Raw genomic sequence first — 93184 nt, 5'->3', positions numbered from 1 at the left:
GGGCTGGAGCAGGCGGAGCCGGGGCTGGAGCAGCAGCAGGGATGCTAGCAAGGTAGACGCTTACAATTTCCACTGTGACTTCAGCAATGATCTGCAAAAACTCTGCGTTCTTAAGCACTTGATCCGTATCAGGAAAGTTAGTAGTATTCGTCGGATGTGCTATCTGATTCCGATCCTCCATCAGGGCATTTAGCCTACTTTGAGCCTCAGCGCTAGCTTCACCGTCAACAGTCTTCGCAATATGCAACTTTACCTTTGCCTGCTTTCCGAGTTCTTGCCAATAATCATTCATGCCCACCCGCTTCATTAGGTCGGCAAGGACCTTCGGCCTCATATTCGACTCTGTTATGGTCAGGACATCCGAACTGATGCTTAGAGGCATCGTCGTACCCCGCTGGTTGCCCACTAAGCTAGAAAGGAGGACATCTGCCTCCGCTTCTGTGAAGCCGTAACGGCTGGGTCTTAGAGCAACCTCAAGCGTTAAATTCTTGAGTTCTGTACGAAGCTTTTGTGGCAGGGCTACATAAGATGCAGCCCTGCCGGCAATTTCATCAGCCAAAATTTGTACGACCTGTCTGATGAAGAACTCAAAGCGGCCGGCTAGATACAAGAGCAGGGATCCGGATAGCACCGGTAGGTCGGTTCGTCGCTGATGCGACTCTTCTTTAAGAGAGAGGGCTTGTGGCCATGGCGCAGTGCCGTCTACTACTGCAGGCGGAGCGGTACTCGCACCAAAGTCACGAAACGTCTTGACAAGCTTAAGCAAGTGCTCGACCCGCTCAGCATCGCCTCGGAATTCGCGCAGGACCTCGTTAAGGACAGTCATGACTACTGAGTCCTTGCGCGCAGTATGGCACCTGCTAACGTAACTCGTTCATGTACGGATTCGACAGTGTTCCCGCGGCCTACGAGAATGTCGTAGTGCTTTGGGTTGTCCAGTGCCTCCACCAAGGCAGCCTTAATGGCAATAGCATTATTTTCAATGTCGAGACTTGGCTCTTTACTCAGCGCGATCATCAGGGCATCGTAAAGCGGCCTGCTCTGCCTACGAGTCCCTGGTAGTCTAAACGGTTGGGCATCAAACACGACTAAAAGCCGCGAGAGGAGAGATGTGAATTGCTCCTTTAAAGTATAAAGGGTGTTGTCACATGAGTTTGCGTACTCCTGCATGAACCTATCTAGGATGCGCCGAAGAGAACCTTGGCGCTTGTTCTCAATAGCATCTCGAAGTGCGAAAAACCGAAGGACGAGTTCCGCGTCAGCTAGAGACGCAAATAGAGGGTTTTTCAATAGCGCATCTGAGGGGTTGTCCTCCTCACCTTCGACGTAATGTGGAATGCCCCATGTGGCGGTAAAAGGTGCGGACCGAGCAAGTGAAATGAGCGCCTCATTAAGAGGACCGGGATATAGCGCGTTTCTCAGTTCCTGCGGATTGAGACTAATCCCACCGGTGTTGAGGCGGTCAAAAAGGACACGTCGAACATCAAGATTGTCCTCCCCAACCCCCTGTGTCTCTGCTAGGAGAACAACAGCACCGAGGCTACGACGAAGGAGGCCTCTCTGCAAGACTAGAGGGAGATCATTGAAGCGCATCCGCTCCAACTCGGGCCAGTACTCAAGGCCAGAGAGTGCAAAGTTATTCGCCAAGAACTCACGTATGGTATCGAGACGCTGGCGACCGTCAATCACCTCATACTCGTTGTAGTCGCGTTCAAAGAGAAAAATTGGTGGCACCGGGATATTCAGCAAGAACGACTCGATTAACAGTGACCGCTTCTTACTTGTCCAGCGTAGCCGCCTTTGATAGGTAGGCGAGGTATCTATAAGCTCCCGCCCCGGTTGAAGAGCGTGGCGCAAGTAGTCAAGCTGGTAATCCTTTGTCTCCCTAACGACCCTCAGTTGACTACGTGCGTATTTCTCGGCGGGATCCGAGGTTGTGCCACTAGCGATCAACAATGGACCGTTGGACTCTTCCTCAAACCATTTCTCTATTTCAGCGGGGGTGACTTGCGGCTTTCTAGTCATGCTTTAACTCCATCCGGTTGTGCTAAACCGTTAATCCAGTTTACACATCGCGCATCCTTATCATAATAATGGAATTCCACCAAGCTCAATTTTTCTTACACCTCAGCGCCAGAGGATAGCCTGTGTCAAAGAGGAATTATCAACCCGACATGCCCAACATGCTTTTGCCCAAAGTATGTCTTCGCCATCAGGCCAAAATTAGAAATACTCTTTGGCCATTGGCGAGCGGAGTTCCAAGATGAATAACCGGCCTCCATCTAACCTTCCCCCGCTTCCCGCTCCTGCAATTCCTTCAGCGTCTTGCCTCCTGCATCCTTCCACTCGATGCGCCCATTGGCGCTACGGCCCAACACTATAGCGGCAGCAGTGGACGGAGAGTTGAAAGCGTAGTCCTGGGTGAAGCTATAATTGCCATTGTCGGCTTGCAGGACACCGTTGTTGATCAATTCATTACGCAAGTCGTACATACCCCGCACATGCTGCTGCATCGACGGTGCGGTTTGGCCCGTCGCCTGCGAAGTGGCTTTGACTACAAAGCCTTGGGTCGACTCATAGCCGCTGGCGGCAACCCCTTTCCCTTTGCAGGTTAAGAGCGCATTCTTCTTTATTACTGCAACGCTCGATGCCTGCTCGAAAGCATGAATCCCCAGCACCGGTAGTATGCCTAGCACGTTATCGAGAAAGACCTGCATGTCGGCACGGTCGGCCTCGGAGAGGGTCGGCTCAGATTCCCCCTTGCCATTGTCCAACGTCATCCTCCTAGCTGACTTTGCCAATTGGATCAAGTGCGATTCAAGAAACTGCACATGAGCCTTGTTGAGTTGTCCCGGCCCAGCCACGAAAAAAACAGCTTTGGTCCAGAAGTCCTTCTTGGCGTAATGAGATTCGAGCCGATCGCGCACCGGGTCGCCCTCTCCAATGTAGAGCATCTCTCCTTCACCGTCTTCCCGGGGACCAAGAAGGAGGTAAACACCGGTCTGGCCGAACTCATCGCGCTTCTTGATAGAGGGCAACAGCGTACGTGGGAAGACCACGGCCTTTCCGATCCAGTTGGACCGCTCGACTAGGCGGAGTCCGTCAGGGTCACCATTGGCGACGAAAATGCGGAGGGAAAAGGGGGACGCATTCATACTGCGGGCACCGTGAATAACATGACGGGTTGATCCGGTACCGTGGGCGGGAGATAGCTCGTTTGAGACAGTGACTCTGGGCTGATACTCTCACCATTGGCTAGGCGACTCACCGCCAGACTTACCAATTGAGCTCTTGTTGAGAGGAAGACCTGAAAATCTTCCCTTATCTTTGCCAAACGGTCATTCCCCTCAAGACTGTCGTACTTACCATTTTTAAGGCAAGCGACCGGGATCAAATGCGTTTTCAGTCGCTGCTCGACAGTCTGTTCGTCGGTCCAATCCGTGCGGTCTTGTAAGTAATCAAGCGGGTCTTTGCGCCCAATTGTACGATTTGTTTTCCAGGTTACGAGCGCGCAGTTCAGGGCCAGGAAACTATTAATTTCAGCTTCTTTTAAGAGTGCGTCGGGAAATAGGTGATGATATTCACGGTTTTGCAAACTCTGGAAATTGGCCTTTTGTCCATCGGCAAAGTCGATGGCGCCGAGATAGTTCGCCACACTAAGGATGCCGCGCCCACGAATTGTCTCACGTTTGGGCCAGTCGGCAGACATAAGCTCTTCGACTGTCACCAAGGGATGCTCGCTTCGGTTGAGGGCAGGCACCTTGACCAGGTCTGAGTCCTCAAAGGCGGGATTCTGCAGCAACTCACGCAAATTCCTGAAATCATTATAAGCTCGTGAGGCCGCTGAATTTTCATAGCGATCGGTAAAAAAAGCTGACCAGAGGTAACGCTGCAGCAGTTTTTCCGCCTTGCCGCGAAAATCGCCATGTTCGGGAATCAAAGAGTAACTGGCTGCAATAACCGCAAGAACCGCATTTGTTGGTAGCCGCTGACGATCGTAGACCCCCTGTGCATCGAGAAAATCAGCCATACGGCCAAGACACTTTGACATGGTGTCCCAGTTATCGACCATCTTGGTCTTGCACATATCGATCATACCCCGCTCGTTTGGAAGCTTGTCCTGTAGCAGAGCCGAGGTAGCCAGAATCTGGAACGGCAACTCGTAGTAGTTCTGTACTTTCGGATAATCCGCGGTGAGCTTTTCCTGCAGATCATGGAGAGAATTGCCAGTTGCGCTCTCGACCTCGGCTACGATGATATCGTACCGCGAAAGCGGCTTGCTGTTTGTATTCATGTTGATGAAAACCTGCAGTGCCACTTCCTTCTCGGTCGTGACCGGAAGGGAGAGATACGGCAGGTTGAAATGTGCAATACGCTCACGCAAAGAGACGATCTGGCCTTTAACCTTCTCTTGAATGGCCATGAACTTGCGGATTTTGGAAGCAAATTCGGGGTCGTTATCATCGGGATTGTAAGTTGCAGTGGCGGCACTTACCCAAGCGTCTATTTCAGCCTGAATGTCTGCCGGTCGGAGCAAGTTTACCGGTATCAACCCGCGATAAAGACAATACCTTGGCTCGTCAGCCCAAAGCGGGTAGCGCTGTCCTGCCTTCATGTAGCGGGCACAATGGCGAATCGAAATTTCTTCCCCTTCTTCTTTTTCTCCCTCAACGTCAAATTCGGGGATGTGGACGAAGTAGGTCTCCCATTCGTAATTGTTGTGGATCGAACGCCAAAAGGCGGTCAAACGCTGCTGACCATCAAGCAGATGCTGAGATACCTTTGGGTTACCATCCTTTTCTGCTGTCACGATATGGCGGGACACAAATTTCTCCTCGTCCCCCACTTCCAGCACTAATGTCACGCCGATGGGAAGATTGTGCACTACCGTATTTAAAAAGCTGGTAATCCGGTTGCGATCCCAGGCTTCAAAGCGTTGAAAGCGGGGGAGCTTAATTTGGCCCAGGCTGATGGCGGTGAACCATTCGGCAAGGGGGCGGTCAAGAGCTTTGCTGGATTGCTTCATGATGCTCATCGAGTTACAACCTCCTAAACGTCAACGATGAAAAAATCTCTTTGGACATTGCCTGCCAAATTCGGAACTAAATTTACCCTTTCCTGAACGCAACGTCACAAGCGCCTTTAGTCGTCCCTATCGTCCTTCAGCCATCAATAATTTCTCAAGCGCAACCTGCCGCACCGGGAACTGCTCCAGGAACCTTTCTAGCTCCTCTCGATCGACTAGGTCCACTCCATTCAATACCGCTTGGGCTTCGGCTGCGCCATTGAAGAATTGATTTGTGACCGCCAACTTCCTGAAATCGACCCCTGGATGCCGTCGAGCATAGGCAGCCGCCCCCGTTACCACATCCTTAACCGCTTCCCACCCCAGCCTATGTTCCTCCTTTGAGGAGGTTTTGCATTGGATAAGGCACCCTGTATCGCCTGCAATGGCCACCACATCAATTCCGCCATCATTGCTGTGCGGTGTACGATAGACGGTCGAGAAGCCCTGTTCCTTCCAAAGGAGCGCGCAGAACGCTTCGAAAGTTGCAGGTGCCATCTTCGGAATGTCATCGGCAGAAATGGCGTCGTTTACCACTGCAGCCTCTCCATCGACACCTTCAAGATCAGCGAAGTCTGCAACACTAAGTTCTCCCGTGCCATTTAGCATGTCGGAAGAAAGTTCCCTCTTCCGTTCAAGGAGGCAGTCCAGCTTGGCATCGAAAGTTGTGAACTCTGGGGCTACGATGACGGGATAGTACACGTAGACTTCCTTGGTTTGTCCAATACGATACGCGCGGTCGGTCGCCTGATCCTCTTTTGCAGGGTTCCACAAACGGGTAAAGTGTATTACGTGATTGGCCGACTGGATGTTAAGCCCAAAGCCAGCAGCCAGCGGAGAGAGTATGATAACCCCAAAACCTGCCTTCTCTTGAAAGCTCTTAATGCGTTTTTGGCGACTTAATGGGTTCGAACCGGACGCGGAAGTGGATCCGTTGATTACATCTGGGGTTACTCCTAGTCGGTGATGAATGCAGCGGCGCAGGGTGCGCTGAAGATCTAGCAGTTCGCAGAATACCAGAACCTTCTCTCCCTTCAGTTGAATCTTCTTTAGCTCCTCCAGAAGCCACGCCATTTTGGGGGAACGTGCCACGATTTCATCCACCGATTCGGAGTCCGTCCCTTGTTGACCGAGAGGCCTCGGGTCCGAGCAGATGTGCCTGAGGTGGTGCAGCAATCCGAGAATTCCACCTTTGCCGCCGTCCTGCTTTTCCATCCGATATAAAGTAACTGCATGGCTGTAGAGGCCCCGTTGAAATTCGGAAATCGAAAGGGAACGGCATTCCTGCACGATGTGCTTCTCTGGGAGATCCTTCGCTACATCCTTTTTCTCCCTCCGCAGTATTTGCGCTGATATAATGGCCCGCAGTTGCTCAATCCTCTCTGTTTCTTCGTCCGTTTTTGCTTCTATCGGCCTTCGATAGCGGGTGCCGAACTCATTTAGAGCCCCCAGCAAACCGGGCTGAACGAAGTCGAAGAGACACCACAGGTCCGTCAGCGTGTTTTCTACGGGCGTCCCGGTGCAGGCGATCCTGTAGCGGACATTCTGCTTCTTCGCCGCCCTAGTTACCATTGCATTAGGGTTCTTAATCTTCTGGGCCTCGTCGCACACCATGATGGACCATTTCTGCGCTGCCAGCGAGAACTCCAGGTCCCGCAGTGTCTCGTACGTAGTGAGAACAATTTTGTTCCCCCCAAGCCAATCACGACGAAGCAGGCGAGTAATGCCATTCGCCTTCAGTTCTGTTCCTATCGAGGCACGGGGTACCCTGACGGAAGCAAGTGTATCGCCATAAAGGGTAAGAATCGGAAGAGACTCCGGAGTAAAGAACTTCTCCGTCTCCTCTTTCCAATTTTCTAACAGGGCGACCGGTGCGACCACCAGGACAGGATCAAGGTTAGGTTCTTCCTCCTGACAGCTAGAGATGAAGGTCAGGAGTTGGAGTGTCTTTCCTAGTCCCATATCATCGGCAAGGACCGCACCACGACACCCACCAGGGGAGCAACGCCACAAATGTTGCAGCCAGGCAACACCCCGTAACTGGTGCTCCTTCAGGCGCACCTCCGGCTTTAGGGCCGCCGGCAGACGAGGGGGCACTCCCTCTGGAAGGTCAAGTCCGCATCCCTCCTCCACGTAATCGAGCGCCTCGATGTTCGCCTTAACCACGAGCCCTTTGCGCGGCAAACTTTTTCCACGTATAGGGCTATCGGGTGGGAAGGTTCCTTTCGCTACTGCGTCAGAGGCGGTCTGGAAGGCGGAAAGGACCCGCTCTGCTTCAGCAATCGGGATTGGACGAGGACACTCTGGAAAGGAAATCTCATGATATCCCTCGCGCTTGGCTTCAGCCAGTGCATCTTTCATCTTGATGATTAGACCATCGTCAAGTGCGACTGTCACCGGTGTAGCGGAATCTGAGGGCGTGAATGTCAAGGCATACAGCACGTTCTCAGGGACCCAGCCGTCGCCATCGTTTTTCCTAGCAATAAATGGGGAGAAATAAGGCTTCTCCTCCCCTAGCCCCTCCACGCGGTCCGAGTAGTTGCTGAGATCAAAGATCTCTGCGCAGTCGAAGCAGTCACGTGCTCTCCATTGAGTGAGCGCGTCCTTTAGGGCTATCAGTTGGTCACCGCTGTCACCCAAGATCTCCAGTTCGTAGCCTTCCCATAGGCAGCACTGGCAGCCCTGCTCGATCCTCTCTTCTAGTCTCGCCGCGAACTTCGCCAGGTCGTCAGGTCCATTGAACGGGAACCTTTCGCTATGCACTTCTCCGTCGAGCATCTCCTCCACCAGAAGATACACCTCCTGAGGGAAGCCTTTGGAATCTCTTATGATGGATGCGGTAAAACGAGAAAAAGTTATGCCAGCATCATTCCTCGCCTGCTCGAACTCTTCAGGATCAAGTACCTTCTCGGCGTCCGGGCCAAGCACCGAGAAGGGGTTCCGCAGGAAAGCCTCTCCTCGCTCACCGGCAACGCGACGTCCTGGCAACGCTTTGATCTCTCTTAGAACAGCCTGCACCTCCGGAGACACCAGAACATGAACCAATCCTTCGCCATCCGGAATTTCGTAGCGCTCACGGGCGTCGGGAAAACGATCGAAAGTCTCTATCCACCGGCTGGGAGCTCCAGCGAAGTCAGGAATCACCTCGACACTCCTCAACCCACCGACCTGCGTCCTATTAAGCGAGAGCTGCAATCGCTCAGGCGTGACAACAACCGTCTTACGCAGGAAATCCCCAAGGTCGGCGCCTGCCTCCAGTGCGTAGTGCCTTATTTCTGCCCAAGCCCTTCTGTTCCCATCCGCACCTCTCCCCTCTGCGGGCCTGCGGTGGAAAGCCGCCACCGCTTGGACCACACGCCACGACGCCTCCGAAAGGAGGGTCTGGGTCCCAGCATGCATGAGGACTGCTCCATTCACAACGGTCACACCAGAAGCATGTAACCCGGACTCATCACACCATGACGCAATCATCACGGAAAAATCGGTGTCGGAGAGGCTCCCCCTGCTGGAGAGAACTGGTCGGTAGGTACCACGCTCTGGTAGCCCTAAGAGCGGGATGCTGGAGAGGAAATCTGGTCGAGACAAAAGTTGGAAGAACGACTGCCAAGGTAGGAGAACGTTTTCCCCTGCAGTTTCTGCGAAACCTTCCTCCTCGAGTTGCGACAGGAAGGAAACCAGTCCCTCATCCTCCGCAAATCCGAACGGCTCATTCAGCCATTCGCAGTCGACCTGCCCCGGTACACACCATACGATTCCGTCGTTCGCAAATGTGCGCGTCACACGCAGGAGGGGCGAAACCGGAGGTTCTGGGTTGTGCTCTTTTATTCTAATCTTCTTCGAAAAAAAATCATTCCAGACCATGGGCTACTCCTTCTCTACTACCCTTTCCACCAGCCCTTACCAGGTTTGTACCGAAACCCCCAGGCTCGCAGCTGTTCGATCGCGGCCGGATCGGTCTTTGTTGTCATTGCTTCTCGAACCCACAGCGCCCCCCCCACTGGGCGTTTGTCCTCCATGGTCATGTGGTTCTCCTGGAGGAAACGGGAAAAATATTGCAACGTGTACGGCTTTGTTGGTGTATTTGTGGTTTCCGTCCTTGCTTGTTGCGTAATCGGGATTCCTCTTGCTTCCCTTTCCCCATCTACCTGTAGCTGGAGCTGCTGCGACCGAACAACTGGCTTGACCTGAGTAGTACGGTGTTCAAGTTCTTCACGGCGCACGACAGCGCGTGAGCCCGAACGGGGCGGCGTCCATCCAATGCGTGGTAATATCTCCTCGTCAAACTTCTGCTCCCATGTGGTGCTGAGATCACGGTGCAGGAGGCGCTTTATGTTGAGAGGAGATTTAAGCCCCTGAGAGTCCCCGGCCACCCAAGCCCTGGTGAGGTCAAATGGGTTGTCGGAGGCGTTGAAAATGAAGCAGGCATGACCAAACAGTCCGAATTCCACAAGCAAGAATCCACCTATGCGCATGATGAAAGCATTGTTGTCGGGGTGACCAGCACTTTCGAGTTGCACGATCCTGCCTTTAGCGCGCTCCCGCAGAACGCGGTAATCATGTCCCGTCTGGCGTCGGGCGGTGGCACCAAAGGCGAACCACATATCCTCTATGCGGTCGGCAAATCGGAGCCAGTAGTTCAGACGTCGGGTGTCAGCAAGGCCGTCGGCAGCCACGAGACTAAAGAAGTCATGAATGAGCCTACGCTTTAGCCAGCCGTCCACCATGACCCGTGCGTCTTCATCTCCCACGCGAGAATCCCAGGCTGACTGGTGCAACCAAGGATTGCCGATCTTGACTAGTGCTGCGTCACGTAAAGCCGGATGCTCTTCCCGTGAGGTACACAGGGCGTATCGTTTAAGGAGTGAGGCGATGCCACCAATGGCTATGCGGTCAGAACAGGCGAATCCCTCTCTTCCCATGAGGACAGAGACCACATGGTCAAGACGTTCCTTAAAGGCGGCGTCATTCAAGCGACAGAGAGATGATACTTGGGCTCGCACGGCTTCACCGCGAAGCCAAGAGTCCGATGGGATCAACAGCCCTTCGCATGCTTCCCTGAAGGCTTCACTCTCGCCGTTCAGGAGCTCATCGCCGTACACGGCACAAGGGTCGTGCTCTAGAAGGTTTCGGTGCTTCGAGAGGATGGTCACCCAGGACGAAATGGGTAAGTAGGTCTCCAATGTCTGAAGGTGTTTCTGGAGAAACAGTCGCAAAAACTCCCCATTCTTCGTCCCCACCTGAGAAAAAGAGGCAGAATCTACAGGAAAGGAGAAGTAGCCGGAGAGGAGCCCAAGGTAGCACTTCCTGAATTGCCGCTGCTCGTTCTTCAGAAGTGTTACCTTGTCCATCAGCAGGGGAAAATGATCTGGGGCCTCCAGAAGTCGTTTCCCCTCTGTCCCGACAGATTTGCACACTCCAAAACAAGCGTACTTCACCTCGAGAAAGTTCTTGAGTTCCGCGGTGCATAAAAACTGCAGAACTGTTGTGGTTATCGAACGCTCTGGGAGTTTCTCACGCGCAGTATCGAAGGCTGAACGGACCCGTCCCAGCGCTTTTTGCATAAGTTCAGGGCGCCCCCATGAGTTAGCTTCCAGCGGCAAAGATAAGCTTTTAGCCAGTTCCTCACGCAGCAGGTCAAGATGTTTTACCGTCATGGGCAGTCAAGGGGACACATCGGCTCATCGGCCAGTGTAAGATTGGGGGAAAGGGCTCTTTTCTCGCCAATATCAAGAAACTCGAGTTTCAGTTCGATCCTGCGGCTCTCCTCCATGGTACTCTTCAGTGAGTTGAAGGAGGACCCGCCAACCAGGAAAATCTCCCGAATCAAGCGGCGGTCAGAGTCTGAGAGAGTAGTTTCATCGTTTTCGGGGCGTGCCATGAAAGCGCAGAGAACACGCTCGGAGCGCTGCATGCTGAGGTTCAGGTTGTGCAGATACGTTCCACGCTTATCAGCGAATCCCTCAACAATTACGCGTTTCAGCCATTTTTGCCCCATGGGGTCTCTAGCCACCGAGAGAATAGCAGGCGCAAAACTTCGCAAAAGTTTCCCCTGTTCGCTGGTGAGCTTGTTGCTGTCCGTCTCGAACCGGGCGCGCTCACCAAAATCGATGGAGTGCCCTCGAATCTTTATACCAGGAAACATCTTGCTGGATTCCTCGATCCGCTTCAGGAGCTCCGCTATTTCCTTTTCGCGTTGCGACTTTTCTCTTTCGGCCGCCGAGATATCATTTGTGACAGCAAGCAGCGCCACAGTCATAGCCACGAGAAAAAGCACCATCAGTGCCGTCATCATATCGGAGAAGGAGATCCAGAACGGCTTCTCCGCCTCATCCTTGCCCGCCCGTCGTACCGGCAATCTTATTCCAAACATGGTTCAACTACCTCTTTATGGAATCGACGGTGTCGCCGAGATCTAGGATGGCGCTCTTGAGAAGATCAACCGCCCCAGAGAGATCAGTGTGGAACTGACTGTTCCCTTCCCGGAGGGTACGCGTAATGTTTTGAGCGAATTCTTCGTGGCTCTTCCCTAGCACCTCGGACACGCCTAAGAGGTATTCATCGGCGTCAGTCTGTGCCCTTCCGAGGTGCTCCGCCGCGGTGTGAATTCGTGAGATAACCTCCCCCGTCATCGAGGCCTCGCGGCGTGCATTTTCCACAGTGGACTTAAGATCGGCAACGATCGCAGCAAAGCTTTCGCGAGCATGTTTGTAATCCTCTAGGACCTGCTGTACTCCAGCGCTTGCTCCAGAAAGGAGCAGTGAGGTCTCTTGGATCTTCTCCGTGGCACGAGTTGCCGAGGTCATAACCGACGTCACCCCCTGCCCAGCCTTTGCGAACTCGGTGGCGGCGAGATAGAGTGTCTCGGCACCACTGTTAAGACGCTCGATTGAGTCTCGATTGGTCTGCGCCAAGGTCCCGACGCTATCCCTCATGGCCTCGCCACTGTGCTTCACCTCCTGCACCAAAGTCATCAACTGCCCGGAGATGCCCTCAACCGTAGTGCTTGTCTGCGCTACAAACTGCTGCTGCACGTCCCGACTTTCTTCCGCCGTCTGTCGCGACTGCGCCTCAAGCTGAGTAACCATCGAGGAAACCTTCTCTCCGAGCTCACCAAGTACCGTCTGCATCTTCTGAGAGGTTTCCGACTGGGAATCGCGTACTAGAGCTCGAATCTGTTCTACGAATTCACCCATTTGTCGGTTCATTGTCTCCTGCCGAGCCTCCATCGCTTGGATCGTCTGTGTTAGACGCTCCGCCATTGCGTCGGCAGCCCCCTCCCCAGCGGATTTCAGAGTCTCGGCCATTTGCCCGAATTGCGAGCTTGCGGAGATCATCGACTGGGACGTCTGCTGCAACAGCGTGGTCATTCCCTGGAGTTGACCGCCGAACATATCTTCCATCTTCGCTGCGAAACCAGCAAGAACATCAGTAAGAAGCTTATTAACCGCCTCCCCCTGATTCCCCCCCACGACGCTTACGGCTTGGGAGATTCGCTCCATGGGAGCAGTGATGCTCTCCGTTATACTTTCGCTGAAACTTCTGGTTAGGGTCGCTGACAGTTGCGTGCTGTGCTGTGCTGCTGCTTCCACTTGCTGGGCGGTCAGTTCGGAAAGAATCTGCTTTAGATCCGCCACTAGAGCGTCCTTGATCTGTGCAGCCTGGGTGGCCGAGGTTTCAGAGGCAGATACTAAGCGAGCAAGATACTCCTCCCCTGCGCCTGCGTTAAAAAGACTATCGATTAGCTGGCAAAGCTTTTCTACTTGGCGATAGCAATCGTTCACCATCGCCTTTTCCATTTTTGTAATCGTCATTGCCATAAATATGGCGACAAAAGAGACCAGAAACGAGTAACCGACACCGTGAATAAGGCCCGTTAGGCTGCCACGAACAATTTCAGCATTGCTCGACACCTGAAAGTTCATGAGACCAAGGATAAGCCCTGCAAATGTACCGATGATACCAATACCGGTGAGAATACCTGGCACATGTTTGAAGTACTCTGCATGGAGCGGGGTGTCCACCAGTGCCTTTTCGGTGAAGAAGGACTCAGCCAGCGCAGTGGACCTCCAGCAGATGACATAATCCTGGCCAAGTTCGTTTGTCTTCTTTTGAGGGTGCAGTGTCTCACAGAACTCGCTCCAGGCGTGGGAAAGTGCTTCAGTTTCCATCGCCTCTTGGGCAACCTTTTCTAGTTCTGTTAAAGGCCCTGTTGTTTTACCTTTCAGCAGCCTGAGCCCTTCAACCGAATTTGATAAATCAGTCTTCAGTTTTCTTCCCGGAACGAGGAACCTGCGCCAGAAGTCCCTTCCAAAAAGCACTAAGTACGTGCCAGTTACGCCAATTACCATAAGATGTAGAGCACTCTGCCATGTCATTTACATTTCGTCCTTTTTATCGGTAATTCAAAAGTGGAGTGAGGGACAACCTGTCATGCTTTAGAAACAATGCCGCACTCACTTAGCTGCTGGCGTTGGCGGCTCTTACCAGACCCGGTCTTGTCACGTTCACAGTTAATAAAATAGAAATTAAAGCTAATTTATTACACCCTCTTTTTTTCCGTGTCAATCGAAAGCATCTTAAAAGTTCTTTCGTCTTTGGATCAGGAAAAGCATCCAATTGAATAGGCACTAAACCAGCTCCAAGAAAACCCATAACGGGAGAGTGAAAAACCGTGAAACAGTGCGCGCCGTGGTCTCATTAACCGCTTTAGAGTGTTAATACCTCTTTAATTCCATTTTTGTGTAATCACGGGCCCCGATAGCATTTGTGCTGTGACGCTACGGCCATCTCTGCCACGATAAACTCGCACAGATGCGCCTGGTGCGCTGTATCACATCATTTGTTTGGGAAAATAGCGCAAGTACATCTTCCGGACGGGACTCGCTGTGACGCCTTTCTTCCCCGGATCGGTATCATCGTCACCATAACATGCCTGGGCTTTACCCCCCTTATCACTTCCGTAATCGGCACGCACACCTCCTACCAAGTCTTCGAAACTCCATCAATATCCCTGCTGCAGCAAAAGCGAAAAATCTGTCAATTTTTAGTATTCATGAACGAATACAGGCAGTAGAGCAATGAAGCCAAAGTATGAATTGCCACCAGTGTAATACCTACTGTCACAGCTACCCTTGTCATATGCAGCGAGACCAGCAGGTTGACAGCAATTCCTGACATAAATTCTGTACCTCGAATAATCGTTGTGTATGAAACCTCACTCTTCACCATATGCCCCCCCCTCTTCTACTGTAAATTCTCAAAGACAATTATTAATTACCAGAGAGTTAACCAAAAGACAACTAAAAAATGTCACTGAGACAATTATTATTGACGAAGAGGTCATAACCAGTGTAATTTATAGGAAGATGGGAGGAAGCCGATGGCTGAACTGGAAGAACAGATTGGGGAAAGGATTCGCAGAAGCCGCGAGGCCTTGGGGCTAACCCAGCGGCAATTAGCAGATTTAGTGGGCAGCAGCCCGCCAAATATAAATTATTATGAAAAGGGCTCGAGGTCTGCGCCGCTTAGTATGCTCATTAAACTTGCTAGCGTCCTGGGGGTCTCAACTGATTTCTTGTTACTGGGAACTGGCCCACAAATGTTCGTGGACGATCAACTCTCAGAAATGCTTAGAGACTTCTCCGCCCTCAAACCACGAGATAGAGAGATCGTAACGCAAATAATCAAGTTCATGAAAGAACAGGCAAAAGAATAGTCTTACCATCCCCCTTGTAAAGAACGGCCGCTGCATAGTAACTAATCAAATGCAGCGGCCATTCTTTGCTAGCGGTCCCGAAACGTGTGGTGGCTCCCGGCGGCCATAAAGATCCCCTTGTGAGGGCGAAGACTAAGGTCATGTGCCCCCCCTACTCTCTCGCCAGCGACATAAGTACATTTTTAATGCACCTCTCCGCACACTTTGCTTCAAAGAGTGTCAAATACAATTCGCTGCTCCCCATCGCTAAGAGAAGATTTCGGCCCTTCTTCTGCTTAGTCTCCCCACGTACCGTCAGATACCCCTGAATCTCAAACGTCACTGGCGCTTTCAGATCGTTGCAGATGTAACAATCAAGCAGGATCAACAACTTGTTGCAGTCATTCAAGTCGTAACGGATGTCCCTTATGCTGCCATCTTGTGACGCCATGCAGGTGATGAGTTCCTCGCCAAACAACGTGACGGAACCTTCTTTATGATTTCGGTAATATGGCTTCCCGTCGTCATGGGAATACTGGATCCTCTTTGAAACTACGAGTGCATCATCAAGGTTCAGTAGATTGATCTTGTTCCTTATTTCGTATCTCATTTAGTTTCCTCCGAATTGTCTCGTGGGAGACGGTTATGTTGCGCTGCTTGAGGTAATCGACCATGTCACGCAGGGAGTAGCCGGACTCCTTAAACTTGACAAGATCAGGCAAGTACAAATCTAGCCCAGCACTCTTTCGTGGCTTGGCCCGCTGCAACATCGCGGCCTTGCTACGCGCTTCGTGTACTTCTTCAATCGATGCCACATCGTCACATTTTCGATGGATTGCAACAGTGTCTAGATGCCGGTACTCCTTTATCGCCCGTACAAATCCACAGTACTGAAGCATTACCCTGTTGAGTTTCTTGTGGCTATTCCGGGTGTCGTAATAGAAGTTGTCTGCCTTTCTGAACGCCTTGATCACCAGTTCATCTGTCAGCTTAGCAGTATACTTCAGCAGTGTGGCCCTCTGTGAAGCCGTGGTTGCAGTCAAGCGGTCAATCTCTTTGATAGCTCCGGGAACATCAAGTTTCATAGGATCACCTCAGTCCTGAGTACGAAATGCGAAACACGTCACCTCTTCTATGACTGCACCGCCGTGAGGTTTCAATTTCCGCAGATGTCGTTGATTTACCTGCTAAAATTGCTTCTTTGAAGAATCGCTGAGCAAAAGCGTGCTTAATGCCGTGAGGCCCACGTTTTGGACGATATTGGCCTGTCTCTTTCGCCGCTTTGTTGATGCTCTGTAGATAGCTCCCGTAGTCTCCGCAAAGGCTGCCATGGGCTGCAATAAAGGCCTCGAGTTCCGCGTAGGTATCAACAGAGACGTAGTGTGACGATTCGTACCCGCCCTTTTCTTTCGTCCGGATTTCTCCAACTTCCCGATCCGGAAAATAAGGGTCTTGCTTGATACCGTGCATGTTGTGGATATCCAGCTTTGACTTCGAGAACTTGGAACGGGCAAACCCCACCCCCTCGCCACGACAGCCAGATTCTAGCTGGATTTTCGCTGCCAACTGGTGCATAGGATCTTGAATTGCTGCAATCAGAGCCTCTGGGTCCTCGAAAGCCCGCCCATAGCCTCCCCATCTGATGTAGTCGTGCCTCGCACGGCATGCATCGAGTATTTTCTCTGAACAAAAATCTCGAAACGAGTTCATCTGTGCCTCCGTTTTCTCCCAGCCTCGGTCTTGTAGTAGTACAAGGCGGAAAGGAATTTGGATAAAGCTGCTGAATATGTGCGAACGGTTGCAGGTGCTAGCCCTCGGGATACTTGAAGCTCCAACCACTCAACCATGTGGTATGGTCGAATCTCTAAAATCTGCGAAATGCCATACGTTGCCAACGCATATCCCGCGACCGCATGCCAGACCCTTAGATAAACAGAACGCGTATTGTCAGAGTGAACCAAGACGTCGGGAGTCCTCGCGGTCTTCAGTTTATGACGGCTCACCCCAATTCCAGATACGAAATGGAACAGGCCCTCCACCTGGCTATGCGGGCTCCCACGCATGTGTTGTTCTGAATCCTTCAGTTTCATAAGATTTGCCCCCTTTATGTCGTTTGTTTTTGCAGGCTAAAGGCGCCTCAGTACTTCTTAGGGTTGAACAACTACCACTTCCCGGGTTACATGCGGGTCGGCCAGGTGTCTGCCGTCGTGCGGCTCCCGCCAGTAGCGGTGCCAATGCAGGAACCATCCGTCGCGTTGTACGGAGGTTACTCTGCAATGTTTGCTACCGGGGACGGCTCCCTCAGTAGCTAGCACCACGGATTCCGCTGAGGGATTCTCGTTGGGTGCCGACGCATTTGTGCGAACATGTATTGGGAATGCGCACCACGGCAGACAATTCAGTCCACTTTTTGTTTAAAAAAACGCCTCAAACGTCTAAGTACCTATTATTACGTTTATTTTTTTCGTAAAAATTTCAAAAATATTTCCACGACCATCAATTGTGCATCTTAAATATCTGTTTATGTTTCAGCTAAAAAACGTCCTAAATCGTCTGAACACCATGAGATCATTGGGGTTATTACCAGGCACTTACTTATTTCTAGCCACAATAAGTTGCCGGAGGTTGACTACAAGCCGTGACATCGCCAGAAGATCTGGGCAGGTTCCTGAAATGCAACCTCGATTACCGCCAGATGTGTAAACTGGGGTCTCGTCACCACCCGCGACAACTTCAAGGCCTCTTTGAGCTTGTTCTCGTGGACGGAGCTTGCCCCCATAGCAAACGCTGCGGTGGGGGCAAAGCCATAGGCTTCCTATCCTCGTTATGGTCTTCGACCTGTTTATGTCTCGGCCTACCACATCAATTATCTCCGACATTTCGAACCTTTACCTTTTGAATATCGCCCCAGCGAGCCAGAAGAATTTGCCATCGTTTGACATCCCTACATGACAATGCCTGCCCAAACTTTCGATTCAAACCGCTCACGTGGCTTCGGGAACCTTACATTTGAGAGTGATCTAGATGCTGGTGATGACTCCCTCCCATGCCCTAGGTTCTCCTGGATTGGCGACTTTGGCGGTATTTTGGGGACCAGCATTTCACACCTAGGCTGGACACCGGGATTTGAAGTGTGGATTGGACGTCTGGATGGGGACGTCTGGATGGGGACGTCTGGATGGGGACGTCTGGATGGGACGTCTGGATGGGACGTCTGGATGGGACGTCTGGATGGGACGTCTGGATGGGACGTCTGGATGGGACGTCTGGATGGGACGCCAGGATGGGACGCCTGGGTGGGACGCCTGGGTGGGACGCCTGGGTGGGACGCCTGGGTGGGACGCCTGGGTGGGACGCCGGGGTGGGACGCCGGGGTGGGACACTTGGGTGGGACACTTGGGTGGGACACTTGGGTGGGACACTTGGGTGGGACACTTGGGTCGGGCGCTTGGACTGGGCGAGGTAGACGTTGGAGGTGGACGCCGTATGCAGATCCGAAGCTTCGACAGTTGGATCTGGCGGTAACCATAAAATCTTCTCGTCGCCAGGGATATTTGGCCTCCTATGCGAGGTGCCTAGAAACTTTTTCTGAATTCCTGAGTTTTTTGTCTTACTGGGGGGGCATCCACTTAGAAATCTGTTTTTTTAAGGCGGATGTCACCATGAATACCGAGACAACTGAAATTATAGGAATTGTAGAGTTTGCCAAGCGGTTGAAGGTCTGCCCAAACACTATCCGCAACTGGATACGGAGTGGGATGTTAGTTCATGGAAAACACTACCTGCGCTGTGGCCGGATATTACGATTCGCATGGTCCAATGCTCAAATACTGGATTTGATGGCGCATCTCCAGCCAGAACCACCCTCCAAAAGGCCAAAGTTAAAGTCGAACTCCGGAAACAAATGCCATCGCAAACTTAGGGCTTGAAATCGACACACAGAGGACTATCCTAATCGGCGCAAACGAAAAATCGACCGAGAGGAGGGGCCACCATGAGAGGAACATGACATGAAGAGAAAGAAGAATGTAAGACAGGAAACACGGCCAAAGCCTTCATTTGGCAGCATCTATCGAGTTAAAGGCTCGAAGTACCTCTACATCAATTTTTCGTACTTCGGGCAGCGGCTACGCTTCCCGACGGACAGAGAGGACACTGACAGTGACCGGGATGAACTCAAAGAGTTCCTTAATGACGTCGGCGAGAAGATCCGCAAGAGAACTCTGAATTTCGCTAACACGTTTTATTGGTTAGACGAGAAGACAAAAGCATATTTCTCCGAACTGGAAGGACGCGAAGTACATCCGGAACCGGAGCATGTGCTGTTCGGAGAATACGCCGAGCAGTGGATGGCTCGGAAGATCCCCACCTTTGCATCGGTGACGAAGCAGCGGGATTATCTGCAGGCGCTGAACTCCAGGATTCTGCCGCACTTTGGAAGCATGCCGTTTGCCAGCATCACGGCGACCGTAGTGGAATCGTTCATTGACAACCTGAAGCGAAGTATCCGCACGACCATCCCCAGTAGGGCCAAAGGTGCGCGGAATGGCACCCCCCTCTCTGTCAAGACACTCAAGAGCATCATCACGCCTATGACCAAGATATGGACCGCTGGTTGCAACGACCATAACTGGAATCTACGGAGCCCATTCAGCGGCTTAACGGAAAAGTACAAAGAACTGACAGATCGACATCTGCAGGAACAGGAACGGCTTGTGATCCTCCGCGGCGAAGAAGAGGAGGAGAAACCATCAAGGCGAGAAGTCTTACTCTGCGCGGAATGGAAGCGGCTCCTTCTCTTCGTGGATCCCCACTATCATCTGGTGATGAACCTGCTTATGATGGGGCTGATCGGGTCGGAACTGGAAGGGCTGCAGAAACAGCATGTGGGCGAGGAAGCGGTGCAGATACGCTGCGCGTTAGTACGTGAGAAGGAGGGGAAAGTTTACCTCAAATTTAAGCCTAAAAATTGGTACCGCAAACGCGAATTGCCAATGACTCGTCGCCTGCGTGAACTTTTCGATAATGCCATGGCAAAATCCAGTAGCACCGAAATCATTGAGTTCGACAATGGCATTTCGCTGCCTGCAAACAAGTTCGTGCTCACGATGGAGGATGGCAGCCCCTTCAACTACGCATCCTTCGTCAAGACCGTCTGGAATCGTGCAATGAAGAAGGCCGGCTTCGCAAAAAGGATCCCTTACGCATGCCGTCATAGCTTCGTGCAGTGGTCTCTCCTCATCGGTGTAACCAAAACACGACTCGTGGATCTGATGGGGCACTGCAATAAGAATATGATCGACAGGGTCTACGGGCAATATCGGCAAGGGCTTGTTGATGAGCGCCAGGCTATCCTTGACTACCTAGGGGAGGACTTCCTGGCGATGGAGGAGTTGAAAATCGGTTTTCCGGACCGCTACCACAGGAGGATGGGGCTGGAAGCGCTCCAAAAACCGAGAGCCCTCGACCTTGCCGCCACTTTTAGTCAAAGTTTTGGTCAAAGCCAAGGGCTCTATGCTGATAACTACCTGAGGTAGCTGGGTATTTATTGGAGCGGGAAACGGGATTCGAACCCGCGACTTCAACCTTGGAAAGGTCGCCACTCCTCCGCTGCACCCAAGTGCTGAGGTATGTTAGGCCCATTAAAAAGCTATCTTAAGTTCTCCGCCCAATCACTCTCCCAATTCCTCGTCTGGAACGTACTCGACTAGATCGCTTACCTTACATCCAAAAAATCGGCAGAGCTTATCAATATTGTCTGTGGTGGTGTTGTAACCCCGCGGTCCAGCAATCTTCGACAGTGTCGTTCTGTGGATCCCAGTAGCGCCGGCGACCTCCTCAAATGTAACCCTTTTCCCCACCTTAAACTCTCTATCCGCAATGACTTCCTTCAAGCGAAACCGAATCATACTCGCCTCCAATACCATCGACCGAGTTTTTAAGTCCGGCCCTTATATACCACAGCCGAAGTGGCTCAACAACGGCATTCTCTACCCGGAGACCACGTATGATGCAATAAACTAACAAACGTGCTTGACAGCCACACAAAACCAACATATGATGTTTTTACGCTACATATCGCACAGAAGGATAACGAATGACTATTTCAACGGACATCACCACAGAGCAACTGGCATCCAAGCTTCACTACGATTCACGGTACATCCGTGAATGCCCGAAGGACTCCGTACTGCTGGAGGGAGTTCACTACGTACGCCCCTTTGGGCGGAGGAAGATCCTTTTCATATGGGAGACCATCGAACGCGACATGATGAAGACCTCGCTGATGGAAGCTCCCATGATTCCGCTGGCACGGGGAGGTGTTGTAATGGATAGCATACGGGCAAGGAAGGAAAATGGACTCCTTACATTCGACTTCAGGTACCAAGGTACTCGCTGCCGCGAACAAACGACGTTGCCTGACACGGCCGAGAACCGCCGGAGGATGGAGACGGTGCTGAAAAAGATCGAGGCAGAGACAACTCTCGGGACCTTCGACTACGGCACCTATCTCCCCAACTCACCAACCGCGACCAAATCCCACAAGAAAGTGGCCTCCTGGAGTCAGGACGGCTCTCCCGCGACTGATTCATCCGGCACATATTCCATAAGATCTCCCACCTGGCAATCAAAATGCTTGCATAGTTTGTCTATGTTATCGGTTGTCGTATTATAACCGCGAGTCCCCGCGATTCTCGACAACGTTGGCTGTTTTATCCCCGTGGCCTCTGCAATAGCCCCCAAAGTCGTCCTCTTCCCCGTCCTGAACTCCTGGTTGGCAATCATCTCCTTTAATCGAAAGCGAATCATTCGGTCCTTCCTTTCGTGCTGATTTGGCAGCAGCATACCTTGCATACCCATTCCCAGCAAGAATAATATTTCCCATCATGCTTAATATTCTTGACATGCATAATTATGCGTGGTATGATATATAAAAATCTCGAAGGAGGCCCACTATGGCGACGGCAACCTACATCACAACAGAAGAGCTGGCTTGCAAACTCCACTACGACTCACGGTACATCCGGGAGCACCTGAAGGATTCCGTACTGCTGGAAGGAGTCCACTACATCCGTCCGTTCGGCAGGCGAAGGATCCTTTTCATCTGGGAAACCATCGAGCGTGACATGGTGAAGGCTTCATTGATGGAATCGCCGATGATTCCTCTTGCCAGAGGGGGTGTAGTCAATGGGTAGCGTAAGGGCTCGGAAGGAGAATGGACTCCTCATCTTCGACTTCAGATTCCAGGGTGTCCGGTGCAGGGAGCAGACAACCTTGCAAGACACAGCGGAGAACCGTCGCAAGATGGAAAAGGTCCTGAAGAAGATAGAGGCAGAGATAACTCTCGGAACTTTTGAATACAGCGCCTATTTCCCGAACTCTCCGACTGCCAGGAAATTCGAGAATCAGGTTCAGCCCGAGATGCCCCACCCTGCCGTGTCTCCGAGTACGCCGGTCTTCAAGGAGTTCGCCTCGGAATGGTTCGAGGAAAATGCCGTGGGGTGGAAGAGGTCCTACAAGGACACCCTCCAGATAACCCTGAAGCGTTACTTGGTACCGGAGTTCGGTGGAAGGGAGGTCGGCCGCATCACCAAAGGGGAGATACTCAAGTTCCGGTCAGCACTCGCCAAAGTTACGAACGGAACAAAGATAGGTCTCTCGCCTGATCGGATCAACCATATCATGACTCCTTTGCGCATGATACTCAATGAAGCAGCCGACCGTTACGAATTTAACACACCTTACCTGGGAATAAAACAGCTTCGTGTCCCCAAAACGGATGTTGATCCGTTTTCCCTCGACGAGGTCAAGGTCTTTCTGGCAAACGTACGGCCCGACTTCAAAAATTACTACAAGGTGCGTTTTTTCTCCGGAATGCGTACCGGTGAGATCGACGGGCTGAAGTGGCAATACGTGAATTTCGAGCGCCGGGAGATTTACGTAAGGGATACGATAGTCTCCGGCCAGGAAGACACCACAAAGACCGTACAGTCCCAGAGGACTATCCAGATGGCACAGCCGGTCTATGATGCCCTCATGTCCCAGAAGACAGTCACCGGCGGGGGGAAGTTCGTCTTCTGCAACCGTGCAGGGGCGCCGTACAGCTACCATAACATTACCAACCGCATCTGGTATCCGACGCTGGAACGGCTGGGGATGAAACGGCGGGTACCATATCAGACCCGCCACACCACCGCCACACTGTGGCTCGCGTCCGGTGAGAACCCGGAGTGGATCGCCAGGCAGATGGGGCACGCCAATACGAAAATGCTCTTCACCGTCTATTCTCGGTTCATCCCGAACCTGACACGCCAGGATGGTTCTGCCTTTGAAAGGCTTTTATCGACCCACAGGGCTGACAGTGGAGTAACCTCATGATGATACATGACCTCATCTACGAAAGCGGTAGCGCCTTTTCCGGAAGCTACAGAATTCGGTCTCCGCGTACCAGCACCTCAAAGAACGGCTCCCCCTTTATCTCATTAGGCCTCGGAGACATGACCGGCGTCCTGAAAGGCTACATATGGACTGACGAATATAAAGGGCCCAAAGATCTGAGACACAACGATTTGATTGCCGCCTCCGGGACACTGAGGAATTTCAACAACGACTGGGTGGCAATACTCCACTCAGCAAAGAGACTGGAAAAAAATCAAGTGCAGCAGCTGTCGCTGATACCGACCTGGTGGTGCCCAGCAAGGAACCTGCTACCAAGGCTGCACTGTTTGGTGAACGATCTGGAGATCTTGCCACTTCGGGGATTTCTCAGCAACCTTTTCGGAGACGATTCTGTAACCCTACCGTTCCTCTCGATTCCAGCCAGCTGTGCACATCATCACAGCAGCACAAGCGGCCTTTTGAGGCACAGCCTTGAATGTGCTGAAATCGTTAAAGCTCTACCTTTTTTCACTGACGAGGAAAGAGAACTCGGCATCGTTGCCGCTTTGTTGCATGACATCGGCAAGATCAGGACCCTGAAAAAAGAGTCAAACTTTAACAGTCCTGGCTACTTGCTCAATCACGACCTGCTGACCTTAGAGGTCATAAGCCCGTACCTGAAAATGTTGGATGAAGAGTGGCCTGATGGCGGCCTGGCCTTGCGATACCTTTTAACGTGGAAAAGTCAAAAGTCACGGTCTTTCCCCCTTATGACTATAGCAGAGGCGGTGAACTCGGCTGATCGGATAAGCACCGGATTGGAAAGGGAAATGACCGCGTTTTCGCAACTACCGGCATGGCGAAATGCGACCAGATCCGGCCCTACGCAAGGCTTTTGGCGTCCTCAGAAATTCCAGGAATCGGACCCGCACACTAAGGAGAGGATAGCAATATGAATCAATCAACCATTCCGCAAAAAGGCACGAATGCTGACCTGATCTTCTTGATATCCGAAGGCTTGGTTCGGGCAAACCAGCTGGAACATAACAGGGCGCCCGCAAAAGTAATTCAGCGCGAGTACGATCTTATTGGACAGAGGATTGGGTCGTTAAGTTCGCTCTTGAGCACGCAGCTAATCAGCCAGAAGCTGGAAGATGAGCTGATGCGGCGCATCACGTTTTCGTTAGCCACCAACTCATGCGTCAACTGTTCAAGCTTGGCTGCGTGCCCTAATGTTCAGTGTCTCATGTTAGTATCGCCTACTGGCGAGCCACCGTCACCTTATCCCTACGTGAAGAATGCAAACAGATGCTGCGCACAGTTCAGGCCGGATTGGGACCAGTATTTCGAGACGGGAAAACTTTACCCGGAAATCGTCAAGCGGCTCCAGACGACCTTCAAATTCAGTCTTAATGGTAACCGTCTAGCACGGCACCTCCTATCAATGATGGGAAAGTGGGCCAGAGAGGTCGGTCCCATGTGAACGAGTCCTGCCCTTGCCACTTTCCATGGCAGGGCTGTTTTTCCAGGAAATGTTACAGACAACTACAACATCTAGATGAAACGGAGGGCAGCATGGACCTTAAGGACATGGAATTAAGGGCGATATTCGGCGGAATCTGGGGAACACCGGGCATCACCGAGCAACCCTGCATCACACTCGTCCGGTGGCGGGTACTCGAGGTAACAGAAGGCCCGTTGGCGGGAGAAAGACATCTCGTTGGATATAACGAAGCTGGCTGGGAGGGCAGAGTCAGCACTGCTATAATGAGCTTCGATGCCACGACCAAGGAGTGCGTTACTAAGTCTGGTCGAGTATACAAGTTGGTCGGACCTGCCTGCCATGATGCCGACGGCGATTATGTTTGGCGAAGGTGGGCAAAAGCTAACCTGGCCACAGACGAAATCGACGTGTCAGCAGAGTTTTCTTAGCGGGGGTGGCGATGGCAATCATCGTAGGCGACATACACGGCAATGTCGAGAAGGTTCAGGCGTTCCTAGAGTATCGGCCCGACCAGGAGCATATCGCCTTGGGCGATTATCTAGATTCTCCGTGGGAGCCACTGCAACGCCAACTGAGGGCCCTGCAGCTGCTTCTGGAAAGCCCCACGGTGCTCCTGTGGGGGAACCATGATCTGCACTACCTAGTACCGCCGCCGTTCCGCTGCAGTGGGTTTCAGTATCGGGAAACGGTGATACAGGAGATCATCGAGAGAAACCATAGGCGATTCGTCGCAGCCTACGTCGCAGATGGCTGGCTCTGCACCCACGCAGGGTGCAGTACAAAACTGACTATAGGGCAATCGGCCAAACAGGTCGCCGCCAGGGTCAACGAAGCGATGAACGCTTGGCTCTACCGTGGGGAAAAACACTGCATTTTCGATATAGGGATTGCCAGGGACGGGGCAGCGGCTCTTGGCGGATGCTTCTGGTTTGACCTGAGAGAGGAAAAACTCTGGCTAGACACGGGGATTCATCAGCTTTTCGGGCACACCTCACTTAAGGAACCAGAGGTGGCCGAAAAATATATAGCTCTGAACACAGAGAGCAACAGGGAAACTGTCTTTTTGTTCGATTCGCAGACGAGCCAAGTCGTAGTGCTACCGCTACCGGGTCGACAGAGACGGTGCACCAGGTGCTTAATGCTGGTTGACTATCTTAACGAAGACGGAACCTGCACGGATTGCGGGCGACATGTATGACGGTGCAATGGGTGGCCTTACTCAATGATGGAAGCGCCATTTAGGGGAGCCCCGAGAAAACCCTGTGGATGGGGATTCTATGAGGAGGTGAGGATCATCCTTTGACCCAAAAACAGTAACTGTGACACATTAACCACCACACCTCGCGACCGCGTCACCAAGCCGGTCGCCATCCAGCCGACAAACGGTCGGCATCGTTCCTGAATGCCGGTCGGCATCAGCGGAATACGCACTAACGGAGCGTCTTTCCTTCTACCAGGCCGTTGAAAAAAACGGACCGTTATTAGCAACCGCCTTCCGTGGCGTTTGCTGAACTCCAATTGTCATGATTTTTGTTCTTTCACAACCGGTTATGCTGCCGAATTTCAGTCCCCTGAAGGGCCTGAAGGAGCATTCAGGTGGCACCAAGGCCCAAGTTGGCCATTCGTACCAGGTTGTAGGCGACTGCATGTAGGTCAAGCTGCATTGCGATCTTATCTACTCCTCGATACATCGTCTTGCGCAGTCGGCCCACAGTCTTCATCCAGCCAAAGCCCTCTTCGATTCGTTTCCTGATCCTTTGGCTGATGGTGTAGCCCAGAAGGCTTGTGGTTCTGCCATCGATGGCTGACCTTCGGTTGCTGTTGTTCTGCGCCACATGGGGAGTGACATTAAGCTCCCGCAGGTCCTTCACGAAATCCTTGGTGTCGTAGCCCTTGTCAGCGCCCAAGGTAATCCGTTGCGACGTCCGCGGTAGTTTTTGAATCATCTTCTTTGCAGCTTCACGTTCCGCTGTGCCGGTTGCCAGAGTGACTGCGGTTTTGATGATAAGGCCATTGCGGTTCTCCATCAGAGTGTGCCCCTGATAGCAGAGCTTCGCCTCTTTGGTCTTTCCCTTGCGGTACAGACGGGCATCGGGATCGGTATCCGAGCCGTGGGTTTCGTTACTGAGCTTCTTTCCCTTGAAGTCGACGGAATCGTTCTTGCCACCACCGGTGCCAGATGGTGGGCCATCCTGCGGATCTTTCGGTTTGAAGCTCTTGATCGAGGCCCAGGCTTCGATGAGAGTTCCGTCGACGGTGAAATGCTCATTGGACAGCAGCCGCTTACGCTTTGCCTGCTCAAGAATTCTGGACAAGAAGACGGCGGCAACTTCGGAACCGATGAGTCGCTCACTGTTCTTGGAGAAACTGGAGTGGTCCCAGATCTTTTCATCCAGAGCCATTCCCAGGAACCAGCGGAACAAGAAGTTGTAGTGGATCTGTTCAACGAGTTGCCGATTGCTGCGGATCGAGTAGAGAATCATCAGCAGTTGAGCCTTGAGCAGTTTTTCCGGTGGGATGGACGGTCTACCAGCAGAGGCATAAATGCTATCAAAGAGCTTGTCCATTCCAGCCAAGGCGTCATCAGCCATTTTTCTGATGGCTCGCAGTGGATGATCCTTGGGAACGAAGGACTCGGGGGTCACATATGTGAAAAGAGCTTCTGTCTTATTGTCCTCGCCGCGCATAACATTCCTTTGTGATTGCAATGTGTTACGCGCCGCAGTGTATCATAAAACTGCTCTTTTCTGTACTTAGTTTTTCAACAACCTGCTACAGGATTTTAATCCAAGAGCTACAATGCAGTGAGAGGCTGAATGAATAAAATTGCGTGGGCTACAGATATTCACCTGAATTTCGTCACGTTGGAAAAGTGTCAAGAGTTCTGCAAGGGCATCAACAACCTTGGGGTTGATGCCCTCTTGCTCGGCGGGGACATCGGCGATGCACCTAGTGTCGAATTTTACCTGCATTACCTGGCTGACCACATACAGGTCCCAATCTACTTCGTTTTAGGCAATCATGACTACTACAAAGGCTCCATTGCCGACATTCGCAGCAGCATCGCAAACCTTTGCAATGAGACGAGCAAGCTTACCTGGCTAACCCAGTCTGCCGTGGTCCGGTTGTCAGAGGACACCTGCCTCGTCGGGCATGACGGCTGGTCAGATGGGCGTATTGGCGATTTTGATAAGTCTCAGGTGATGCTTAACGATTATAAGCTTATACGCGAACTGAGGGGGCTGACCAAAGGGAAGCGGCTTGATCGGTTGCACGCCTTGGGTGATGAAGCGGCAGAGCATTTCAGGCAGGTCCTACCTCACGCTCTTGAAGATTTAAAACACGTAATCGTACTTACCCATGTCCCTCCTTTTCGTGATGCATGCTGGCATGAAGGGGAGATTTCAAGTCCAGACTACCTCCCGCACTTCAGTTGTAAGGCTGTGGGAGATGTACTACGCGAGTTGATGGCTGGTAAGACCACCAAGATGACGGTTCTCTGCGGCCATACCCATAGCAACGGCAATGTCCTGATCTTGCCAAACCTTTTAGTCAAGACCGGCAAGGCAGTCTATGGCCGTCCGGGAGTGAATGAAGTCATCTCGCTGGTCTAGTCCATCAGTTCAACATCAACAAGATCGTCCGCCTTAGTATCGTAGACCTAGTGCCCGTCAACACCGGAATGACGGTCGGTTTGCCGGCGGAATGCTTGGCATCGCACCGGAATCGCAGTCGGCATCAGAACGGAATGCCGGTCGGCATGGACCGGAATCCGCATCAAGCGCCGCCCCCCAGTTCCCGGGAGTCCCCCGCCGCCAGGCGCACCCCTTCGGCGGAGACCAGCATCCGGCAACAGATGCTCCCTCCGGGGGGCCGCAGCCTCTTCAAGGACCTCTAAGAGCAGCTCGAAGCCTGCCGCATTAGGCGCGAATTCCATGCCTGCAGCAGATAACGGTTGGAGGAGAGTTGGGCTTGCCTCGATCTATATCCGGCTGAGCCTACTCCTACGCAGCGCCGCTTCCACAAAGACCTAGTCGGCCGTTCCCAAGATGGCCACTTCACTCCTTTGCCCGGGTAGTTCCGGTATAGATCAACTCACTGTCAACGCTCGGCATTATGTGACTTGGGAGCAGGATCGGAGTACTACTTCCGAGTCCGCCGGTTGCTGTCGCGTACAAATAAGGTATCCCCAAGGAGATCAAGGGGGAAAAACCATAAGTGCGGGAGAGCGACACATGATAAAACGCGAGCACGTTGTTGAGCAGTACCCTTTATTTTCATCAGATGAAGTGGAAATACACCAGCAGCCCCCCGCGGGGAAGCGGAAAGCCTCGCACTTTAAAAACGGCGAATTAGCCATCGCCCTCCTGCAGGTATCGGAGTCCCAACCTCGAAAGCATGTCGATCAGGAGGCGCTTGCAGAGCTGGCTTCCTCGATAAAGATCCACGGAGTCCTACAACCAGTCATCGTTCAACCGCATACCGATGGTACCTATCATCTGGTGGCTGGGCAAAGGAGATTTCTCGCAGCAAAACAAATCGGTCTTACAAAAATCCCAGCTGTCGTTGTCGAGGGTGCTCCGGCGATACTCGCCCTTATCGAGAACCTGCAGCGCACCGATCTCACTGCGGTGGAAGAAGCCGAGGCCATCTGCCAGCTTAAAATGGAGAACGGCTACACACTTGGAACCATAGGCGGGATCATCGGGAAATCGAAGGCAAGCGTCAGTGAAACCCTCTCGTTGACAAAGCTGCCAAGCCTTATCAAGGAAGAATGCCGATCAGACCCTGCTATGGCAAAAAGTATACTGGTCGAACTCGCCCGGATGCAAACAAAAGATGAGATGCTGGAGGCTTATCAGGAGTACCGGAGCAAGTCGCTGCCAAGGCAAGAGATCAGAAGGCGGAAACGCCCTGGCGCCAAAGAGAGGAGCATGTTCGGTGCAAGATTTGTCAACGCCATCTCAAAGGCCATCACCACCGTAGACGTCGACCATATTGAGGCGAAGGAGCGGGAGCGGATGAAACTAAACCTGGAAAAAGTTCAGCAGATGATCGAGGAATTGATTGTGAGGTTAGGTGATTAGCCGAAGGTTCGGCATGCCGAACCTCTCTTTTCCGATCAATGCTCGTCACAATGACGAGTAATGGACAACAGGTATAAAGCGTAGCGGAATCCATGTGAATCAGGTGCCCTGTATCTTTCAATTCGTCTTTTTTGGGCTGCGACTTTACTGGGAAGGAAAATCTCCGCCGTCGAGGCGACTTTGATCGCAACGCTACCGACACCCGTCCGTCCGCGACCCTGCGTCTCTACTACTCTGCACTGTCTACTGTCAACCTTCAATACCGAGGCCCAATGGCGGATGAGGGCGGGGCGATCAGGGTGCGTGAAGGTGCTTGGCGGAAAGATCATCACCCGGACGAACGCCTGAGGTATAGCGAGAAGAGCAAGGAATTCCAGATATCGCATCGCCTGGCAACACCTGGCACATCGTATACTCGACTTCATATTGGAAAAGTGGTTTAGAAAAAACACCACCCCGACATCGATTGTTGAACGTAGAGCAGGGCTAGCGCTGTGATAACGCGCCAACATACGATCTGCCAGCTCTTGATCGGCGTTGCCCCTTGGGGGACTCGGGAAGGGAACATCAGAGACGAAACCAGCTCCACCCCTGTGTCTCTTCTGATTCCGCTCCCAGATGCCATGGTGACGTGGCATACCGCTGGCAGTCGTCATTTTACTGATGTCCGCGGCCCGAGAAATCCACAGCTGTATCCTGTCGATGGTGAGCCCCCAGGTATCGGCCTGTTCTGGAATGCTGCGGGGGTACCGTTGACATGCATCGAGGATACGCTGCACGATCCGCCAATCGGTTATAGCAGCTTCACTATCACGCTCTTGATCTTCTTCGCTTAATGGAGTGACTTCGGGTTCCACGGCGTTGTCCAGCAACGGATCAGCAAACTTGGCAACCCACTGGCGCCGAAGGTGCGGCAAATGCGGATTTATAGCCCACACTGTTTGATTTGTTGATTTGCGTGTCGTCCAGACGGTAGAACGTGAGAGCCCCGTGACAGCGATCACCGCCTCTTCCGTAAGGGGGACCGCACTCCGAGGATCAGAGAGCTCGGCCCAGATCAACCAGTCGAGGAGATGGAGGTAGCTCTGGAGCGACACCTCTGGAGAACTATGGCCAAGCAGGAGCGCCACTGCATACAGCGCCGAGCGGGAGGCATCTGCAGATCCAAGGATACCCCTTCTCAACGTTTTTAACCGGTCCTCTGCGTACTCAGGCCCTCGGAGGAATGCGAACTGCTGCCACAGTGGGCTGCCAGGGTCGAGGGTGAGCCGAACTAGGAGCCAGTTGCCTGCGGAGTGTCGGAGGTGATGGAATACGAGAGAGTGGTCTCCAGTTACTTGGCGCATCGCCTGCTTTACCGGCTCGATCCCTTCGCCATAGCTCACCGCGTGAGGCGAGCCCGCTGATGCCGAAAACAAGGGGTCATGAGGTAAAGCACCCTCATTAAAACGCCTACCTCGCCACGCCATGAGCCGGTCAAGCTCCTCCTGCTCCAGCAGAAGATTGAGAGGCAACCGGCGGGTACCATCCGAGGATTTCGGACTGAAATGCGCATTCCGTCGAATCAGCAGTTCCACCTGGGACCTTCCCTGCAAATCGCTTACGCGAAGGAATCTGCCTTCTCTCTCCCTGAGGCCGCAGCGAAAGGCCAGTATGGCGAGCAGCAATGCCATTTCTCTGGTTCGGCTCAACTTTTTCTTTTGACCGCCGAGGACATCGATCAAGTGTCCGAAGCTCTCAGAGGTAATCAGGTTGGCATCAACACTTGCCTCTACTGGTCCTTTGCTCGGGATGTCGGTGAAGGTGACGTATGGAAGCCCGTAAGCCTCGACCAAGAAACTGTGGAACCTGACCATCACCGTCAGGGCGTATCGACGCTCATCTATGCTCTTCTTCCCCTCTGCTGCCTCTTCATACATTTCAGCAAAGTCGTCAGAGGTCATCTCCTCGGGTTCTTCATTCGCCCCGGTCGCAACAAGAACCCCACATATGGCGGACACGTAGCGGCCAACCGTAGATGGCTGTCGTGCCCGGCCCCGCTTGCCCAGAGCACCTCGCGATCCGCTTGGTGACAGGAGGTGGTCGAACCAAGCGGAAAGCAAGCCCAGCAGAGGGCACATCTCCGACTCCAGTTTACTGACAACCTTCCTCAAGGCACTGAGAGCCTCACCCGGCTTTGTCCGGAATTTCCGCTCCTGCCCCTTGACCGCTTCCACATAGAGGGCTTCCCGAAGTTCCTTGATTATCTGCTCCTGTACCGCCATGCGGCCTCGATACTTTGCCCTTTTTCCTAGCGGTCTACTTGGGAAGGTCGGTGCGGTGTGGAGCGTCTCGGAATCGCCCCCCCAGCCAAACTTTACGCTCTTTCCAGTCAACAGCCTGATCCACGCAGCCGGAGGCAGAGAAACAGCTTTGAGGTCTCCGCACGCATGCCCGACCAGCGCCTGGGAAACGCGCAGACCAAGGGCTACCTTGACTCCCACCGTCAGGCTTCTCAGAGATTTGAGTAAAGGTGACTGGCCGAAACCGAGGTGTGAGAGGTATCCCCTCACGTACCCCCAAGCCCTTGGCGGTGAAATGTCTTTGCCGCCGCCCGGAACAGGCCCAAACCTGGGCAGTGCCCGATAGAGCAGTGCCTCTGTCACAGGGTCAGCGAACCACCTGCGGCTTATCGCTACACTCGTAGTCTTCTCGGTTTTGCCTGATTCCGCCAGAATGCCGAGGGGAGCGCGCCGGCCAATCTCGATCCAAAGGCACTTTTCAGACACCCGTACACCCATCGGAAGGGCGCGGAGCCATGGTTCCACCCAGTCCAAGTGCAACAGTCCGCCAAACAAGATGGCAGAAAGGAGCAGCTGCCCGTACAAACGCTGATCTGATATTTCGTCGAGAGGAGCGGTAAGATCACGCAAAAATGCGTCCTCGAGTTCCCGGATTTGTCGGAGACGGGAAAATGACTTCGGGGTAAAGGGAGACGGCTCCGATTTTAGGATGAAATCTCGGGGGAGCGCGCTTACTTGCCAGTTCAGATCCCGAGCCCCGATCCTAAAACCTTGGTTCAGGAATCTGGCCCGGAGTCGCTGTTCCCGAAGGGTTCCGCCGCGTTCCAGGAGCTTCCGCAGGCTATTCGCAGAGGCATCGCTCAGTTCTGCATTGCTGGCGCCATCGTACAGGGCACAGTGCTCTTTCCGGAGAATTACAAGAGCTTTTTCGGCCTCCCTGCGGGTGGATGACTGGGCATCGTAACGGGAAAGGAGCTCCTGCCAGAGTGGAGCGGGGTGGTCAGTCATTTTCGGTTCCAAGCCCGCCCACGGCTTCCCATCCACTTTGATTCAAAATTGGCAGCAGATGTTTCTGCAGGCTTTTTTTGTAGTGCTCCGGTGAAAGTGCTGAAAAACGTCCCCATGGGCTTTGGCCATGGCCCCAGTGCCCCAAGAAAGCGTCTATGACGTCGACTGGACATCCATCTTCTAGCAGGAGAGTCCGTAAATAGTGGCGGTTGCTGTTGGCCGGGATACTGCAATCGAGACGGTACTCGTACAGATCTTCGAGGATCCGCTGGTGAACTGGAATCTCCGTCATATTCCTACGAAGAATAAAAAGCATCGCCCGATATTGCGCTTCTTCCAAACTACTACGTATAGCAAAATGAAGCTGTCTATTAAGGATGAGGATTCGCCTAGCCATAGCATCCAGATGACGATGGTAATTATCCAGTTGCTGCAGCACCATGTCAGGCACCCATAGGATCCTAGAGTGGCTTCCACTCTGGATATTTTTATCGTTGATAGCGGCAAAACCCGTACTACGATCGATCAAGGCGTTGCGTAGAAATGGGTCCACTACTGAGCGGTAGCCTGTGCCAAATCCGATCATCAACGTCGTGTACACGACCATCCGGTTGTGCAGCGAAAATAAATTTTCCTTACAGTACAACTCCTCCCGGCCCGACGAGATTAGCCTCTTCAGTCTGGCTACGAGGGCACTTACGGTTTCAGTGTGAGGGCAATACCGACTACCGGTTCGTTTATCCCCCCCCATGCCTTCCAGAACTTCAAATGTCGCATTTCCTCTACAAGGGACTTTCTCTGCCTCACACTCTGAAATCACGCCACGACTTACCTCAACGTAGCGCTCCTGTAGATTTCGCACTTTTACTGATGTGTAATGCAGCGGCACAGCCCCCAAATAGTTCTGTCGGCCTAGAGCAAGCATCGCCGTGGCAATGTCGCCTCCCGGGCTATGCATCATCTTTTCAAAAATGTAATCGGAGCACATGGCGGGAGAGAACCTCGTACGCTCCGTTCGTTGGCCTGGGGAGAAAAAGGTGGTCATTGCTCGCCGGTAGGCGGAGACATTACGCCTGAACATCAAGCGTGCGCCCCCGGTATCCGTAAGCCTCGCCAGATACCGTCTCATGACCTCCTGTGCAGGAGGTGGCACCGGAAGGTAAATTATTGTTTCGGCGTCGTGGGCCTTGAATTGCCTGCGCGGCGGCTTGCTGTACCCGATGGGACGCGGAGGGGATATTATCCAGTTAGGGTGAGGTGACCTCCCCAACGCGGGTAGATAGCCGTTGCCATCCATTTTAGCTGACTTACTGGCATACAATCTGAAGTGGCATGTGGGCTCCGGCCGGGATGAAAGCCAAAACATCACACAAAGAAATGCAGCTAACTCAACTGTTGGAACGCCCTCGACTTTCCGGTCAACTCTGGAGAGATCGTGAATGCTTTCCAGAAATGAGGCGGCTTCATTTCGAGTAAATCCGTACCAGCGTGTTGGCAGGAGCTGATTTTGGGCAGCGATACGCCTTCCCATCTTGAGCGAGCATACAGCGTCCTCACGCGCTGTCCTTGGCCCACGTGTCGTGACCCGCACCATTTCACGCCCTGCGAAGAATTCCGCAGGTGACGCGAGCGTTTTGCATAAAGTCTGGATTACCTGTTCGTCTGGAAGTTGAACTCTCTGAACCGCCTGAACGCCATCTTCATCAACATCAGGAATGTCGTCAGTCAAAACTGAGGCGGCTGGAGGATTCCTCTGCCCCCCTTTACGCCGGATGCCTGCTTTGTGACGAACTGCGTAATCCAGGAAGACCCAGATGTCGTGGTTAAAGCGGTTGGCCGCCTTGTCCAAGGTCGACAGGTACTCGCTGAGCGACAAGCATGCAGTTGATAGCGCGCCTAGATAGTCCACGTTAGCAGGTTTGGTCAGTTGCCGCGACCGCAGTGTCGCGGCGTAATGAGAGTTGTTATGGCTATCTTCCATGCTGCTAATGCGCAATTTGGCTGCGGCTACACACAAAACCGCCATGAGGGCACTATGCTGCTCGACGAAAGCAGGGGGGGGAGCATGCCACAGGGCAACATAGAGTGCATGAGGGCCGGTGAAATCACCCACAAGGGAGCTCTCTGCTTCTGCAGACTGGGAAAGATGCTGGGCTATTTTCGTGAAGATGGGGATGCTGGTGACAAGTCGTTGAAGGTCTTGGCCGCTGGAGCGAGCAACGTCCAGGGCTTTCGGCAGGATGCGCAGCAAGTTCTGACAGACCTGTCCGAGCCCTCTTCCATGTTCAGGTGCCTCGATCCAAGTGCAGAACTCGTGAAGGGTCTCTCTGCCTGCAATCCCGCTGGTAGCGAGGTCTTCTATAATTGCGTCAAGATTTTTGTCCCGACTTGCTTTTTTTGTCATCGTAATAGAGGGCAGTAGGGCTCAAGCCCAGAGCGGTTGCGAGCTTATTCAGGGGGCACTTTGCCAAATTTGTCCATTTGGAAGCATGATCCGCCACATGGACTCTCAAAGCGTCAATCGTTCGGGCACCACGGACACCAAAAACTAAAGGGGTTAGGAAGAGGTCCGCAAGGCACCGGTCGAGAATCTGGCTCTCTGTTAGGCCACGTAGAAGGCGGACCGGGACGGGAGAATCCGGCGGCAGTACGAGAGTACAGATATTCAGAGTCCGAAACCCGGAAATGGAAAAAACCCCGGTCCGCTGGCGGATCGCAAAGATCGGGTGCATGTCGAGGAGGAGATCGACGGCGGCGCGGGTGAATTGCTCGATATCCTGCAGTAGAAAAACATCGTCAGCGAGCAGTTTGTAACTGTCTGCCACCGTCCTGTGGATTTCGATCTGGTTGAGCGGGATCCAGACGTCTTCAGATTTTGCTGTTTTCACCCTTCATCCTCGGGATAACCGGACACTGGCAGCAGTCATTTTTGTTATAATTTTAGGAAAGCCTTTATCCGGACAATGTGACCACGGTGTCCACAAGATGGCCGCTTCCATGTGGTTGTCCTCCTTAATATGGCACAGCAGAAAAAGGCCTGCAAGATATTTTTTCATTATATGTCAGCAAATTAGACCACAGGACACCAACACACACCATACAGGACCAGCATAGCATACTATCTTCACACGGCAGGGGTCACTGGTTCGAACCCAGTATCGCCCACCATGCAAACAGCAAAGGCCAAGTCTTACGACTTGGCCTTTTTTTATTGCTTTCATCTTCCTGCAGCGACGATCATCCATTCTGTACCGTCTCCGTTCTTCTAACCATGGCGATGTTGTCGATGCACGCGTCCAGGTTGTTCCGCACGAAGATGATGGTTTCCAACTGGTTGTCGACCGTGACCAGACGCACCTGGTCAGGTTTTTCGGATACCTTCCCTTTTTTCTTCAGCTGCACTTCGAGAAAACAGTAGTCAAAAGGGTCCGCTTTCTTGGTGTTCGTCCTGTCTCTGTAAGCCATGTCCGACCTCCATTGCCGCTGTGATAGTTTCCGGAAATCACCTGGTTCACCTCGATACGACACTTGAATGGGGGTCCATCTACTTCTACCTGATTTTAAGACATGGTTAAGCTACTCATATTTGTTTCACCAGTATGTGATTAGAAACACAAGAACAAGAATTTCCAGGAACGTTTGCGTCGCATGGAACAGTCTAATTAGAGGGGCGACCACTTGGCACCGCTGTTGCATAAGGACCACCTAATAATCTAAGACTTTTCCCCGCTCAACTCAAGGGCAAATGCAATGGATTAGGTACGGAGGAAAAACCACGGAGGTAACTACCATGAAACGACTTGCCTTACTCCTCTTTCTTACCGCCACCCTTTTCCTTTCACAAACAAGACAAACCGAGGCAACTGTAATCTACGATTGGGTAACTCACGGCGTAAACATCGGTGACAGCGACAGCGGCTGCAATTTCAATGTGACCGCACAATGGTCCATGTCCGATCAGGAATACTGGAACCGGCTATCATTTGCGGGGTCTACCACAAACAACCTGATTCCCACTGTGCAAGTATTGTTAAATGATCAGTCCCTTTGGACCTATACCTTTGCCCCGATGTATTACATGCCCTTCTACTCCTACTTTGGAAAGCTGTCAGATGACAGGACGACTATAGTCGAGACGGGCAGTGTCTATGCCGATCATTTAAGCCGTGAAAGCATTATCTGGGCAAATGACAATGGTGATGGATTATTTCTTTCGCCTGACAGGGCAAACGGTGGGCTCTTTATCGCAAACTTCTATTTTGATGAACTGAGGCATCCCGCAACAGGAGATTGGGCGAGGAGCTTTTGGGACCTTGACGGCGAGTGGGTAGTAAGACAGGACACGGTGCCAACACCGGAACCGGCTACGTTCATACTTGTTGGGGCAGGTGTCGTTGCAGTGGTCTTGACGCGAAGGATAACTAAATGAGGTTGAGCTGACAGCGAAAAGCCAGGTATAAGAACCTGGCTTTTTGTTGCCTGTGTAAGAAGAGTCGACATGGAACACTCGAACGTGTCGGCATCTTTTACAACACTAACCTTGGTGCCAACTCGACACCCCCACCCTCCAAACGCCCCAAGCCATTAAAAAAGGGCCAGCTGCCCGACGGCGTAGCTGGCCCTTTCCTTCTACTGATTTTTCAAAGCCTTTCCTGGCGCCCATTCACCGGAAACCAGCGGTCGGCAACGCTGCGGCAGCGGCCGGTGGGTCCTTCAACTCCCGCTTGCGCTCCAGCCTCAGAATTTGATCCTCAGGCCCACCGTTGCGTTGTGGCTTTCGAACCTCATCTTGGTATCTGCGAAGTTTGCCTCGTCGGTGCGGAAATAGCGGTACCCAAGGTCCAACGACATCTGCCGGTTCAGCGCAACCTCAAGCCCCCCCCCCGCCTGATAGGCGAGTACTACTTCTTCATCCGGAATGTAGAAATCACCGAACTTGTCGTCAAGGCTCAAGATGGCGAATCCGATGCCGCCGCCAAGGTACGGCGTGATGGGACCGTTGTTGTGCAGATCGATGAACATGTTCGCCATGAATGCGGTGGCGTTCAGGCTCACGTCTGTATTCGTGAACCTATTCGGGGGGGGAGAGTTATTGAAATAGATGGTGTCGACGTTCCCCTCTTTGTAGGATACCTCGCCTTCGAGGCGCACCGTGCCGAAGTCCATGCCCGCCGTGCCACCAATGTTCAGGCCCGGATCGAAATTGACGGTGTCATTGAAGTCTCCTCCTGCATGGGTCTCGGAAGGAACTGTCACTCCGATGAAACCTGAAAAATACGGACCGGGACGCATGGGAGCTGCAGAGCTGAGATTTGGCATTGCCAGGGCTGCCATGAGCAGCACGGAAGCCACTACTGTTTTTTTCATATCCACCTCCTATTAATGGCGGCCATTCTAGCCGCTATCGTTATTTACATCTAATGACTGCATGCTGTCAAAGCTATTCCAACAGCTCCTCAAGTATCTGGTCCAGGCTCTTTCCCTCATACAGGCTTTCCAAAAGCTTGTGCACGGTGGGTTGTACTCCCTTGTATTGACAGTTTGCCACCAACTGATTCTCAAGAATCTGCAACTGATCTCTGGTCATACTCCCCCCTGTCCATTGAGTGTGTACGTAAGTCTGCCAAAGCTCGGCCGACTGTCAATGCAGCCTACTTCGACTTTTCGTTGCGCCTGAACCAGTTCAGTACGGACTCCGGCGACTGCGCACCTTGGAGCTGGTCGACGGAGATTCCCTTATGCAGCAGGTGCACCACCGGAATCCCCCTTACCTTGAAGCGCGCCGACAGCCGCGCGCTCTCGTCGCTGTTGATCTGCACCACCGCCGCCTCTCCCGCCAGAAGTTCCGCCACTTTCCGCACCGCCGGTGCGAATGAGACGCAGTGGGGTCACCAGGGAGCCCAAAACTCGGCGAGCACTGGAGCGCTATATCCCGAGATGAAGGCGTCGAAACTGCCGTCGTTCAACTGCTGGGGATGAAGGTAAAGTGCCGGCAACTTGGCGTGGCAGTTGCCGCACTGCCCGGGGACACCTTCTTTTTCCGCCGGTATGCGGTTCGAGGCCCCGCAGGAGCCGCATTTCACCAGGTATTGTGTCATGGGAACCCTCCTTTTACTGGTCTGGGCGCAACAGCAGTAATTGTACCATCCCAACTTCAGGCGCCGGAACATCGGAACATTTCCAACGCTCTTTCGGCGTTTCACATTTTGAGAGTTTCTGCTATGGTAGGTGGCTGCTACGCCCTTTCCAGAGGAAAGGGAACCAACGTTCGGAGGTCTTACAAAGAAATGAAGTGCAGAATCCTTTTGCTGCTGCTCGCCGTAACACTGATGCTAACCCCAGGCGCACACGCGGCTGGTCCCGTGATAAAGGCTAACGCCCCCGCCGCTACCCAGGGAGTCAACGTCCCCATCCTGCTCTACCACCGCTTCGGCCCGACCGTCGCCGATGGCATGACCATCAAGACCAGCGTCTTCGAATCGCACCTGAAGTACCTCAAGGACAACGGCTACACGGTGATACCGCTCCGCAAACTGGTCGACTACTACCTGAAAAAGGGTCCGGCACCGGCGCCCAAATCGGTGGTCATCGTGGAAGACGACGCGCATAAGTCGGTCTACTCCGACATGCTCCCCCTGGCGAAAAAGTACAACGTCCCGGTCACCGTGTTCGTCTACCCCTCCGCCATTTCCAATGCCAAGTACGCGATGACCTGGGACCAGTTGCGCACCCTCCAGAAGAACGGGTTCGACATCCAGTCGCACACCTTCTGGCATCCCAACTTCAGGCATGATAAGAAGAAGATGGCTCCGGCCGAATTCGAGAAGTCGGTGCATACACAGCTCAAGAAATCGAAGGATCGCCTGGAATCTCAGTTGGGGACCAAGATCGACATGCTGGCCTGGCCCTTCGGCATCTATGACGATTACCTCCTGAAGAAGGCGGCCGATGCCGGTTACATCGCCACCTTCACCATCGAGGCTCATCACGCCACTGCCCAGGACAAGGTGAACAAGCTCCCGCGCTACCTGCTGATCAACGCGGACCAGGGGAAAGCGTTCGCTCAGATCGTGGAAGGGAAGGCTCCCAAGAGAAACCTCGTCTACTAGGAAAGGTTACACTGGGGCGGCTACCTCACCGCGCAAGTTGTCGCGGTGGGTAAGCCGCTCCCATTTTTTTCTCGGACAACGGCGGCAGGTCAGCCGGGAGATCTGGAAGATGGCAGAAAACCAGGACAACAGTAAGAAGCACCCCTGCGCCGACTGCACCTTCTGCCAATGGTGCTCGGACGATCGCTGCAGGATGTGCAGGGGGAAGAAGGGGTGCGGTAAAAAGCTCTCCAGCGCCGAGCAGATCGCCCTGTACGAATCACTCAACCCTTCCGAAAAGAAATAGGCGACGCCAACGAAAAAAAAGGGGGACAGGCAACTTTTTTATCAAAAAGTAGCCTGTCCCCTTCCCCACATTAGCCCCCGCCACTGTTAAATTCCTCAAGTAGCAGAGTCGATCACCGAAAAGAAAGTAGGTCAGATGTCCGTGCCCTGACGCACCTGGACCTTTTTCACGCGGGCCCGCTGTTTGGCGCCGGTAAGGAAACGGTAGAGGTGGGAGAGATATTTCACCGTCACCACTTTGTGGAAGTAGGACTGGGTGAGGCCGTAGAAGAGTTTGCGCAACTTGGAGGGAGTATTGCTCCCGAGAAGGAGCGGGCAGTAGTCGGAAAGCTCGACAGTGACGCGGAGCCCGTCGGGACGGGTTTGCGCCAAGAGGGAAAACATCCCCCTGCCGCACTCCCCCGCCTGCACCAGGAAGCCGCCGTTGATATAGAGATGGACCGCTTCCTGCTCCCCGTCAGCCTCGTACCTTGCGGGCTCGAAGGAAAGAAGCGCAAAGCGCGTCGACATGACCCGGAAATGGACCCCGTCGATATTTACGGCGGGACGGACCAGCCCGAGGGTGCAGCGCCTTATCGACTTGAAGTACTGCTCCAGCAACAGCTTCGCGCAGACACGGGAACCGGCCCAGAGAGGCAGGTCCACCCACTGCACCGAGAACACCGACGCGTCAGGGAGCAGGATCTGCTGGCAGGCGATCTGCAGCTCGTCTTCTTCGGGCTTTGACATCACACGCTCCGGTAGGGACTGTGAAACTGCCGTCTAACATAACACGCAGTGCTGCCGGTCGCCACAGTAGACAGACGCATGCGCAACAAAGGGAGAGATCAATGGAAATGGTCGAATGGTCAGAAAGCATGAGCGTGGGAATCGCCAAGATCGACGAGCAGCACTGCAGGCTGATCCAGATGATGGGCGAACTCGATGCCGCTATAAGGGAGAAAGCCGGCGAGGAGATGGTCGAGGACATCCTCACCAACCTGTTCAACTATGCCCAGGTTCATTTCGCGGTCGAGGAAGAGCTCTTCAGGAAGCATAAGTACCCCGAAATGGCCCTGCACGAACTGGAGCACCAGAGGTTCATCGCCAAAGCCTTCGCCTTCAAGGAAAAGCTCGATGCGCGGAAGCCGGGGCTCTCGCTGGAACTTTTGACGTTTTTGTCCAGTTGGGTATTGAACCATATCGAACTGACCGACAAGCGCTACTGCAAGCACCTGCACGGCTGCGGGGTGAGCTGATACGGCGCACTTCCCGCGGCTCTACCCCTTTACGCAGATCGCGTACTTGAGATAGCGCCCCTCCGGGAAAGTGACCGGGTACGGGAAGTCCTCCGGCTGACCCGATAGCAACACCACCTGCAACGTCCCCCCCGCCTGAAGCGCGCCGCGGCGCAATTCCTTCAGGTAATCGGCGAGATCCACCTTCTGATGGTTCGAGGAAGCGATCAGCAACCCTCCCCCTTTCAACAATCTCATGGCGGCGGCGACCAGGTCCGCGGTCCCGCCGCGCGTGGTGAAGCGGCTCTTGGACGTGGTGGAAAAAGACGGCGGGTCCATGAGAACCACGTCGTAGCATTTCTTTTGCCGCGCCAGATCGTCGAGCACGGTCAGGCAGTCCCCGACCAGGAACTCGTGCCGCTTGGGGTTCAGCCGGTTGACACTGAAGTTGGAGCGGGCCTGTTCCATGTAGCCGGGCGAAGCGTCGACGCTGGTGACAAGGCTTGCACCTGCCGCAGCCGCGGCGACGGAGAAGGCGCCGGTATAGCTGAAGAGGTTCAAAAAGCGCTTCCCCTGCACCCGCGCCATCAGGTCGCGCCGGTTCTTGCGCTGGTCGAGGAACAAGCCGGTGTTAAGGCCGCGCTCCAGGCTTACCTGGAAGCTGAGCCCGTTCTCCAGCACCACGAGCGGTTCCGGAGCGGGTTTGCCCGAGAGAAGCTGCCCGTATTTTTTCCCCTCCCCGCCCGATTCCAGCTCCCGGGTGTTCTGGGGACGGCTCTTCTCGTAGATGCCGGCCGGCTCCAGCAACTCCTCTAGCGCCTGGGTTACCAGCTTCAGGTGCCTGCGCCAACCGGAGCAGTAGATCTGCACCATCAGGTAATCGCCGTAGCGATCTACCGTGATCCCGGGAAGGAGGTCCCCCTCGCCGTTGACCAGACGATAGGCGTCGGTGTCGACGAGCCCGGCATGGTCTCTTCGCAGGGAGATGGCCCGTTGCAGCCGCTCCTTCACCCACCCCCGGTCCAGGCGCATCCGTTCCCGCGACAGCACCCGCGCGACGATCCGGTCCTTGGGATCCAAGAGCGCCTGGGCCAGGAAGCGCCCCGAAGGGTCCACCAGTTCCACCAGGTCGCCGGTCTCGCCAGCCGGCCACTTTTTGGTATAGCTGTCGGCGATGATCCAGGGGTGCCCGAGCTCAATCATCCGTACCGATTCCGGCCCAACCGTGCATGCTTTCGACATCTTATCCTCTCAAAAACTCAAAAACGCTAATAGGCATCGCACGCGGAAGACGCGGACCAAAAACGATAACTTCGGATCAAACAAAACCACCTGCTCTGGCTTAATCTGCCGTTATCCGCGTTATCCGCTAAATCCCTGTTTGACGCCGTTGGCTGTATGAAAACTGAAAAAGGGCCGACCCCCCTGAAGGAGAGCCCGCCCCTCGCTCTAAAGGGGACAGGCTACTTTTTTCGGGAAAAAAGTAGCCTGTCCCCCTTTTATGCCGTCCCTTTTTTAGTGAACCTGGCCGGTCCCTGCCGCCTGCTGCGCTGCCGCAATCGCCGCAGCCCTCGCCTGCTCCAGCGCTTCCATCTCCTTCAGCTTCTCGCCCAGCCAGTAGTGCAGCTCGCGCGCGGTGTTGTAGTTCACTACCACGCCGTTGATGACCTGGCGCACCAGGCTCCGCGTAAGATCCGACGGCTCGACCTCGGTCTCGGGGCCGATGGTGCCGGCCTGGGTGATCTCGTGGGTGATGGCGTTCGGGAGCGGCTGGCGCTCCAGGTAGAAGTTCATCACCAGTTCGCCGCGCGGGGAGATGCCGCCGTGTGCGCCGTTCACGTAGACGGGGTTGTAGTCGTATTGAAAAATGTATTTAAAGGTCATTTCGTTTTTCTTGTTGTTGGACATGGTGCTCTCCTTTTTCAATGGGCATTGTAAAACTGCATGCGCTTTATAGCATGGAGCGGCGGCCCAGGCAAACAAGAATCTGACCCGAGCTTAATCTTGGCTCTCTAAAGTTCAGGCATGATGGGTTTTGGAGAGGTAGTAGTCGTAATCCCCCTCGTAGAGCCTCATCTCGCCGTGGTCCACCTCGATGACGCGGTCCACCAAAAGGCGCAGGAAGTGGCGGTCGTGGCTCACCAGGATGACGGTCCCGGCGAAGTTGTCCAGGGCGTTCAGCAGTATCTCGCGCGACCGGATGTCGAGGTGGTTGGTCGGCTCGTCCAGGACCAGGAAGTTGACCGGCCGGGCCAGGAGCGTGGCCAACACCACTCGGCTCTTCTCGCCGCCGGAGAGGTTCTCGATCCTCTTGTCCACGTCGTCCCCCTGGAACAGGAAGGAGCCTAGCAGGTTGCGGATCACCCCGATGGTCGCAAGCGGTATCACGTCCTGCACCGTTTCGAAGATGGTCTTCTTGGGATCGAGGATCTCCATGGCGTGCTGGCTGAAGTAGCCAAGCTCCACGTTCGCCCCGAGCGCCACGCTCCCCTGGCTCGGATCGGTCTCGCCGGCGAGCACCTTAAGGAAGGTGGATTTCCCCGCGCCGTTCACGCCGACCACCGCGATCTTGCTGAGCCTTTTGATGATCCCGGTGACGCCGGAGAAGATCGGCTGCAGGCTCCCGTCCGGCTGTTCCCAGCTCTTTCCCAGCCCATCCATAGCCACCACGTCGTCGCCGCTTCTGGGGGGGGCTGCGAACTCGAAGCGGACCACCCGCTCCTCGGGCGGAATCTCGATGCGCTCGATCTTCTCGATCTTCTTCACCCGGGACTGCACCTGGGCCGCGTGGGAGGCGCGGGCGGCGAAACGGGCTATGAATTCCTCCTCCTTAGCGAGCATCTCCTGCTGGCGCTTGTGGCTCGCGATCAGCTGCTCGCGGCGGATGTCGCGCTCCTTTTCATAGAAGTCGTAGTTGCCGCCGTAGGTGGTTACCGTCTTGTTGGCCACCTCGATGACGCGGGTCACCACGCGATTCATGAAATCGCGGTCGTGGCTGGTCATCAGCAACGCCCCGGTGAATTCATTGGCAAGCCACTCTTCAAGCCAGATGATCGATTCGACGTCCAGGTGGTTGGTCGGCTCGTCCAGAAGCAATACGTCGGGCTGTAGCGTCAGGATGCCGGCAAGCGCCACGCGCATGCGCCAGCCGCCGGAAAACGATTCCACCGGGTTATGGAAGCGGTCCGGCCCGATACCCAGGCCGGTCAGCACCTCCTGGGCGCGCGAATCGAGATCGTACCCTCCCCGGTGCTCGAACTCCTCCATCGCGGAGCCGTAGCGCTCCAAAAGCGACGCCATGTCGTCGTCGGACATGGGGAGCCCCATCTGCTCTTCCATCTGCTTCAGTTCGGCGGCAAGGCGCACCGTCTCGGCAGAAACCGCCATCACCTCCTGCAGCGCGGATCTCCCGCGCATGTCGCCTATGTCCTGCGAGAAGTAGCCGATGGTGGTCTTCTTGGCCAGCGTCATCTCGCCGGCGTCCACCTCCTCTTCGCCGGTGATGATGCGAAAGAGCGTGGTCTTCCCTGCGCCGTTGGGGCCGACAAGGCCGGTCCGGGTGCCTGGGAGTATCTGGAAGCTCGCCTCGCGGAAGAGTACCTGCGAGCCGTGCTGCTTGGTGATGTTGGACAGATGGATCATGAATGCTCCTGGAGTTTGATCTTAACTGGCCAGCGTTAGCATGAAGAGTGTGCCAGTGACAACTTAATTTTTATCAAGGGAGCGATTGGGGCGGGTAACGAAGGGGTGCAACGATTTCGTCTTTTGGCGTAAAGATCGCACAGCAGGTGTTCAAAAGACGCACAGCCTGTATGAAGTTCAAGCGGAGGGAGATGCGAAGCGGACGGGATGTTCCGAAGATAATCTTTAATGATTACAGGAGAGGCCAGATCATTAATGAGAAAAAATGCGGTGCCACAAGGGTTTCGGCTCCCTTCCTGCTACATAAGGACAAGGCAGCGTAAACACGAAACCAGGGGGTAATGCATGAACATGTTCACCGCGATGATGGCTACCGTCACCTTGACCATGACTGCTGTTATGGCGCCAAGGATTTACCTGTCATGGCTCATGGCTGAGGAGCGCTGCCTTGAGGGAGAGATCGAGGAACTGCATGCGTTGCTGGCCGAGCAAAACGATTGGGTCAAGCGTCACTTCAGTTGCGGCGCAGCCGCTGTGGCCATGATCTGGATGGTGAAGACGTCCCAGCACGACCTGGAGGTCCCCGCCTCGATGGCAGTCGCGCTGGGGGCGTATGCGGTCATCTCGATGACGTTCGCCGTTTTGGAATCGCTGGTGGCCCAAAAGATAGCGACCTTCCTGCAGACGGTACCGATCCGGGTAGAGGTACGCGAAGAGAACTAGTGGTAGCACTTAGGCCTAGCGCCGCCTGAGGAAGAGCTCCACCGCAACCCTCAACAGGTTCGCCAGGTAGATGCAAAGGAACATGATGACGGCGAGATTGACGAAACGGGTCCAGATGGGATCGGGAACCGTCGTCACCCTGCCGAAGTTGTTGAAGAGGTACCATCCGCAGAGGATGACGCCTATGGCCGCGCCCCCGATGACGAAGGGGCGCCTGAGTTTGGAAACCTTCTTTTCCTGCTGCAAAACAGAACCTCCTTTTTTGGGCAGAGGGGCAAGGGGGACAGGCACCTGGCGGAGCCAGTCCCCTGTGGGCAGGGGGAGGGCACCTGGCGGAGCCAGTCCCCTAGCGGTATTCCCTCTCCCCGAACAGCGCCGAGCCTACGCGCACCAGAGTCGCCCCCTCTTCTATGGCGGCCTCGAAATCGCCCGACATTCCCATCGACAGTTCAAGCATCGAGACGCCAGGTATGGCGGCAGCCTCCAGCTTCCGGGCCAGCTCTCTTAGTTCCCGGAAATAGGGGCGCGCTCCCTCGGGGTCGTCGAAGAATGGGGGCATGGTCATGAGCCCCACGACGCGCAGGCTGGGGAGCTTGGCCACGTCGCGCACCAGTTGGAACAGCTCATCGCTGCTGGTCCCCCCCTTGGTCTCCTCTTGGGAGATGTTGACCTGGATCAGCACCTCGCAGACCTTTCCCAAGGCCCCCCACTGGCGGTCGATTTCGGCGGCGAGCGACAGGCGGTCCACCGAGTGGATCAGGTCGACCATCCCCGCTATCTGGCGCACCTTGTTGCTCTGCAGGTTGCCGATGAAGTGCCAGGAGATCTCCGGCGGCAGCTCGCCCTTTTTCCCCACCAGCTCCTGCACGTAGTTCTCGCCGAAGATCTGCTGCCCGCAGGCGAAAGCTTCCTCGATCGCCGCGGCAGGCTTGGTCTTGGAGACCGCGACCAGCCGGACCGCATCCGGTTCCCTCCCGGCCCTGAGCGCCGCCTGCCTGATTCGCTCCCTGATTTTCCCCAGGTTCTCAGCTACCGACATGCACCCTCCCTAGTTCCCCAGGGCCCCTATCACCCTCAGCGCGTCCACCACCTCGCAAAGCGGCAGGCCGACCACGTTGGTGTAAGAGCCCTCTATCTTCTGCACCATGTGCGCGGCGCCCCCCTGGATGGCGTAGGCGCCGGCCTTGTCGAAGGGGCAGCCGGTGGCAATGTAGTCCAGGATCTCCTCGTCGCGCAGCTTTTTGAAAAACACCTTGGTCCTGATGGCCTCTACCACCGCCCCCTTGCGCTCCCGGTCGTAGATGGCGAAACCGGTGACCACCTCGTGCGGCACGCCGGAGAGCTTTTTCAGCATGCGCTTAGCATCGGCGGCGTCCTTGGGTTTCCCCATGATCTCGCCGTCGCAAAGAACGATGGTGTCGGCGCCGAGGAAGAACCTCCCTTCGGCAAGTTCCGCCGCGGCGCGGGCCTTTCCTTCAGCGAGCCTTTGCACGTGATCGACCGGCTCCTCCCCGGGGAAGGGCTCCTCGTTTATGTCCGCCGGGACCACCCGGAACTGGATCCCCGCCGACTCCAAAAGCTCGCTCCGCCTGGGCGACGCCGAGGCGAGTACGATGCTGCTGTTCTTCATTCTTTTCTCCTTATTTCGCCTTGTCCCTGCCGCTGCATTTGCGGCACATCAGGACGAAGAGCGAGGTAGCCACCAGGATGACCATCCCCAAGGCGATATTCCAGTAGCTACCCTCCCACGCCCCGTAGACGAGGGAGGCTAGGGCCATGACAAAGGCGAACGCCTCAAGTGAGATAAGGCGCCCAATGACGCTGATCTCCTGCTGTGTCTTCTCCTTGTCTCCTTGCATGCCTACCTCCCGCCCGAAAGGGCTTGCCGAGGTGAACGATCAGGACAACTCCGGGAGCCACTTTTCCAACGCTTCCAGGCCCCGCTGCGCCAAAAGCCCGCGTTTTTCTTTCTTCTTGACCCGCCCGGGAAGGGAGGGGAAAAGGCCGTAGTTGACGTTCATGGGCTGGAAGTGCGCGGCCTCGGTGTTGGTGATGTGCCGCGCCAGCGCGCCGATAGCGGTTTCCGCCGGGGGGACTACCAGTCCCTCCCCCTGGGCGAGCCTTGCCGCGTTGACGCCGGCCACGAAGCCGCTGGAGGCGGACTCCACGTACCCCTCTACTCCGGTGATCTGGCCGGCGAAGAAGATCCTTTGGTCGCTCTTCAGCTGGCAAGTTGCCATAAGCAGTTCCGGCGCATTGATGAAGGTGTTCCTGTGCATGGAGCCGAGCCTCAAGAACTGAGCGTTCTCTAGCCCCGGGATCATCCGGAAGATCCGCTTTTGCTCGGGCCAGGTGAGCTTCGTCTGGAAGCCGACCAGGTTGTACATGGTCGCCTCGCGGTTTTCCTGGCGCAGCTGGATCACCGCGTGCGGCTCCACCCCCACCCTGGGATCGACGAGCCCCACAGGCTTCATCGGACCGAAGCGGAGCGTCTCCGGCCCACGGCTCGCCATCTCCTCGATAGGCATGCACCCCTCGAAATGGACCACCTTCTCGAAGCTCTTCGGCTCCACTTTCTCGGCAGCGACGATCTCGCGCACGAAGGCCTGGTACTGCTCCTCGTCCATGGGGCAGTTGAGATAGTCGTCGCCGTCGCCTTTGCCGTAGCGCGAGGCGCGGAAGGCCTTGTCGTAGTCGATGGAATCGGCCGCGACGATGGGGGCGATGGCGTCGTAAAAATAGAGGTAGCTCCCCGCGAGGCGCCCAATCTCTTCGGCCAGGAGGCCGGAGGTCAAGGGGCCGGAGGCGAGCACCACGATCCCCTCTTCCGGGATGCGCGTCACCTCTTCCCGGACCACCTCGATGAGCGGGTGACCCTCGATGCGGGAGGTGATGTACTGCGAGAAGAGGTCGCGGTCGACGGCGAGCGCCCCCCCTGCGGGGACCTTGGTCGCCTCGGCCCCCTCCATGAAGAGCGACTGCAAGCGGCGCAGCTCTTCCTTCAGAAGACCTACCGCGTTCTCCAGGGAGTCCCCGCGCAGCGAGTTGGAGCAGACCAGCTCGCTCAGCCCTGGAAGGTGGTGCGCCTCGCTGTAGCAGTTTGGCTTCATCTCGAAAAGGCGCACCTTCACGCCGCGCTTGGCCGCCTGCCAGGCGGCCTCGCAACCGGCGAGACCTCCGCCTATTACCGTTATTTCCTGCGTCATCGTTTCTCCTGAAAAAACTGCTCACGCAAAGCCGCAAAGACGCAAAGGGGAAACCACCGCAAAGAAAAGCACTATCGGCCCCTCTTCGCGCTGTTGTCGCCTTTGCGGCCTGTAAATGAAAGCGGGGTCCTAAGACCCCGCATCATGGTAGCACCTATAAACCTGCCCAGCCCGCTCTAAGACTGGTTGCTCTTGTAGTCGCACCCTTCCTTCGGGCACTTGAGGAACTCGCCCTCGCGCTTGTAGACCTTCTTGATCAGGAGCGGGAAGCCGCACTTCGGGCAGGGCTGCTGCACCGGGAGATCCCACAGGGCGAACTTGCACTCGGGATAGCGGTTGCAGGAGTAGAAGAGCTTGCCGAAACGGGACTTCTTCTCGATCAGCTCCCCCTTGCCGCATTCGGCGCAGGTGATCCCGGTCCCCTTGGGCTTCACCAGCGGCTGGATGTTCTTGCAGTTGGGGTAGGCGGAGCAGGCCAGGTACTTGCCGAAACGCCCGTCCTTGATCAGCATGTGGCTGCCGCACTTGTCGCAGACTTCCTCGGAAACCACGGGCTCGACCACCTCGCCCGTCTCCTTGTCCAGGGGACGGATGTAACGGCATTCGGGATAGCCGGTGCAGGCGTAGAACTTGCCGAACTTGCCGAGCTTAACCACCAGGGGCTTGCCGCACTCGGGGCAGACCTCGTCGGTCGCCTCGGTGGTGAGGTCGGACTTGTTCACCTCCCCTTCCTTCAACTTCAAAAGGTTGATGAAGGGACCCCAGAACTCGTGCAGCAGCGGGCGCCACTGCTTCTCGCCGCGCGAGACCATGTCGAGCTCTTCCTCCAGGTTCGCGGTGAAGTTGTAGTCGACGTACTGGGTGAAGTGGTTGGTCAAAAGGTCGGAGACCACCATCCCCACGTCCTCGGGGAAGAAGCGCTTCTTGTCGAGGCGCGCGTACTTCCTCTCGGTAAGGGTGTTCATGATGGAGGCGTAGGTGGACGGGCGCCCGATGCCGTATTCCTCCAGGGTCTTCACCAGGCTCGCCTCGGTGTAGCGCGGCGGGGGCTGGGTGAAGTGCCGCTCGGGGAGGAGCTGCTGTAGCTTGAGGATGTCCCCTTCGGCCAGCGGCGGGAGCAGGCCTTCCTTCTCCTTGTCCTCCGCCTCGTCGTCGACCCCCTCGATGTAGAGCTTCATGAAGCCGGCGAAGCGGATCACGGTGCCGGCGACCCGGAAGCGGAACCCTGCGCCCGCGCCGATATCCACCGAGGTCTGGTCCAGGAGCGCCTCGGCCATCTGGCAGGCTACGGTCCTCTTCCAGATCAGGTCGTAGAGCTTGAACTGGTCGGAGCTCAGGAACTTCTTCAGCTCGACCGGGGTCTTGGCGATGTAGGTCGGGCGGACCGCCTCGTGCGCTTCCTGGGCGTTTTTGGACTTGTTCTTGAAGAAGCGCGGCTTCTCCAGCGCGTATTCCTTGCCGTAGAGCGAGGTGATCACCGACTTCGCCTCTTCCAGCGCCACGTTGGAAAGGGCGACGGAGTCGGTACGCATGTAGGTGATGAGGCCGACGGCCCCTTCGCCGACGTCGATACCCTCGTAGAGTTTTTGCGCCGTGGACATGGTCTTCTTGGCGGAGAAGCCCAATTTGCGCGCCGCCTCCTGCTGCAAGGTGGAGGTGGTGAAAGGGGGAGAAGGCTGGCGCTTTCTCTCGCTCTTGGTGACCTTGTCGACCCGGTACTCGGGGTGCGCGGGTTTATCGACCACCAGCGGCGTTCCCTTCTCGTCCCCTTCCTGCGGCGGGAATTCCTTCCCCCCGAGCTTGGCGAAGTGCCGGAAGGCGGTTTCCTGGTCCGGGATGTCGAACTTGCCGAGCTTCTTCCCTTCGGCCTCCACCAGCGTCGCAGTGAGCCCCTGCTTCTTGGCGGTCTCAAGCTTCGCGGCGATGGTCCAGTATTCCTGCTCCTTGAAGGCCTGGATCTCCTTCTCGCGCTCGCAGATGAGCCTCAGGGCGACGGACTGCACGCGCCCCGCGGAAAGGCCGTAGCGGATCTTCTTCCAAAGAAACGGGGAGAGGGTGAAGCCGACCAGGTAATCGAGGATGGAGCGTGCCTGCTGGGCGTCGACCAGGTCCAGGGCGATGTCGCGGGGGTTCTCCACCGCATGCACGATGGCGTCCTTGGTGATCTCGTGGAAGACCACCCGCTTGATCTCGAACGGGAGCTTCTTCTTCCCGTCCAGGCCGAGCGCGGCCAAAAGGTGCCAGGAGATCGCCTCCCCTTCGCGGTCGGGGTCTGTCGCCAGCAGGAGCGAGGAGATCCCCTTCATCTCCTTCTTGATGGCGTCGATGTGCTTTTTGCTCTCGGGGAGGACGGCGTACTTCGGCTCGAAGTCGTGCTCCGTGTCCACCGACCCCTGCTTGCTGGGGAGGGCGCGCACGTGACCGAACGAGGCCAGGACCTTGTAGTCGTGACCGAGGAATTTTTCTATGGTCTTCGCCTTGGCGGGAGACTCAACGATGACGAGATTCTGAGACATGTGTCCACCTAGTATGGATTTTACGCCTTTGGGGGCAACGCCTCACGCAACTGCGAAGCGCTTGCCCGGGAGTTGGACTATGGCTCCCTTCATTTCCAAGCGAAGTAAAGTAGCGGAAACCTCGCTTGCTGTCAACGCGCTCTGCACGATGATGTCGTCGATCTGCAGCGCCCCCTGGCAAATGAGGGCGTAAAGCTCAGCCTCCTGCGGGTTGAGCTCGAAGCTTGAGGGCTTCGGGAGGGGAAGGTTCGCCTGCGGCTCCAGGCCGAGCTCCTCCAGGATATCCTCCACGCGCTCCACGAGCTTGGCCCCTTCCTTGATCAGGCCGTTAACGCCCCTGCTGCCGCTCACCGAGACGTTGCCGGGAACGGCGAAGACCTCGCGCCCCTGCTCCAGCGCGCAATGCGCCGTGATCAGCGAACCGCTCGCCTCCCCCGCCTCCACTACCAGCACGCCGCGCGACAGCGCGCTGATGATCCGGTTGCGGCGGGGGAAGTTCTCAGCCAGGGGCGGGGTTCCCATGGGGAACTCGCTGATGAGTGCCCCGCTCTCGGCGAGAGCCTGGTAGAGCGCCCCGTTCTCCGGCGGGTAGACGAGGTCGATGCCGCAACCAAGTACGGCGACGCTGCGGCCGCCTGCCTTGAGCGCTCCCCAGTGCGCCGCCGTGTCTATGCCGCGCGCCATCCCTGAAACGACGGTGACTCCCTGCAGCGCCAGGTCGCGCGCAAGTCTCGTCGCGGTGCAGAGGCCGTACTGCGAAGCCCGCCTGGAACCCACCATGGCGACTGCGGTTTCGCTGCCGGAAAGCGTCCCCTTGAGATAAAAATACGGGGGCGGGTCCGGGATCTCCATCAAAAGGCGAGGGTAGCGATCGGACAGGATATCGATGACGTCGACGCCCAAGGCCCGCACCTTCTCGCATTCGCTCGACGCCTGGTAAGCATAGTCGTGTCCGGCGATGGAGGCCGCGGCCTGCGGGCTCACTCCCCTGACTTCCGAGAGCTCCTGGAGGGAAGCCTTGAGCGCGCGCTCCGGCGTCCCGAAGCGGGACAAAAGCCGCAGGAAGGTGACGTTTCCCACCAGCGGCGCCGACTTGAGCGCGAACCAGTAGTAGTGATCCATGGGGTTACCCCCTTTGGCCAGCTACCTGTTTTTTCGCATCTCCACCCTGTCGCCACGGTACACGGTGTCGACGCTCTTGACGATGACGGCTGTGGAACTGTTGAGACCGGTGGAGACCACTACGAGGGCGCCGACCACCTCGACCGGAAGTTTTTCGATGCGGGTGTTGGCGTAACGCTGGTCCGGCGTGACGTCTCGCACGATGTAGAGCATGTTGCCGGGTTGAGCGCCCTGCGCCTTCCCAAGGTCCAGGAAGACCACGTCGTTCACAGCTATGGCAGTGTTCCCGGTCTGGGTCTGGACGATGTAGCCGACAAGGTCGCGGTCCGAGGACTTAAGCGGCACCGTCACCTTCCGGTCACGGTAAGGAAGCAGGAAGGAACCGGCGCTTATCTCCTGGTAAGACTTGGTGATGATCGCCTTGGAAGCCTTTTCCTCCACCTCGGAGAGTTGCAGCTCGCCAAGCGGCATGACCTGCTGGCCGAGGATGACGTTGGTGAGAGGATGGCTCACCGCCCCTATTTTCTTGAAGATTGAGAAGCGGTCGCCGGCGCTGGCGCCCTGGTCGAGGCCGATGTCGGTGTAGACGATGTCGTCGGTTCCCGCCATCTCCCGGTTCTGATGCAGCGAGATGATCAACCCCGCCGGGTTTGCCCCGTTCTCCAGCAGGAACCCTTCGCTCCCCGTGGTATTGAAGACCGCTGCCTGCGGGGCCTCTTCGCGCGCCGCCTCAGCCGCGGGCGCCTGCTTCGATGCACCCGGCGCCGGTTCGATCTCGATCCGGTCGCTGTAGATGCGCAGCCGCTGCCCGGGATAGATGAAATGGGGGTTGCCGATGGCCTGATTGTTGGCCCAGAGGTTGGGCCAATAGTAGGGGTCTTTCAGGAAGCGCTGCGAGAGTCCCCAAAGGGTGTCCCCGGGAACGATGGTGTAAATGGTGGGTTGTTCCTGTTCCGCTGCCGCAAGCTGCGCGGTGCCGGCCAGGCATAGAAAGAGCAGTGCCAGAGAGAAGATTCTTTTCATACGCTCCTTAAGGGGTCCCGTAGGGCCGCCCTCCTCCGAAGTACAAAGCTTCATGGCTACCAGTTACAACTGCGGAAATACCGTTCATTAGTTTTTTGAGCCTCCCATGAGGAAAAACCGGAAGGGGGCGGCTCGCAAAACCGCATGCAGCGGGGGCTCACAGATTAGAACCATAGGCTACTTCATCTTAATGCCCCAAAAAAATTTAACATAATTAAAGCCTTTTGCCCATCAATGTCAAGGGGAAAGCGCCTATTCGGAGGTTCATTATCGGTCCGGTATGTGCTACGGTGTGCCGTTGCCGCGGGGCGGCGAAACCGGCGCCACACGAGCGCAGGAGCAAAGGAGCTGAGCTTGACGGGAAAGAATCGGGAGAAAACAGCAGGGGAAACGGCGGCGGCGCTTGCCGGCGTGGGGCAGAAGCAGCACCAGGGACGGGTGAAGCCCGAGCTTTTGGCGCCTGCGGGGAACATGGAAAAACTGAAGGTCGCCATCCGCTATGGCGCCGACGCGGTGTACCTGGGGGGGAAATCGTTTGGCCTTAGAAACCTGGCCGGCAACTTCAGCCTCCCCGAACTCTCGCACGCAGTCGACTACGCGCACCGGCACGGCGTCAAGGTGTACCTGACAGTCAACGCCTTTGCCGACAACGGCGATTTGATCGAGCTGGAACGCTACCTGGACGAGATCCGCGAGATCCCCTTCGACGCCCTCATCGCCGCCGACCCCGGCGTCGTGGCGCTGATAGCCGAGCGCTGCCCCGGCCGCGACATCCACCTTTCCACTCAGGCCAACACCACCAACTGGCGCTCCGCCCGCTTCTGGCAGGCCCAGGGGGTGAAGCGGGTGAATCTCGCCCGCGAGATGTCGCTGGAGCAGATCGCAGAGACGGCGGGGATGTGCAACGGAATCGAGCTCGAAGTCTTCGTCCACGGCGCCATGTGCATCTCGTATTCCGGGCGCTGCCTCCTCTCCCTGGCCATGACCGGCAGGGACGCCAACAAGGGGGAGTGCACCCAGCCCTGCCGCTGGAACTACGCCATCGTAGAGGAGAGCCGTCCCGGGGAGTATTTCCCCATCCATGAGGACGAAAGCGGGAGCTTCATCTTCAACTCGAAGGATCTTTGCCTGATCGAGCACCTTCCCGAGTTGGTGGAGAGCGGCGTCCACTCCCTGAAGATAGAAGGGAGGATGAAGGGGATCTACTACGCGGCCAGCGTGATCCGCATCTACCGCGAGGCGCTGGACAGCTATTGGGAGGACCCGCAAGAGTACCGGCTGAACCCGGCGTGGCTGGAGGAGCTGAGCAAGATCAGCCACCGCGGGTACACCACCGGGTTTTTGTTGGGCAAGCCTCGCGACGTGGACCACGAGTACCTCTCGCGTTACGTGAGGAACTTCGAGTTTGTGGCGCTGGTCGAGGGGGAGGCGCAGGGGGGAGGGACCCTCGTTGCGGTGAGGAACCGGCTGCAGTTGGGAGACGCCCTGGAGCTCATCGGCCAGGGGACCAGCTTCACCCGGTTCGTGTTGCAGTCGATGGAAGACGAGGACGGCGTCCCGCTCCAGATAGCGCACCCAAACCAGCGTGTAGTCATGAAAGAGCTCACCGGCGCAGGGGAGTACGATTTGATCAGGCGAGAAAAACCGGAGAAGCTAAAAACCTAAAACGTTTGCAACGGAGAAAAATCTGAGAAAACCAAGACCTTACGGTTAAAACCTTAGCGGTTGGTTCTGCTTTTCCCAAAAAAAGTTTTTTGACTCTCTCAGGGTTTGGTCTTTTCTCAGAAGTCCTCAGCAGTTCTCCTTGTGAGCGGTTTTGTTTTTTGACTCTCTCCGATTTTCTCCGTGGCTAATTCTCGGGTTTCTCAGTTCCATACCACCATGTTCTTCCCGCTGTTCTTCGCCTTGTAGAGGAGCTGGTCGGCGAAGTCCAAAAGCTCCGGCGCGTCCATCCCGTCCCTGGGATAGGCTGCTACGCCGATGCTGATGGTCACCTTCCCCAAGGGCTGGGTCTCCCCACCGGGGAACGGGTGCTCCGCGACCCTGCGCCTTAGTTCCTCCGCCACGCCCAGCGCCGCCTCCTTGGGCGTCTCCGGGAGCAGCAGCACGAACTCCTCGCCGCCGTAGCGCGCAGCCGTGTCGCAAATCCGCAGGTGCGTCGTCATGAGCTGCGCCAGGGTCTTCAAAAGCGCGTCCCCCTGCGGATGCCCGTTGGTGTCGTTGTACCTCTTGAAGTTGTCGACATCCATGAAGATGAGGCTGCACTGCTTCCCGTAGCGCTTGGACCTGGCCACCTCCAGGGCAAAGGCCTCCTCGAAGTAGCGATGGTTGTAAAGCGCGGTGAGCCCGTCGTGCACCGCCAGCTCCTTGAGTGCCAGGTTCGCCTCCTTTAGCTCGGCGTTGGCGCGGGTCAATTGCTCCAAGAGCTCCCGGTTCTGAGTCACCAGGCGAGCCTTCTCCGCCGCCCGCCCCGCCACCGCGGAGATCAGGTCCAGGCTCTCGAACGGCTTCACCAGGTAGTCGTAGGCGCCGGCTCTGAGCGCGGTGAGCGCGCTGTCGAGCGAGGCGTGGCTGGTCATGATCACCACCTGGGTGTCGGGATTGTGCTCCTTGATCTCGGCAAGAAGCTCGATCCCGCTCATCCCCCCCATCCTTATGTCCGTGATCACGAGGGGATGGCTCACGCGCCTGAAAGCCTCCAGCGCCTCCTCGCCACTGGCCGCCTCCGCCACCGTGAAGCCGTCGGCGGAAAGAACCTGCGACACCACGCTTCTCAGGGTTTCCTCGTCGTCAACAACCAGTAAGTCCATGCGCGTCCTCCTTTAGCCATTGGCTGCCGCGGAGGGTGGCAGGGTGATGATGAAGGTAGTCCCCACCCCCTCCTCGCTCTCCAGGTGAATCTCGCCGCCATGATCCTTCACGATGCCGTAGGTGACCGAGAGGCCAAGCCCCGTCCCCTGTCCTGCCGGCTTGGTGGTGAAGAAGGGATCGAAGATCTTCCCCTGGATCTCCTTGCGGATCCCGGGGCCGTCGTCCGCCACCCGCAATTCCACCCCCCCCTTTTCCAGCCTGCGCGCGGAAAGCTTCACCGTCCCGGTCTTCCCGCTCATCGCCTGCTGCGCGTTGAGCATCAGGTTCATGAGCACCTGCTGCAACTGGTTCGCGTTGCCGCGGCAGGTAGGCATCCCCGGCTCCAGTTCCTGCTCCACCTTAATGCTGTTGATCCCCAACTGGTGGTCGACGATGGCGAGAGCATCCGCCACCACCTGCTGCAGGTCGACCTCGCTGAACTCGACCTGCTCCTGGCGCGCAAACTTGAGCAGGTGCTCGATGATGGTCTTGCAACGCTTGGTCTCTTTCTCGATGATCAAAAGGTTCTTCTCCAGCGGGTGCCCGGCCCCCGCCCCCCTGAGCGAGAGCTGGGTGATGCCGAGGATCCCCGCCAGCGGGTTCTTCACCTCGTGGGCAATCCCTGCGCCAAGCGAACCGAAGGCCGCCATCTTCTCCGAGTGAACCAATTGCCCGTAGAGGTCCTTGAGGGCCTTCTCGCGCACTTTCAATTCGGCGGCCATCTGGTTGAAGGACCGGGCCAGCGCGCCGATCTCGTCCCCTGATTCCGCCTTCACCTCGATCTCGAAGCGCCCCTGCCCCACCATCCGGGTCGCCTCGGAGAGCTTCTCCAGTGGGCTCGTGAAATTCCGCGACCAGAACTGGCTCAAAAGGGCCGCCCCCCCCAGAAGCGCCAGCGACAGTAGCAAAAGGTCGCTCAGCAGTTCGCGCGAGGTGAGGTAGGCGGCGCTCTTGGGTATCTCCACCCCGACCACCAGCCCCCCGAGCGAGCAGCGCGAGAATCCTCCCACCATCTCCTTGCCGAGGTTTTTGTACTCCATGGTCATCCCGGAGCTGCGCGGGGCCTTCACCCGGTTCCACCATTCGAGATTGGCTGCAACCCCAACCCGGTCCGGCGCCTTGTGCGCCAGGTAGCGCCCGGCCGAGTCCAACAGGAAGATGTCGAAGACCCGCGAGCGCTTGGCCAGCTCCTGCAACCGGTCCAGGCGCAGCACCGCCGTCGTTACCACCGGCGTCCCCCCCGCCGCAGGCTCGGAGATGGTGAGGGTGAGCGTGGGAAGCTTGCGCGAGAGCGTGGAATTCACCAGGTACACCTGCCCTGCCGGAATGGATTCCGGCGCCGGATGGGCGTGCAGGTTCGCCACTATCTCCTCTTTGGTCACCCCGGCCGCCTGCAGCGCAGCGCCGTCGTACACGGTCTGTTCGCCGCCCGGGCCGCTGCGGGTAACCAGCACGAAGTCGCGGAACTCCTCGAAAAAGCCCTGCAGCACCTGGTCCCGCCCCGAAAGCTCCGGTTCGGCCAAGACGCGGCCGAAGAGCTTCAACCGCTCCCGGTATCCCGCCAGGAGCGCGTTCGCCTCCTCCGCCGTATGCAGCACCACCGTCGAGGTGAGGTCGTGGATGTAGGCGGTCTTGTCGACCTGGAACAGGTTCGCCATGGTGAAGGTGATCAGGCTCAGCACCACCGACACCACCAGCAACTGGGAGAGGAGCATCTTGAACCTGAGCGGAAATTTTAATCTGGTATGCATCCGGTCCTCCTCTATCTGCCTTGCTGTCCGGCGCCGGTCCCGTAGATGACCCGGGAGGCGTAACTGGCGTTTCCTGCCTGGTCGACGGCCTCCACCCTGATCAGGTTGACGCCGCTTTTCAGCTTGAGATCGTGGGCAAAAGCCCTGTCGCCGGCGCCGGATACCTCGACGCCGTTCACAAACACCCTTGCGCCGGGCTCGACGTTACCGGTCAAGGTGAAGTTTCCGGCAGCGGCGCTTTCGGGCGGGAAATCCACCTTCAGTTCGGGCGGTTTCAAAAGCTGCAGCAGGTCGCAGCGCCCGGTGCGGCTGAAGAACCCTTCCCTGGCCTCCATGACCCCGCTCACCCGCCAGAAGTAGCTCCCGGCATCCAGGGTCCCGGTGACGAGTTCCGGCGCAGCGAGCTTCTTATCCAGCACCAGGCTCTTGAAGCGGGGGTCTCTTGCCAGTTGGAAGTGGTATTCGCCCGCCTTGCCGCTCCAGGAGAAGCGCACCTTGGGCGGAAGCAGGCGGAACCTGTAGAGGAGCTTGTCGCTTTCAAGCGACGGCGCCTCGGGAAGCGGCACCGCCGGCCCCGCCGCGACCCCCTTTCTCAGGGTGATGCCGTGGTAGGCCGGCACCCGGACCATCCCGTCCCTCCCCTGGACCCTGACTTCTCCGGCGTAGACGGCGAGGCTCGACGCGTTGCCGTTGGGGGTGACGCGGAAACGCGCGGCACCCGAAGCGACGCGGGCCAGATGCCCCGCCGTGGCGATCTCCAGCCGCAGTCGCTTCTCGTTGGAAAGGCTCCCCCGCAGCTCCCCTTCCACCTGGACCCGGTAGGCCCTAGGCTCCCCCTCCACCTTTTCGTTCAGGCGGGTGACCAGCACCAGTGAGTTGCTCCCAACGGTGAGGCGGTCGCTGGGGGCAAAGGACAAGGTGGCGCCGGAGCGGTCGAAGGTCTGCACGGCGTCGTTATTGTAGAGAAGCATCCCTTCCCGGGCTCCCTCCCAGGCGACGGAGTTGCCGCGCCTGAAACGGACGTCGCGCACAAGGGATTTTAAGGCCGCCTCCGGCCGCCGCCCCGCGCCGTCCTTTACCGGAAGCTCTTCCGCGCGGTTCGCCAGCATCTCCTTAAGCGGCGTGCCGGAGGGGAAAAGGGCGTAGAGAAAGACCATGAAGAGCCAGTAGAGCGCGAGGACCAGTAGCAGCGACCCCACCGTCTCCAAGGCAATCCCCCCGAGTTTACTGAAGCGGTCCCGGGCGCTCACCGCTCACCCCGGGCGGCAGGCATGGTTTGGCGCTCTGAGCGAAGCCGCAGGTTCATGAGTTTGGAGCAGCCGGAGCCGTTTCTGAGCACCACGCCCAGGACCTGGTCCCCCTCGGCAAGCGGGAGATCGAGGGTGAAGCGCCCTGCCTCGTCGAGCGGCACCTTCCTCCCCGCGAGTTCCATGGAGGTCCCCTCGACCGTTCCCGAAAGCATGCAGTGCCCCTTGCCGTCGGCATCGACCCTGACGCCGGAGGCTTCGGTGCCGTAGCCGACCAGCGTCTCGGCCGGCGGCCCGGTCACGGCCAGGTCGGGAAGCGGGAGCGAAGTGGCGAGGAAACGCCCCTGCGAGTCCCCCATCTCCAGGTCGAGATCGAGGGTGTTGCCCGGGAAGGTGGTGTCGAAGCGACCCAGGGGATCCACCGGGATGCTGCGGCCGTTGATCACCACGAAGGGTTTCGTTCGGTACCGGTCATCGGGAGAGACCGGATGCAGCTCTTTGAAATCCCCCTTCAGCTCGACGCGGCGGTTTAGCCTCCTGCCGGGGGTGGTGACGTTGTCGGCCACGGGGCGGGATTTTCCGTACCAGCGCCGCAACAGCCGCGAGCTGGCTATCCCTTCCTCTCGTACCAGGTAGTCGGCGGCGGCGTCGCACCGTCTCTGGGAGAGCGCCATGTTGTACTCCACGCTCCCGATGCCGTCGGTATGCCCCTCCACGATCACCTTTTCCTGCGGGCGCGCCCGCAGGACCCGCGCCGCCCCCTTGAGCAGCCGTTTGGCCTCCAGGGTCAGCTCGGAGCGGTCGAAGACGAAAGCGCCGCCGGACAGGGTGAGGAGTACCGCCTCGCGACGGTTCACGCCGAAGAGTTCGCGGCCGGTGCTGAAGATCGAGCCGTCCAGGTAGGTGACCTGCAGTTGGTACTGATAGATCTCGCCCTGTTCCACCTTCCGGCGGTCCGTGTCGCCAAGCCAGGGGATGCGCTTTGCCGGCGCCCCGGTCCCCTCAAGCGTGCGCAGCGCCTCCCCCTCGCGGTTCATCACCTTGAGCGTCCAGGAACCGACTTGTTCCGGCTGCTCCACGCTCACCAGGAAGACCAGCGGCGCAAGGAACCTTCCCCCCTTGAGCTCCAGGGAACCCAGGTGTTCCCGGGTCAGCGTCACCTCGGTGGAAGGAAGCTTCGCCCGTTCGCCGTTGACCAGGAGGGTGAATAGTTCCGCGCTCCCGGAGAGAAGCAGAGGCTCGTCCAGCCGCTCCGCCCTTACCAGGAGCGCCGGCACGGGGGCCGCGGGGGGGGGAACCTTGGCGACCGGGGCTGGGGGCGGAACCGGGATGGGGATCACCTTCGCCTGCTGCGACTCGAACATGTCCTCATCGAACTTGACCTTGATGCCGACAAAGGGGCCCTGCCCCTGGAAGGTCTCGCCGGTCAAGTCCCGGTCGTCGAGCCTGGCGAAGTTGTAGCCGGCGGAAAGGACCACGTTTCTATAGACGCGGTAGCCGGCGCTTCCCACCGCACCCAGCGAGTGCATGCGGGCGTCGTACTGGTTCATGAGCTTCAGGTAGGCCGCGATCTCCCAGCGCTCCGCCAGGTCGTAGGAGAGCCCGGCCAGGACCAGGTCGGTGTAGCTCTGCATCATCCCCCCCACCCCGTCGGCCCAGCTGAGCTTCCCGGCGTATTTCCCCTGGGCGCTCCAGCGGCTCACGATCCTGTAGGTGGGCTCGGCCGAGAGGATGACGCTGCGGCTTTCGAAGGAGCCGGGGAGGCTTCTCCTGTCTTCCACCTTGTAGCGCGCCAGGGTGAGAAGCTGCAGCGGCTGCCCCGCCAGCGGGCGGAAGGCGCTCCCCAGGTAGCCGTCGAAGATGACGTCGTCGCCGGCGTCGGCGTCCCGGTCCCAGAGCGAGAGCTTCCCCAAGAGGGTGAGCGAGGGGCTCATCTTGTAGGCGGCGTTCGCGCCGTAGAGAGAGGCGGTCTCCCCCGGGCCGGTCCTCACCTCGTAGCGGCCGGAGAGCTTCAGGTTTTTGGCCCGGAGGTACTCGCCCCCCAAGGTAAAGGCGGTGCGGGTGCCGATATTTCCCTGCACCGTCTGCACCCGCTCCAGGGAAGAGTTCAGGTAGAGCCCCTCGGCGGCACGGTAACGGCTGCTCAACCCGACGATAGCCTGCCCCCTTTGCTGCGACAGGGCGTGCTCGATCTGGTAGCCGGTTCTGGAATCGAGGCTGAACCCTTCCCGCTCCATGAGCCGCGTGTTGAGGTCGACGTTGCTCTGCTGGGAGTAACCGGAGGCGCCAGAGGACATCTGGTAGCCGGTGGTGAGCCGCATCCGGTCCGAGAGCCTGCTCTCCAGGCCGAACAGGGTGGCCTGGCGGATGAGGGGGGAGCCCTCTTGGTACTCCTCGGCGAGGAAGGCCTTGGTGCGCTCAGTGAGCCGGTAGTCGAGCTTGGCGAAGGTCTTTGTCTGGTAGTCGGCGACGCCGGAGGCGGATAGAAGCTGCTCGCGCCTGAGGGTCGCATCGAGCTTTTTGGTGAGGGGCGCGAAGACGCCGGCATAGACCAAGTCCGATTCCTCGGTCCGTCCGTCCCGCTCCTCCCGCACCACCTTGACGCCCCCCTCCAACTGCAGCAGGGAGAATTTCTTCACCATCCCCGCGTGGTTCGCGAAGAGTTTCCGGTCCCCCAATTCAAAGCGGTGCAGGAAGCTCTCGGCGAAGACGAGGGTGTCGGCGCCGACACGGTAGTCGGCCCGGCCGCTGTACTTCTCGGTCCCAAGCTCCGTCCCGGTCATCGAGGTGTTGAAGAAGTCGGACTCCACCTTCCGGTAGTAAAGGTTCAGAAGGAGGGGGTCGATGGGGCGCGCGGCGAGCTCCGTCTTCCAGGCACTCCCCCTGCCGCGTTCCAGGTTCTCGCTGACTGCCCCCTCCCCCTTCAGGGTCAGGCGCTCCCCCAGGCGCAAAGCGGCGTCCAGGCCGAAGAGGGTGTTGTCCTGCCGCGCCTGCTCCTCCACCACCGCGGTGCCGCCCAAATGCGAGCCGTTTTCGCTTCTGACTTCGGCGCGTCCGCCGTAGACGTAGCGCTCCTCCCCGGGGCCTGAGGCCTGGTAGTTGACCACGATGGTGACCGGGTTCAGGAACTGGTCCAGGGAGGGGACCGGCTCCTTGAAAAGGATGGTCCCGGCCTGGTAGTCGATGGAATAGTCGGCGTAGCGGACCTTCTCGGTGACGGCGATGACCCGTTCGGTGTGGTAGCGGTCGCGCACCTCGATGCGCACCCGCTCGCTGTTCTCGAAAACGTCCCGCCTGGAGAGGAAATAGTGGCCGGAGGTGCCGTTGCCGGGGATGTCGTCGCGCGTCACCGTCTCCTCGGTGCGGCTTTCGAACCCTTTGACGGTAACCGACTTGGTGTTGACCTCGAATTTGGCGCCGTTGAGCGCCCGGTCGTAGCGGGATAATTCGTTTTCGGAGAGGTCGGTGCGGTAGTCGCCGGCCATGAGGTAGGAGCGGCCGCTTTCCAGCTTGAGGTAGATCTTGCCGCGCGACTCCGCCTCGTACCCTATGTCGGTGGCGTCGCCGTAGACCGGGTAGTACTTCTCCGGGTCAATGGCCTGGAACACGCCGTCGCGGCGTTCCTTGTCCGAATCGTAGGCGGCGGTCAGGAGGTACTTGCCGAGGATCTTTCCGCGGGTGAAGAAGGCGAGCCGTTCCTCGTGGAAGATACCCTCGTCGAAGCGGTCGTCCTTGTCGATCTTTTCCAGGTTGCCGCTTACCGCCTTCCCCCCCAGGGTGAGGGAGCCCAAGCCGACCAGGATCCAGTCGCGGCGGTCCGGGCTGAAGAAGAGGTCCGCCTGGGCGGCGCTGCCGTTGTCCGCTCTGGCGATGAGGAGGTCGTCCCCCGTGGCACGGCCGGAGCGGACCTGGAAGACGCCGAGGCCGTCGGTGACGCGGATCTGGTGGCCCGGGAGGGCCGGGTCCAGGTCCGGCTCCAGCAGGGTACCTTTGGCGAGGAAGAGGGTGACTGTTGTCGAGCCGGGGACCCGCCTGCCGGCGGAGTCCAGGAGCTCGACCTTGAAGGGGACGGTGGTTTTGGCGTCCGCCGGAAGCTCAACACGATGAGGGGTTAGACGGAGCCGGGCTCCGGCGGCCGGTTCGGCGGCCGGAGGCGCCGACTGCGTCGGACTTGGTGGACCTTGTGGACTTGGTGGACTTGATGGAGCTGATGGTTGCGGTGTCGGCGCTTCCGGGTTCGTCGCGAGCGCGAAGTCGCCGCGCGCCGGGCCGCCGAAGGGGACGGTGATGAACTGCGACCACCCCACCCCGGCAAAGGCGGTGTTGTACGGCACGGACACCAAACCCGGGTCGAGGGTGGATCGGTCGAGCTTTAAGACGTGGTCGCCCGCGGAAACCCCGGTGAAACTGTACTGCCCTTCCACGTCGGTGAAGACGAAGGAACCGTCTTCCAGGTACACCCGCACCCCGGCCTCGCCCCGCTCCTCTCGATCCGGCACACCGTTCCCGTTGCCGTCATGGAAAACCCTCCCCATGATAATGGCCTTGCTCCCCAGTACGGAGCCCCTCACCTTGACGGAGGCGCTGGCGGGAGGGGAGACGACGCTGCCGCCGCTGGCTGGGGCCCCGGTGGCCTGGGCCCAGTTGACGGCGGTCCCGACGGGGGCCTCGGCGGAAACGACCAACCGGTAGTTGAGCACCTTGAAGGCTCCGGGCTCGAAACTACCCAGGTCCCAACTCAACTGCTGCCCCCCTCCCACCGGGTCCGCCACAACGAACCCGTCCACATGGCTCGACCCCTTCAGATAGCGGAAGCCGCGGGGAATACGGTCGGCTACCGTGACATGGTCCAAGACGCCGTCGCCGATGTTCTGCACGCGCACCGCGTACGACACTATGTCGCCAGCCTCGGCTGAGCTGCTTCCCGCAGTCTTCGTTACCTGGAGCAATCTGACCAGCACGGTGTTGAGGGTGCTGTTGCTGAGGAAGGGCGCCGCATTCCCAGCAGTGGAGACCCCGGCGGTGTTGACGATGGAGGCGTTTCCCGGGGCGTCGTCCCGGACACGGGCCTGAAAGGTGATCTCCCCGCTGAAACCCGCGGGGAGCCACGGTATGTCGAAGACGAGCGTCCGGGTTGCGGCGTCGAAACTGACGGTTCCGGGAACTCCGGCAGGAAGCGCCGCACTCCCCGGCTGGTATTCGAGAAGGGCGTCCAAAGGATCGACCACCCGCACACCGGCCACGGGCGCTCCTCCGCTGTTCCCAAGCGAGATGCTGTAGGTGAGAACGGTCCCGGGAAGTACGCTCCCCACCGGTGAGACGGCCTTGAGGAAGGAAACGCCCCCCGCCGGCACCTGTAGCTGGTTGGTCAGGCTCGCGCTTCGCGCCGGCACCAGCACGGAGGTGGCGCTGACAGCGATCAACGCCACCCGCCCCTCGCTTCCCGCCGGCGGCGTGGCCCTCAATACCAGCTCGACGGAAGCGCCGGGTTCAAGGGGGCCTATTACCTGAAAGCCGCCGGCGTCGGCGGGAAGCGGGGTCACGGCGTCAGCGGCGTAAAAGCGGAGCAGCGGCGCCTGCCCGTTCTCCGGCAGCGCCGCGTCGCCTGCCGCAGCTTTCAGCCTGAAACTGTCGGGGAAGTTCCCCCGGTTGGTGAGGGTGTGACGAAAATCGACTGGGACAGTGGCGTTGGTGGTGGCGGTACGCGGGGGAACCAGCTCCGGGTCGGAAAGGTCCTTCACGCTCACCCGGGTCTCGTTGGAGCGGACCTCCCGAAGACCTGGGGTGGCGAAACGTGCGTTGAAATCGTGCCTGATGACGGTCCCTGCCGGGGTAAGCGAAAATGCAGTACCGGGAAGGGCAAGCAGGAGCGCGAGCGTGATCAGGCGCAGCCCCCCCCACCTCCTCCTCTTCTTGCCTGCAGCGATCGCCATGCGTTGCCCCAGTTCACATCGTCATTCGACCTGCGCTTTGAAGAAAAGATAAACCGTCTTTCCGGGCGTGAGTGTGCCGCCGGTTGTCTCGCTGGCACCCTCGCCCAAAAGGGCGACGATGCTCCCTGCGGTTCCCCAGGCCCGGCCGCAGTGGGCCGCCGGGCAAGGTGCCGCTTCCCCATCGGCGGCCAGGGCTACCACCAGGGAATCGGGGTTCAGTTTCAGCCCGGCCGGCAGCGGGCTCTCGACCCGCACCGCGGTGGCCGGGGCCGACCCGCTGTTGGTGATCGCCATCCGGTACTGCAGCAGGTCACCTGGAACGGCGTCGACGGTCGATGCGAAGCCCCCCCCCTTGCTCAGGTTGCGCACGCCGTCGGAGAGCGTGAGGACGGCGGCCAGGGCGGTGGTGGTGACCTGGTCGTTACCGCTGGCCCCCTCCCCTGCAACAGCCAGGCGCGCATCCGCCCGGGCGCCGTCGCTCCCAGACTCGGGTATGGCGACGGCAAGGAAGAAGCGATGGGAGGCACCTGGGGCGAGCGGGCCGGTGGAGACGCAGCGGTTGCTTTCCCCGGTCTGCCTGACTCCGTCACTTGCAATTCCTCCTCCCGCCCCGTCGTCCGCGTAAAGGGTCCACGGCCAGGGGGCGCCGCTCTCCAAGGAAAGAGCGAAGCTGTTCACAGCGTTGCCGACATTGGTGACGGTATAGGGATAAATCACCAGGGAGCCTGGCGCACCGAAGCCATCGGGGGGCGCAGAAACGGTGACCGCGGCGGTGAGGCCGCAGGCGACGGTCTCCGTCTTCACCTGGTCCGCCCCGGCAGGATCAGCGACGGAAACCGCTGTGATTGGGACGCGGTAGCTTGCCCCCTGGGTGAAACGGTCCAGGGTCACCTGCACCAGCAGCACGGCGGAGGCGCCTGGGGCAAGGGCTTCGGTTCGGTACCCGCCTGCGGCGAACTGGGCCGCCCGCTCCACCCCTCCCTGGTCGCGGTAGCTCACCGTGAAGCCGCTGCCGCTGGCCGGGCCGGTGAGGACGAAGCTGTCGGCCTGGTCGCCCGCGTTCTTCACCTGGACCCGGAACTGCGCGGGGTACCCGGAATAGGAACCCTGCGACTTCGACTGGATCACGGCTGTCGTCTCGAATATCCCGGCCCCCACGTAGGAGGAATCACCCTCGTTGGCAAGCCTCACCATGAGGTCGGCCTGGTATGCCGCAAAGGCCTCATTTCCCATGAGAAGCAATAAAAGCAAAGCGCAGCAAAGCTGCGCCAGCAGGAAAGACGGGCATTTACCCCTTGCTCCATATTTATTAATATTAATTAACGTCATAACTTAGAAAAATAACAGAGGATCGAGGAGAGGCAAGAGCCAAAGAAAATTTGTCTTTTCACCAGCCAGATGATATGTAGATGCGACCCGAAACGAGGGTCAACCCGAAGTGGACAGGAGAGCCTGAGAATGGGACAGCCGGCATCGAAATATACGGAGACGGGGAGCCGCTACTATAAGCTCGCGAACCGCGACATCGTCTACCTGAAGTCCATCCTGGAGGCGTACGAGGGGCTCAACACCATGAGCACCATCGACGGCAAGCGCGGCCTCATCCGCGTCAGCTTTCCGCTTTGCTTCGCCGGCGACGTAGAGGCGCTGATGCAGGAGATCGCCAAGGAGATCGAGATCGCCGAGGTGAATGAGGAGGGTGAACCATGCTCGAAACCATAGACGCCGCAGCCATACTGCGCCGCGCCCTCTCCGCCGGCGGCGAGTTCGCGGAGATCTATTACGAGGCCGGCGCCTCTACCGCGGTCGTCTGCGAGGACGGCAAGGTGGAAAGGGTCCTCTCCTCCGCCGACCGAGGCATCGGCATCAGGGTGATCTCCGGCTTCTCCACCGCCTACGCCTATACCAACCAGTTGGACCAGGAGTCGCTGCTGCGCCTGGCCGCCACGGTAAGCCGCGGTGTGCGCGGCGGCGTGCCCCACGCCGAGTTCAACCTCTGCGAGCGCAGGGTCGCGCCGGGCTTTGCCATCGGCATCCGACCCGACAGCATCGAGCTGGCCCAGAAGGTTGCGCTGGTGAACCGGGCCGACAGGGCGGCGCGGGGTTTCGACAAGAGGGTGCGCCAGGTCATGGCGATGTACCGGGATGCGCAGACGAAGGTCCAGACGGTGAACTCGCTGGGGGAATTTCACGAGGACAACAGCACCGCGACCGTCTTCATCGTGCAGGCGGTGGCGCAGGAAGGAAAGGTGACCCAGACCGGCTACGAGCCGGTGGGCGCTGCGCGCGGCTTCGAGCTTTTCGACGCCGCTTCCCCGGAGGATCTGGCGCTAAAGGCGGCCGCGCGCGGGGTGATGATGCTGGGAGCGCAGAAAGCCCCCTCGGGCCCTCTGCCGGTCGTTCTCTCCAGCGAGGCGGGGGGGACCATGGTGCACGAGGCGATAGGGCACGGACTGGAAGCGGATCTGGTGCAGGCGGGGACCTCCGTCTACCGCGGCAGGATCGGTGAAACGGTCGCCTCGGAACTGGTCACGGTGATAGACGACGCCACCATCCCCAACGCACGCGGCTCCTTCGCCTTCGACGGCGAGGGTACCGCGGCGCAAAGGACCGTGCTGGTGGAAAACGGCGTCCTCAAGGGTTACATGTACGACCGGCTCTCGGCCATGAAAGACGGCTGCGCCTCCACCGGCAACGGGAGGCGGGAGTCGTACCGCTCGCGCCCCATCGTCCGCATGACCAACACGCTCATCGCCCCGGGGAAAAGCGACCCGGCGCAGATCGTCAGGAGCGTAGACCGCGGCCTTTTCGTGAAGCGGATGGGTGGGGGACAGGTGAACACGGTGACCGGGGACTTCGTCTTCGAGGTATCGGAAGGGTTCCTGATAGAAAACGGCGCGGTGGGAGAGCCGGTTCGGGGCGCCACGCTCACCGGAAACGGCCCCGAGGTGCTCAGGAAGATAACCATGGTGGGGAACGACCTGGGTTTCGGAATCGGCACCTGCGGCAAGGACGGCCAGGGGGTCCCGGTCTCCGACGCGCAGCCGACCCTGCTCATCTCGGGGATCACCATCGGCGGCGCCGGGTAAGACAAAAAACGTTTAACAGGGATAAAGGGGATGCAGGGGATAATCCCAGAACAAAAGGATTTTTTCCGCTCTTACCTATGGCTTCTCGTTTTTATCCCTTCAATCCCCTTCATCCCTGTTAAGTCGCCTTTATGGTTTCTTGGATTTCCCCTCCTTCAGTACCTTCTCCAGAAGGCCGAGCTTTGGTTCGATCCCCTTCCCCAATGAGATCTGGGGGTTGGACGGGGTCTCGCCCCGCTCCTCCTCCCACTTCCTGATGGTCTCCCGCGCACGATCGAAGGCCGCCGTGAAGGAGAACTCTTTACTCATGGCGCCCTCCAGGAACGCCTCCCCGAACCAGGTGAAATCCTCGCCGAAGCCGCAGCCGAAAGACTCATGGGTGGCATCCGCCGCCGTCATCACCAGGGTCCCGTCGTCCTGCAGCGGCGGAACGAAGCCGCCGGAGAAGCAGGCCGAGACCACGACCACTTTCCATTTGATCCCGGCCAAGGCCAGCTCGCGCTTCAAGAGCTCGGGCGTCAGCTGCTTCAGCTCCAGTGGGGGGTTGTTCACCGCGAGCTCGTGGTCTCTGGAGCCGTGCGAGCTTAAGTAAAGGAAAACCAGGTCCTCGTCGCGGTTCATCACTTCGCCTATACGCACCAGGGTGCGCTCAAGGTTCCCAGCGCTGGCGAAGGGGAGCGTGGTCGCGCTCTGCGGGTTGTTGGCCAGAAGCACCGACCGTCCCGAGGTACCGAAGCGCCGGTCGAAGAGCCCCTTGGCGTAGTTGAGCTCCTTCAGGAACACGTCCTGGGAGGCGTCGCCCGCGAAACCGACGAAGTAGATGTCGGTGACACCGGGGCGACCCGGCTTCAGCGCGGCAAGCTCGCGGTCCAACAGCTTTGCCTGCGCCGCGAGGACCTCGTCGGTCAGGCTCAGCTCGCCGCTCTCGCTCTCCTGGGCGGAACTGGCCCAGAGGTCCCCCCGGGGAAAGTACCAAAGCGGGGGGAGCACCAAAAGAGCGAAGAGCAGGGGAAGCCTGAGCCGGCGCAGGCCCCGCGCCGGATCGATGCGGAACAAAAAGAGGAGCGCCGCGGCTCCCCACCACCAGTAGAAGCGGTAATAGTGCGGAGCGGTGAGGTAATCCTGGAGCCACTCGAAATGGCGCAGCTGCGCCACCGCTTCCAGGATGGAGTGGCAAAACTCGATGGGGATGCTGAGAGCTATGAGAGCTGCGGCGACGGCGGGTGCCGCCCCGCAGCGGGAGAGGAGCCTTCCCGCAACAAGGCCTATAAGGAGCAACAGCGGCAGGTGAAAGAAGAAGCCCGGGAGCGAGGAGTAGGAAAAATACCCCCCGGTCCCGACCAGCACGAAGGAACAGAGGAGGTTCAGCGCCAGGTCCGTCAGCACCAGGAGCACCAGGCGCGCGGAAGTGGCATCCAGCCGCTCCAGGTCGGAACGGAGCAAAAGCGAGAGGCGGGCGCCGCCTTTAAGGTCGCATAGCAACCCGGGCAGAAGCCCCTTGTTCCCGCCTTCGGCAGGGGGAGCAGCACCTCGCTCCGGCGCCGTTTCCCATCCCTTTTCTTCGGCGGCCACGCCCTCTTCGGCCCCTATTTCTCGCTGCTCTTCGCTTTCCATGATCGAGAATACTACCACGACGTCCCTCTTCTCAGCCTGGTTTGACCCGGCTTTACTTGATTTTATTAACATTTTTGTTTTTTAACGCAGCTAATCCTGTTACCATTGCAGGCGCCTCGACCGGCGTACCGCCTTGGGCTCAGCAGACACTACAAAGTAGCAGAGAGGTCAAAACATGCCTAGCCAGAAATGGACGAAATCGAGCTGGCGTTCTTTTCGCGCCTTGCAGCAACCGGTGTGGCCAGCGGGATCGGCGCTGGAGGAGACGCAGAAGACGCTGTCCCAGCTCCCGCCGCTGGTGTTTGCAGGCGAGTGCCAGACCCTGAAGGCGCAGTTGGCCGACGCCGTGGAAGGTCGCGCCTTCGTGCTGCAATGCGGCGACTGCGCCGAGGATTTTTCCCGCTGCACCGGCCCGGACATCAGAGAGCTCTTGAAGGTGATCCTGCAGATGTCGGTGGTGCTCGCCTTTGCCGGCGAGAAGCGGGTCATCAAGATAGGGAGGATCGCCGGGCAGTACGCGAAGCCGCGCTCGTCCGACACCGAGATGGTGCACGGGACCGAACTCCCCAGCTACCGCGGCGACATGGTGAACAGCCCCGACGCGAACCTGGAGGCGAGGACCCCCGATCCGCGCCGGATGCTGGAGGGGTATTACCGGGCCGCGGCGACGCTGAACCTGGTCCGCTCCTTCACGCTCGGCGGGTACGCCTCGCTGGAGCGGGTGCAGGCCTGGCACCGCGCCTCGCTCGACGCCCTTCCCGCCGGGCAGAAGTACGAGGATCTGGTCCGGCAAATCTGGAAGACCATCAACTTCATGACCGCCATTGGCCTCGACCCTCAGCACACCCCGCAGTTGAACCAGGTGACGCTCTACACCTCGCACGAGGCCCTGCTGCTCGACTACGAGGAGGCGCTCACCCGGATGGATTCCACCAGCGGAGGGTGGTACGACTGCAGCGCGCACATGCTCTGGATCGGCGACCGCACGAGACAATTGGACGGGGCGCACGTCGAGTTCCTGAGCGGGGTGAGAAACCCGCTGGGGATGAAGGTGGGGCCGAGCTACGACATCGACACCGTGAAGGCCCTGGCGCAGCGGTTGAACCCGGACAACGAGCCGGGGCGGCTCACCCTGATCACCCGCTTCGGCGCCGACAAGATCGATTCCTACCTCCCCAAGCTTTTGAAAGAGATGAAGCAGGAGGGTTTCAAGGTGGTCTGGAGCTGCGACCCCATGCACGGCAACACCTACCAGAACGAGTACGGTCAGAAATCCAGGAAGTTCGAGGACATCCTGCGGGAGATCAAGAATTTCTATCAGATACACAAGGCAGAGGGGACCGTCGCCGGGGGTGTGCACCTGGAGCTCACCGGCGACCACGTCACCGAGTGCACCGGCGGCAGCCGTCAGCTTTTGGACAAGCACCTGCACCTGAACTACCAGACCAACTGCGATCCGCGCCTGAACGCCGAGCAGAGCGTGGAGCTCGCCTTCGAGCTGGCCGAGATGCTGCACCCCTGCAAGTGAGGCCGGGTGCAGCTTGACCCGCCTGTTAACGCCGGCAGCCGCAGGAGACCGGGTGCAGACGCCGTTTTTCAGACAAACTTCGTATTCAAGAGGTGGAGCCATGAGGATAGAGATCAGCAGCAATAACCCGCTGGAGCACGCCACTCCCGCCCTGGTCGTCGGCTGTTTCGAGGACGAGAGGGGCCAACTGTTCCAAGAGTGCGACGCCGCCCTAGGCGGATGCCTGGGACGCCTCGCAGAAACACGGGAAATCACCGGCAAGCCGGGGACCACCCGCCTCCTGTACACCCTGGGGAAAATTCCGGCCGAGCGCCTGCTGCTGGTGGGGTTGGGTAAGAAGACAGAGCTGACCCGCGAGCGACTGCGCCAGGCTGCGGGGCACGCCATGCAGGCGCTGAGAGCGGCGCGGGCGGCTTCCTTCGCGACTGCCCTCCCCTTGGCCTCTTCACTCCCCAGGGCAACCGAATCAATAGCAGTCGGCACCCTTCTCGGGAGCTACAGCTTCGATCTCTACAAGACCAAGGATATAGAACAGCACTTCGCCTTCGACGCCATGACCCTGCTGGTGCCGCAGCCGGAACAGGGCCAGGCAGGTAGTATTGCGGAACAGGCAGCACAGCTCTGCCGCGGGGTCTGCCTCGCGCGCGACCTGGTGTCGCACCCGGGTAACGTGGTGACGCCCGGCTACCTGGCGCAGGAGGCGCGGAGGCTGGCGGCACGCCATGCCTTGGAGTGCAAAGTATACGAGCAGGACGATCTGGAGTCGCTTGGCATGAACGCCCTTTTGGGGGTGGGAAAGGGAGCGGCGGAACCTCCGCGCCTGATCGTAGTCCGCTACCGTGGCGACGGGGCCAAGGGGCGCCCGGTGGTGCTGGTCGGCAAGGGAATCACCTTCGACTCGGGCGGGATCTCCATCAAGCCGGGACCGGGGATGGAGGAGATGAAGACGGACATGGCGGGAGCCGCGGCAGTACTCGGGACGCTGGAGGCGGCGGCGCTTTTGCAGCTGCCGGTGGACCTGGTCGGCGTCATTCCCACGGCCGAGAACATGCCCGACGGCAAGGCCTTCAAGCCCGGGGACGTGCTGGCCTCGCTCTCCGGGACCACCATCGAGATCACCAACACCGACGCCGAAGGGCGGCTGATACTCTGCGACGCGCTCCACTTCGCCCAAAAGTTCAAGCCAGCTGCCATGATCGATCTCGCCACCCTGACCGGCGCCTGCGTGGTAGCCTTGGGGCACGAGGCGAGCGCCGTTCTCGGCAACGACCAGCGATTGGTGGACGCACTGAAAAAGAGCGGGGACGAAACCGGGGAGCGGCTTTGGCAGCTGCCGCTTTGGGACGAGTACGGCGAGGGAATGAAGAGCGACATCGCGGACTTAAAAAACGCCGGGAGCAGGGACGGCGGAACCATCAAGGCAGCCTGGTTCCTGAAGCAGTTCGTGGGTGAGACTCGCTGGGCCCACCTGGACATCGCCGGCACCGCCTGGAGCGACAAGGCGCGCCCTTACTCCCCCAAGGGGGCCACCGGGGTGGGCGTGCGTCTGCTGATCGAGTACCTGCGCCAGAAGTAGCTTGGAGCGGGGTCTATCCCCCCTCCCTTTCCTTCCTGGGCCAGTGGTGCAGGAGCACCGGCACCAGGGCCGAGAGGGCCAAAAGCCCCATGGCGAGCATCGACTTCCCCGACCAGAGATCTGATGCCTCATGCACCCGGCGCAGCTGCGCGCCGGTGAAGGCGTAGATCGCGGAGCCGGGTAGCATGCCGGCGACAGTGGTCCAGGCGAAGGTCTTCAGCGGTATCCTGGTCATGGCGGCGCCGTAGTTGATGACGCAAAAAGGGGCGATGGGGAGGAACCGCAGCACCAGCAGGTAGTGCGGACCGTGATGGGACATCTCCTGGTTGAAGCGCGTGAGCTGCTCGGCGAAATGCCGCTGCACCCAGTGCCCCAGGAGGAACCGCCCCGCTTCGAAGGCGGTTATAGCGCCGGCGGTCCCGGCTATGGTGACGTACAGGGTCGCGGGGAAGGTCCCGAACAGCATCCCCCCCGCCAAGGTAAGCGCCAGCGCCCCCGGCAGGAAGAACGCCGTCATGAAGAAGAGGGTCAGGTAAAGCAGCACCGCCTTATAGTAGTGCCTGTGCACCACCTGCAACAGGTAGTCCCTGTGCTCGCCGGCATGCCTCACGCTGAATCCCTCGTCCTCCAAAAGCCAGAGCGTGGCCACCGCAGCCCCCACCATCAGCATCAGGATAACCACCTTCATCGCCCTTCGCTTTCGACTCATAGCCGCCCTTTCTGGCCGTTTCGGCCGCGTCAAATCCGCCTTGCGGCGGCGTTGACATCCTTTTTCCGCTGGGTACCCTATAAAAGTTTTTTAATGCTATATAAATTTAGCTCTCCTGCAAGAAACCTGCGGCCGAGCGGGGACCGGCGATGCGAGTCCACCCATGTCACGTACCTTTTCCGTAATGACCTACAACGTACACAGTTGTATTGGCACGGACCGCCAGCTTTCACCGCTCAGGATCGCCGAGGTGATCGACCGGTGCAACCCGGACATCGTAGCGCTGCAGGAGCTCGATGCAGGGCTGCCGCGTACCGAGATGATCGACCAGGCGCACCTGATAGCCATGACCCTTGAAATGTCGTTCCATTTCCATTCCTCCATCCATCTGAAAGAAGGGGGGTACGGCAACGCCATCCTGAGCCGCTCCCCGGTGCAGCTGATCAAGGCAGGCGCCGTCCCCACCGAACCGCTGCACCCTTCCTTTGAGCGCCGCGGCGCGCTCTGGGCGGAGGTGGAGCTGCATGGGGTGAAGATCCAGGTATTGGCCACGCACTTCGGGCTGAACCGCGGCGAACGGGTACGCCAGGCCAAGGCCGTCACCGGCCCCGAGTGGCTCGGCCACCCCGAGTGCCTGCCTCCGGCGGTTCTCTGCGGCGACTTCAACGCCCTCTTCGGCTCATCGGTGTACCGGCTCCTTGCCCGGCACCTGCATGACGTGCAGCGCAAGGTCAAGGGGCGCCTCCCCCGGGGGACCTGGCCCGCCCAACTCCCCTTCATGCGCATCGACCACCTGTTCGTCACGCACAACCTCAAGGTTCGCAGCGTCAGCGTGCCGAGAACCCCGTTAACCCGGGTCGCCTCGGATCACCTGCCGCTGGTAGTCACGCTGGAGCTGCCATGAGCGTCTTGAAGCCGGGCCAGAACTGCATGGGGATCTATGAGGCCGACAGCACCGGCGTGCTGGTGGATGCCTGCGGTTACTATCGCGCCTTCTACCAGACGGCGCTCTCCGCCCAAAGCTACCTGCTCCTCGCCGGATGGCAGTTCGATTCCGAAGTGAAGCTTCTGCGGGGCGAGGAGGAGACAGCCGCCGGAGAGGTGCGCTTCCTGCAGTTTCTGAACGCCCTTTGCCAGGCGAACCCGGCACTGCAGATCTACATCCTTGCCTGGGACTTCAGCGCCGTCTTCTCGCTGGAAAGGGAATGGTTCCAGAACATCATCTTCAACTGGTCGGGAAACGAGCGCATCCACTTCCGTTTCGACAGCGTCCACGCCTACGGCGCCACCCACCACCAGAAGTTCGTCATCGCGGACGGCGTGCTCGCCTACGCGGGGGGGATGGACATCTGCTCCTCGCGCTGGGACGACCGGCGCCACATGCGGGAAAATCCGCTCAGGGTCGACGTGGACGGCACCCGGTACGGCTCCTACCACGACATCCAGACCTATCACACCGGCGAGGTGGTCGGCGTGCTGTTCGAGCTGTTCCGGCAGCGCTGGAGCGATTCCGGCGGCGCGCCGCTGAAGCTCCCAAAGGCGGGCGCCCTGACGCCGCAGGTTCCGGCAGAGGCCTTCATCCTTCCTGCGGGCCGCGTGGCCCTCAGCCTCACCGTGGCCCCGGCGCCCCAGACCACGCAGCAAAAAATCAGCGAGATCCGCCGCCTGTTCGTCGACGCCATCATGTCGGCGGAGCACCTGATCTACCTGGAGAACCAGTATTTCAGCTCGCAAGCCATCTACTGGACCCTGGTGGCGCGCATGACGCTTCCCGACCGCCCCCGCCTCCAGATCGTCATGATGCTCCCGGACCGGCTTCCTCTGACCGAGGAACTCTTCTTGGGGCTCCCACAGATGAAGATGATCCGGTCGCTGCAGTTGGTGGCCGAGAAGAGCGGGCACCAGCTATGCGTCTACTCCTCGGCGGAGATGGACCACGGCAACCGCAAGATGACCTTCATCCACTCGAAGCTTCTGGCGATCGACGATCGCTTCCTCACCATAGGCTCGGCCAATGCCACCAACAGGAGCATGGGGTTGGATACCGAGCTGAACCTGAGCTGGGAGGCAACCGGCCCGGAAGATCCACTGGTGCCTGCGATCCGCAGGCTGCGCGCTTCCCTTCTGGCAGAACACGCAGGGCTTGCCGGTTCCGATGAAGAGGAGAAGTTCGCAGAGGTGGAGAACCTGACCCGGCACCTGGAATGCCTGGCCGACGACCACGAGGCGCGCCTTTGCCGGTACCAGGCTGATCCGACGCTTGAGAAAAGCGACTGGCCGGACGCGCTGGAGCCGATAGCGCGGGTAGTCGACCCGGAGCAGCCCATCGACAACGAGTTTCTCTTCGAGAGCATCTCCAAGTCGGAGCTAGGCTCCTTCGCCAAGGGGATCTTCAAGCTGAGCCAGATGATGATAGGCCTGTGATGAACTAGGAGGACAAACCGGAAAAGGAGGTAGGCAGATGGCTGAAGATAAAGAGAAAACGGCGGTGGAAACGGACCGGCATGAGTGCGACGTCAGGGTGTGGTGCCCCTCCTGCAAGCGCTCGGACTACACGCAGGACGGGGACAAGTACCTCTGCGCCGCCTGCGGTAAGATCATGAACCTGCAGCACGAGATGCACCACGAGCACTTCCCCCACCTCTCCGGCGGCGAAGACGAGATGAGCTGATCCCAGTTCCCTGGGCAAAAAAACAACCCCCTCCGCAATGGAGGGGGTTGCTGGTTGAACCGAAAAGGGCTAGCGCGGCAGCCCCGGCCCTTCCCCCGACCCCACCGACTCGACCCGCGGCACGACGCCGGCAAACAGAAGCCGCGCCATGTCCCTCACATCCTCCGAGGTAACGGCGGCGACAGCCTCCAGCGAGACACCCACCGGCTCGGGCGCACCCAACAATGAGGTGGTGTTGGAGATCCTGCGCACCTGGGTCTCGCAGTCGTCAAGGGCCATGAGGCGCGCAGAGCGTATCTGCTCCTTGGCTGCGGCAAGCATCTCCTCGCTCACCTTCTCATCGCAAAACCTCATCACCTCGGCGTGGCAGACGTCGACGGCCTCCTGGGCCCGGTCCGCGCTGGTCCCGGCGTAGATCATCAGCGCGGCGGTATCCGTGTAGGAGGACATCATGGAGTAGACCGTGTAGGCAAGGCTGCGCCGCTCGCGGACCTCGCGGAACAGGCGCGAGTTCATCCCGGTACCGAGGATCTGGTTGAACACGGCGAGCTTATGGCGGTGCTGGTTTCCGGCCGGCGGCAGCGGATACCCCATGTAAAAGAGGGTCTGCTCCAGGGGGCGCGGGAAATGCCTGTTCTCACCTATGGCGCTTTGCCACCCCTGCTCCGGCTGTTTCACCTGGGGTGCCCCGGTCGGAAGCGCCCCCAGGGCGCGCTCGGCCTGATCCACCATCCGGTCGTGCTCCACGTTCCCCGCGACCGAGACTATGGTGGCGCTGGACAGGTAGTTGGAGAGCTTGTAATCCATCAGGCGGTTCCTTCCGATGGCCCCGATGCTCTCCGAGGTGCCGAGGATGGGGGAGCCAAGCGGATGCCCCTGCCAGAATCCCAGGTGGAACTGGTTGTAGATGAAGCGGCTCGGGGTGTCCTGGTTCATCAGGATCTCCTGCAGCACCACGGCGCGCTCCTTCTCCACCTCCGTCTCGGGAAGCCAGGAGTTGACGAACATGTCGGCAAGGATGTCGAAGGTCGCCGGGATGATCGAGGCGAGCGCGACGGCGTAGTAGAAAACCTCCTCCTGGCTGGTATAGGCGTTGGCCCGGGCGCCTATGCTGTTGAACTCGTCGGTGATCTGGTCGGCGCTGCGGGTGGGCGTCCCCTTGAAGAGGAGGTGCTCTATGAAATGGGAGGCCCCGGCACAATCGGCCGGCTCGTTCCTCGTGCTGCTGTCGTTCCTGATCCCGACGGCGGCGCTCTGCATGCCGGGGATCTGCTGGCTCACCACCCTGATCCCGTTGGAAAGGGTGGTCATGCGTACCTGGGGAGTACTTTGTGTGGTCGACATGGTTGCTCCTTGAAAGCTGTGGAAATCGCTCCAGTTTGGTTGGGCGCAATTATAGCATGTTGTTTGGGGCTAGAGGCGTCCTCCCCCGCCGGGCTTCAGCTGCCGGAGGGGAGGCAAGCCCAGGGGGGAGGCTTTCAAGGGGAAAAAGGAAACGGCGGTCGACGCAGCGTCATTTGAAGTCGGCGTACCTGGAGATTACGTAGTCCCTGTCCTTCGCGTCTTTTTCGTGGCAGCCGAAGCAGTCTCTTTTGCCGTCGAGCCCGGAAGGTTTCCCATCGGGGGTGAACCCGGCGAAGCGCCAGCCGCCGGTCTGCTGCTCTTTGCTGTCTTTTTGCATCACGACGATCATGTTTTTCTTGCCCGGCACCTTGTTGCCGTTTTCTTCCTTGATGGAGTAGTTCACCGCGACGAACCGGCTTCCGTCCGGGTAGGCCCCGCCGCTTTTGTAGCTTTTCATCGCCTTCTTGTCCACGTAGATGTAGTGGATGCCGTAAAAGAGCGACTTTTTGTCCGTGTCGATCCGGGCCTTGCTCTTCTCCCACTTCTCGTATCCCTTGGGAAGAGCGGTCTGCCCCGCCGCCGCTGCCGCCGTTGCGCCGAGGATGGCGCCGAGAACCATCAGGGAAATTGCCTTTTTCATGTCAAGCCTCCGCTTTGTGTGAATTTTAGTCCCGAAAACTGCCCAAAAATACCATACGCCCCCGCCCTTTCAAAGGGAGAGGCTGCGTTAATTCCTGTCCCCGCCCGGGCGTCCTACGCCGGCCGAGGTCGCGTTCGACCAGGGAAACTCCGCCAGGTGCGCCGCCAGTTCATCCTTGTGGTAGCGGTCCACCTTCTGGAAAAAGAGCACCGCCGCCATGGCAACGGGAAGGGTGTAGATGAAGAAGCCGGTGATGGCCATCAGCCGCTCGCCGATGTAGAGCGTGACCGTGAGGTTGAAGGCGACCACGCAGAGGTAGAGAAAGGGGCCGTAGAAGGCGCGCAAAGGGGGCGCGGCGACACCGGCTGGCTTCTCCTCCCCCCTGCCCCCGAAACGGTCGATCAGCTGCAAAGCGGCAACAAGCAGCGCGCTCACCAGCAGCCAGCCGAGATAGTTGGAAATGGGGATCCCGAAATGTGCTCCCACCTCTTTGTAGCCGTAGATCCTCCCTAAAAACCACCTGCTCCCCTGCAGAGCGACCGGGTCGGTGATTATATCCAGGAAGACCTGGAACAAGGAGGCGAGGAACAAGACGGAAAAGGAGCGTCTCAAGCGCCCTGTTTCCAGAAGCACGAGGTCCCGCCCGACCCGCTTGACCGGCCCTAGTACGAGGAGCGCCGTGGCGTAGCTGCAGTAGGTGAGAAAGACGTATGAGAGCGAGTCGAAGAAAGGGACCCCCGCCACCCAGAGTTCGCGGTCCCTTGTCGTGTCCACGTAGTAGTACCAGCCGTAGGGAAATCCGGTGTTGATGGAGCTGTACTCGGAGGCGAAGGCGATCAGGTAGCCGGCGACGGTGAAAAGGATCGTCTTTCTCCATCCCAGGTGCAGCACGGCCGCCACCAGGTAGGTCGCGAAGAAGGCGAAGACGTAGGGACGCATGGTGATGGTCCCGATGGCTATGTCGAGGATGTCTGTCACAGAAAGGCCTCCGAAAGATGCGGGATCTTAAAACCAAAGCATTTACCACAAAGGACACAGAGGTACACAGAGGAAAATCTGGGGAACTGCAAAGGCAAAAGACCTTGAGGTGTCTCCCCCGAGCTCTATTGCTTCTCTATGTGACGACTTTCACGGGAACTCAGCGCAGGATCACCTGCACCGGGAAATTTTCCTCTGTGTCCGCCTTGGCCTTGCCTCCGTGACCTCTGTGTTCCAGGGTGTTCGGGGGGTAAGGTCCGGGGCGTAAAAAGGACAGGCTACCGTTGCTGCAGTAGCCTGTCCCCTGTCTGCCGTCTTTTAACTTTAAGCCGGTTGTTTAGAAGAGCGTCCCCACGATGGAGCCGATGACGGAGATGGGGCCTGCGTCTCCGAGACCGTCCATGGCCCGCTCGGTCTTCTTGAGCGTGGCGGTGGTGTCGCGGTAGAGCTGGTCCTCGTTGACCAGTTTCCCCAAGGTCCCCTGGCCGGAGTTGATCTTCTGGGTGATTTCCTTCACATTTTTCGAGGCCTCGCGCAGGTCGGCATAGAGCGTCTCGTCGTTGATCAGCTTGCCCAGGGTCCCTTCGCCGCGGTTTACCTTGGCGGTGATCTCCTTCACGTCCTTCAACCCGGCGTTCAGGTCCTTAGCGCCTGACCTGAGGTCGGTGATGAGCGCGGAGGCATCGCGATAGACAGTGTCGTCGTTGACCAGCTTCCCGAGGGTCCCCTCGCCGCGCTCTATCTTCCCAGCCACGTTTTTCAGGCTCTCCACGGCGCCGCTTGCGTCATCGAAGAGCTTTCTTTCGTTCAGAAGCAGCGCAAGCGACCCCTCGCCGCGATCCATCTTGCCGGTGATGCTGTTGATGTTGGAGATGGACTCCCTCAGGTTGCCGCGGTTTTCGTCCAGCATCACCGAGATCTTCTTCAGGACTATGTCCTGGTTGCGGTCCAGGTTGTTGACGAACACCTTGGCGTCCTTCACCACGTCGCTTAAGTTGTCGACGATGATATCGATGTTGGCGACGTCCTTCCCTTTCACCACCCCGCCCGGCTCCAGCAGCGGCGCGTTCGACGAGCCGAAGGAAAGCCCCAGGAACTGGCCGCCCAGAAGGTTGGTGAGCCTCAATCCCGCGACGGTGTCGGTCTTGATCCTGGTACCGGGCTTTACCTCGAAGTTGATCTCTATCTTGTCGTTCAGGATGTTGATCCCCTTGATGCGCCCGACATCCACGCCGGCAAGCCGCACCGGGTCCCCCACCTTCAACCCGGTGATGCTGGTGAGATAGGTCTTATAGGGGACGTTCTTCTCGAACGGGTTCCACTTCTCACCCACCTCGAGGAGCACCCCCAGGATGATGAGACCGAACAGGAAGAACATGCCGACCTTTTTTTCTACCGAAAGAGCCATAAATCCTCCAAAAGACAAAACAGCAAAAGACCTGCAGCGGCGCGTCGAACCGGCCGCGGCCGGGCTGCTACAAAAGCACCCGGGTCAGGATGTAGTCCGCGACCAGGATCAGCATGAACGACAGCACCACGGACCTGGTGGTGGACTGGCCGATGCCACGGGCGCCGCCGGAGGTGCTGAAACCGACGTAACAGGAAACCAGGGCGATGATGGAGCCGAAGGCGACCGACTTGGTGAGGCCGATGCCGATCTCCTTGATCTTCAGCGCATCGGTGAGGCTGTCGTAGTAGGTCGCGTAGGAAACGAAGATCTGGGGGTGCAGGTTGCTGATCAGCGCACCCCCGATGATCCCGATCACGTCCGAGTAGATCACCAGCGCCGGGACGCAGACGATGCAGGCGATGAAACGGGGCATGGCGAGGTAGCGGACCGGGTTGATGTCCAGCGTCTTCAGGGCGTCAATCTCTTCGTACACGGTCATGACCCCGAGTTCGGCGGCCATGGCTGAGCCGCAGCGTCCGGCGACCAGGAAGCTGGTCATGACCGGGCCGAGTTCGCGCACCATGGAATGCCCGACGATGGCGCCGATGATGTTCTGCCCGCCGTATTTTTGCAGCTCGACCCCGGTCTGCAGCGCCAGCACCATGCCGACGAAAAAGGCCATTACCGAGGCGACCGGGAGGGTGTCCCAGCCTATGACCGCCATCTGGGTCAGGATGCTCTGCACGTTGCGCGGCGCCTCGCGCAGGAAGTAGATTATCTTCCACTGGAGGATGACCATCTCCCCCAGCACCTGGTTGAAATAAAGCACCCGTTTGCCGAGCGGTTCCAGAAATTGCGTCACTTATGCCCCCATTTGAGGCCGAAGGGGAGCCACAAAAGGCTCAGGTCCTCTTCTTCGCCGTTGCGCTTCAGGCTGATCAGCCCCTTCAACAGTTTGAGTTCCCGCTCCGACTTGGTGTTGCGGTAGGAGATAAGCGGGAAGAGCTCGTAGGCCAGCTCGTCGCCGCGCCTTTCGTGCCAGTACAGGTTCCAGAAAAGCGTGGAGGCCGAGTTCCCGGCCTGGTCCCAGCGGCGCTGGTAGATGCGCCACAAAGGCGCCCAGTTCTTCTCGATCCCTTCCTTGTCGAGTATGGATTCCACCGGCGCCGGAAGCGAGACGGAGGAGACCCCGTCGGTGGTCCTGTTGTAAAGGTAAAGAGGCCAGAGCGTGCTGCGCTGCCTGTCGTGGCCGTCCTTGGGCCAGTACTCGTGGTTGCTCCGGTACAAGAAGAAGAGGACGCGGTCGATCTCCTGACGGAAGATGTCGGATTTGATCTCCTCGTGCTTGTAGATGGGCCAGAAGTACCAGCTCTTCTCCCACTCGGGACGGGTCTCGTGCGAATAGAAGGGAAGGTAGGAATCCTTACTCCAGTTTTCGCCTCGCACCGTGCCGACCAGGGGCCAGAGGTAATTGACCTCCTCGTACTTCTTCTCGCGGTCCTCGGTGTAGCCGAAGAAGGGCCAGAGGTAGGTGCGCGAGGTCTTCTTGGGCGAGTCGGTCGAGGCGTAGAGGGGGAAGAAGGTCTTTTTCTGCGTCGGGTTGTCCGTGTCCAGCCCCGACTTCTCGGACAGGTAGAAAGGCCAGAGCACGAAGCGCTTCTGGTACACCCCTTCTTTTTGCGACTGGCCGTAGAGCGGGAACACCTCGAAGCCGTCTTCCTTATCCCCTTTTGTACTGGAAAAGATAGGCCAGAGGTAGTGCTTGGTGGTGGTCCCCTTTTTCACCGCCGAACCGTAAAGCGGAAACAGGACGAAGTGGTATTCGTCGCGCCAGAAGCGCTCATACGTGTCGCCGTAGAAGGGGAAGAAGGCGCGGTAAGGGCCGTACTTGGCAGACGTTCCTGAGACGTAGAAGGGGAAAAGCAGGGTCGACTTTTCCTGTTCCGCCCCCTCCTGTTTCCGGTAGGTGGTCTTGCGGAAGAGCTGCAGGGCCGTCGAGGTGTCTGACTCGGGGGTACTCTCGTGGTACGCCAGTGGGTAGAGGTAATAGGTGGAGTCCGCCTTCTCCGTCGTATGGCTGCTGGTGTAGAAGAAGGGACGGATGGCGAAGTCGGTATCTTCCCCTTTTTTCTGGTACTTCACGATGGGACCCAGAAGCGAGAGGTTGCTGAAGCCTTCAGCCGGGCTTTCCCGGTAATCCACGAGCGGCCAAAGGGTAAAGATGGTACCTTTGCCCCCCTCGACCGCACCCTCCCCCTCGTCGGCACTGCTTGAGCCTGCAAAGGCGAGCATCAACAAGGATGCCGTTATGAACTTCCTGAGAACTGGCATGAACCTCTTCTAGTAACCTTTCGTTAAAAGGACAGCACCGGATAGTAACTGCTGCCGTCGCACCTAGTCAACCAAAATATATGGTGACCGCCCCGCTGACAGCAGCAGACCTCGAAGGGTGATTATGTCAACAAAGTCGCGACTGTCAATCAAGAACGACAGGAAAACAATGAGGCAGGAAACCGTCGGGTCTCCTGCCTCATTGTTTTCGGACGCTGTTAGTGCCCTGCTGCTAGTATTTGCTGTCGGCGTAATCCACCCAGCCGCCGGCCAGAACCAGAGCTTTGTCAAAGGGAGAGATCTCGAACTGCATCGACTCCTGACGTCCCCCCCCCTTGATAGTGAGAGTGCCGTTTTCCACGTCTACGTCGACGGTGGCGTCGGCTGCGCCGGCAAAGCCGAAGAGGCGGTCGATCTGCTCAGCGGTGAGTTCGATGGCTGCCATGCCGCAGTTGAACATGTTCTGCCTGAAGATCCTGGCGAAGGACTGGGCCAGGACCACGTTGATGCCGTTCACCTCGAAGACCCAGGGAGCGTGCTCGCGGGAGGAGCCGCAGCCGAAGTTGGCGCGGGTCACCACGACGCCTGCGCCGTAGGTCTTCTCCGACTTGGCGTCGAAGCCCGGCAGCTTCAGGTCTTCGAGCAGGTAGGGCTTCAGGTCTTCCTTGGTGATCTCCGTCAGGTATTTTGCCGGGATGATCTCGTCGGTGTTTATGTCGCTACGGTCCAGAAAGAGGGCCGGGCCGCCAAATTTTTTCATATCTCATCTCCTGAAAGTCGAAGTTCGCTTCATGAGTAACGCCGCCGGTAACGGTTGGGCGTTAATCGTCAATTGTCAATTATCTATTGTCAATTGGTTACAGGTAGTTGCGCGGATCGGCGATCTTGCCCTCGATGGCGGAGGCAGCTGCCGTCGCCGGGGAGAGGAGATGCACCATCCCCCCCTTGCCCATCCTCCCCATGAAGTTGCGGTTGGTGGTGGAGGCGCAGACTTCGCCTTCGGCGAGGACGCCGTTACTCATGCCGAGGCAGGCGCCGCAGGTCGGGTTGGTGACGCAAAAGCCTGCGTCCATGAAGATCTGGATCAGCCCTTCGGCAACCGCGTCCTTGTAGATCTGCGGCGTTGCCGGAGAAAGGATGGCTCGTACGTGGGAGGCGATCTTCTTCCCCTTGAGGATCTGTGCTGCAACCCTGAGGTCTTCCAGCCGGCCGTTGGTGCAGGATCCAAGGTAAACCTGGTCCACCTGGGTACCGGCCATCTCGGTCACGCTCTTCACCTGGTCCGGTTTGTAGCCGAAGGTGCAAAGCGGGGCGAGGTCGGAAAGATCGAGATCGATCACCTGCTCGTAAGCGGCGTCGGCGTCCGAGCACCAGACGCTGTAGGCGGCAAGCGCCTCTTCCTTCGAGCCGAAGGATCCGGAGATGAAGGGCCAGAGGTAATCGACGGTGACCTGGTCCGGCATGCAGATGCCGGAGGTGCCCCCCGCCTCGATCGCCATGTTGCAAAGCGTCATCCTCGATTCCATGGTCATCTGGGCCACGATCGGCCCGCCGAACTCGATGACGCGGTCGGTGGCGCCGTTAACACCAAGGTGCCCGATCACGCGCAGGATGGCGTCCTTGGCGAAAACCCCTTTGGGGAGGGTGCCGTTCAGGTTGACGCGGATGGTCTTGGGCTCGCGGAAGGCGCATACCCCCTTGAGTATCCCCACTTCGAGGTCGGTGGTGCCGACGCCGGCGGCGAAGGCCCCGAAGGCGCCGTGGGTGCAGGTGTGGGAGTCGCCCATGATCACCGTGTTACCCGGGCGGATGAAACCCTTCTCCGGGAAGAGCGCGTGGCAGACGCCGTTGGCCCCGATGTCGAAGAAGTCCTTGATGTCGTGCCGCCTGGCCCAGTCGCGTAGCATCTTCGCCTGGGTGGCGGTCTTGGAGTCCTTGCTCGGCGTTACGTGGTCGATGACCGCCTTGATCTTGGTGGGGTCGAAAACTCTGTCTTTACCGCGCGCCATCAGATCGGCGATGGCGATCGGGGTCGTGATCTCGTGGCACATCACGACGTCGATGCTGAGCACCTTGGTGCCAGCAAAAGGCTCATCAACCAGATGGGCCGCAAATATTTTTTGAGCCGTAGTCATACCCATAAATAGCGCTTCCTTTTGCGATTGGATTGGAGGTTTTACCAATCGCCACAATAATAAAATACGCCCCACAAATCAAACTAATAATTGTTCAATGTTATTAAACATTTGCCCTTAGGATTCACCGTGCTATAATGGCCGCCTCATTCCAACAGGGAGCGCCTTTATGCAACTTCGTTTTAACAGAACAAACGATGAAATCGACCAGATGATCGACCAATTGATGGAGAAAGCCGGAGGGGTGCACCACCCGGATCTGGCACGCGAGATGATCATCTCCGCACTCAAGGCGGGGCAGGACACCGACTACCTGGCCGACCTCAAACTTCTGAGCAACACCATGAAGGAGATGCGCTACACCACGAAGATCTTCGCTCCCTACCGGCACAAGAAGAAGGTAACCATCTTCGGTTCGGCCCGGACCAGCCCCGAAGAGCCTATGTACAAGAAGTGCATCGACTTCGCCGCCCTTTTGGCGCGGAAGGGGTACATGATCATCACCGGCGGCGGCGGCGGGATCATGCAGGCCGGAAACGAAGGAGCCGGCAGCGAATCATCCTTTGCCGCCAACATACGGCTCCCGTTCGAGCAGTCAGCAAACCCGGTCATGCTGAAAAACCCGCGGCTCATCACCTACAAATACTTCTTCAACCGCAAGGTAGCCTTCGTGAAAGAATCCGACGCCATCGCGGTATTCCCGGGCGGATTCGGGACGCTCGACGAGGCGATGGAGGTATTTACCCTGATCCAGACCGGGAAGACCTCCCCCAAACCGCTGGTTCTCGTTGACGACGAGGAAGGGTACTGGGAACACTTCTTCAGGTTCATCAAGGAAAGACTGCTGGTTATGGGGTTCATTTCCGCAGAGGACTTCTCCATCTTCACCATCACCAAGAGCTATGAGGAAGCGGTCCAGGTCATCGAGGAGTTCTATACCAACTACCATTCTATGCGGTTCGTTAACGGCGAGCTCATCATCCGTCTAACGAAAATTTTGGCTCCCGAGCAGATCGAGATGCTGGAGAACGAATTCCCCGAATTGAGATTAGACAACAGCCGCATCGAATTAATTAGCGCCCGGCCGGAGGAAGCTGACGAGCCGGATCTCCTTGATTTGCCGAGGATAGCCTTCCACTTCCACCACCAGCACTACGGGCTGCTGATGGCCTTCATTAGGCGGCTGAACACCTTCTGAGAGGGCGATCATAAAAAAAGTGTTCTGAAAATATTTTCTTGACAAGGTTATTATACGATGTTAATTTTTATCCCAGCAGCTAGTTTCGGAAGTTGACAGCGTCGAAAAGCCAAAGGGTTCCAACCACTTTGCGCCGTTTCCAGCCTAGAAACTCTCCGGAAATTGCAGCATCAAACGTAGATCCGGCAGAGTTCCGGAGGTAACAAAAAGGAGGCAGGAAAATGGCACAGGGGAAAGTGAAATGGTTTAACGACGCAAAAGGATTCGGCTTCATCGAGCAGGATAACGGCGAGGACGTGTTCGTGCACTTCTCCGCTATCACAGGGGACGGCTTCAAGTCCCTGGCCGAAGGGGAGTCTGTTTCCTTCGACGTCACCAACGGGCCGAAGGGTCTGCAGGCAGCCAACGTGAAGAAGATCGGCGCCTAACAGTCGGCACAAATGCAAAAAGGCCCCGCCGGAGCGATCCGGCGGGGCTTTTTTTGTTCTTAAGAAACATCCCCTCCCAATTTGACCTCTGGACGCCCCTTCAACTACCCTCTCCCTTACCGCCGCACCCGGACCAGAGCGAGCTTCCTCCGCCTCGCTATCCCCGCTCCGCCCATCAGCAGCAGCACTGTCATGAGCGCTCCCGCCGGATGCTCGACCGACAGTACCACAGGCACCAGCATAACCCTCACCCCACCCTTCATCCATTCGTGCTCCGCGATGATCTCGGCGATCGGCGGGCTCAACCGGTAATAGAGCGAGACGAAGAGCCGCCCCGGCGCGTTGGTGAGAAGATGGCGGTCCCGGAATTGTCTCAGCTCGGCGACCTTGGGATGCAGATAACTCCCGTATGCTGCGGTGGCGATGAAGCACCCGCCGCCGCTTGAGCCTCCCCCGCTAGTAGAAGAGCTCTGCTGGACAGGGACAGTCAGACGGTTGGCATCAAGCGCAAGGCCGTCCGTACTGAGGGTAACGCCATCACTCACCAGACTCTCATCTACCGGGAAAGCTGGAGTGACGACCACTGGACTACCCATGTCACCATTGCTGTTATTGCAGATGACGAGGTACACCACATCACCGGCCTCAAACGACGGGACAGTGACGCTCTGGGACGATGCGTTGTAGGGGTACTCCGTTACTCCAAGGGAGTTAACCTTCTCTGCTGCTACAGCTATCGACGCGGGAAGAGTGGCGAAGTTAATTTGTAGAGAGCCACTTGGCAAAGACGGCTGGTATTTGTAAACCGCGAATGTGTAGCCAGACGGAAGATTAAATGAGGGAGCCTGGATGGAGCCGGATCCGGTAAAAGTCTGTGCCGGAGCGATAGTCGGAATTCGTGCAATATCACCCACATGGCTGAGCCAGTTCTGTAGCAACATCCTCTTTGCGAAACCGAAAAAATTATTGCCAAGATTACCCTTCAGTACTGTGTCAAGGACGGGTACTAACGGAACGTCAATACCGTCATTGACGGAAGTAGCACCAGCAGGTACAGGTTGATCTCCTATCTCTTTCCAGACAGAACGAATGGCAGTCCTGCTACCTTGAGTTTCAGCAATATATCTATTGAAAACCCAGCGACCGTACTTACTATTCCCGACTGCCTGCGCATTAAGAGGTATAGAAGAAGCATCAGGAAGGTAATCATCGATGTAAGTATAAAGTTGATTACCCGAGTCATAGACCTCGTCCTCCATCCAGGTTGAGGTCATCTCTGCAAAAATCATATTGAAGTATGCGTTGTAAGCGAACTGTATTGCGTGATGGAATTCATGAGCCGCTGTTATCCTAAGACTCGTTTTCGCATCATAGGGCCCTCCTGGCTGATCGACATACAGCCTTGAGGTGAAGGACCTGTCTATTATGATGTAACTGGGGTAGGACGTTGCGGTAACGCCAATATTGTCGTTCTGGGTATAGCCGTACACTGACTCAGCCACCAGGTCAGCTAGATAAATGTCATATCGAATACCCGGAGGAGCTTTATACCCCATTTTATTTATCTCAATGTCGTAAACATACTCAAAAACGCCAGCTACAGTCTCGACCCAGTCCGGCACCCCATTACCGTTAGCATCAGTAGTGTCAACCGCATTAGCACCAGTAGTGCTGTAGTGAATCGAAAAATGCCCTCCCACGGGATTACAGACATACGGCAAGGACGGCCGGGTAAGATATGACGCTAGAGCCTTTTTCGTAGAGGATTCAAGTTGCTTCCAATCTCTCTTTAGCTCACGGTATAAGGGAGTACGACATCGTTCTACCTTAACTGTTTGAGATTGGCTAACTGAAGACACCGCTTTGACAGAATGAACCTGCTGCGCGAACTTGGACAGGTAATAGTCATCAAGGGCTGCAGCGGAAGCGACCGCGGGAAGGAGCAGCGTGACGCAGAGCGCGCACAGAGTAGAAAACTTGGCCACTAGTCCACCATCCTTTTTCCCACCCTCAGTGGGAGTAGTCGGGTCGTTCCGCTCTCAATCTTGACCTCGACGCCTTGTTTGCCGACCCGGTAGATCCCGGTTGGCAGAGCCGTTGCAAAAAAACCATTTCCATCTGTCTGCACAGTCAGTATCGGCCTGTCGCCGGTTGAGATCTGCACCTCCTGCATCGGCACCGGATGGTACCCTCCTGCCGGTTTCAGCTTGCCGCCGTAGGACTGTACGTAGCAGATGCCGGCCAAGGCGCCTGTACCAACCGGCAGTTTCTTCGCCATGAGTTTCACTTCGCTAGTCTCGACCATCGGAACAACCCCGTCCTGGACCGCGACGAAGATTCCAGCCTCAGGCTTACCTGGGACAAATTGCCCACCCTCGAAATGAAAATAGGCCCACTGCCCGGCGGGTCGCCGCGCCAGCGCGCTGGCGTCAAAAGAAAACAGCATCACACTCAGGGCCAACAGCAACAACGAAGGGAATACTCTCATAGCAGGTACCATTATGTATCGGGTGACATGTCAAAATGGTTGAGAGAAAATGCTCGCTGGCAAGCCGAAGGAAAGCTGAAGACAAGGGAGCATTTTAAAAAGGGACATCGAAAAAACGCCTGTAGCATTACACAGGCAGCTGACAATTAACAACAAAAAAAGGAAGCCCCTGAGCGGGACTTCCTTTCTTGTCTCTGCCTGTGTCTGCTATTTTACAGCGTTTCCAGATCGCGATCGGTGGCGGAGTAGAGCCGGTTCAGCGCGTCGATGTAAGCCTTTGCCGAAGCCTCGATGATGTCGGTCGAGGAGCCGCGTCCGACCACGGGGGTCCGGTCCTCCTCGGTGATGCGCACCGTGACCTCGCCGATGGCGTCGGTGCCGCCGGTGATGGCGCCGACGTTGTACTGCAGAAGCTTCACATCGCGCTTGGCGAGCTTCTTGATCGCCTTCATGGTCGCGTCTACCGGCCCGTCGCCGAGCTCCGCCGCGCGCACCTGCATGCCGTCGATCTCCATCTGCACCGTCGCGGTGGCGACGGCGAAGGATCCGCAGGTGACGGTGATGTGGGAGAGCTTGTACTTCTCCTCGATGTTCTTCGCCTCGTCCAGCACGATGGCGTCCAGGTCCTCGTCGAAGACCTCCTTCTTCAGGTCGGCGAGGGCCTTGAACCTGGTGAACGCCTTGTTGAGCGCTTCCTCGTCCAGCTCGTGCCCGAGCTCTTCGAGCCTCTTTTTGAAGGCGTGGCGGCCGGAGTGCTTGCCGAGCACCAGCGCGCTCGCCTTGAGGCCGACCGACTCGGGAGTCATGATCTCGTAGGTGGACTTTTCCATCAGCATGCCGTGCTGGTGGATCCCCGCCTCGTGGGCGAAGGCGTTGGCGCCTACGATGGCCTTGTTCTGCTGCACCACGATCCCGGTGACCTGGGTCAGCAGGCGGCTTGCCGGGGTGAGCTGGTCGGTGACGACGTTGGTCTTGAAGGGGAGGATGTCGCCGCGGGTCCGGATCGCCATGACGAACTCTTCCAAAGAGCAGTTGCCGGCGCGCTCGCCGATGCCGTTGATGGTGCACTCCACCTGCCCCGCACCCGCCTGGACCGCGGCGATGGAGTTGGCGACGGAGAGCCCCAGGTCGTTGTGGCAGTGCACCGAGATGATGGCGTCGTCGATGTTTTTGACGTTGTCCTTTAAGTACTTGATGATGTTGAAGTACTCGAAGGGGATGGTGTAGCCGACCGTGTCGGGGATGTTGACCACCGAGGCCCCGGCGTCGATCACCGCGCCGACGACTTCGGCGAGGAACTTAAGATCGGTGCGCACGGCGTCCTCGCAGGAGAACTCCACGTTGGCGGTGTAGGAGCGCGCCCTCTTCACACCCTTGACGGCGCTCTCCAGCACCTGCGCCGGCGTCATCTGCAGCTTGTACTTCATGTGGATGTCGGAGGTCGCGATGAAGGTGTGGATGCGCCCCTTGTCCTCGGCGTACTTGAGCGCCTCCCAGGCGCGGTCGATGTCCTTGAACCCTGAACGGCAAAGGCCGGCGATCTCGGGGCCCTTGATGTTCTGGGCCACCTTCTTGACCGCCTCGAAATCACCCTCGGAGGCAATGGGGAACCCGGCCTCGATGACGTCAACGTTCAGTTTCTGCAGCTGCTTGGCGAGGCGAAGTTTCTCCTCGATGTTCATGCTGGCGCCTGGGGACTGCTCCCCGTCTCTGAGCGTGGTATCGAAGATCTTGATGGTTCTTGGTTCCGTGTTGTTCACGTGCGCTCCTCCTGTGTGAAGTTGGGCTGCATCAAATTTCCCTCCCCTGCCTGCCGGTCAAAGCAAGGTTCCCGGCAAAAGCCAGGGGAGGTTCCGCGAGCCATGGTTGCTGAAAATAAAAAAAGCCTCCGCCCCAGCAAGGGGCGAAGGCTTTCAGAAAGCTTCCGCGGTACCACCCTCATTCATCCGCATCATGCGGACCTCGTTTACCCTTTACGCGGGTGACGGCCACAGCTAGCACGCGCTACCGAAGTAGAACACCTGTTTCACTGCAGCGGCTCAAAGGCGAGTTCACCTTGCTTCCTCACCGGTTCGCACCAACCACCGGCTCTCTGAAGGGGAAGGGAAAGGCTACTACTCCTCATCACTGCCTTTACATTTCACGCGATAATAGGAAAAACCGCCGACTGCTGTCAAGCGGTTTTTCCGTTTCAATGATTAAAACGATGTTGGCGGCAGGCTGCGCACTCTCAGGAGCGGGCTCTAAATCGGTCCTGCGGCGGCGCTACTGCTGCCTTTTCATCCCCTCGTGCGCCCGGTGCATCGCCCGCTCCAGCCTGCGCCGGCGCGGGTAGGTGAGCACGAATCCGACCGGCCCCGAAAGGATGTAGCAGGTGAAGATGGTGAACAGCATGGTCACCGGCTCTGCCGCGATGACGATCAAAAGGAGCACCGCCAAGACCAGAAAGGCGAACGGCTGCCGCTTGATGAGGCTCGGGTCCTTGAAGGAGTTATAGCGGACGTTGGAGACCATGAGCAGCGCCAGGAAGTAGATCAGGACCAGGATCAGAAGCTTGTTGTAAGAGGCGGGCCAACCCATGTGGTAGAAGAAGAGCACCGTCGCGGAGACCATGCTGGCGGCGGCGGGAGTCGGAAGGCCTACGAAGCGCTTGCTCTCGACCGTGTCCACCTGCACGTTGAACCGGGCGAGCCTTAGCGCGGCGCAGACCAGGAACAGGAACCCGGCGAGCCAACCCAGCCGCCCGAAGGGGCGCAGGGCCCAGCAGTACATGAGCAGCCCCGGCGCAGCCCCGAAGGAGACCACGTCGGCTAGAGAGTCGAACTCGACGCCGAACTTGCTGGAAGTCCCGGTCAGGCGGGCCACCTTGCCGTCCAGGCCGTCGAAGATGGAGGAAGCAAGGATCCAGAGCGCGGCGGTGCGGAAATCGCCGTTGACGGTGGAAACCATGCAGTAAAATCCGGCGAAAAGGCTTCCGGCGGTGAACAGGTTGGGGAGGATATAGATCCCCTTGCGCATCCCTTCCCTTTCGACTCTAGGTGTTTCTTCACTCACGGCAGTATCCCCAGTACGGTCTCCCCTGCAACCGTTTTCTGTCCCATGATCACGTCTATCCTGGTCCCGAGCGGGAGGTAGATGTCCAGGCGCGACCCGAAGCGAATCAGGCCGTAACGGCGACCGCGGCTCAGGGAGTCGCCGGTCTTGGCGTAGCAGACGATGCGCCGGGCGATGAGGCCTGCCACCTGCACCACGACCATCCTAAGCCCTGCGGCCGTCTCCAGCACGAGTCCCTGCTGTTCGTTCTCGAAGCTGGCGCGCTCGTCCCGCACGTCGAAAAATTTTCCCTTGGTGTAAAAGCCGTCCACCACCTTGCCGCTGATCGGCGCGCGGTTCACGTGGACGTTGAAGACGGACATGAAGAT

General features: G+C 57.9%; 79 protein-coding genes and 1 other annotated feature (1 of these 80 cut by a window edge). Of the genes, 25 read left to right on the top strand and 54 right to left on the bottom strand.

Going from position 1 to position 93184, the window contains the following annotated elements:
• From K419_RS23975 to K419_RS23775, 9 genes are all read right to left on the bottom strand, one after another.
• The coding region (locus K419_RS23975; RefSeq protein WP_198013139.1) for a HEPN domain-containing protein at positions 1-826 on the bottom strand (826 nt) is incomplete at its 3' end.
• A 2-nt stretch (positions 827-828) separates the two neighbouring features.
• A complete protein-coding gene (locus tag K419_RS22635) occupies positions 829-2025 on the bottom strand; it encodes a DUF262 domain-containing protein (protein WP_035497736.1) in 1197 nt (398 codons plus the stop codon).
• A gap of 257 nt (positions 2026-2282) precedes the next feature.
• Complete coding sequence (locus K419_RS0121325; RefSeq protein WP_026843306.1) at positions 2283-3155, bottom strand: GIY-YIG nuclease family protein; 873 nt, start codon at positions 3153-3155, stop codon at positions 2283-2285.
• The gene (locus tag K419_RS22630) at positions 3152-5035 is read right to left on the bottom strand and encodes a GmrSD restriction endonuclease domain-containing protein (RefSeq protein ID WP_084154311.1); all 1884 of its coding nucleotides are present in this window, start codon (positions 5033-5035) and stop codon (positions 3152-3154) included. The genes K419_RS0121325 and K419_RS22630 overlap by 4 nt, the downstream gene beginning before the upstream one ends.
• 117 nt (positions 5036-5152) lie before the next feature.
• Positions 5153-8926 (bottom strand): SNF2-related protein, encoded by a 3774-nt coding sequence (locus K419_RS22625; RefSeq protein ID WP_084154310.1) that lies wholly within the window; start codon positions 8924-8926, stop codon positions 5153-5155.
• 17 nt (positions 8927-8943) lie between these two features.
• Positions 8944-10719 carry an EH signature domain-containing protein gene (locus K419_RS0121310; RefSeq protein ID WP_026843305.1) on the bottom strand — a complete coding sequence of 592 codons (1776 nt, stop codon included), beginning with the start codon at positions 10717-10719 and terminating at the stop codon, positions 8944-8946.
• Entirely contained in the window at positions 10716-11435 is a 720-nt protein-coding gene (locus K419_RS0121305) for a flagellar motor protein MotB (protein WP_026843304.1), read from the bottom strand. Before K419_RS0121305 ends, K419_RS0121310 begins: the two co-directional genes overlap by 4 nt.
• Before the next feature lie 7 nt (positions 11436-11442).
• Entirely contained in the window at positions 11443-13440 is a 1998-nt protein-coding gene (gene zorA / locus K419_RS22620; RefSeq protein WP_051293169.1) for an anti-phage ZorAB system protein ZorA, read from the bottom strand.
• Between the two features lie 661 nt (positions 13441-14101).
• Positions 14102-14293 (bottom strand): hypothetical protein, encoded by a 192-nt coding sequence (locus K419_RS23775; RefSeq protein ID WP_156912272.1) that lies wholly within the window; start codon positions 14291-14293, stop codon positions 14102-14104.
• Between the two features lie 151 nt (positions 14294-14444).
• Here K419_RS23775 and K419_RS0121295 point away from each other — a divergent pair, with 151 nt between their 5' ends.
• The gene (locus K419_RS0121295; RefSeq protein WP_026843303.1) at positions 14445-14780 is read left to right on the top strand and encodes a helix-turn-helix domain-containing protein; all 336 of its coding nucleotides are present in this window, start codon (positions 14445-14447) and stop codon (positions 14778-14780) included.
• 151 nt (positions 14781-14931) lie between these two features.
• Here K419_RS0121295 and K419_RS0121290 read toward each other — a convergent pair whose 3' ends face one another.
• Genes K419_RS0121290 through K419_RS0121280 form a run of 3 tightly spaced genes read right to left on the bottom strand, consistent with a single transcriptional unit; the run spans position 14932 to position 16469 of the window.
• A complete protein-coding gene (locus tag K419_RS0121290) occupies positions 14932-15369 on the bottom strand; it encodes a hypothetical protein (protein ID WP_156912271.1) in 438 nt (145 codons plus the stop codon).
• Positions 15326-15844 (bottom strand): hypothetical protein, encoded by a 519-nt coding sequence (locus tag K419_RS0121285; protein ID WP_026843301.1) that lies wholly within the window; start codon positions 15842-15844, stop codon positions 15326-15328. The genes K419_RS0121290 and K419_RS0121285 overlap by 44 nt, the downstream gene beginning before the upstream one ends.
• A 4-nt stretch (positions 15845-15848) precedes the next feature.
• Positions 15849-16469, bottom strand: a complete 621-nt coding sequence (locus K419_RS0121280) for a hypothetical protein (protein ID WP_026843300.1) — start codon at positions 16467-16469, stop codon at positions 15849-15851.
• A 2300-nt stretch (positions 16470-18769) separates the two neighbouring features.
• On the opposite strand from K419_RS0121280, the gene K419_RS0121265 reads away from it, so the two are divergent.
• Entirely contained in the window at positions 18770-20296 is a 1527-nt protein-coding gene (locus tag K419_RS0121265; RefSeq protein ID WP_026843298.1) for a tyrosine-type recombinase/integrase, read from the top strand.
• 135 nt (positions 20297-20431) lie between these two features.
• Here K419_RS0121265 and K419_RS0121260 read toward each other — a convergent pair whose 3' ends face one another.
• Positions 20432-20668, bottom strand: coding sequence for a helix-turn-helix domain-containing protein (locus K419_RS0121260; RefSeq protein ID WP_026843297.1), 237 nt, complete (start codon positions 20666-20668; stop codon positions 20432-20434).
• Between the two features lie 188 nt (positions 20669-20856).
• Here K419_RS0121260 and K419_RS24395 point away from each other — a divergent pair, with 188 nt between their 5' ends.
• Positions 20857-21435, top strand: coding sequence for an Arm DNA-binding domain-containing protein (locus K419_RS24395; RefSeq protein WP_226377756.1), 579 nt, complete (start codon positions 20857-20859; stop codon positions 21433-21435).
• On the opposite strand, the gene K419_RS23385 is transcribed toward K419_RS24395, so the two are convergent.
• Positions 21324-21569 (bottom strand): helix-turn-helix domain-containing protein, encoded by a 246-nt coding sequence (locus tag K419_RS23385; RefSeq protein ID WP_084154309.1) that lies wholly within the window; start codon positions 21567-21569, stop codon positions 21324-21326. The two genes, K419_RS24395 and K419_RS23385, sit on opposite strands and share 112 nt — an antisense overlap.
• A 146-nt stretch (positions 21570-21715) precedes the next feature.
• Between K419_RS23385 and K419_RS0121250 the strand changes: the two genes are divergently transcribed.
• The 5 genes from K419_RS0121250 to K419_RS0121225 all read left to right on the top strand — a co-directional run bounded on the left by K419_RS0121250 (position 21716) and on the right by K419_RS0121225 (position 25840).
• Positions 21716-21955, top strand: a complete 240-nt coding sequence (locus tag K419_RS0121250) for a hypothetical protein (protein ID WP_026843296.1) — start codon at positions 21716-21718, stop codon at positions 21953-21955.
• Positions 21948-23138 (top strand): Arm DNA-binding domain-containing protein, encoded by a 1191-nt coding sequence (locus K419_RS0121245; protein ID WP_026843295.1) that lies wholly within the window; start codon positions 21948-21950, stop codon positions 23136-23138. The genes K419_RS0121250 and K419_RS0121245 overlap by 8 nt, the downstream gene beginning before the upstream one ends.
• Positions 23135-24094, top strand: a complete 960-nt coding sequence (locus tag K419_RS22930; protein WP_026843294.1) for an HD domain-containing protein — start codon at positions 23135-23137, stop codon at positions 24092-24094. Before K419_RS0121245 ends, K419_RS22930 begins: the two co-directional genes overlap by 4 nt.
• A 619-nt stretch (positions 24095-24713) precedes the next feature.
• Positions 24714-25070, top strand: a complete 357-nt coding sequence (locus K419_RS0121230; RefSeq protein WP_051293167.1) for a hypothetical protein — start codon at positions 24714-24716, stop codon at positions 25068-25070.
• Positions 25071-25081: 11 nt separating this feature from the next.
• Positions 25082-25840: a metallophosphoesterase family protein gene (locus K419_RS0121225; RefSeq protein ID WP_026843291.1), complete on the top strand. Its 759-nt coding sequence runs from the start codon at positions 25082-25084 to the stop codon at positions 25838-25840.
• A 394-nt stretch (positions 25841-26234) separates the two neighbouring features.
• On the opposite strand, the gene K419_RS0121220 is transcribed toward K419_RS0121225, so the two are convergent.
• Positions 26235-27329, bottom strand: coding sequence for an IS5 family transposase (locus tag K419_RS0121220; protein WP_026843290.1), 1095 nt, complete (start codon positions 27327-27329; stop codon positions 26235-26237).
• A 129-nt stretch (positions 27330-27458) separates the two neighbouring features.
• Here K419_RS0121220 and K419_RS0121215 point away from each other — a divergent pair, with 129 nt between their 5' ends.
• Together K419_RS0121215 and K419_RS22605 are read left to right on the top strand one after the other, a co-directional pair.
• Positions 27459-28256 (top strand): metallophosphoesterase family protein, encoded by a 798-nt coding sequence (locus K419_RS0121215; protein WP_026843289.1) that lies wholly within the window; start codon positions 27459-27461, stop codon positions 28254-28256.
• A 621-nt stretch (positions 28257-28877) separates the two neighbouring features.
• Positions 28878-29729: a ParB/RepB/Spo0J family partition protein gene (locus K419_RS22605; RefSeq protein ID WP_051293165.1), complete on the top strand. Its 852-nt coding sequence runs from the start codon at positions 28878-28880 to the stop codon at positions 29727-29729.
• Positions 29730-29764: 35 nt separating this feature from the next.
• On the opposite strand, the gene K419_RS0121200 is transcribed toward K419_RS22605, so the two are convergent.
• From K419_RS0121200 to K419_RS0121185, 4 genes are all read right to left on the bottom strand, one after another.
• The gene (locus tag K419_RS0121200) at positions 29765-33019 is read right to left on the bottom strand and encodes a hypothetical protein (protein WP_026843288.1); all 3255 of its coding nucleotides are present in this window, start codon (positions 33017-33019) and stop codon (positions 29765-29767) included.
• Entirely contained in the window at positions 33012-35270 is a 2259-nt protein-coding gene (locus tag K419_RS0121195; RefSeq protein ID WP_026843287.1) for a hypothetical protein, read from the bottom strand. The genes K419_RS0121200 and K419_RS0121195 overlap by 8 nt, the downstream gene beginning before the upstream one ends.
• Before the next feature lie 118 nt (positions 35271-35388).
• Positions 35389-35907 (bottom strand): hypothetical protein, encoded by a 519-nt coding sequence (locus K419_RS0121190; RefSeq protein ID WP_026843286.1) that lies wholly within the window; start codon positions 35905-35907, stop codon positions 35389-35391.
• Between the two features lie 349 nt (positions 35908-36256).
• Positions 36257-36484, bottom strand: a complete 228-nt coding sequence (locus K419_RS0121185) for a hypothetical protein (protein WP_012531124.1) — start codon at positions 36482-36484, stop codon at positions 36257-36259.
• A 325-nt stretch (positions 36485-36809) separates the two neighbouring features.
• On the opposite strand from K419_RS0121185, the gene K419_RS0121180 reads away from it, so the two are divergent.
• Positions 36810-37448: a PEP-CTERM sorting domain-containing protein gene (locus K419_RS0121180; protein ID WP_026843285.1), complete on the top strand. Its 639-nt coding sequence runs from the start codon at positions 36810-36812 to the stop codon at positions 37446-37448.
• A 308-nt stretch (positions 37449-37756) separates the two neighbouring features.
• On the opposite strand, the gene K419_RS0121175 is transcribed toward K419_RS0121180, so the two are convergent.
• From K419_RS0121175 to K419_RS22600, 3 genes are all read right to left on the bottom strand, one after another.
• Entirely contained in the window at positions 37757-38386 is a 630-nt protein-coding gene (locus K419_RS0121175; RefSeq protein ID WP_026843284.1) for an outer membrane protein, read from the bottom strand.
• 73 nt (positions 38387-38459) lie between these two features.
• Positions 38460-38606, bottom strand: a complete 147-nt coding sequence (locus K419_RS23970; protein ID WP_162843120.1) for a hypothetical protein — start codon at positions 38604-38606, stop codon at positions 38460-38462.
• Between the two features lie 64 nt (positions 38607-38670).
• Positions 38671-39117: a thioredoxin family protein gene (locus K419_RS22600; RefSeq protein WP_084154307.1), complete on the bottom strand. Its 447-nt coding sequence runs from the start codon at positions 39115-39117 to the stop codon at positions 38671-38673.
• Positions 39118-39306: 189 nt separating this feature from the next.
• Here K419_RS22600 and K419_RS0121160 point away from each other — a divergent pair, with 189 nt between their 5' ends.
• Positions 39307-40128: a polysaccharide deacetylase family protein gene (locus K419_RS0121160; RefSeq protein WP_026843283.1), complete on the top strand. Its 822-nt coding sequence runs from the start codon at positions 39307-39309 to the stop codon at positions 40126-40128.
• 109 nt (positions 40129-40237) lie between these two features.
• Positions 40238-40414, top strand: a complete 177-nt coding sequence (locus K419_RS23965) for a hypothetical protein (RefSeq protein WP_198013138.1) — start codon at positions 40238-40240, stop codon at positions 40412-40414.
• 131 nt (positions 40415-40545) lie between these two features.
• On the opposite strand, the gene K419_RS0121150 is transcribed toward K419_RS23965, so the two are convergent.
• Positions 40546-41142 (bottom strand): hypothetical protein, encoded by a 597-nt coding sequence (locus tag K419_RS0121150; protein ID WP_026843282.1) that lies wholly within the window; start codon positions 41140-41142, stop codon positions 40546-40548.
• A gap of 101 nt (positions 41143-41243) precedes the next feature.
• Between K419_RS0121150 and K419_RS0121145 the strand changes: the two genes are divergently transcribed.
• On the top strand, positions 41244-41651 hold the full coding sequence (locus K419_RS0121145) for a bacteriohemerythrin (protein ID WP_012531131.1): 408 nt from the start codon (positions 41244-41246) through the stop codon (positions 41649-41651).
• 21 nt (positions 41652-41672) lie between these two features.
• On the opposite strand, the gene K419_RS0121140 is transcribed toward K419_RS0121145, so the two are convergent.
• The 3 genes from K419_RS0121140 to K419_RS0121130 form a co-directional block, all read right to left on the bottom strand.
• Positions 41673-42872, bottom strand: a complete 1200-nt coding sequence (locus K419_RS0121140) for a class I SAM-dependent rRNA methyltransferase (protein WP_026843281.1) — start codon at positions 42870-42872, stop codon at positions 41673-41675.
• Between the two features lie 273 nt (positions 42873-43145).
• Positions 43146-43538, bottom strand: a complete 393-nt coding sequence (locus K419_RS0121135; protein ID WP_012531133.1) for a hypothetical protein — start codon at positions 43536-43538, stop codon at positions 43146-43148.
• A gap of 111 nt (positions 43539-43649) precedes the next feature.
• Positions 43650-45272, bottom strand: a complete 1623-nt coding sequence (locus tag K419_RS0121130; RefSeq protein WP_026843280.1) for an ABC-F family ATP-binding cassette domain-containing protein — start codon at positions 45270-45272, stop codon at positions 43650-43652.
• A gap of 345 nt (positions 45273-45617) precedes the next feature.
• Between K419_RS0121130 and K419_RS0121120 the strand changes: the two genes are divergently transcribed.
• On the top strand, positions 45618-45995 hold the full coding sequence (locus K419_RS0121120) for a hypothetical protein (protein WP_026843279.1): 378 nt from the start codon (positions 45618-45620) through the stop codon (positions 45993-45995).
• A 15-nt stretch (positions 45996-46010) separates the two neighbouring features.
• On the opposite strand, the gene K419_RS0121115 is transcribed toward K419_RS0121120, so the two are convergent.
• The 8 genes from K419_RS0121115 to K419_RS0121080 all read right to left on the bottom strand — a co-directional run bounded on the left by K419_RS0121115 (position 46011) and on the right by K419_RS0121080 (position 53862).
• Positions 46011-46241, bottom strand: a complete 231-nt coding sequence (locus K419_RS0121115) for a hypothetical protein (protein WP_026843278.1) — start codon at positions 46239-46241, stop codon at positions 46011-46013.
• A gap of 100 nt (positions 46242-46341) precedes the next feature.
• The gene (locus K419_RS0121110) at positions 46342-47034 is read right to left on the bottom strand and encodes a YggS family pyridoxal phosphate-dependent enzyme (protein ID WP_026843277.1); all 693 of its coding nucleotides are present in this window, start codon (positions 47032-47034) and stop codon (positions 46342-46344) included.
• Between the two features lie 9 nt (positions 47035-47043).
• Positions 47044-47625 (bottom strand): Maf family nucleotide pyrophosphatase, encoded by a 582-nt coding sequence (locus K419_RS0121105; protein WP_026843276.1) that lies wholly within the window; start codon positions 47623-47625, stop codon positions 47044-47046.
• A 10-nt stretch (positions 47626-47635) separates the two neighbouring features.
• Positions 47636-47854: a hypothetical protein gene (locus K419_RS0121100; RefSeq protein ID WP_026843275.1), complete on the bottom strand. Its 219-nt coding sequence runs from the start codon at positions 47852-47854 to the stop codon at positions 47636-47638.
• A gap of 39 nt (positions 47855-47893) precedes the next feature.
• Positions 47894-49201, bottom strand: coding sequence for a methylenetetrahydrofolate--tRNA-(uracil(54)-C(5))-methyltransferase (FADH(2)-oxidizing) TrmFO (gene trmFO / locus K419_RS0121095; RefSeq protein WP_026843274.1), 1308 nt, complete (start codon positions 49199-49201; stop codon positions 47894-47896).
• Positions 49202-49377: 176 nt separating this feature from the next.
• Positions 49378-51717 (bottom strand): type I DNA topoisomerase, encoded by a 2340-nt coding sequence (topA, locus tag K419_RS0121090; RefSeq protein WP_026843273.1) that lies wholly within the window; start codon positions 51715-51717, stop codon positions 49378-49380.
• A gap of 42 nt (positions 51718-51759) precedes the next feature.
• Positions 51760-52839 carry a DNA-processing protein DprA gene (gene dprA / locus K419_RS0121085; RefSeq protein WP_026843272.1) on the bottom strand — a complete coding sequence of 360 codons (1080 nt, stop codon included), beginning with the start codon at positions 52837-52839 and terminating at the stop codon, positions 51760-51762.
• Between the two features lie 21 nt (positions 52840-52860).
• The gene (locus K419_RS0121080; RefSeq protein WP_026843271.1) at positions 52861-53862 is read right to left on the bottom strand and encodes a LysM peptidoglycan-binding domain-containing protein; all 1002 of its coding nucleotides are present in this window, start codon (positions 53860-53862) and stop codon (positions 52861-52863) included.
• Positions 53863-54333: 471 nt separating this feature from the next.
• Between K419_RS0121080 and K419_RS0121075 the strand changes: the two genes are divergently transcribed.
• Positions 54334-55527, top strand: a complete 1194-nt coding sequence (locus tag K419_RS0121075; protein WP_404813226.1) for a peptidase U32 family protein — start codon at positions 54334-54336, stop codon at positions 55525-55527.
• 200 nt (positions 55528-55727) lie between these two features.
• On the opposite strand, the gene K419_RS0121070 is transcribed toward K419_RS0121075, so the two are convergent.
• From K419_RS0121070 to K419_RS0121050, 5 genes are read right to left on the bottom strand one after another with little or no spacing between them, the layout of a single operon-like run.
• Complete coding sequence (locus K419_RS0121070) at positions 55728-56672, bottom strand: GGDEF domain-containing response regulator (protein WP_026843269.1); 945 nt, start codon at positions 56670-56672, stop codon at positions 55728-55730.
• Between the two features lie 12 nt (positions 56673-56684).
• On the bottom strand, positions 56685-58463 hold the full coding sequence (locus K419_RS0121065; RefSeq protein WP_026843268.1) for a sensor histidine kinase: 1779 nt from the start codon (positions 58461-58463) through the stop codon (positions 56685-56687).
• 11 nt (positions 58464-58474) lie between these two features.
• Positions 58475-59713 carry a hypothetical protein gene (locus tag K419_RS0121060; protein WP_026843267.1) on the bottom strand — a complete coding sequence of 413 codons (1239 nt, stop codon included), beginning with the start codon at positions 59711-59713 and terminating at the stop codon, positions 58475-58477.
• On the bottom strand, positions 59710-65643 hold the full coding sequence (locus K419_RS0121055) for an OmpA family protein (RefSeq protein ID WP_026843266.1): 5934 nt from the start codon (positions 65641-65643) through the stop codon (positions 59710-59712). The genes K419_RS0121060 and K419_RS0121055 overlap by 4 nt, the downstream gene beginning before the upstream one ends.
• Before the next feature lie 21 nt (positions 65644-65664).
• Positions 65665-66894 (bottom strand): DUF11 domain-containing protein, encoded by a 1230-nt coding sequence (locus K419_RS0121050; protein ID WP_226377754.1) that lies wholly within the window; start codon positions 66892-66894, stop codon positions 65665-65667.
• A 207-nt stretch (positions 66895-67101) separates the two neighbouring features.
• Between K419_RS0121050 and K419_RS0121045 the strand changes: the two genes are divergently transcribed.
• Both K419_RS0121045 and K419_RS0121040 read left to right on the top strand, forming a co-directional pair.
• The gene (locus tag K419_RS0121045; RefSeq protein WP_026843264.1) at positions 67102-67365 is read left to right on the top strand and encodes a DUF4911 domain-containing protein; all 264 of its coding nucleotides are present in this window, start codon (positions 67102-67104) and stop codon (positions 67363-67365) included.
• A complete protein-coding gene (locus K419_RS0121040; protein WP_026843263.1) occupies positions 67350-68732 on the top strand; it encodes a TldD/PmbA family protein in 1383 nt (460 codons plus the stop codon). The genes K419_RS0121045 and K419_RS0121040 overlap by 16 nt, the downstream gene beginning before the upstream one ends.
• A 129-nt stretch (positions 68733-68861) precedes the next feature.
• Here the strand turns inward: K419_RS0121040 and K419_RS0121035 are convergent, their stop codons facing one another.
• A complete protein-coding gene (locus K419_RS0121035; protein ID WP_026843262.1) occupies positions 68862-70364 on the bottom strand; it encodes a C13 family peptidase in 1503 nt (500 codons plus the stop codon).
• A 157-nt stretch (positions 70365-70521) separates the two neighbouring features.
• On the opposite strand from K419_RS0121035, the gene K419_RS0121030 reads away from it, so the two are divergent.
• Positions 70522-71874: a class II 3-deoxy-7-phosphoheptulonate synthase gene (locus K419_RS0121030; protein WP_026843261.1), complete on the top strand. Its 1353-nt coding sequence runs from the start codon at positions 70522-70524 to the stop codon at positions 71872-71874.
• A gap of 100 nt (positions 71875-71974) precedes the next feature.
• Entirely contained in the window at positions 71975-73450 is a 1476-nt protein-coding gene (locus tag K419_RS0121025) for a leucyl aminopeptidase (RefSeq protein WP_026843260.1), read from the top strand.
• 13 nt (positions 73451-73463) lie between these two features.
• Here K419_RS0121025 and K419_RS0121020 read toward each other — a convergent pair whose 3' ends face one another.
• Complete coding sequence (locus K419_RS0121020) at positions 73464-74159, bottom strand: TVP38/TMEM64 family protein (RefSeq protein WP_026843259.1); 696 nt, start codon at positions 74157-74159, stop codon at positions 73464-73466.
• A 163-nt stretch (positions 74160-74322) separates the two neighbouring features.
• Here K419_RS0121020 and K419_RS0121015 point away from each other — a divergent pair, with 163 nt between their 5' ends.
• From K419_RS0121015 to K419_RS0121005, 3 genes are read left to right on the top strand one after another with little or no spacing between them, the layout of a single operon-like run.
• Complete coding sequence (locus K419_RS0121015) at positions 74323-75063, top strand: endonuclease/exonuclease/phosphatase family protein (protein ID WP_026843258.1); 741 nt, start codon at positions 74323-74325, stop codon at positions 75061-75063.
• Positions 75060-76583: a phospholipase D-like domain-containing protein gene (locus K419_RS0121010; RefSeq protein ID WP_026843257.1), complete on the top strand. Its 1524-nt coding sequence runs from the start codon at positions 75060-75062 to the stop codon at positions 76581-76583. Before K419_RS0121015 ends, K419_RS0121010 begins: the two co-directional genes overlap by 4 nt.
• Before the next feature lie 37 nt (positions 76584-76620).
• Positions 76621-76830, top strand: coding sequence for a hypothetical protein (locus K419_RS0121005; RefSeq protein ID WP_026843256.1), 210 nt, complete (start codon positions 76621-76623; stop codon positions 76828-76830).
• 69 nt (positions 76831-76899) lie between these two features.
• Here K419_RS0121005 and K419_RS0121000 read toward each other — a convergent pair whose 3' ends face one another.
• The 8 genes from K419_RS0121000 to K419_RS0120965 form a co-directional block, all read right to left on the bottom strand.
• Complete coding sequence (locus tag K419_RS0121000; RefSeq protein WP_026843255.1) at positions 76900-78174, bottom strand: M16 family metallopeptidase; 1275 nt, start codon at positions 78172-78174, stop codon at positions 76900-76902.
• Positions 78175-78343: 169 nt separating this feature from the next.
• Positions 78344-78814, bottom strand: a complete 471-nt coding sequence (locus tag K419_RS0120995; protein ID WP_026843254.1) for a cytochrome P460 family protein — start codon at positions 78812-78814, stop codon at positions 78344-78346.
• Between the two features lie 87 nt (positions 78815-78901).
• A complete protein-coding gene (locus tag K419_RS0120990; protein WP_026843253.1) occupies positions 78902-79792 on the bottom strand; it encodes a carotenoid biosynthesis protein in 891 nt (296 codons plus the stop codon).
• A 337-nt stretch (positions 79793-80129) separates the two neighbouring features.
• A complete protein-coding gene (locus tag K419_RS0120985; RefSeq protein WP_026843252.1) occupies positions 80130-81200 on the bottom strand; it encodes an MlaD family protein in 1071 nt (356 codons plus the stop codon).
• 67 nt (positions 81201-81267) lie between these two features.
• Entirely contained in the window at positions 81268-82044 is a 777-nt protein-coding gene (locus K419_RS0120980) for an MlaE family ABC transporter permease (RefSeq protein WP_026843251.1), read from the bottom strand.
• Positions 82041-83513, bottom strand: coding sequence for a hypothetical protein (locus K419_RS0120975; RefSeq protein ID WP_026843250.1), 1473 nt, complete (start codon positions 83511-83513; stop codon positions 82041-82043). Before K419_RS0120975 ends, K419_RS0120980 begins: the two co-directional genes overlap by 4 nt.
• A 232-nt stretch (positions 83514-83745) precedes the next feature.
• Positions 83746-84273, bottom strand: a complete 528-nt coding sequence (locus K419_RS0120970) for a 3-isopropylmalate dehydratase small subunit (protein ID WP_026843249.1) — start codon at positions 84271-84273, stop codon at positions 83746-83748.
• Between the two features lie 97 nt (positions 84274-84370).
• Positions 84371-85654 carry a 3-isopropylmalate dehydratase large subunit gene (locus K419_RS0120965; protein ID WP_026843248.1) on the bottom strand — a complete coding sequence of 428 codons (1284 nt, stop codon included), beginning with the start codon at positions 85652-85654 and terminating at the stop codon, positions 84371-84373.
• Between the two features lie 163 nt (positions 85655-85817).
• On the opposite strand from K419_RS0120965, the gene K419_RS0120960 reads away from it, so the two are divergent.
• Complete coding sequence (locus K419_RS0120960; protein WP_026843247.1) at positions 85818-86846, top strand: LOG family protein; 1029 nt, start codon at positions 85818-85820, stop codon at positions 86844-86846.
• A 221-nt stretch (positions 86847-87067) separates the two neighbouring features.
• Entirely contained in the window at positions 87068-87274 is a 207-nt protein-coding gene (locus K419_RS0120955; RefSeq protein ID WP_015836808.1) for a cold-shock protein, read from the top strand.
• A 116-nt stretch (positions 87275-87390) separates the two neighbouring features.
• Here the strand turns inward: K419_RS0120955 and K419_RS0120950 are convergent, their stop codons facing one another.
• From K419_RS0120950 to K419_RS0120930, 5 genes are all read right to left on the bottom strand, one after another.
• A complete protein-coding gene (locus K419_RS0120950; RefSeq protein WP_026843246.1) occupies positions 87391-89259 on the bottom strand; it encodes an MXAN_6640 family putative metalloprotease in 1869 nt (622 codons plus the stop codon).
• Positions 89259-89720: a hypothetical protein gene (locus K419_RS0120945; RefSeq protein WP_226377752.1), complete on the bottom strand. Its 462-nt coding sequence runs from the start codon at positions 89718-89720 to the stop codon at positions 89259-89261. Before K419_RS0120945 ends, K419_RS0120950 begins: the two co-directional genes overlap by 1 nt.
• 254 nt (positions 89721-89974) lie before the next feature.
• Positions 89975-91522 (bottom strand): 2-isopropylmalate synthase, encoded by a 1548-nt coding sequence (locus tag K419_RS0120940; protein ID WP_026843244.1) that lies wholly within the window; start codon positions 91520-91522, stop codon positions 89975-89977.
• Between the two features lie 136 nt (positions 91523-91658).
• Positions 91659-91899, bottom strand: a binding site (T-box leader).
• Positions 91900-92027: 128 nt separating this feature from the next.
• Positions 92028-92780, bottom strand: a complete 753-nt coding sequence (gene pssA, locus K419_RS0120935) for a CDP-diacylglycerol--serine O-phosphatidyltransferase (RefSeq protein WP_026843243.1) — start codon at positions 92778-92780, stop codon at positions 92028-92030.
• A gap of 32 nt (positions 92781-92812) precedes the next feature.
• A protein-coding gene (locus K419_RS0120930; RefSeq protein WP_026843242.1) for a phosphatidylserine decarboxylase family protein crosses the window boundary here: on the bottom strand, positions 92813-93184 show its 3' portion. Its footprint extends 288 nt past the window's final position; 372 of the gene's 660 nt are visible here — the last part of the coding sequence; its start codon lies beyond the right edge, outside the window; it ends in the stop codon at positions 92813-92815.

The organism is Citrifermentans bremense R1 (assembly GCF_000426865.1).
Lineage (GTDB): Bacteria > Desulfobacterota > Desulfuromonadia > Geobacterales > Geobacteraceae > Geomonas > Geomonas bremensis.
This window is presented reverse-complemented; position numbering and strand designations above follow the sequence as displayed.

Bases quoted from the DNA above. Each gene is read 5' to 3' on its own strand.
- K419_RS22635 (WP_035497736.1), bottom strand. From the start codon at position 2,025: ATGACTAGAAAGCCGCAAGTCACCCCCGCTGAAATAGAGAAATGGTTT.
- K419_RS0121325 (WP_026843306.1), bottom strand. From the start codon at position 3,155: ATGAATGCGTCCCCCTTTTCCCTCCGCATTTTCGTCGCCAATGGTGAC.
- K419_RS22630 (WP_084154311.1), bottom strand. From the start codon at position 5,035: ATGAGCATCATGAAGCAATCCAGCAAAGCTCTTGACCGCCCCCTTGCC.
- K419_RS22625 (WP_084154310.1), bottom strand. From the start codon at position 8,926: ATGGTCTGGAATGATTTTTTTTCGAAGAAGATTAGAATAAAAGAGCAC.
- K419_RS0121310 (WP_026843305.1), bottom strand. From the start codon at position 10,719: ATGACGGTAAAACATCTTGACCTGCTGCGTGAGGAACTGGCTAAAAGC.
- K419_RS0121305 (WP_026843304.1), bottom strand. From the start codon at position 11,435: ATGTTTGGAATAAGATTGCCGGTACGACGGGCGGGCAAGGATGAGGCG.
- zorA (WP_051293169.1), bottom strand. From the start codon at position 13,440: ATGACATGGCAGAGTGCTCTACATCTTATGGTAATTGGCGTAACTGGC.
- K419_RS23775 (WP_156912272.1), bottom strand. From the start codon at position 14,293: ATGGTGAAGAGTGAGGTTTCATACACAACGATTATTCGAGGTACAGAA.
- K419_RS0121295 (WP_026843303.1), top strand. From the start codon at position 14,445: ATGGCTGAACTGGAAGAACAGATTGGGGAAAGGATTCGCAGAAGCCGC.
- K419_RS0121290 (WP_156912271.1), bottom strand. From the start codon at position 15,369: ATGAGATACGAAATAAGGAACAAGATCAATCTACTGAACCTTGATGAT.
- K419_RS0121285 (WP_026843301.1), bottom strand. From the start codon at position 15,844: ATGAAACTTGATGTTCCCGGAGCTATCAAAGAGATTGACCGCTTGACT.
- K419_RS0121280 (WP_026843300.1), bottom strand. From the start codon at position 16,469: ATGAACTCGTTTCGAGATTTTTGTTCAGAGAAAATACTCGATGCATGC.
- K419_RS0121265 (WP_026843298.1), top strand. From the start codon at position 18,770: ATGAAGAGAAAGAAGAATGTAAGACAGGAAACACGGCCAAAGCCTTCA.
- K419_RS0121260 (WP_026843297.1), bottom strand. From the start codon at position 20,668: ATGATTCGGTTTCGCTTGAAGGAAGTCATTGCGGATAGAGAGTTTAAG.
- K419_RS24395 (WP_226377756.1), top strand. From the start codon at position 20,857: ATGACTATTTCAACGGACATCACCACAGAGCAACTGGCATCCAAGCTT.
- K419_RS23385 (WP_084154309.1), bottom strand. From the start codon at position 21,569: ATGATTCGCTTTCGATTAAAGGAGATGATTGCCAACCAGGAGTTCAGG.
- K419_RS0121250 (WP_026843296.1), top strand. From the start codon at position 21,716: ATGGCGACGGCAACCTACATCACAACAGAAGAGCTGGCTTGCAAACTC.
- K419_RS0121245 (WP_026843295.1), top strand. From the start codon at position 21,948: ATGGGTAGCGTAAGGGCTCGGAAGGAGAATGGACTCCTCATCTTCGAC.
- K419_RS22930 (WP_026843294.1), top strand. From the start codon at position 23,135: ATGATGATACATGACCTCATCTACGAAAGCGGTAGCGCCTTTTCCGGA.
- K419_RS0121230 (WP_051293167.1), top strand. From the start codon at position 24,714: ATGGACCTTAAGGACATGGAATTAAGGGCGATATTCGGCGGAATCTGG.
- K419_RS0121225 (WP_026843291.1), top strand. From the start codon at position 25,082: ATGGCAATCATCGTAGGCGACATACACGGCAATGTCGAGAAGGTTCAG.
- K419_RS0121220 (WP_026843290.1), bottom strand. From the start codon at position 27,329: ATGCGCGGCGAGGACAATAAGACAGAAGCTCTTTTCACATATGTGACC.
- K419_RS0121215 (WP_026843289.1), top strand. From the start codon at position 27,459: ATGAATAAAATTGCGTGGGCTACAGATATTCACCTGAATTTCGTCACG.
- K419_RS22605 (WP_051293165.1), top strand. From the start codon at position 28,878: ATGATAAAACGCGAGCACGTTGTTGAGCAGTACCCTTTATTTTCATCA.
- K419_RS0121200 (WP_026843288.1), bottom strand. From the start codon at position 33,019: ATGACTGACCACCCCGCTCCACTCTGGCAGGAGCTCCTTTCCCGTTAC.
- K419_RS0121185 (WP_012531124.1), bottom strand. From the start codon at position 36,484: ATGGCTTACAGAGACAGGACGAACACCAAGAAAGCGGACCCTTTTGAC.
- K419_RS0121180 (WP_026843285.1), top strand. From the start codon at position 36,810: ATGAAACGACTTGCCTTACTCCTCTTTCTTACCGCCACCCTTTTCCTT.
- K419_RS0121175 (WP_026843284.1), bottom strand. From the start codon at position 38,386: ATGAAAAAAACAGTAGTGGCTTCCGTGCTGCTCATGGCAGCCCTGGCA.
- K419_RS23970 (WP_162843120.1), bottom strand. From the start codon at position 38,606: ATGACCAGAGATCAGTTGCAGATTCTTGAGAATCAGTTGGTGGCAAAC.
- K419_RS0121160 (WP_026843283.1), top strand. From the start codon at position 39,307: ATGAAGTGCAGAATCCTTTTGCTGCTGCTCGCCGTAACACTGATGCTA.
- K419_RS23965 (WP_198013138.1), top strand. From the start codon at position 40,238: ATGGCAGAAAACCAGGACAACAGTAAGAAGCACCCCTGCGCCGACTGC.
- K419_RS0121150 (WP_026843282.1), bottom strand. From the start codon at position 41,142: ATGTCAAAGCCCGAAGAAGACGAGCTGCAGATCGCCTGCCAGCAGATC.
- K419_RS0121145 (WP_012531131.1), top strand. From the start codon at position 41,244: ATGGAAATGGTCGAATGGTCAGAAAGCATGAGCGTGGGAATCGCCAAG.
- K419_RS0121140 (WP_026843281.1), bottom strand. From the start codon at position 42,872: ATGTCGAAAGCATGCACGGTTGGGCCGGAATCGGTACGGATGATTGAG.
- K419_RS0121135 (WP_012531133.1), bottom strand. From the start codon at position 43,538: ATGTCCAACAACAAGAAAAACGAAATGACCTTTAAATACATTTTTCAA.
- K419_RS0121130 (WP_026843280.1), bottom strand. From the start codon at position 45,272: ATGATCCATCTGTCCAACATCACCAAGCAGCACGGCTCGCAGGTACTC.
- K419_RS0121120 (WP_026843279.1), top strand. From the start codon at position 45,618: ATGAACATGTTCACCGCGATGATGGCTACCGTCACCTTGACCATGACT.
- K419_RS0121110 (WP_026843277.1), bottom strand. From the start codon at position 47,034: ATGTCGGTAGCTGAGAACCTGGGGAAAATCAGGGAGCGAATCAGGCAG.
- K419_RS0121105 (WP_026843276.1), bottom strand. From the start codon at position 47,625: ATGAAGAACAGCAGCATCGTACTCGCCTCGGCGTCGCCCAGGCGGAGC.
- K419_RS0121100 (WP_026843275.1), bottom strand. From the start codon at position 47,854: ATGCAAGGAGACAAGGAGAAGACACAGCAGGAGATCAGCGTCATTGGG.
- trmFO (WP_026843274.1), bottom strand. From the start codon at position 49,201: ATGACGCAGGAAATAACGGTAATAGGCGGAGGTCTCGCCGGTTGCGAG.
- topA (WP_026843273.1), bottom strand. From the start codon at position 51,717: ATGTCTCAGAATCTCGTCATCGTTGAGTCTCCCGCCAAGGCGAAGACC.
- dprA (WP_026843272.1), bottom strand. From the start codon at position 52,839: ATGGATCACTACTACTGGTTCGCGCTCAAGTCGGCGCCGCTGGTGGGA.
- K419_RS0121080 (WP_026843271.1), bottom strand. From the start codon at position 53,862: ATGAAAAGAATCTTCTCTCTGGCACTGCTCTTTCTATGCCTGGCCGGC.
- K419_RS0121075 (WP_404813226.1), top strand. From the start codon at position 54,334: ATGGAAAAACTGAAGGTCGCCATCCGCTATGGCGCCGACGCGGTGTAC.
- K419_RS0121070 (WP_026843269.1), bottom strand. From the start codon at position 56,672: ATGGACTTACTGGTTGTTGACGACGAGGAAACCCTGAGAAGCGTGGTG.
- K419_RS0121065 (WP_026843268.1), bottom strand. From the start codon at position 58,463: ATGCATACCAGATTAAAATTTCCGCTCAGGTTCAAGATGCTCCTCTCC.
- K419_RS0121055 (WP_026843266.1), bottom strand. From the start codon at position 65,643: ATGGCGATCGCTGCAGGCAAGAAGAGGAGGAGGTGGGGGGGGCTGCGC.
- K419_RS0121045 (WP_026843264.1), top strand. From the start codon at position 67,102: ATGGGACAGCCGGCATCGAAATATACGGAGACGGGGAGCCGCTACTAT.
- K419_RS0121040 (WP_026843263.1), top strand. From the start codon at position 67,350: ATGCTCGAAACCATAGACGCCGCAGCCATACTGCGCCGCGCCCTCTCC.
- K419_RS0121030 (WP_026843261.1), top strand. From the start codon at position 70,522: ATGCCTAGCCAGAAATGGACGAAATCGAGCTGGCGTTCTTTTCGCGCC.
- K419_RS0121025 (WP_026843260.1), top strand. From the start codon at position 71,975: ATGAGGATAGAGATCAGCAGCAATAACCCGCTGGAGCACGCCACTCCC.
- K419_RS0121020 (WP_026843259.1), bottom strand. From the start codon at position 74,159: ATGAGTCGAAAGCGAAGGGCGATGAAGGTGGTTATCCTGATGCTGATG.
- K419_RS0121015 (WP_026843258.1), top strand. From the start codon at position 74,323: ATGTCACGTACCTTTTCCGTAATGACCTACAACGTACACAGTTGTATT.
- K419_RS0121010 (WP_026843257.1), top strand. From the start codon at position 75,060: ATGAGCGTCTTGAAGCCGGGCCAGAACTGCATGGGGATCTATGAGGCC.
- K419_RS0121005 (WP_026843256.1), top strand. From the start codon at position 76,621: ATGGCTGAAGATAAAGAGAAAACGGCGGTGGAAACGGACCGGCATGAG.
- K419_RS0121000 (WP_026843255.1), bottom strand. From the start codon at position 78,174: ATGTCGACCACACAAAGTACTCCCCAGGTACGCATGACCACCCTTTCC.
- K419_RS0120995 (WP_026843254.1), bottom strand. From the start codon at position 78,814: ATGAAAAAGGCAATTTCCCTGATGGTTCTCGGCGCCATCCTCGGCGCA.
- K419_RS0120985 (WP_026843252.1), bottom strand. From the start codon at position 81,200: ATGGCTCTTTCGGTAGAAAAAAAGGTCGGCATGTTCTTCCTGTTCGGT.
- K419_RS0120975 (WP_026843250.1), bottom strand. From the start codon at position 83,513: ATGCCAGTTCTCAGGAAGTTCATAACGGCATCCTTGTTGATGCTCGCC.
- K419_RS0120970 (WP_026843249.1), bottom strand. From the start codon at position 84,273: ATGAAAAAATTTGGCGGCCCGGCCCTCTTTCTGGACCGTAGCGACATA.
- K419_RS0120965 (WP_026843248.1), bottom strand. From the start codon at position 85,654: ATGGGTATGACTACGGCTCAAAAAATATTTGCGGCCCATCTGGTTGAT.
- K419_RS0120960 (WP_026843247.1), top strand. From the start codon at position 85,818: ATGCAACTTCGTTTTAACAGAACAAACGATGAAATCGACCAGATGATC.
- K419_RS0120955 (WP_015836808.1), top strand. From the start codon at position 87,068: ATGGCACAGGGGAAAGTGAAATGGTTTAACGACGCAAAAGGATTCGGC.
- K419_RS0120945 (WP_226377752.1), bottom strand. From the start codon at position 89,720: ATGCTGTTTTCTTTTGACGCCAGCGCGCTGGCGCGGCGACCCGCCGGG.
- pssA (WP_026843243.1), bottom strand. From the start codon at position 92,780: ATGCGCAAGGGGATCTATATCCTCCCCAACCTGTTCACCGCCGGAAGC.